Consider the following 110,115-nt stretch of genomic DNA (forward strand, 5'->3'; position numbering starts at 1 on the left):
CGCGCTGATGATCGTCGCGCGCCAATCGCGCAGGAAGAAGAACACCACGACGATCGCCAGGACGGCGCCTTCGATCATCGCCTCGAGCGAGCTTTTGTACTGGTCCTTGGTGTACTTCACGCTGGTGTAGAGCAGGGTGAAGTGAATCCCCGGATTGTCTTTTTCCAGCTTGGCGATCTCGGTGACCGCGCCGTCATAGACACTGACGTCCGAGGCGCCCTTGGCCCGCTGGATGCCGAAGGTGACGACCTGCCGGCCCACCATCTTGGCGATCGACGATTGTTCCGAATAGCCATCGTAGACGCTGGCGATATCGCTCAGCTTGATGCTGCGCCCGCCGCCCAGATTGACCCGGCTCTGGCTAAGCTTGAATGCATCGTCGGCATTTCCAAGCACACGGACCGACTGGCGCGACCCGGCGATTTCCGCCTTGCCGCCTGCGGCATCGACGTTGACCTGGCGCAAGGCTGCGTTGACCTGGCTGGCGGTAACCCCAAGCGACTGCATCTTGGCTGGATCGAGCACGACGCGAATCTCGCGGTCGACGCCGCCCGCCCGCTCGACCGAGGCCATGCCAGGGATATTCAGCAGGCGCTTGGCCACGGTATCGTCGATGAACCAGCTGAGCTGCTCCATCGTCATGTCATCCGCGCTGACCGCAAAGTAGCCGATCGGGCCATTGCCGCCGATATTGATCTTGGTCACCTGCGGTTCGAGGATCCCGTCGGGCAAGCTGCCGCGGATCTGGTCGATGGCGTTCTTGACGTCGCTGACCGCCTCGATCGTGTTGGTGCCGATCGTGAACTGGACGAAGGTGTTGCTCGCACCTTCGGAAGCGGTCGACTGGATTTCATCGACCCCGTTGATCGAACGGATTGCCGCCTCGACCTTCTGCGTGATCTGGGTCTCGATTTCCCGCGGCGCGGCGCCTGGCTGGGCAATGGTGACATTGACCGCCGGAAAATCGATGTCCGGATTGTCGTTGACGTCCATCTGGCTGAACGAGACGACGCCGGCCAGCAGCAGGCCGATGAACAGCACGATCGGGATGATCGGGTTGCGGATCGACCAGGCGGAGATGTTGCGGAAGTTCACGCAGGCGCCCTCAGTTGGTCTTGATCAGCTGCGGCTTGACCGTGTCGCCGGGGTTCAGGAACCCGCCGGCACGCAGCACGATCCGCTCGTTCCCGGCCAGCCCTTCGACCACGGCGATGCCGTTTTCAGTGACCAGACCGGTCTTGACCGGGCGGCGCTGCGCCTTGTTCTGGGCATCGACGACATAGACGAAGCTGCCCTTCTCGTCGGACAGGATTGCCGATTCGGGCAGCAGCGGCGCGGTCACCGCACCAGCCTTGATCACCGCGCTGGCGAAACCGCCGGGACGCAATTCCTTGGCATAGGCCAGCGCGATCCGCGCCGTGCCCTGGCGTGACTGGGGATCGATTACCGGTGCCACCTGCCAGATCTGCCCGGTGAAGACCCGGTCCGATCCGGCCGGCGTCACTTCTGCAGGGACGCCGGCGCCCAGCTTGGCCAGGTCGATTTCGCCGACCTGGGCGAGCAGTTCCATCTCGCCGCCCTTGGCGATGCTGAACAGTACGCCCGATCCGGCACTGACCACCTGGCCGGGTTCGACCTTGCGTTCGAGCACGAGGCCGGAAGCCGGAGCGACGACATTGAGCCGGGCCGACTGGGCCCGCAGAACGCCAAGCTGGGCGCCGGCGACATTGACCTGGGCATAGGCGGCATCGCGCGTCGCGCGCAGGCGATCCACGTCGGCCTTGGAAATGAAGCCCTTGTCCACCAGCTTGAGCGCGCGCTGGTAATTGGCATCGGCAAGCTCGGCATTGGCCCGGGCGACCTGGATTTGCGCGGCCTGGCTGGCCTGCTGCTGCACCTGGACCGAACGGTCGATGATTGCGAGGACCTGGCCCTGACCGACCCACTGGCCCGGTTCGACCAGCACGCGCACGATCTGTCCGCCTTCGCCGGGAACGCCGACCGGCAGGGTTCGCCGCGCAGCCAGGGTGCCGGTGGCATTGATCTGTCCAGCGATTGAGCCGCTGCCCGGGGTGATCACGCTGACTACAGGGACCTGGGTCTTGGGCTGGGTTGCCACGTCGGCGCCGCCGCGCTGAGTCAGGAACCAGACCCCGATCAGCACCGCGACAAGCACCACACCGCCGATGATCAGCAAGCGGCGCGAGCGGCGATCGGCCGAACCGTCACCGAACAGCGGATTGTCCCCGTTGCTGTCGACAAGAGTACCCGAGCTGCTGATTCTGCTATCGAAATTCATTGCCGCATGCGCCTTCGCTGTAATCCGGCCGGGCCACGGATCGAACGCGTGGCACAGGCTGAGTCAGACTGTATTACAGTGCTAAATCACCTTCGGCAAGTGCCCAAATGGGAACGGCAGAAGCAAGCACCGGCAGGCCCGGCGCATATACGCCGGGCCTGCGCAAGGCAATCATCGGCTCGGCAGACTGCCGAATGCGCTCGGCAAACAGCGTGCCGGCGCAGATCGGGGTCTAGCGGACGCTGCCCCGACGAACGAGGTTGACGATGCCAAGCAGAACCACCGCACCAACCAGCGCGGACACCAGAGTCATCGGATCGAAGGCATTGTCACGCAGGTGACCGCCGCCAAGTCCGAGGAAGCCCAACAGAAACCGACCGAGGATCGAGCCCAGGCAGCCGACAATCACGTTTGCCACAATGCCCATTGAGGCGTCGCGGTTCATGACCATGCTGGCGACCCATCCGATGATGCCGCCGACAATAAGGGCAATAATGAAATGCATGTGAGCTCTCCCCTTTTGCCCAATGGCGTCCGCACCATACGGACACGCCACAAGGCCGACCGAGTCTAAGCGCGGTCGGCCCTTGACGAAAGGGGATTTTTCTCAGGCCTTGTCAGTACTTGAACTGACGCTCGTAGAGGTCGCGGTAGTGCTGCAAACGGGTTACGCGCAGCCCCTGCATGCCCGAACGGTCAACCGCGCGTTGCCACGAGGCGAACTCTTCCAGCGTCAGACTGTAGCGTTCGCAAACCTCTTCGATGGTCAGCAGTCCGCCGTTGACGGCAGCCACGACCTCGGCCTTGCGGCGCACAACCCAGCGGGTGGTATCGGGCGAAGGCAGCGAATCGACCGTAAGCGGTTCGCCGAGCGGCCCAATCACCATTGCAGGTCGGATTTTCTGGTTCTCGATCATTTCAGTCCTCGGCCGCTGCGGGGTGCAGTGTCAGCGACGGCAGCAACCATGCCCACGGCTCCTTTGCGAACTGCTAAATCAATTGGGTTAACGTCCGGTTTTGCCCGTTCGGCAAAAGTCGGACCGTGCGCCCAATGGGAGAAGTCGCCGCGCGGCAGAGCCTGACCCGAATCGAATCGGTTCAGTTCGCGCCGTGCGGCATGGGCCGCAGCGAACCGCGTTTGCAGCGAAAACCAGTCGAGAGCGCCGGTAATCGGGCCTTCGCCTGCGAACTGGCTGGCCAGGCTGAGGCCGTTGAAGGGGTTGAAAGCAATTTCCATAAGCGACCCGATAGACCGGTACTGGTCAAGATCGGGTAAAGCCGTGGTTTACCTGGCGTAGAGATTGCTTACCGAATTCCACCACCGCCGCCCTGCGGCAACAGCGCAGCGTCACTGCGCAATTCCCATCGGCGCGCGGCCCGTGTATGGGCGCGCAGCATGTCCGCCGCTCATGACACCGTTAATCTGGCCGAACGCGATCTTGCCGCGCTGTTCCAACTGGAACCGCCGCTGGTGGGCAAGCGCATCGTTGTTGCCATGTCAGGCGGGGTCGACAGTTCCGTGGTCGCTGCCCTGGCCGCGCGCAGCGGGGCCGAGACGATCGGCATTACCTTGCAACTCTATGATTCCGGTCCGGCCAGTGGCCGCAAAGGCGCGTGCTGTGCCGGCGATGATATTCGCGACGCGCGCGCCGTGGCCGACCGACTGGGCATAGCCCATTACATCGTCGACCACGAAAGCGCCTTTCGCGAAGAGGTGGTCGAGCAGTTCGCCGACGATTACCTTACCGGCCGCACTCCGATCCCCTGCATCCGCTGCAACATGGGGCCCAAGTTCACCGATCTGCTGCGCATGGCGCGGGAACTGGGCGCCGATTGCCTGGCCACGGGGCACTATGTCCGCCGCGAAATCGGCGCTGCCGGGCCCGAGCTCTACCGCGCGCTCGATCCGGCGCGAGACCAGTCCTATTTCCTTTATGGCACCACCGAGGCCCAGCTCGATTTCCTGCGCTTCCCGCTCGGCGGCCTGCCCAAACCACAGGTGCGCGCAATTGCCGAAGCCGAGGGGCTGCGGGTGGCGGCCAAGCCGGACAGCCAGGACATCTGCTTCGTCCCCGACGGCGACTACGCCAGGATCGTCCGCGCCGTGCGGCCCGAAGGCGTGCAGCCCGGCGAGATCGTCCATGCGACCAGTGGCGCGGTGCTGGGCCAGCACCAGGGGATCATCCATTTCACCGTTGGCCAGCGCCGCGGGCTGGAAATCGGCGGCCAGCCCGAACCGCTCTATGTCACCGCGATCGACGCCGCGACCCAGCGTGTGCTTGCCGGGCCCCGGCACTTGTTGGCTGTCGCAAGCGCCGTGGTCACCGAAACCAACCGGATCGGCCCGCTGCCCGGCGTGCCGCTGAGCGCCAAGGTCCGCTCGCTGGCCAAGCCGGTCCCGGTAACGCTGGAGGGAACGCTCGGCGACGGCGCCGCCGTGACGATCCGCTTTGCCCAGCCCGAATACGGCGTCGCGCCGGGGCAGGCCGCGGTGCTCTATGCCGGTGACCGGGTGGTCGGCGGCGGCTGGATCGACAGCACCCAGCCCGCCGCCTGACGACGCCTTAGCGGGTCCACGGCTGCAAGCGACAGCCCTCGCCCTCGCGGTAGGTGGCGGTGTCGCTGGCCAGCAGCGGGAAGCGCGCGGTGACGCTCTTTGCGGCGCTGTCTTCACTGAGCGTGATCAGTTCCATCCCCGGTTCGAAGTCCTTGCGACAATCGGACAGGCTACGGCCGCCTTCGAAGCGGCAAGAACAGGCGACCCGCGCGCCATAGGCGGCGCCGACCCGGGCATAGCCGTGGAGCGGCTGCCAGAACCACGCCAGTGCGGCGGCAAGGCCAAGCGGCACCAGCCACAGCAGCCTGCGGGCACGGCGGGGACGGGCGGGGTTAACGGTTGCCATCTGCTAGCCTTTGGGCAAGGGATGCGCGGCATGAGGTCGCGCGTCCCGTCCCTTATCCTGACCCTTGCCCTGCTGCCAGCCCTGTTCGGCTGCAGCAGCCAAAGCGCCGCGCCTCCCGCTCCGGAACCGCTCGATGCAGCGGCGCTGAAGGCGGTGGTCGAGAAGCCCGGGATTGATCGTGAGCGGCTGGCCCGTGCGGTCGATACGCTGTTCACCGCGCCGGAGACCGCCGATACGCGGGCGGTGGTAGTGCTGCGGGATGGCCGGATCGTGGCCGAACGCTATGCCGCGCCCTATCACGAAAACACGCGTTTCATCTCCTGGTCGATGGCCAAGACGGTAACCGCCGTGATGATTGGCATGCTGGTCTCCGACGGGCGCCTGCGGCTTGACGAATCCGCCCCGGTCCCCGCATGGCAGCGTCCCGGCGATCCGCGCGGCGAGATTACCCTGCGCCAGCTGCTGCAGATGCGCTCGGGCCTGCGCCATGTCGAGGCCGAGGGGCCGCCCTACCTGACCGACACCGCGCGGATGCTGTTCCTCGACGGGCGCGACAACGTTGCCGCCTATGCCGAGGCCCAGCCGCTGGAGGCCGAGCCGGGGGCAAAGTGGGAATATTCGAGCGCGACCACGGTGATTCTGTCCGATCTGGCGGCACGGTCGCTGACCACCAGCACCGACCCGGCCGAACGCCGCCGGGTGGTCCAGGATTATCTCCACACACGGATTTTCGAGCCGTTGGGGATGAAAAGCATGATCCCTGAATTCGACGCCGCCGGTACGCTGATCGGTGGCAGCCTGATCCACGGCACCGCGCGCGACTGGGCCCGATTTGGAGAATTCCTGCGCAACCGCGGTGCCGTAAATGGCGCACAGCTGGTTCCGACGACGTGGATCGATTTCATGACCGCGCCCAGCCCGCGCAATCCTGGTTACGGCGCGCAGACCTGGCTCAACCGACCGCAAGTGGATGACGGGCACGTCGAATGGCCGGGTGCACCGGCATCGACCTTTTCAATGAACGGGCATCTCGGCCAGTTCGTCGTGGTTTCGCCCAGCCAGGGCGTGACCGTGGTTCGCCTGGGCAAGACCGACGAGGGTCAGCACGCCCCGGTCCGCGCCGCGATCGCCCGGATTATCCAGCTTTTTCCGAAGGAACCGCCCAAGTGACCGACAAGACCGCGTTGATCACCGGCATTACCGGCCAGGACGGCGCCTATCTGGCACGACTGCTGCTGGACAAGGGCTACCGCGTTCACGGAATCAAGCGGCGCTCAAGTTCGTTCAATACCGCGCGGATCGACGATATCTATCAGGATCCCCACGATCCCGATCCGCGGCTGACGCTGCATTACGGCGACCTGACCGATGCGACCAACCTGATCCGCATCGTCCAGGAAACCCGCCCGACCGAGATTTACAACCTTGCCGCGCAAAGCCACGTCCAGGTCAGTTTCGAAACCCCCGAATATACCGCCAATTCCGACGCGCTGGGCACGCTGCGCCTGCTCGAGGCGATCCGCATCCTTGGCCTCGAGAAGACCTGCCGGTTCTATCAGGCGTCGACCAGCGAGCTTTACGGCCTGGTCCAGCAAGTCCCGCAGCGCGAGACCACGCCGTTCTATCCGCGCAGTCCCTATGCCGCAGCCAAGCTCTATGCCTACTGGATCACGGTCAACTACCGCGAAGCCTATGGCATCCACGCCTCGAACGGGATCCTGTTCAACCACGAAAGCCCACTGCGCGGCGAGACCTTCGTCACCCGCAAGATCACCATGGCAGCGGCAGCCATCGCCTGCGGCAAGCAGGACACGCTGTTCCTCGGCAATCTCGACGCCCGGCGCGACTGGGGCCACGCCCGCGAATATGTCGAGGGGATGTGGCTGATGGTCCAGCAGGATGAAGGCGACGACTATGTCCTCGCCACCGGCAAGACCACCAGCGTGCGCCAGTTCGTCGAATGGGCCTTCGCAGATGCCGGCATCGCGCTGGAATGGCGCGGCAGCGGGGTGGACGAGCAGGGCTTCTGCAAGGCCAGCGGCGCGCTGCGGGTTGCGGTCGATCCGCGTTACTTCCGCCCGACCGAGGTCGACCTGCTGATCGGCGATCCGGGCAAGGCCCACCAGAAGCTTGGCTGGCAGCACCGGACCGACGTGCGCGAACTGGTCCGCGAGATGGTTACGGCCGATCTGGCGCTGATCCGCGGTGGCGGCGGAGCCGGGCCCGCAGCATGACCGCGCCCGCGCCACTCTATTCGTTGACCGGCAAGCGCGTCTGGGTCGCCGGGCACAGGGGCATGGTCGGATCGGCGCTGGTCCGGCGGCTGGCCGAGGCCGACTGCGAAGTCCTCACCGCCGAGCGCGACGCGCTCGACCTGACCGACCAGCGCGCGGTGCTGGGGTGGATGCACAACCACCGCCCCCAGGCGGTGTTCCTGGCCGCTGCAAGGGTCGGCGGGATCCTGGCCAACGCCAGCTATCCGGTCGATTTCCTGCGCGACAACCTGCTGATCGAAACCGCGGTTTTCACCGGGGCCGAGTCATCGGGGGTCGAGAAGCTGCTGTTCCTGGGTTCGTCGTGCATCTACCCGCGCGATGCCGCGCAGCCGATCCGGGAAGAGGCGCTGCTGACCGGCCCGCTCGAGCCGACAAACGAATGGTATGCGCTAGCCAAGATCGCCGGAATCAAGCTGGCCCAGGCCTACCGCCAGCAATACGGCTGCGACTATATCAGCGCGATGCCGACCAACCTCTACGGCCCCGGCGACAATTACGACCTGGCCGGCAGCCACGTCTTGCCCGCGCTGATCCGCAAGGTGCATGAGGCCAAGCAGGTCGGCGGACCAGTGCAGATCTGGGGCACGGGATCGCCGCTGCGCGAGTTCCTCTATGTCGACGACTGCGCCGATGCCTGCGTGCACCTGATCGAGCACTATTCCGCCATGGGCCACGTCAATGTCGGCGCCGGCCAGGAAATCGCGATCATCGATCTGGCGCGGCTGGTGATGGACGTGCTGGGCTACGATGGCGAGCTGGTCACCGATCCGACCAAGCCCGATGGCACCCCGCGCAAGCTGATGGACAGTGCCAGGCTGGCCGCGCTGGGCTGGTCACCCAAGGTCTCGCTGCGCGAGGGAATTGCGCGCAGCTATGCGGCGTTTCTGGCGGGCGAGGGGCGCAATATCTGACTATTCGCTGCGCTGGTGCACCGCGAGCAGGTCTTCGGCGGCCAAGCCGGTTTCGTTGATCAGGCCTTCCGGATCGGGATGGATCAGAATCTCGATCCCGGGAAATTCCGCAAGCAGCTTGTCCTCGATCTCGTCCATCACGTCGTGGGCCTGGCGCACGGTCATGTGCGGATCGACCGCGACGTGGAACTGGACGAAATCGCGGTTGCCCGACGTCCGCGTGCGCAGGTCGTGCAGCCCTTTCAGTTCGGGATGGCGGGCGACCACTTCAAGGAAACGGGCCTTCTTTTCATCGTCCCATTCGTGATCCATCAGCTGGTTGACCGCCTGCTGCGATGCGCCCCACGCCCCCCAGCCCAGCCAGGCGGCGATGCCCAGGCCGAACAGCGGATCGGCCCCGGCGATGCCGGCATACTGGTCAAGCGCGAGCGCGGCGATGACTGCGAGATTGAGCAGCAGGTCCGACTGGTAGTGGACATGATCGGTGGAGATGGCCAGGCTGCCGGTACGACGAATGACGTACCGCTGCCAGGTGATCAGCGCCAGGGTGGCCACCATGGCGATCCCGGACACGATGATCCCGCCTTCCGCACCGTCGGGCCTGACGCCGGCAATCCACTGTCCGATTGCCCGCGCTGCCAGGCTGAGCGCCGAGATCGAGATCAGCACCACTTGGAACATTGCCGCCAGCGCCTCGGCCTTGCCATGGCCGAAGCGGTGATTCTCATCATCGGGCTGGGCCGCGACCCAGACCCCCAGCAGTGTTGCCAGGCTGGCGACCAGATCGAGCACCGTATCGGCCAGACTGCCGAGCATTGCCGTCGATCCGGTGGTCCACGCAGCCCAGACTTTCAGCGCGACCAGAAGCAGCGCGACCGAGATCGACGCCAGCGCAGCGCTACGGTTCAGTTTGCCGGCATCGGTCACGGGTAGAGCAGCCCGCTCGTCCAGCCGCCCCCGGCGGCGCGTTCGAAGCGGCGCCGCTCGTGCAGGCGGAACGGGCGGTCCATCCAGAATTCGAACGCCTTGGGGGTCAGGCAGAACCCGGTCCAGTGCGGCGGACGCGGCACCTTGCCAACCAGGTGCGTTGCCGTGACTTTGGCGATCCGGCCGAGGAATTCGGCGCGCGAACCCATCGGTGCCGATTGCTCCGAAGCGATCGCCCCGAGCTGTGAATCGCGACTGCGGCTGGCGAAATAGGCGTCGGCCATGGCCGGATCGACTTCGGCGATCGTGCCTTCTATGCGGATCTGGCGGCGCAGCGACTTCCAGTGGAACAGCATCGCCGCCTGCGGATTGGCATGCAGTTCCCCGCCTTTGCGGCTATGGCCATTGGTGTAGAACACGAACCCGCCGTGTTCGCCCAGCTGCGGTCCGTGATCCTTCATCAGCACCATCCGCACCGACGGGGCGGCATCGGGCGTTGCAGTGGCCAGCGCCACGGCTTCGGGATCATTGAGTTCGCTTTTGCGTGCCTCGGCAAACCAGGCGTCGAACAGCGCGAAGGGATTTTCGCCGGTGATGGCATTGGCCGTATCGTGGTCCATACTCCCGCGCATAGCCGCGCGCGGCGCGCAACAAAAGCGCGACCGTTTCGCAATAAGCGCATGGCGGCTTGCCGGAAGCGGCGCGGGCACCTAGCTAACGGTCATGGCCGATCCCTATTCGATCCTTGGCGTAGCCCGCAGCGCGAGCGAGAAGGACATCAAGTCCGCCTATCGCAAGCTGGCGAAGGAACTTCACCCCGATCGCAACGCCGACAATCCCAAGGCCGCCGAGCGCTTTGCCGAGGTGACCGGCGCCTATGATCTGCTGTCGGACAAGGACAAGCGGGCGCGTTTCGATCGCGGCGAGATCGACAGTGACGGCAACCCGATGGGTTTCGGCTATGGCGGCGGTGCCGGGGGCGGCGGCTTTGGCGGCGGTGCGCAGCGCGGCTTTCGCGCCGATGGCTTCGAAGGGTTCACCGGCGAAGGGATCGATATCGGCGACATCTTCGACGGGCTGTTTGGCGGACGCGGCGGCATGGGGGGCGCAGGCTTCGGCGGTGCCCAGCCCGGCGCGCGCGGGCGCACCGCACCCAAAGGCGCCTCGATCCAGTACAAGCTGGGCGTATCGCTGCCCGATGCCGTGCTGCTCCATACCCAGCGGATCACCCTGGCTGACGGCAAGACCATCGACCTCAAGCTGCCCGCCGGGGTCGAGGACGGCACCCAGATGCGCCTGTCGGGCAAGGGCGAACCCGGTCCGGGCGGCGCCGGCGATGCCCTGGTGACGATTCACCTGCAGCCGCATCCCTTTTTCCGCCGCGAAGGCGACAACCTGCGGCTCGACCTGCCGATCAGCCTCGACGAGGCGGTCCACGGGGCCAAGGTCAAGGTCCCCACGGCCGAGGGCGTCGTCATGCTGACGGTTGCTCCCGGATCGAGCTCGGGCAAGACCCTGCGGCTGGGCGGCAAGGGCTTTACCCGCAAGGACGGCAGCCGCGGCGACCAGCTGGTCACGCTGGAAGTGCAGCTACCCGAACAGGATCAGGACCTTGCCCGCCGGCTTGAGGGCTGGCGCGATCCACGCAATCTGCGCGCCCGGCTGGGCGTCTGAGCGCGCGGCATGGAAGAGCGGCCGCTCGACGAAGGGAATCTACCGCCGCTGACCCCGCCCGACCTGTCGCCCGAGGCACGGCGCAAGCGGGCGCTGCGGCTGCGCGCCGGCCTGCAGGAAACGCTCGACGAACACGTCGGGCCGCACGGCAAGTTCTGGGACACGCGGTTTTTCCAGGTGTTCAATCGGGTCTGGACCGGGGCCTATCACGATGGCTTCATCCACGCCGGCAACCTGGCCTACATGGCGATCCTGGCGCTGTTCCCGTTCTTTATCACCGTGGCGGCGGGGTTTTCGCTGTTCGGCGAACAGGCCCAACGCGAAGCCTCGGTCCACGCCTTCCTCATGGGTCTGCCGCCGGTGGTCGCCCATGCGCTCGAACCGGTCGCCAAGGATGTCGTCGCGGCGCGCACCGGCTGGCTGCTGTGGATCGGCGGCGCGGTCGGGCTGTGGACCGTGGGCAGCCTGATCGAGACGATCCGCGACATCCTGCGGCGCGCCTATGGCACCCGTCAGATGCATGCCTTCTGGCGCTATCGCCTGGCCTCGACCGGGGTGATCGTGGTCGCCGTGGTGGCCATGCTGTTCGCGCTGCTCGCGCAGGTCGCGATCGGCGCGGCGCAGGAAGTGATCGGAGCGTGGTTTCCGCGCGCCAGCGACTGGATTCTGACCCTGACGACCTCGCGGCTGATCCCGGCGCTGGTCATCTACCTGTCGCTGTATCTGCTGTTCCTGACCCTGACGCCCAGCGTCTATCGCGGCCGCGCCTATCCGAAATGGCCGGGCGCGCTGCTGGTGACGGCCTGGTGGATGGCGGTCAGCACCGCCTTGCCGCAGGTACTTCAGCGCTTTTTCACTTACGACCTGACCTATGGCAGCCTGGCCGGGGTGATGATCGCGCTTTTCTTTTTCTGGCTGGTCGGCTTAGGGATGGTCGTCGGTGCCGAACTCAACGCCGCCCTTACGGAAAGCCCGGAAGAACGCGATGCGATCGGTCAGGAAGACAACCGCCAGCGCGCCGGTCTGAGCCGCTGAGAATGACAGACGAGGTAGGCATGAATGGACTGATGCACGGCAAGCGTGGCCTGATCATGGGGCTGGCCAACGACAAGTCGCTGGCCTGGGGCATCGCCCAGAAGCTGAAGGAGCAGGGCGCCGAACTGGCGATTTCCTATCAGGGCGAAGTGATGGAAAAGCGCGTCCGTCCCCTGGCCGAACAGCTTGGCTGCGATTTCCTGATCGATTGCGACGTTTCGACCGAGGACGAACTCGACAAGGCCTTCGCCGTGCTGGCCGCGCGCTGGCCGACGATCGATTTCGTGGTCCACGCGATTGGCTATACCAACAAGGAAGCGCTGCGCGGACATTACGCCAACATCGGCCTCGACGATTTCCTGCTGACCATGAACATCTCGGTCTACAGCTTTACCGCAGTCGCCCGCCGCGCCGCGGCAATGATGCCGGCCTACGATCCCGAAACCGGGACCGGCGGCGGGGCGATGCTGACGCTGTCGTATTACGGCGCGGAAAAGGTCGTGCCGCATTACAACGTGATGGGGGTGGCCAAGGCCGCGCTCGAAACCAGCGTCAAGTATCTCGCCAACGATTTCGGCCCCGCCGGGATTCGGGTCAACTCGATCTCCGCCGGGCCGATCAAGACCCTGGCCGCCAGCGGGATCGGCGATTTCCGCTACATCCTGAAGTGGAACGAATACAACGCGCCGCTACGCCGCAACGTGACCATCGGCGATGTCGGCGGTGCGGCAGTCTATCTGCTGTCCGACCTCGCCTCAGGCGTCACCGGCGAGAACCACCATGTCGATGCAGGCTATCACACCGTCGGCATGAAGCAGGAAGACGCGCCGGATATCGCGCTGGGTTAGGGCTTTTTTGCCGGGGCTGGTTGAGGTAGCGGCGGCTTGCTGGCATCTTCGGCGTTTTCAAGTGCTTGCTGCCGGGCAAGATATTCCTTCTCGGCCGCTTCGACCCGCTTCTGCGTTTCGGCGGCGTCGGCATCGATTGTCGAGAGGCGCTTGGCGCGTTCGGCGTTGATCAGTTCGGCCATCCTGACGTCCTTGCCGGTTGCCTTTTCGGCATAGGCATCGCGGATCAGCTTGCTGCTGCACCCTGTCCAGCCGCCCGGTCCGACCGGTGAGCAGCTTTGAATTCCACCCCTCCCAACGGTTTCATAAGCCAGCACCTTGTTGGTCCAGGCTTCGTTCTGGGGCGAGGTTGATTCGCGCAGGATCGAGGGGATGCGATAGCGCTCGCTCTCCGCCTTGCGGGCGCAGACGACGATTTCGTCGCCTTGCGATTCGGGGCACTTGTCATCGCCGTAGACGATCAGCTGGTTGACCTTGGGCTCGGCCGCTTCCTGCGCAGCGGCGGGTGCGGCGAAAGTCGAAAGTGCGGCCAGGGCAACAAGCCCGGTCAGGCTGGAACGGATCACGGTCAAACTCCTTAGCGCGGCGCTAATGCCCCGTTATAGGGGCCTTGTGCTGTGAATAACAGATGAAGCGCGGGTTTCGTTGCGCGCGATCAAATCCGCTCGGCCAGTTTGATCGCGGCGCGGCAGCCCAGGCGAATGGCGCCCGAAAGTAACGGATAGGCCGGGGCCCGCTCCGCCCCGGCGGCCAGCGCCGTATCGCGATGCTCGCGCTCATCGGCGCGGAATTCCTCGATCAGCGCACCCAGTTCGGGATCGCTTCCGTCCAGTTCGTCCAGCTGCTGGGTATAGTGCCGGTCGATCTCTTCCTCGACCGCGGCGGTGCAGGCCATCGCCGCTTCGGGCGAGATCAGCGCAGTCGCCGCGCCAAGCGCAAAGCCGGCGACGTTCCAGAACGGCTGGAGCACGGTCGGCCGCACCCGCCGCTCGGCAATCAGCGCGTCAAACTTGGCGCGGTGTCCGGCTTCCTGTTCGGCCATGTGCTGGATCATCGCCGAATGCGGCGCGCGGTCGCCCATCACCGCCAGCTGCCCGGCATAGATCCGGGTCGCGCCGTATTCGCCCGCCTGGTCGACCCGCAGCATGCGTTCCGAGGCTTTGCGGTCCATGACTCAGGCTCCCTTCGCGCGGCGCAGCAGGACGAAAATCAGCAGCGCGGTACCGGTCGATACCAGGAAGTTGTAGCCTGCCAGGCTGATCCCCAGCAGCGACCACTGAACCTGATCGCAGCGAACGATTGGTGCCGCCAGAATTGCCTTCAGTGGATCGGCGGCACCGTCAACGGCATTGGCGGTGCAGGTGGTAAAGCCTTCCCACCAGCCGTATTCGACCCCGGCGTGCATCGCGCCGATCCCGCCTGAAACCAGCATCGCCAGCGCCGCCAACCCGATCAGCAACCGTGCCTGCCCGCGCAGCGCGAAGGCCAGCGCGCCCAGCACGACTGCAACGAAGTGCGGATAGCGCTGCCACCAGCACATTTCACACGGATAGAGATCGAAGCCGTACTGGCCGACATAGACCGCGATCAGCAAGGCCGCCGGAACCCCGAAGGCCAGCAGCCGCGCCAGAGAGAACGCCTTTGCCCCGCTTGGCATTGCCTATTTCCCCTTGGCCGCAAGCGCGACGCCGCCGGTGCGGCGCAGCGTTTCCATCGCGTAGTACAGCTGGAAGTCCTTGATGCCCTTGGCCTTGACCTCGTCCGCTGTCATCTTGAAGCGCGGATCGGTTTGGCGATCAGCCTCAAGCTTCTTGTCGTCGATCGACACCTCGTTGACCAGGTGGCGGCGCAGGTCGCTTTCGCGCATCGCCATCTGGTTACGGCGCTGGGCGTCGGGATCGGACAGCTGCGGCACGCGGATGTCGGGTTCGACCCCGCCTTCCTGGACCGAGCGGCCCGACGGGGTGAAATAGCGCGCAGTGGTCAGCTTGACCGCGTGCTCCTTGTCGAGTTCGAACAGCGATTGGACGCTGCCCTTGCCAAAGCTGCGCTCACCCATGATCACCGCACGGTGCTGGTCCTGCAGCGCCCCGGCGACGATTTCCGAGGCCGAGGCCGAGCCGGCATCGATCAGCACGATCAGCGGCAATCCCATGGCGGCATCGCCGGGGAACACCGATTCGGCCTTGTAGAATTCGTTATCCTGGGCATTGCGGCCGCGCTGCGAAACGATATCGCCCTTGGTCAGGAACAGGTCGGACAGGGCCACCGCCTCGTCCAGCGCCCCGCCCGGGTTCGAGCGCAAGTCGAGCACCAGCCCGCTGAGCTTGCCGCCGCTCTGCCGCTTGAGATCGGCGATCGCCTTGTTGACGTTGACCCCGACATCGCGCGAAAATTCGTTGACGCTGATCACGCCGACATCCTTTTCCAGCTTCGACGTGACAGGCTCAAGGCTGATCACCCCGCGCGTGACCGTCAGGTCGAACGGCTGGTCGCGCCCGGCGCGGAAGATCGTCAGACGGATCTTGCTGCCTGCCTCGCCGCGCATCTGCGCCACGGCATCGTCAAGATCGCCGCCATAGATCAGCTTGCCGTCGAGGTGGGTGATATAGTCCCCGGCCTTGACCCCGGCGGCTTCGGCCGGACTGCCGCGCATCGGCGAGACCACGTGAACCGCGCCGTCGTCCATCTCGACCGACAGGCCCAGCCCCGAATAATTGCCATCGATCATCGTCGTCAGGCGGGTCAGCGTCGCGCCTTCGAGATAGGTCGAATGCGGATCGAGCGCCGCCAGCATCCCGTCGATCGCGCCGTTGACCAATTTGTCGTCGTCGACCTGCTCGACATATTGCGATTTGACCAGCTGATAGACCGACAGCAGCCGCCCGAACTGCGGCCCGGCGCGAGCATCAACCGCGGCCAGACCGGCAGTGGTGGCCGGGATCAGGGCGACGGCGCTGACCAGCAGACTGGCCCGAAGCAGGGGGGCGAACTTCATTGTGGCGGCCTTTCACGAAACATTCGCGGCACCATAACCGCGCAAGCCTTAACGCCAGATAGCCCTAGCGCGATCCGATTTCGAGGGGATTTACCGCTTCATCCCCTTTGCGCAGTTCCACCGACACCACCGGGCGGCCCGGCCCGGCAATACCCAGCGGCGATCCGGCGACCAGTTTCTGGCCAACGCGGGTGTCGAGATTGGCGAGGCCCGTGATCACGCTGGTCCAGCCGCCATCGTGTTCGATGATCACGATCAGGCCGTAACCTTCGTAAGGCCCGGCGAAGGCCACGCGACCTGCTGCTGGCGCGACCGCCTGGGCCAGTGGATTGGTCGCCAGCGAAATCCCGCGCGAACGGGGGCGGCCAGGCGCACTTTCGCCGAACCCCTGGACGATCCGTCCGGCCACTGGCAGCTGATAGCCGGCAAGCGCCGGTGCGGCGGATGGCGCGGATGGCGGCGCATCCGCGACGATCGCGTTGGCGGGCTGCGGCGGGCGGAGCACCGGCCCGGGCAACGCCGCGAGTTCGGCACGCGCCGCGCCTTGCTTGGCCAGCTCGCCGACCAGTCCGCCCAGGTCGCGGGCCTGCTCGGCCAGCGCCAGCGCCCGCTCGGCCTCGCGGTCGGCGACGCCGCTGGCTTCGCGCGAGGCCAGCCGCTGCCGCGTTTCGAGCACGGCCAGGGCCTGGCGGCGCTGGGCAAAATCCGCCTCGCTGGCGCGCAGGTCGGCATTGGCCTGACGGGCGCGCTCTTCCAGCGTGCGGGCCTTGGCGATCTCGCTGCGCAGCCCGATCGTGCGCCGTTCGACCTCGGGCAGCATGGTCTGCAGGACCGCGCGCATATAGACGGTATCGCGCAGCGATCCCGGGCGCAGCAGCGACAGGATCGGAGGGCGGCGGGACAGGCGCTGCAACGCGGCAGTCAGCCGGACGAGCGGTTGCTGGTGCTGGGCCAGCGTCGCGCGCAAGGCGGCGCGCTGACCGGAAACGACAGCGATCTGCGCCTGGTTGGCGGCAATCGTCGCTTCGGCCTGCTGGATCCGCGCGGCCAGCGCGGCACTTTCCTGCGCGGTGCGATCGGCCTCGGCCACGGCGGATTTGGCCGCCACTTCAAGCCGCTGGGCGCGCTGCCCGGCTTCGGCCTGCTGGGCCTGCGCCGCGGCCAGCGCCCTGGCGGCATCCTCAGGCGTAGCGGGCGCCAGAATGTCCTGCGCGCCCAGGCCGCCGAGCGCGACCAGCACAGGCAGCGCGGCAAGCGCAAGCAGCAGGGGAAGCGGGCGCAGCACCATCGCCGCCCTTATCCCGAACGATGATAGGGATGGCCAGCCAGAATGCTGGTCGCGCGCCACAATTGTTCGGCCAGCATGGCCCGGGCCAGCATATGCGGCCAGGTCATCGCCCCGAAGCCGAGCAGCAGGTCAGCCGATTGCCGCGCGGCATCGCCGTGCCCGTCGGCGGCGCCGATCAGGAAGCGCGTCTCCCGCACCCCGTCATCGCGCCATTTGCCAAGCAGCGCAGCGAAGTCTTCCGACGACATCTGGCGGCCGCGCTCATCCAGCAGAACGGTGCGCGACTGCGCCGGCGCATCGGGAATGGCACCGCCTGTGTCGGGCAGTTCGGTAATTTTCACTGGCCAGGCAATGCGCTTCAGATAGCGATCGACCAGCTCGGCTTCGGGCGAACGCCCGATCTTGCCGCGGGCAATCACGTGAAGCTGCATCGACACTGGTCAGACCCGAGGTCAGGCTGCGCCGACGCTGTCCCCGAATGCCCACATCCGTTCAAGGTTGTAGAAGCTGCGCACTTCGGGGCGGAAAATGTGGACGACGACGTCTCCGGCATCGATCAACACCCAGTCGGCGGCCGGCAGGCCTTCGATCCGGGCATGGCCGAAGCCGCCGTGCTTGATTCGCTCGGCCAGCTTCTGCGCCATGGCCGCAACTTGCCTGGTCGAACGCCCCGAGGCGATGACCATGTGATCGGCAATCGAGCTTTTGCCTTCGAGCGGGATCGAGACCAGCTCGGTTGCCTGATCGTCATCGAGCGACTGCAGCACGAGGGCGTGCAGCGAACCTGGCTCGGACGCGGGGAGCGGGGCGGGTGCGCCGGTTGCGGCGGTATCGCCGGCGGGTGCCGACGAGGTTGGGGCCAAATTGGCGGAATCAGGCGTCATTTAAGCGGAAACGGCTCCTCTGTTCGGGCAGCGCAAGCTGGTCATGCGATGTCGGGTTCGACGGGATGGTGCGTCAAACGGTCCCTCAGGCGCTTACCGGCCAGCCGGTCGGCCCAGTGCGGATCGGCACGGCGGATAGCTGTCGCCGAGCGCGGATCGGGATCGAATCGCAATAGTATCAGCGCGGGTGCGCTCCATCCTGCCCGGTGCTTGAGACTGGCCGAAGACCGCCGGTAACGGCCGAGCCAGGCCGCCGCGGGGCTCGCGGCTGCAGTACCATCATAGCCCGGACGGGCGATAACCGCAATCGGCATGGTCCGGGCGAGGCCGCGCCAGTCGCGCCAATGGTGCAATTGGGCGAGATTGTCGCTGCCCATCAGCCAGACGAAGCGGACCTTGGGGTAACGCCGGGTCAGCGCCCGCAGGGTATCGATCGTATAGACCGTGCCCAGCTCTCGTTCGATCGCCGTGGGAACGATCCGGGTTCGCCGCGCCTGTTGCTGCGCCGAGGCCAGCCGCGCGGCGAGCGGTGCCATGCCGACCTTGGGCTTGAGCGGATTGCCGGGCGAGACCAGCCACCAGACTTCGTCGAGGCCGAGAGCCGACATCGCGAAAAGGCTGATCCGGCGATGCCCGCCGTGCGCGGGATTGAAACTGCCGCCAAGAAGCCCGACGGTTTTCAGGGCCGCGTCTGCCCGTCGCCGCGGACCAGCCACTTGTAGGTCGTGAGGCCTTCCAGCGCGACCGGACCGCGTGCGTGGAGCCTTCCGGTAGCAATGCCGATCTCCGCCCCCAGCCCGAACTCGCCGCCGTCGGCAAATTGCGTGCTGGCGTTGTGCATGACGATCGCGCTGTCGACTTCGGCCAGGAACCGTTCCGCCGAGGCGACATCTTCGCTGACGATGGCATCGGTGTGATGCGAGGAATGCCGCGCGATGTGCGCCAGCGCGGCATCGAGCCCGTCGACCACTGCGACCGAGAGGATAGCGTCGAGATACTCGGTATCCCAGTCGTTCGCGGCGGCCGGCAGGATGCGGGCGTCGAGCGCGCAGGCCCGGGCATCGCCGCGCAGTTCGCAGCAGGCATCGAGCAGGCCCGCGACCACCGCCTGGCTGGCCGGGAACTGGGCATCGAGCAGCAGCGTCTCCATCGATCCGCAGATCCCGGTGCGGCGCATCTTGGCATTGAGCGCGATCGCCGCAGCCTTGGCCGGATCGGCTGCGGCGTGGATGTAGGTGTGGCAGATCCCATCCAGGTGGGCGAGCACCGGCACCCTCGCATCGGCCTGGACCCGCGCGACCAGGCTCTTGCCCCCGCGCGGGACGATCATGTCGATCAGCCCCGCAGCGGTCAGCATGGCACCAACCGCGGCGCGGTCCTGGGTCGGCACCAGCTGGATCGCATCGGTCGGCGCACCGGTGCTGGTCAAGCCCGCTATCAGCGCCGCGTGGATTGCCCGGTTGGAGTGGACCGCCTCGCTGCCCCCACGCAGCAGCGCGGCATTGCCCGAACGAAAGCACAGCGCTGCCGCGTCGGCAGTAACGTTGGGGCGGCTTTCATAAATGATCCCGATCAGCCCGATCGGTATCCGCACCCGCGACATGACGAGGCCGTTGGGGCGGGTGTCGGTGCCAAGCACCGCGCCAACCGGATCGGGAAGGTCGGCGACCTGATCGACCGCGTCGGCAATGCCGGCGAGGCGCGCCGGATCGAGCCGCAGGCGGTCCAGCATCGCCCCGCTAAGTCCGTTGGCCTGGCCAGCCGCGACATCGCGGGCGTTGGCCGCCAGCACCTCTGCCTCGGCCGCGCGCAGGCTGGCCGCGGCGGCATGGAGGGCGCGGGACTTTGCCGCCGAATCGAGCAGGGCGAGTGCGCGCTGCGCCGCGCGCCCGGCGTGGGCTAGCCGGGAAATCAGCACATCTGGCGATTCGGTCTGGGTCCGGGGTTCTGCATTCATGGCGGAAATCGGCCTATCACCGGGCTGCGGGCTTGTCACGGTGCTCGCGCATCGGATGCGCATTCGCGCTCTACTGCAGTGCCGCAATTGACCCTGATGTCAGCATCGCAAACGACTCGTCGCGCGAGTCCGTCGACTCAACGCCGCAAGCTCATTGCGGATTCGCCACGGCCAATCCCACCTGCTAGCCGCCCGCCGGGTAGAGAAAAAGGGACTCGGGGTCGTCTTGCAAAAATTGGCCGTTGGCGGATTTAAGGACCGCTTGCGGAGCTGGTTTCCGGATCGCGAGTTTTTCATGCGATCGCAGGGCCAGGTCCGTTTCATCAAGATTTCCGCGCGCTTGCAGATGATCGCTGCCGGCACCGCCGCTGCCTTGCTGGCGGTGTGGCTGGTGACCATGGCCGCCATGGCGATTTCCGGAATCCTGTCGACCCGTGACCGGTTGGCGCTGCTCGATCGCGAAGCCAAGGTCGCCAGTTCGGAAAGCCGGGTCAACGCCTATCGCGGCAATGTCGACAAGGTCCAGCAGGACCTGACCAAGCGTCAGGACTACATCGAACAGCTGGTTCAGGCGCACCTGGGCGACCTGCCCAAGGATGCCCAGGCCGGCGAAACCGTTTCCAACAGCAGTGCCGCTGCCGCCGATACGGTCAAGAAGGTCTCGCTGACCCTGCCCGAAGCGGCCGGCCTCGCCCGTCTCGAGGCGCGGCAGCTGGCCTTTGTCGAGGCGCTGACCCGCCTGGCCGATCGCCGCGCCGCCAGCGCCGAACAGCGCCTTGCCGCGCTGGGTCTCAACCCCCGCGCAATGCTGGCTTCAGCAGATGATCGCACCGCCCAGGGTGGTCCGCTGATCAAGCTTGCCACCTCGATCGACGGCTCGCTCGATCCGCGATTCCAGCGGCTCGGGCTGAGCCTGGCGCGGATGGACGCGCTGGAGCGTTCGGTCCGCGGCCTGCCGCAGGTCCTGCCGGCCAGCCTTGAATATATCTCGTCCGGATTCGGCTTCCGCGCCGATCCCTTTACCGGCGCCGGCGCGTTTCACCCTGGCCTTGATTTCCGCGGCCCGATCGGCGCGCCGATCTATGCTGCAGCGCGCGGGACGGTCAGCTTTGCCGGGCAGCGCAGCGGCTATGGCAACTGCGTCGAGATCGATCACGGCAATGGCCTGATCACGCGCTATGCCCACATGTCGGCATTTCGCACCGTGGTCGGCAAGGCGGTCGGTCCAGGCGAAGTCATCGGGCTGATCGGCAGCACTGGCCGTTCGACCGGGCCGCATCTGCATTTCGAAGTCCGTATCGGCGATCGTCCGGTCAATCCGCGTCCCTTTCTGGAGGCAGCGCCCCATGTTTTCGAAGAAACCCGCGTCGCCGTCGGCGCCCAGACCGCAAGGTAAGACAATGGCCAGTTCAACCTTCTCCGTCTTCGGTTCGGACATCCGCATTACCGGCGATGTTCACGCTTCGGCCGACCTGCACATCGACGGGCACGTCCAGGGCGATGTCACCTGCACCGCGCTGGTCCAGGGTGAAGGCAGCGAGATCCAGGGCGCGGTCAAGGCCGAGACGGCCCGCCTTTCAGGCACGGTGCGCGGCACCATCAGCGCGCGCGATCTGGTGATCCTGAAGTCTGCCCGAATCCACGGCGACGTCCATTACGATTCGCTGACGATCGAACAGGGCGCACAAGTCGACGGCCGTTTCGCCCCCCGCGCGGCTGGCGAAGACAGCACCGTGGTCAGCCTCGCGGCGAGCTGATACTTTTCCCACCGGGAGAGGATTACAAGACCTCGGCGCGCAGAGCCTTGCGGTCGAGCTTGCCGATCATCGTCTTGGGCAGGCTTTCACGCACGACCACCTGATCGACCCGCTCGTGCTTGCCCAGCCGAGAATTGAGCCAGTCGCGCAGGCTCTCGCCGCTATCGGTGCAGCCTTCCTTCAGCGTGACATAGGCCCGCGGGCTTTCGCCGCGGTAGGTATCGGGCACGCCGATCACCAGCACTTCCTTTACCGCGGGATGGTGCTCGATCACGGCCTCGACCTGGCTGGGGAAAACCTTGAATCCGCCAACTGCGATCATGTCCTTGATCCGGTCGACGATCTGCAGATAGCCCTGGGCATCCAGCGTTGCGACATCCCCGGTGCGCAGCCAGCGGCCGTCGGACCGTTCGGCAAAAGCCGCTGCTGCCGCTTCGGGCCGGCGCCAGTAGCCGCGCATCACCTGCGGCCCCTGGATCGCCAGCTCACCCGACTCACCAGACGGCGCGTCCAAGGAAGGATCCTCCTTGTCGAGCAGGCGGATCCGCGTCGCCGGGAGCGGCTGACCGATTGTCCCGACGCGGTTTTCCCCTTCGTAGGGATTGGTCGAAACCACGCCCGAAGTTTCGGTCAGCCCATAGCCTTCGACCAGCCGCGCGCCCGTCGCCGCTTCAAAGCCCTGCTTGACCGGGGCAGGCAGCGGTGCCCCGCCCGAAATGCACACCCGAAGCGACGAAAAATCGGTCCGGGCGATATGCGGATGATCGAGCAGTGCCTGATACATCGTCGGCACGCCGGGCATTGCCGTCGCCTTGACTCGTGCCAGCGTCTTGAGCGCCTGGCCAGCCTCGAAACGCGGCAGCATGGCAATGCAGCCGCCGTTGGCGACGGTGCGGTTGAGCACGCAGACATTGGCGAAAACGTGAAACAGCGGCAGAACCCCCAGGATCACATCGCGTTCGCCCTTGTGCGGATCGATCGCCTGGACCTGGCGGGCATTGGCTGACAGGTTCTGGTGCGTCAGCATTGCACCTTTGGGCGTGCCGGTGGTTCCGCCGGTATATTGCAGCAGGGCCAGATCCTCTTCCGCGTCGATCACGACAGTCGCCGGCGCGGCTTCGCTCAGCACGTCGGCCCAGCGGTGGACATCGCCCTGAACCGGAATCCGGGTCAGCGCCTTGCGTCCGGCTACCCGCAGCGCCAGCGCCTTGGTCCAAGGCAGCATGGCGGCCAGCGAGCCAACCACCAAATGCTCCAGTGCGGATCCCTCCAGCACGCGGAGCGCCGTCGGCAGCAGGGCCGCGGAATCGATCGTCACCAGTACCCGGGTTCCCGAATCGGCAACCTGCGCTTCCAGTTCGGGAGCGGTGTAGAGCGGACTGAAATTGACCGCGACTGCGCCGGCGATCATCGCCCCGTAATAGGCCGCGACATAGATGGGCACGTTGGGCAGATAGAGCCCGACGCGGTCGCCCTTGACGATCCCCAGCGCCTGCAAGCCCGCGGCAAAGGCACAGGCATCGCGGTGCAGCTGTGCATAACTGTAGCTGCGCCCCAGGAACTCGACCAAAGGCCGATCGCCATGATCGCGCGCCGCCTGGCCGAAGAAATCGGGCAGCGACAGCGGTGCGTAGTGGCTGTCCCACGCACAGGGGTGCGCATAGGCGTTGCGCCAGGGTTCGGGGACGACGTTATTTACATCCATGTAAAAAGCTTAGCCCCACCCACCGGGGCAGGGCAAGCTCTGGCATGGGCGCAGCGGCGGTTATTCCTCGCCAGCGGCTTCAGCAGCCCGCTTGGCTTCAAGCCAGGCAGCGGCTTCGGCTTCCTGCGCGGCCTCGGCAGCAGCCTTGGTCTGGGCGTCGCGTTCGGCGCGCAGTTCCTCGATCAGGCTGGCACGGTCATCGCCAAGGCGCGCGTCGTCGCCGGCCTGATCGTCAAGCCCGGCCTTCTTCGCCGCCTTCGCGACGATCGCATCCAGCTCGCGCTGGCTGCACAGACCCAGGGTAACCGGATCCTTGGGCTGGATATTGGCAATGTTCCAATGGCTGCGGTCGCGGATCGCGGCAATCGTGTTGCGGGTCGTGCCGATCAGCTTGCCGATCTGGGCATCGCTGATTTCGGGGTGCGCGCGCAGGATCCAGGCGATGCCGTCGGGCTTGTCCTGGCGCTTCGACACCGGGGTATAGCGCGGTCCCTTGGTGCGGTTCACCGTCACCGGAGCCTTCTGCATCTTGAGCGAATAGGTCGCGTCGGCCTGGCCCTTTTCGATTTCGGCCATGGTCAGCTCGCCCGAGCGGACCGGATCGCGCCCGGTATACTTGCTGCTGGCCAGATCATCGGCCATGGCCTGGACTTCAAGGATGTGCAGGCCGCAGAACTCGGCGATCTGTTCGAACGACAGCGCAGTGTTGTCGACCAGCCACGAGGCGGTCGCATGCGGCATCAGCGGGGTGGGCTGGGTCACGGGGATTCTCCGTCAGAAATAGATAGGGCCGCCCCTTGCGGAGCGGCCGTTCGCCAGGTGATCTAGGCGGATTCGCTGCAAAGGGCAAGAATTGAAACCGCCCTAGCCCGCCTGCAGCACGATCTTTCCGATATGGTCGCCCGCTTCCATCCGGGTGTGGGCCGCGGCGGCCTCGGCCAGCGGGAAAGTGCGGTCCATCACCGGGCGCAGTTGGCCCGATTCGACGAAGGGCCAGGCGTTCCCGGCGATCTCCTGCGCGAGCAATGCCTTGAACGTGTTGGAGCGCGGCCGCAGGGTCGATCCGGTCAGCATCAAACGGCGGCGCATGACCTCAGCCATGTTGATAGTTGCCTGCAGCCCACCCTGGACGGCGATGGTCACGTGGCGGCCATCGTCGGCCAGGCATTGCAGATTGCGCGCCACATAGTCCCCGGCGACCATGTCGAGCACCATGGCCACGCCCTTGCCGTCGGTCAGACGCTGAACTTCGGCGACGAAATCCTGCGCCTTGTAGTCGATCGCGTGGGCCGCGCCGATCTCCAGCGCCGCGGCGCACTTGTCCGCCCCGCCGCAGGTGACGATGACCTTCACCCCGAACAGCTTGCCGAGCATGATCGCCATCGAACCGATCCCGCTGGTCCCGCCATGGACCAGGATGGTCTCGCCATCGCCGACATAGCCGCGTTCGAACACGTTATGCCACACGGTGAACAGCGTTTCCGGTAGCGCCGCAGCTTCGGCCAGCGAGAGGCCTTCGGGCACCGGCAGGCACACCGCCGCTTCGGCCAGGCAGTATTCGGCATAGCCTCCGCCGGCGACGAGGGCGCAGACCTGCTGGCCGTCCATGGCCGAATCGACCCCCGGTCCGCGCGCCACGATCGTACCGGACACTTCAAGTCCGGGGATCGGCGAGGCACCCGGCGGGGGCGGATAGAAGCCCATGCGCTGGATCACGTCGGGGCGGTTGACCCCGGCATAGGCGACCCGGATCAGCACCTGGCCTTCGCCGGGCTGCGGCATGGCCACGGTTTCGCCCCGCAGCACCTCGGGCGCGCCAGGCGCGTGGAAGCCGATTGCCGTCATGGTCTCAGGAAGTTGTCCCGTCATGCCTGCCCCCCGTGACCGGCGCTGTTGCCGTTTCGTCACTCCTGCGCGCCCCTATCGCCGTGACGTGTTGACAGCAAGGACAACTGCTCCGATTCTGCCCCCGGATGGAAGACGACCTGCCCCGCGCAAAAGGCGATGCCGCCGATCTGCTGGCGAAGGAATTGCTCGACCCCTATTCGCAGGACGAGCTGGCTGCGCGGATCGAATTGCTTGAGGCGGAGATCGTCCGGGTCCGCGCCCACCGCGACAAGGTGGCGGCGCACCGCACGGCCGCCGACGCCCTGTTCCGGCCGCGATCCGACTGATGGAATCGCGCCCGGCCCTTTTCGCGCTGGCGGCCGCTTCCCATATAGATTTGGTTAACCAAGTCCGTTCATATTCTCCGGCAAGCCGAACCTTACCAACCGGAGCCACCATTCCCCTCGAAAGAGACCGATAGATGCCCAGTTTCGCGCAAAGCCTCGAGAAGACCCTGCATTCCGCGCTTGCCAATGCGTCGGACCGCAGCCACGAATATGCCACGCTGGAGCATCTGCTGCTTGCCCTGATCGACGATCCGGACGCAGCCCAGGTGATGCAGGCCTGCGGGGTCGATCTGAGCGAACTGGGCGAGGTGGTAAAACAATACCTCGACCAGGAATATCAGTCGCTCAAGACCCAGGAAAAGGGCGATCCCGCCCCGACCGCGGGCTTCCAGCGGGTAATCCAGCGCGCGATCCTCCACGTCCAGTCCTCGGGCAAGGACACCGTGACCGGCGCCAACGTGCTGGTCGCGCTGTTTTCCGAACGCGACAGCTATGCGGTCTATTTCCTCCAGCAGCAGGACATGAGCCGGCTCGACGCGGTCAGCTTCATCAGCCACGGAATCGGCAAGGGTGGCAAGCGGATCGAGGACCGCACGCCCAAGGGTTCGGCCGAAGAAACCCCGGCCCAGGAAGAAAAGGCCGCGGCCAAGGACGGCAAGAAGGATTCCGCGCTCGACCAGTTCACCGTCAATCTCAACGAGAAGGCGCTGGGCGGCAAGATCGATCCGCTGATCGGACGCGGACCCGAGGTTGACCGGACGATCCAGATCCTCTGCCGCCGCTCGAAGAACAACCCGCTCTATGTCGGCGATCCCGGCGTCGGCAAGACCGCCATTGCCGAGGGCCTGGCGCGCAAGATCGTCGAAGGCGACGTGCCCGAAGTGCTGGCCGAAGCGGTGATCTACTCGCTCGACATGGGCGCGCTGCTTGCCGGCACTCGCTATCGCGGCGATTTCGAGGAACGCCTCAAGCAGGTCGTCAACGAGCTTGAGAAGATGCCCCACGCGGTGCTGTTCATCGACGAAATCCACACCGTGATCGGCGCCGGGGCGACCAGCGGCGGGGCGATGGATGCATCCAACCTGCTCAAGCCGGCGCTCAGCGGCGGGACGATCCGCTGCATCGGTTCGACCACCTACAAGGAATTCCGCAACCACTTCGAAAAGGACCGCGCGCTGCTGCGCCGCTTCCAGAAGATCGACGTCAACGAACCCACGGTCGAGGACACGATCAAGATCCTCAAGGGCCTGCGCACCGCCTTCGAGGAGCACCACAAGGTCAAGTACACCCCCGAGGCGATCAAGACCGCGGTCGAGCTGTCGGCGCGCTACATCAACGACCGCAAGCTGCCCGACAAGGCGATCGACGTGATCGACGAGGTCGGGGCGATGCAGATGCTGGTCCCGCCGAGCAAGCGCAAGAAGACCATCACCGGGCGCGAGATCGAGGCGGTGATCGCGACCATGGCGCGGATCCCGCCCAAGTCGGTGTCGAGCGACGACCGCACCGCGCTTGAGCACCTCCAGCGCGATCTCAAGCGCGTCGTCTTCGGCCAGGACCAGGCAATCGAGGTGCTGTCTTCGGCAATGAAGCTCAGCCGCGCCGGCTTGCGCGATATGGAAAAGCCGATCGGCTCGTTCCTCTTCTCCGGTCCGACCGGGGTCGGCAAGACCGAAGTGGCCAAACAGCTCGCCGATATCCTGGGCATCCCGATCCAGCGTTTCGACATGTCCGAATACATGGAACGCCATTCGGTCAGCCGCCTGATCGGCGCGCCTCCGGGCTATGTCGGCTACGATCAGGGCGGCCTGCTGACCGATGCCGTCGACCAGCAGCCGCACTGCGTCCTGCTGCTCGACGAAATCGAGAAGGCCCACCCCGACCTGTTCAACATCCTGCTGCAGGTGATGGACAACGGCCGCCTGACCGACCACCACGGCAAAACCGTCGATTTCCGCAATGTCGTGCTGATCATGACCACGAATGCCGGGGCCAGCGACATGGCGCGCCAGGGTATCGGCTTTGGCGATGTCAGCAAGGAAGACGCCGGCGACGAAGCGGTCAAACGGATGTTCAGCCCCGAATTCCGCAACCGGCTCGATGCGATCGTGCCCTTCGCCTATCTTGGCAAGGAAACGATCAGCCGCGTGGTCGACAAGTTCGTCCTGCAGCTGGAATTGCAGCTGGCCGACCAGAACGTCCATATCCAGTTCGACAGCGATGCGCGCGAATGGCTGGGCGATCGCGGTTATGACAAGCTCTATGGCGCGCGGCCGATGGCCCGCCTGATCCAGGAGAAGGTCAAGCAACCGCTGGCCGAGGAACTGCTGTTCGGCAAGCTGCGCCATGGCGGCGAAGTCCACGTCTCGGTCAAGGACGCGGCGCTGGCCTTCGAGCTGACCCCGGCCCCGCCAAAGTTGCCGCGCGGCGCCAAGGCCAAAAGCGAGGCCGTTGCCAGCAAGGCGAAGGCCAAAGCCAAAAAGCCCAAGGCAGCCCCAGAAACCAGCGACGACAGCGCCGACTGACGTGTCGGCAATGCGGCTGGGGGCACTGCTCTCGTTCCGCGCCCTTGGCGCGGCAGCCTTGACTTGCGCCCTGACCGGACCTGCCCTCGCGCAAACCGCCGATGTGCCGCTTGCCACGCGCACCGGCGAAAGCGATCTGCCGCTGACCGTCAACCAGGCCGCGACCGGGCTCGACGCGCTGGACCTGGCCTTGCGGGTTGACCCGGCGTCGACAACGATTGCCGGCACCGCCCGCTACAGCCTGACCGCATTGGCGCCGCTAGCCCGGCTCGACTTCGATCTTGACCCGCGCTTCGCCATTTCCGCGGTATTGGTCGACGGTGCCGCGGTTCCGGCCGAGCGCTGGCGCAACGACAAGGGCCTGTTTTCGGTCGACCTGGCCGACACCGCGGCCAAGGGCACCAGGATTGCGCTTGAGATTCGCTATGCCGGCAGGCCGCACAAGGCGATCAAGCCGCCGTGGCAGGGCGGGTTCGTGTGGAGCCAGACCCCGAGCGGCCAGCCGTGGATCGCCACTGCCGTTCAGGGCGAAGGCTGCGACCTGATCTATCCGTGCATCGACAATTCGCAAAAGCGCATCGGCGTGATCGACGCAGCAGTCACCGTGCCGGCGCCGCTGGTCGCGGCGGGCAACGGCAAGTTCGTGGGGCGCAGCGACGAGGCCGGCTGGACCACCTGGAAATGGCAGACCCGCAATCTCAACACCTATGCCCTGGCGCTGAATATCGGGCCCTATGAGACTGTCGAGCGCACCTATCGCAGCCGCTTCGGCAACAGCTTTCCGGTGCAGTTCTGGCACCTGCCCGGCAACGGGGCGAAAGCCGCCGCGCTGGTCGATCAGATGGTCGGCTTTCTTGACTTCTTCGAGCGCACGATCGGACCCTATCCCGCCGGCGCCGAAAAGGTCGGGCTGGTCGAAACCCCGCACCTGGGCATGGAGCACCAGACGATCAATGCCTATGGCAACGACTTCAAGCTGGCGCCGGAAGGGTTCGACTGGCTGATGCACCACGAATTTGCCCACGAATGGTTCGCCAACCAGCTGGCCGAGACCGAACCCAAGCACATGTGGCTGCAGGAAGGGCTGGGCAGCTATATGCAGCCGCTCTATCTGGAACAGACTAGGGGCACGCTCAATTATCACGTCAGTCTGTGGGACATGCGCAAGAAGATCGTCGCCAAGGTCCCGCTGGTCCCGGAGGGGCGTCTATCCAGCGCCTATTACAACGACAAGGACGCCGGCTGGGGCGGCGACATCTATTACAAGGGGGCCTGGATTGCCCATACCTTGCGCGGCCTGATCGGCGACCGGGCTTTCTTCGCCACCTTGCGCCGGGTGACCTATGGCCGCGACGATCCGCGGCCGGGCAATTTCGTGCCGGTCTACCGCACCAGCGACGATTTCCGGCGTGAGACGGAAAAGGCCAGCGGCAAGGACTTGGCTTGGTTCTTCGATGCCTATCTGCGGCAAGGCCCGTTGCCCCGGCTGAGCGCCACGCGCAACGGCAAGCGGCTGGACCTTGCCTGGACCACAGCGGGCGGCACCCCCTTTCCCATGCCGGTCGAGGTGCGGGTCGGGCAGCGCATCGTCCGCGCGACGATGACCGGCGGGCGCGGCAGTGTGCCATTGGGCGAGGATCTCACCGACTTCACGCTCGATCCCGCCAATCGGATCCTGCGTGACGATCCGGCCATCACCGCGTGGCAAGCGCAGGAGAAGGCCGCGAGCGAAGCCAAGGCCAAGACAGCGGCAGCGCAATGAGGGAACTGCGCCGCCCCGTGCCTCGTTAGAACCCGGTGTCCGCACCCTTTTCCTGGATCAAGGCAGAGCCGATGGGCATCCGCGTGGTGCCGGCCGATTGCTGGATCGATCCGGCGCGCGCCGTCGATACCGCGCTGGTCACCCACGGCCACGCCGATCATGCCCGCGGCGGCCATGGCCGCACCCTCGCCACGCCGCAGACCCTCGCGATCATGCAATTGCGCTATCAAACCGAGACCGGAGCGGTGCCGGTGGCCTATGGCGAAACGATCCGCCTGCCTGGCGGCGTGAGTGCGACGTATCAGCCGGCAGGCCACGTGCTGGGTTCGGCACAGATCCTGCTGGAGCACGCCGGAGAGCGGGTGGTCGTCACCGGCGACTACAAGCGCCGCAGCGATCCGACTTGCCCACCCTTCGAGCCAATCCCCTGCGATGTGTTCATCACCGAGGCGACCTTCGGCCTGCCGATCTTCCACCACCCGCCGATCGAGGAGGAGATCGCCAAGCTGCTAACCGCGCGTGCGGCCAATCCGGAGCGCTGCGTGCTGATCGGCGCCTATGCCCTGGGCAAGGCCCAGCGGGTGATCGCCGAACTGCGGCTGGCCGGCTACGCCGAGCCGATCTACCTCCATGGCGCGCTGGAGAAGATGTGCCGGCTTTACGAGGATCTGGGCGTTGGGCTGGGCGATCTGCGCCCGATTGCCGGGCTGCCCAGGGCGGCATTGCAGGGCCAGATTGCGCTGTGCCCGCCCTCCGCGCTCAACGACCGCTGGAGCCGCCGCCTGCCCGATCCGATCACCGCCATGGCATCGGGCTGGATGCGGGTGCGCCAGCGCGCCCGGCAGAAAAACGTCGAACTGCCCCTGATCATTTCCGATCACGCCGACTGGGGAGAGCTGACCCGCACCATCAGCGAAGTGAATCCGGCCGAGACCTGGATCACCCATGGCCGCGAAGACGCGCTGCTGCGCTGGTGCGAGCTCAACCAGCGCAAGGCCCGCGCGCTAGCGCTGGTGGGTTATGAGGATGAGGACGATTGATGGAGCGCTTTGCCGCCCTGATCGACGCGCTAGTCTATACCCCGTCGCGCAATGCCAAGCTGGCGCTGCTCGCCCGCTATCTGCGTGAAACCCCCGATCCGGACCGCGGCTGGGCCCTGGCTGCGCTGACCGACGGGCTGGACTTTCCCGCGATCAAGGCCTCGACCATCCGGGCGCTGCTGATGGAGCGCGTCGATCCGGTGCTGTTCCAGATCAGCCGCGACTATGTCGGCGATACTGCGGAAACCGCTAGCCTGCTGTGGCCTGAGACGGTTAAGCCGACGGCTCCTGCGCCGAGCGTCAGCGAAGTGGTTGCCGCACTGTCCGCGGCCAACCGCACCACCGCGCCGCGCGTCCTGGCCGATCTGCTCGAGCGGCTCGATTCCTCAGGTCGCTACGCGTTACTCAAACTCGCGACCGGGGCGATGCGCATCGGCATTTCGGCGCGGCTGGCAAAAACCGCCTTCGCCCAGGCCTTTGGCGTCGCGGTCGACGATGTCGAGGAGTACTGGCACGGCCAGGCTCCGCCATACCTGCCGCTGTTCGAATGGGCCGCGCACGGTGCGCCCGCGCCGCGCAGCGACGAACTGCCGCTGTTCCGCCCGTTCATGCTGGCGCACCCGCTTGAGGCTGCGGAACTCGATCTTGCCGACTACGCGGCGGAATGGAAGTGGGACGGGATCCGCGTCCAGCTGGTCCATGTCGCCGGGGAAACGCGGGTTTATTCGCGTTCGGGCGATGACATCACCGCGACCTTCCCGGAACTGGCCCCGGCGCTGACAATCCCCGCCGTGCTCGACGGCGAACTGCTGGTGCGCGGCAACCATCAGGGCGGCGATGCCAATGAACGGACCCAGGGCGGGGCGGCCAGTTTCAACGCGTTGCAGCAGCGACTGGGCCGCAAGACCGTGTCGAAAGCGATGCTGGCCGACTATCCCGCCTTTGTCCGGCTCTACGACGTACTGGTGCTGGAAGGTGAGGATCACCGCCCGCGCCCATGGAGCGAGCGCCGCGCAGTGCTGGAGGGGCTGGTGCCGCGGCTCGATCCCGACCGGTTCGATCTGAGCGCGGTGATCGAAGCGGCCAGCTTTGCCGAGCTGACCGTGATCCGCGACCGCGCCCGCGACGATGCAATCGAAGGCGTCATGCTCAAGCATCGCGACAGCCCCTATGTGCCGGGGCGCAAGACCGGGCTGTGGTACAAGTGGAAGCGCGATCCGCTGCTGATCGACTGCGTGCTGATGTACGCCCAGCGCGGGTCAGGCAAGCGCAGCAGCTTCTATTCCGATTTCACCTTCGGGTGCTGGGACGGCGATCCCGATCAGGGGGCCGAGCTGCTGCCGGTCGGCAAGGCCTATTTCGGTTTCACCGACGAAGAGCTCAAATGGCTCGACCACCATGTCCGCCAGCACACCGTGAACCGCTTCGGACCTGTGCGCGAGACCGACAAGAGCCTGGTCTTCGAGGTCGCGTTCGATTCGGTCCATGCCAGCAAGCGCCACAAATCTGGCGTCGCCATGCGCTTTCCCCGGATCAGCCGCATCCGTCGCGACAAGCCGGCGCACGAGGCCGACCGACTCGATGCGCTGAAGGCGCTGATCCGGGACTGAACTTGCCTTCGGCCGGCTGGGCGCTTAGCGACCGGTCATGAAACCCAAGCTGCTTACGACGCTGCCTGAAACCACCCCTGCCTTGCTGGGTGCGGACTTGCTCGCCGGGATCACGGTGGCGATGGTGGCGATCCCGCTCAGCATTGCCATCGCGATTGCCTCGGGCGCACCGCCTGCAACCGGCCTGATCACCGCGATCGTCGGTGGTTTCCTGATCTCGTTGCTTGGCGGCAGCCGGGTTCAGATCGGCGGGCCGACCGGCGCATTTATCGTCGTCGTCTATGGGGTGATTGCCGGCCACGGCTACGACGGCCTGGTACTAGCGACCCTGATGGCAGGCGTGATCCTGTTGCTCGCCGGGCTGCTGCGCGCCGGCAACCTGATCGCCTATGTACCCGAAGCCGTGGTCAACGGTTTTACCATCGGCATCGCGGTGATCATCGCAGCCAGTCAGTTCAAGGATCTCCTCGGTCTGGATGTGGCAAAGGTTCCAGCCGATTTCCTCGACAAGCTTCCGGTGCTGTGGGCGGCGCGGGCGACGCTCAATTGGGCGGCGGTGGGCGTCGGGCTTTGCGCACTGGCACTGATCGTCGCGCTGCGCCGCCTGTTCCCCCGTTTGCCGGGCCTGATCGTGGCCATGGCTCTCGCCTCGATGGCAGTCGTTGCGCTCGGACTGCCGGTCGATACGATCCATTCACGCTACGGCGACTTGCCGCAGCACTTGCCCTTGCCTGCGATTCCCGCGATTTCGCTGGCACGGCTGACCGAGTTGCTGCCCTCGGCGCTGACGATCGCCTTTCTTGCCGCGATCGAATCGCTGCTCTCGGCGATGGTCGCGGACCGGATGATAGGCAGCAGCCACCGCCCCAACGCCGAAGTGCTGGCGCAGGGCTGGGCCAACATTGGCTCGGCGCTGTTTGGCGGTTTGCCTGCAACCGGCGCGATAGCGCGCACCGCCACCAACGTCCGTGCCGGTGGAAAGACACCGCTTGCGGGGGTATTTCACGCGGTGATAATCCTGCTGGTAATGCTGCTGGCCGCGCCGCTTGCCGGGTATCTGGCGATGCCGGCTCTAGCTGCCTTGCTGCTGATGACTGCCTGGAACATGAGTGAGCCGCACAAGTGGCGCGGCTACTGGTCGGCGCCGCAGAGCGACAAGGTGCTGCTGCTTCTCACACTTGCGCTGACCGTGCTGGCCAATCTGACCCTGGCGATCGGCGTGGGGGTTGCCTTAGGTCTGGCCTTGCGCCTGCGAGCGGCAAGCCCCGCCGCGCCGGACTGGACCGGGCCGGATCGTTAATCGGGAAGCTGGAACAGCTTTTCGCGCACAGTTGCGCCGCGCAACAGTTGAAGTCGTGACGTCGCCACGCCCAGTGCGGCCGCCAGCAATTCCGTGACTTCGGCTGTGGCCTTGCCATCTTCGGGCCGCGCCCGGACTTTGGCCAGTACGCGGCCATCGACGACTTGGAGCGCCTCGCAGCGGGCACCCGGAGTCACCCGTACCGCCAGACGCCCGGCGCTGTCCGCCTGCGCGCGGATCACCGCAGCGACGGGAAGATCAGGCCTGGGTCGCGCCATCGACTGCAGCACGATGATGCCGCCCGTTTTCGACATAATGCGCGGTACCGAGGCGCATACCGGCGATGGCGATATCGTCCAGCTCGCGCATGAACCGGGCCGGGCGGCCGCCCCACAGCTGGCGGTCCTCGATCACCTTGCCTTCGGTCAGCATGGCCCCGGCGGCAAGCATCGCATCGCTGCCGATCCGCGCCTTGTTCATCACGATCGCGCCAAGCCCGACAAAGCCGCGATCGGCGATCGTGCAACCGTGGATCATCGCCATGTGGCCGATCAGCACGTCTTCGCCAATGATCGTCGGCGAACCATCGGGATCGCCGGGCCGGGGCGGGTCGCAGTGGATCACGCTGCCGTCCTGGACATTGCTGCGCGCCCCGATGACGATCCGGCTGACATCGGCGCGCAGGACGCAGTTGTACCAGATCGAAACCTCCGGACCGATTTCGACATCGCCGATGATCCGGCAACCCGGAGCGATAAAGGCGCTGTCATGGATCCGCGGCGTTTTGCCGTGAATCGGAATGATCGAGACGTCAGGCCGGTTCAACGATGTCCTCCCAGAACGGTATGCCACTGGACGAAAGGCAGGATCGAGGCGTGATCGTCGGTCCAGACCCTCGCGGCCGGGCGGCCAAGCGCCTGCCAGGTTGCCGATCCGCTCTGCTTTTGCAAGGCCGCGAGTGCTGCGGGATCGCGGCTGAGCACCACCCAGGTCGAGCTGGTGTAGCCCGCATCCGCCGATGGCTCATCGTTGCGCACGATCGCTTGCAGGCCGCGCTTGTTCGCCGCCGCCGACAATACCGGGGCAAGATCGATGAAACGGTTGGAGATATGAATCAGCAACAGCCCGCGCGGAGACAGAGCGCGTTCATAGACCCCCATCGCCTCGTCGGTCAGCAGATGCATCGGGATCGCGTCGGAGGAAAAGGCATCGACGGCCAGAAGATCGAACGTGTTCGGGGCAACCTTGGCCAGCTCGATCCGCGCATCACCCAGCACCACACGGGCATCTGGCGCGCAGTCCTTCAGGAATGTGAAGGTTCGGTCCTGAGAATAGGCGAGGACCAGTGGGTCAATCTCGAAGAAAGTCCAGGCCTCGCCCGCCTTGTGATAGCAGGCCAGTGATCCGGCCCCCAGCCCAACCACGCCCAGCCTGGCGCCGGGGCCATAGATATCGGGCGCATGGGCAAAGGCCAGACCCGCCCCGGAAGTCGGACCGTAGTAGGACAACGGCATAAGGCGCCGGGCCGGCTCGGTCGATTGCATGCCGTGCAGCGTGGTGCCGTGAACCAGGGTCCGCAGCCTTTCGGATGGCCGATCGTGAACCGTGTAAATCCCGAAATAGCTGCGCTTGCGCAAACCATCGAGCGATTCGCGCATGGTCAAGAAGCCGCCCTGGGCGAACATCGCCCACAGCATGACCAGCAGAACCAGACTACGCCACTGGCTGACCAGCAGCCCGGCAATGACGACTCCGCCCATCCACAGCGCCGCCGTGCCGCGATCGCCGCCGTCGCGGACCACCAGGAAGATCTGCCACGAGCAGAACAGCGCAAGAACCAGGGCGGACAGCCGCAGCAGATGATGCGAAGACGGTTCAAGTCCGGGCAAGCGCCGCCAGTCGAAGCGTTCCGACGCTGGCATAAGCAGCGCAGCGGCGAGGACCAGAATCGGATGCTCCCACGCCCAATCGAAGGCGAGCGGCGCGATCAAGGCCGTGAACAGCCCGCCCAGCACGCCGCCAGCCGACATGATCAGGTAAAACAGCGTCAGCTGTGACGTTGCCGGGCGCAGATCGTAGAGCCGACCATGCAGTGCCACGCAAACCAGGAACAGCAGGATGACCGCGGCTATCACCGGGAACAGCGCGCTCGATCCGTGCGAGACCATGGCCAGGGCGCCGGTCGTGAACAGCGCCGGCCAGGCCAGCAGGGTCAGGATCCGCGCCGCGCCGCGCCGCTCGGCAAAGGCGAAGACGAAGCTGAGCAGGTACAGCCCGAGGGGAATGACCCACAGCAGCGGCATGGCAAACAGATCGGTGGTGAGGTGCGTCGTTGTCGACAGCATCAGCCCCGATGGCACCGCGGCGAGTGCCAGCCACAGCAAGATGCGCCGCCGCGAAATCGGCGGTGCGGCGTCGCTTGCCGCTGCAATCGCGGGTGCGGCTGCCGCGCCGCGCCGCGCCAGCGCGCAGAGCATGACCAAGCCAATCAGCAGGCCATAGCCAAGGCTCCACGCCCACGACTGGGCATGCAGGCTGAGCAGCGGTTCGGCGAGCAGCGGATAGGCGATCAGGCCCGAAAAGCTGCCAAGGTTGGATGCCGCGTAAAGTGCCCAGGGCTCCCCCGCGCCGGAATCGGCAGCGAACCAGCGCTGCATCAGCGGTGCCTGCGCCGAGACCAGCAGAAACACCGGACCGATCGACAGCCCCAGCAAGGCTGGAACCCACAGCGCTTCCAGACCGGGCTGCGGCGGCGGCAGGCTGGCCAGTCCAACCGGCAGGGTCAGCGCGGCCACTGCCAGCAGGCCCAAGTGGATCTGCGCCTGGCGGCGCAGCGGCAGGGTGCCCAGCTTGTGCGCGTAGTAATAGCCGCCCAGCAGCAAGGCCTGATAGACCAGCATGGCGCTGTTCCAGACGTTGGGCGCCCCGCCCAGCCGCGGCAGCGCCATGCGCGCGATCATCGGCTGGACCAGGAACAGCAAGAAACTACCCGTCAGGATCGTCGCGACGAACAGGGCCCGCTGTGGGCGCGATGGTGTCATGGTACCGTTTCCTGTTGCGGCCGCGCTGCGGTGTAAACCACATGACGGCAGAGCGGATGCCCCGGCGCAAACCGGGGGTGATCGAAATCGAGTTCGGGACGATGGACCATGCCAATGCGCAACATCAGTCCCCACGACGGCGCGTTGGCGGGCACCGTCCATGCCGCGATCTGCGGTGCAGCGGTGTTGCGCCAGCCCCAGTCCAGCGCCGCCTCGGCAGCTTCGCGGGCATAACCCTGACCCCAGGCATCACGGGCCAGGCGCCAGCCGATTTCCAGTTCGCCGACCACCGGCGTTCCGGCATGGCCGCCGATGCGCAGACCGCAGAACCCCAGGAACCGGGCGTCGTCCAACCGCTCGACAGCCCAGAAGCAATGGCCGTTGATGGCCTGCTCGGCGCCGAGCCGCTCGGCAATCGCGTCGCTTGCCGCCCGATCAATCGGCCCGCCGAGATGCGCCATCACCTCCGGATCGGCGCTCATTTCGGCGAAGGGCGCACGATCGGTCTCGCGCCATGCGCGCAGGATCAGCCGGGCAGTACGGATCCGGGCCTCCATCACGCCCGGGCGTTCCACGCTTCGGGTGCCAGTCGGTAGACCGTCGTCGGATTGTCGGCCGCAGGATAGGCGGGATCGACATAGTCGAGTTCTTGGGCACGGGAAAAACCGAGCCGCGCCATCATGCGAGTCGATTCGGTGTTGGAATCGCTCGTCTGGGCATGGATGGACGGAAATGCCAGCTGCGCAAAGCCATAGCCCAGCACCGCCTGCGCCGCTTCGGTTGCATAGCCTTGGCCCTGGTGGTCCTGTGCCAGCATCCAGCCAATTTCGTGCTGGCCCAGCAGTACGGCAGGCGCAGCTTCAGTTTGCACCACAAACAGACCGACCCGGCCAATCGGGCAGTCATCGTCGCGGCGAAAGACGGTCCACCGGCGCCAGGTTCCGGCGGCGAAGGCTGCAATGTCGGCGGTCAAGCCCGTGGCAACCTCATCGGCGTCGCGAACCTTGCCCCCCAGATAGCGCATCATGCCCGGCGTGTTGATCTCAGCCAGGATGAAGGGGAGATCGCTGTGCTGGGGAGGGCGCAGCACCAGCCGCGCGCTTTCGATCATGCGCCAAGCAACCGTGCGGCATGGGCCGCGTGATAGGTCAGGACGCCGGAGCAACCCGCGCGCTTGAACGCCAGCAATGTTTCCAGGACCAGCGCATCGCGTTCGCCTGCGCCAGCTGCAGCGGCATGTTCGATCATCGCATATTCGCCGCTGACCTGGTAAGCAAAGACCGGCACTTCGAACGCGTCCTTCACCCGCCGGACGATGTCGAGATAGGGCAGCCCCGGCTTGACCATAACGCTGTCCGCGCCTTCGGCCAGATCGAGTTCGACTTCGCGCAGCGCTTCCTCGGCATTGGCCGGGTCCATCTGGTAGGTCTTCTTGTCGCCCTTGAGCAGACCGCGGCTGCCCACGGCATCGCGGAACGGGCCGTAGAAGGCGCTGGCATACTTGGCGGCGTAGGACATGATCTGGACATTGGCGTGGCCGTTTCCTTCCAGCGCCTCGCGGATTGCGCCGATGCGGCCATCCATCATGTCGCTGGGGGCAATGATGTCGGCGCCGGCCGCTGCCTGATTGAGGCTCTGCGCGACCAGCACCGCGACGGTATCGTCATTGCCGACATAGCCGCGGTCATCGATCAGGCCGTCCTGGCCATGGCTGGTATAGGGATCGAGCGCGACGTCGGTCAGCACGCCCAGATCATCGCCGCAGGCCTGCTTGATCGCCTTGATTGCCCGGCACATCAGGTTGTCGGGGTTCAGCGCTTCGCTGCCATTGTCGGTGCGCAGCTCTACCGGGGTATTGGGAAACAGCGCCACCACCGGGATGCCCAGGGCAACGGCTTCGCGGGCGCGTTCGGCAATCCGGTCGACCGACCAGCGCGATACGCCGGGAAGCGAGCCGATCGGGTCTTCCAGCCCGTTCCCTTCGTTCACAAACAGCGGCCAGATCAGGTCGGCTGGTGTCAGCAGGGTTTCGCGGTGAAGCGCCCGGCTCCACGTCGTGGATCGGGTGCGGCGCAGGCGCGTAGCTGGGTAAAATCCGGTCATGGCGCGGATACCTAGGCGAAGATTGGCCGGGTGAAAAGCGCAGGCCCCGGCGTCAATTGCCCAGCCGGTCGATCTCGCGCTGGGCGGCGACGGCAACCGTCGCCTGACGCGGCGCAAGACTGGTCATCGCGCCGCCCGGCGCGATCTGCTTCAGCGCGGCAAGCCGGGCCTTGAACGCAGCGAGTTCGGCGGCATCGACCTGGTTGCTGACAGTGAAGCGAACCGACATCGGATCGACCGGGACGCCGCTGCGATACAACTCGTAGTGCAGGTGCGGGCCGGTCGACAGTCCGGTGGAACCAACATAGCCGATGACCTGCCCGGCGCGCACGCGCATGCCCGGGGAGACCGCGATGCGGCTCATGTGGCCATAGCCGGTGGCATAGCCGCTGCCCTGGTCAAGCTTGACGTAGTTGCCGTGTCCGCCGTGCCAGCCGGCAAAGATTACCGCACCATCGCCAACGGCATAGATCGGCGAGCCATAAGGCGCGCCGATATCGACACCGGCATGGAGCCGCGAATAGCCCAGCACCGGGTGGAAGCGCATCCCGAAGTTCGAGGTGATGCGTCCGCCGATCACCGGCATGATCAGGCCGGTGCGCTGCGCACCCATGCCCGAGGCTTCGAAGAACTGGCCGGAATTGCCCCAGCGCAGCAGCTGCGCCTGCGCGCGGCCATCGCTCTCGAGGCCCGCAAAGAGCAGCTCGCCCACCTGGCTTTCGCCGCTGGCCGAGCGGCGATAGGCGACGATCATGTCGAAGGTATCGCCGGAGCGGACTTCGGTATCGAGGCTGAGATGCTGGTCGAGCACCTGAAGGAACTGCTGGATCGCCCCGATCGGTGCACCGGCGGCGCGGGCCGAACGATAGATGCTGCTGCCAACCGTGCCGCGGATCCGCAGCGGGGTGGTGTCGACCCGAATTGGATGATGTTGCAGCACCAGAGCCGAGCCACTGCGCGCGATTCCCAGATCAAGATCGAAGCGCGCGCGGAAGGTCAGCTTTTCAAGCGGACGCCCGCCAAATTCGCTGGCGGGTTGCCCCAATGTAATATCAACCTGCGTCCCCGGTGCGATCGAATCCGGCGCGACGACGCCGGAAACCAGCCGGGTGACTTGCATGGCCTCACTCGCACCGACCCCGGCGCGTTCGAGCATGCGTTGGAAGCTGTCGCCCTGGCCCAGCGTGGCGGTCAGCTGCATCGTGGTGCGCGGCGCGGCATTTGCCAGCGGAACGACCGCGCTGGTCGCCTTCATCCGCCGACCGCTGTCGCCGCCAAGCGCCAAAGGCTGGATCATCTGGCTGCGGAACTCGTCGCGCGCAGCCGCATCCAGGGCCATCGCGGGGGCGGCGCGGACCGTGGCTTCACCCGGACCGATGACCAATGCCAGTGCGCCGAGACCAAGCAACGTCGCCAGCCCGCGAAACCAGTCGGCACTGCCGATGCCGTCGGCCAGATCAGTGGTCCAATCGGCCTGGGCAAGATTGACCAGCAAACGGCGACGCCGCGGGGCAATGCGGTCCAGCAAAGGCACGGCAAGAACGCGAAGAGAAGGCGCCGTCACGCCCGGAGCGGCCAGCAACGCCGCACCCGCATGGGGTCCGCCAAGGCCATCTTCCGCCAGTTCGCGCGGCTTGAACAAGTGTGGTGCCCCCGGGATGTCGTGAAACCGGCATCTTCTCTGCACCCGTGATGGTTAAACTTTGCCTAAACCGCGGGCTGAACCGCGCTTTGCCGCCGCGCTGGGGATCGCCGCTGCCGCCCGCTTGCAGCGCCCATGGGGCGGTGCCATCTAGGTTGCGACATGGCCAAGTCTTACCCTCCGGGCAGCAGAACCGACGACAGCCGGATCAAGGCGGTGCTCGGGCCGACCAATACCGGCAAGACCCATCTCGCGATCGAGCGGCTCTGCGCGCATTCGTCCGGCGCGATCGGTTTTCCGCTGCGGTTGCTGGCGCGCGAGGTCTATGATCGGGTCTGCGCGATCAAGGGGGATGACCGGGTTGCACTGATCACCGGTGAGGAACGGATCGAGCCGAAGAACGCGCGCTGGCTGCTGTGCACGGCCGAAGCCATGCCGGTCGGCGCCGATCTGTCGTTCGTCGCGATCGACGAAGCCCAGCTTGGCGCCGACCGCGAACGCGGCCACATTTTCACCGACCGTCTGCTTCACGCCCGCGGCCGGGACGAAACGATGATCCTGGGATCGGCGATAATCGAGCCGCTGGTCCGCGCGTTGCTGCCTCAGGCCGAGATCGTCAGCCGTCCGCGTTTCTCCACGCTGAGCCACAGCGGCGCCAGGAAGCTAAGCCGGATTCCGCCCCGCAGTGCGATCGTCGCCTTCAGTGCCGAGCAGGTCTATGCCGTGGCCGAAATGCTGCGCCGGTTTCGCGGCGGCGCGGCGGTGGTAATGGGAGCCTTGTCGCCTGAGACGCGCAACAAGCAGGTGGCGCTCTACCAATCGGGCGAAGTTGACTATCTGGTTGCCACCGATGCCATCGGCATGGGCCTCAACCTCGATATCGATCACGTGGCGTTTGCCGGCCTGTCGAAGTTCGACGGGGTGCGCCAGCGGCGCTTGCTGACCACCGAAATGGCCCAGATAGCCGGGCGCGCCGGACGCCACCAGCGCGACGGCACCTTCGGGACGCTTTCGGGAACGGGCAGCCATGACGCCGAATTCACCCCGGAAGAAATCTACGCAATCGAGGAGCACCGCTTTGCCCCGCTAACCCGGCTGTTCTGGCGCGAGTCCCGGCCGCGCTTCGACAGCTTGGCGGCGCTGATCGGGGACCTTGAGCAGAAGCCCGAGCGCAGCGAGCTTGCCGCGGCGCCCGAGGCCATCGATCTGGCCGTGCTGAAGCGCCTGGCCGAGGATCCCGACGTCGCTGGAACCGTGCACGGTTCCGCCGCAGTCCGGCGCTTTTGGGAGGCCTGCTCGCTCCCCGATTTTCGCCAGGCCGGTATCGATACGCATTCACGCTTTGTCGCGCGGCTATGGCAGGATCTGCGCGGCGGCCAGCTGGGCGGCGATTTTGTGGCGCGGGCGATTGCCGACCTCGACCGACCCGCCGGCGACATCGACACCTTGCAGATGCGCATCGCGGCAATCCGCTCCTGGGCCTATATCGCGCAGCGACCCGACTGGGTGCTGGCGCGCGACGAAATGGCGGCGCGGGCCAGGGCAGTTGAAGCAAGGTTGTCCGATGCCTTGCACGCACGGTTGACCGAGCGCTTCGTCAATCGCCGTACCTCGGTGCTGTTGAAGAAGCTGGGCGGCGATGCAGGCCTTCTGCCGGTGACGATCAAGGACGATAGCGTGCTGGTCGATGGCGAGCCGATCGGCCAGCTGGCCGGCTTTCGTTTTCGCGTCGATCCGCAGGCCCGCCTGGCCGACCGCAAGCTGCTGCTCGCTGCGGCCGAGCGGCATCTGCCGGCCCTGCTCGATGCGCGCGGCAGGGCGCTTTTGACGGCGATCGGCGCGGGCGGCGAGGGTCTGAGCCTGCAAGGTACCGGGATCCTGTGGGATGGGGAACGCGTTGCGCTGCTCACCCCCGGCCGTTCGGTGCTTGGACCGCACGTCGATTGCACAGCTACGCTGGCTAGCCTGACCGGACCGCTTCGCAAGGACATCGAGCAGGCGCTGTCCGCGTGGCTTGGCGATGCGCTGGCTGCGCTAAAACCGCTGCACGTGCTGCAGGAAGCCAGTGTCGGCATTGCCGGCGGACCCGAACTGCGCGCCCTGCTGATCCGTCTGGTCGAGGCGGGCGGCATGCTAGTGCGCAGCGAGTCCGGGATCGACCGGCTGGGCAAGGAACAGCGCGACCGCTTGCGCCGCCTGGGTGTAACGGTAGGCGCGCTCGACCTGTTCGTCCCGGCAATGCTCAAGGGGCCGGCGCTTGAGGCGTGGCGGTCATTGCAAGCGGTGCGCGGTACAGAGATACCGGCGATTGTCCCGGGCATGCCACCGGTTATCGCGCTGCCTGACAAGGCGGCTGCGCCGCCAGGCTATCGCGCGCTGGGCAAGCAAGCGCTCCGCCTCGATATCGGGGAAAAGCTGCTTCGTGGTGCCCATGGGGCCCGGGTTAACGCAGGCAACAAGCCGTTTGTCATCGATCCCGCGCTCGCCGTGTCGACGGGGTTGTCGACGCTCAGCTATGCGCAGCTGCTGCGGCTTGGCGGCTTTACGGCCAGTGTTCCGCGCCCCTTGGCGGCGCGCCAGTTCGGGCCGCCCATGCCGCCACGCTGGCGCTGGCGCCCGGCGCGACGCGTGGATCGTGACGCCGTTCCGCAACCACCGCCGCCTGGCGGTGCCTTCGCGGACCTGGCCACGCTTGTGCGGTAAAGGCGCCGTGCGGATCGACAAGCTGCTATGGTTCTTGCGGCTGACGCCAACGCGCAGCGCCGCCCAGGCGCTGGTCGATCAGGGCCACATCCGCATCAACGGCCGCCGCGTCGTCCGGTCGGCTCAGCCTGCAGTGGTGGGTGACGTGCTGGTCCTGCCCCTACCCCGCGGTGTCATCGTGATCGAGCTGATCGCCCTGCCGAACCGCCGCGGACCTGCGAGCGAAGCGCAATCATGTTACCGCGCGCTTGACGAGCGCGAGGCAAATCCCATAGCAGGGGCAAAGCCAACGCCTGAGGGAACACAACTGTCATGACCTATGTCGTCACCGACGCCTGCATCAAGTGCAAGTACATGGACTGCGTCGAGGTCTGCCCGGTCGACTGTTTCTATGAAGGCGACAATATGCTGGTGATCAATCCCAGCGAATGCATCGACTGCGGCGTGTGCGAACCCGAATGCCCGGCCGAAGCGATCCTGCCCGATACCGAAAGCGGACTGGAACAATGGCTTGAGCTCAACGCCAAGTTCTCCGCCGAATGGCCGAACATCACCACCAAGAAGGATTCGCCGGCCGATGCCGACGATTTCAAGGGCGTCGACGGCAAGTACGACAAGTACTTCTCACCCGAACCCGGCGAAGGCGACTGAGCGCCGCGGGCACCTGCGAATCGGTGCGCGTTTTGCAACTGATGCGGACTGCAGCGGCAGAAAAAGCCGCCTGACGGCGCGGAATTCTGCGCTCTGGCAATATTGTTACGGTTATGTTATATAATCCGTGACTGCCGGAGCCGCGTGGCTCTGTGCGCAGCCTTAGATCATGAAAGGCAAGGCGAACAGATCGGTTGATGGGGACATCGGGCCGGGTCGCAACTGCTCACCCCGCTTATCCTGCTGCATTGTCCGATTTACGGCGCACGTGTGCGCTCGTCCTGCTGAACGAAAGGACGTTACATGGTAGCCAAGGCGCACGCCTTCGATGTTGGTGACTACGTTGTTTATCCCAAGCACGGCGTTGGCCGGGTGATCGAACTGCAAGAGCAGGAAATCGCCGGGATGAAGCTTGAACTCTATGTTCTGCGGTTTGAAAAGGAACGCATGACACTGCGTGTGCCGACCAACAAGGTCGAAGCGATCGGCATGCGCAAGCTGTCCTCGGACAAGACCCTGCGCGAAGCGCTGGCCACTCTTACCGGCAAGCCCAAGGTCAAGCGCACCATGTGGTCGCGCCGCGCCCAGGAATACGAAGCGAAGATCAATTCGGGCGACCTGGTGTCGATTGCCGAAGTGACCCGCGACCTGTTCCGCGCCGACGACCAGCCCGAACAGTCCTATTCCGAACGGCAGATCTTCGAGGCCGCTTCCTCGCGCCTTGCGCGCGAACTGGCTGCGATGGAAAAGACCGACGAGCCAGCCGCGCTCAAGAAGATCCTGGCGATCCTCAACGAGCATGCGCCGAAATACTACGCGGAGCAGGCCACCGCCTGATTCCCGCGCTTACCCTGATCACCGAGGAGGGCCGCTTCGCAAGGAGCGGCCCTTTTCGTTCGTCCCGGGCAATGAGCCTCTTGTCACACGCGCCTTGCCGTATTATATCGATAATACACAAGCCAGGAGGTGGCCATGAAGTTCAAGCATTTCGCCAAGGCCTTTGCGCCGATCGCCATAATCGCGCTCGCCGCCGCGGCATCGGGCTGTGATGGCGCGTCGATCAAGCTCAACGGTGAGGACGGCAAGAAGCTGGCCGATCTCGATATGTCGGGCGCAGCACCCGAGGAACTGGTCGTCGCCGGGCCCGACGAGGTCCAGCTGACCCAGGGCGACAAGCTGGCGATCACCGTCGACGGTGATCCCGAGGCCGTCGAAAAGGTCCGCTTCACCCTCAAGGATGGCTCGCTGGGCATCATGCGCGACGGCAAGCTGTTCCAGAAGGACGGTAACAAGATCGCCGTGGTCCACGTCACCATGCCCGCGCCCAAGGAGATGGTCATGGCCGGATCGGGCAAGATCGTCGCAGCGGCGCTGGCGCCCCAGGCCAAGGTCACGGTTGCCGGATCGGGCACGGTCGAGGCCGGCAATGTCGGGGGCGACAGCCTTGACCTGAACATCGCCGGATCGGGCAGCTTTCGCGGTGCCGGAAACGTCAAGTCGCTCGACATGACCGTCGCCGGAAGCGGTTCCGCTTCGATGGTAGCGCTCAAAACCGACAAGGCCAAGGTGACCATTGCCGGATCGGGCGACACGACCTTCGCCTCGGACGGGGAAGTCGAGGCAACGATCATGGGATCGGGATCAGTCACGGTGAAGGGCCGGGCGCGCTGCAAGGTCAGTTCGATGGGATCGGGCAGCCTGGTCTGCGAAGGGCCGGTCGAAACAATGTCGGATGATGAGGAAAAGGCAACGCCGCCTACTCCGCCCGCGCCGCCAACGCCGCCGGCCCCTCCCGCACCGACCAACTGATCTAACGGGCGGTGCGCCGCGGCGCGCCGCTTCGTTCACGCCTTTGTAACGTGCGCCATGCTGCGCCGCCCGTGTCATTCAGGAGCGGGCAGCATGTCGAACGATGCGCGGATCATTGCAGTGTGTTTACTGGCCGTACCGCTGGGCGGGTGCATTGCCCGCACCGCGGTTGCAGTGGTTACCGCCCCGGTCAAGGTCGTCAGCAAGGGCGTCGACCTGGCCACGACCAGCCAGTCCGAAGCCGACGAGAAGCGCGGCCGGGCGCTGCGCCAGCGTGAAGAGCGGCTCGGCCAGTTGGAGCGCATGCGGGAAAAGCACGCCGTCCGGTGCGCCCAGGGCGATGCGCAGGCCTGTCAGCGCGGCGACGACATCGACCGCGAGATCGCGATTCTGCTGCCGTCGGTTCCTGCCCAGACCCGTTGATCAGGCCGCCGCGCGGGCCAGCCGGTCGTTGATGGCTGCGCCGATGCCGCTGTCCGGAACCGGTGCGACGGCGATGCGCGGCTGCCTGGCCGCTGCCGCATGATGGAGGCAGGCATAGAGCCGGCCCGCCGCTTCGGCGAGATCGCCGCTTGGCGACAGCGACACGTCCCCGGCGACTGGCCCGAAACCGATCAGGAATTCGTCGTTGGCCGCACTGCTTGAATTGAGACGGACCGGTTTGCCCGGTGCATAGTGCGATGCCAGCTGGCCCGGCGCCTCTATGTCCTCAGATACGGCTGCGGCGGGAGCCGAACCAAGCACCGCAGCCAGCGCTTCGCGATCAATTGGTCCCGGACGCAGCACCTGCCATGTCCCGTTGTTGCGCAGCGCAACTATGGTGCTTTCTATCCCCGCCGTGCAATCTCCGCCATCCAGGATCAGCGGCACCCGGTCGCCCAGCGACGCGGCGACGTGTTCAGCACGGGTCGGGCTGACCCCGCCGCTGCGGTTGGCCGAAGGCGCGGCGAGCGCCAGGCCGCTGTCGTCCAGGATCTGCCGCATGACCGGATGGGCAGGACAGCGCAGCGCAATGCTGGGCAGGCCGGCGGTTACCGCGGGGGCAATCGCCGCATCGGCGCGCAGCGGCAGGACCATGGTTAGCGCTCCCGGCCAGAAGGCGCCGGCCAGGGCGCGCGCGCGTTCGTCGAACAGCGCAATCGTTTCCGCGTGATCGGCGTCGCGCACGTGAACGATCAGCGGATTGAAATCGGGCCGGCCCTTGGCACGATAGATCGCCGCGACGGCGTCGGTGCGGTCCGCGCGGGCCGCAAGACCATAGACCGTCTCGGTCGGCACCGCGACCAGGCCGCCATCGCGCAGGATCGCCACGGCAGCGGCCAGGGCTTCCCGATCGGGCAGGCGAATCTGGCGCGGGTCATGCTTGCCGGACATGGCGCGGCGCTATAGGCGAAAGACAGCAAAGCCAAGGGAAAGCCGCGAGAGAGCCAATGGATTACACCGCCCCCACTGCCGATCAGGTTCTGGCTATTACGATCAACGCCGGGATAGCCGAGCTTGCCGCGCACGAACGCTTTGCCGCGGCGAGCCCCGACATGGTCGAAGCCATCGTCGCAGGGGTCGGCCAGTTCGCTGCGGGAGAGTTCGCGCCGCTCAACCGCAAAGGCGACATGGAGGGCGCGACGCTGGCCAATGGCACGGTGACCTTGCCGGGGGGTTTTGCCGAAGCCTACCGTGCCTATGTCGAGCAGGGCTGGAATGCGATTTCCGGCCCGGTCGACAATGGCGGGCAAGGCCTGCCCTTTGCGCTTGCGACCAATGTCATCGAAAACCTCGGCAGTGCCAACATGGCCTTTACCCTGTTGCCTCTGCTGACCGTCGGCGCGATCGAGGCGCTGCACCATCATGGTAGCGAGAGCCAGAAGGCACGTTTTCTGCCGCGCCTGATCAGCGGCGAATGGTCGGGCACGATGAACCTGACCGAATCGCAAGCCGGGTCGGATGTCGGCGCGCTGCGCACCACCGCCACCCCGCGCGAAGACGGCACCTGGTCGATCAAGGGGACCAAGATCTTCATCACCTGGGGTGAACACGACCTGTCAGGCAATGTCGTCCACCTCGTCCTGGCCCGCACCCCCGGCGCGCCGGCAGGCAGCCGCGGGATCAGCCTGTTCGTTGTGCCCAAGTTCCTGGTCAACGCCGATGGCAGTCTGGGCCCGCGCAACGACCTGCGCTGCGCCGGGATCGAGCACAAGCTGGGGATCATGGCCAGCCCGACCTGCGTCATGGCCTTTGGCGACAACGATGCGTGCATCGGCGAACTGGTCGGTCAGGAGAACGAAGGCCTCAAAGCGATGTTCACGATGATGAACAGCGCCCGCGTCAACGTCGGCAACCAGGGGGTGCAGATTGCCGAACGCGCGCTGCAGCAGGCGCGGCACTATGCCCGCGAACGGGTCCAGTCGGCCCGGGCAGGGTCACCCGACAAGAGCTCGGTGGCGATCGTCGAACATCCCGACGTGCGGCGCATGTTGCTGCGGATGCGCGCCCTGACAGAGGGGGCACGGGCGCTGCTTTACTACACTGCCGGCATGGTCGATCGCGGCGCGCTTGGGGTCGAAGGGGCACAGGCCCGCGCCGATTGCCTGGTTCCGCTGATCAAGGCCTGGGGCACCGACATCGGCTGCGAAGTGGCCAGCCTGGGCGTGCAGATCCACGGCGGCATGGGCTTTGTCGAGGAAACCGGCGCCGCCCAGCACTATCGCGATGCCCGGATCGCGCCGATCTATGAAGGCACCAACGGCATTCAGGCCGCCGATCTGGTCACGCGCAAGCTGGGCTATGAAAGCGGCGCCGTCTTGACGTCGCTGCTACAGGATGCCGCGCGTGATGGCGCGGCCTATCCCGCCCTGGCGGCGCTGGCCCAGGACTGTATCGAAGTCGCCGGGTGGATGACGGGCAGTGCCACGCTTGACGACAAGTTGGCAGGCAGCGTGCCGTTCTGCACGATGTGCGCGGTCGCCGTGGCCGGTGCGCAGCTAGCCAGACAGGCGGCATCGCTGGATGGCCAGGACACGCCGCAAGCCCGGGCCAAGCTTGTTGTGACACGCTATTTCGCTGAGCACATTGCCGCTGAAACGCGCGGGCTGAAGGCTGCCGCCACGGCCGGCGCGGGCCTGCTCTATGCGCTCGACGCAGACGTGCTGGCAGGATGAGCGGCAACACGGACCAAGGCGATCCACTGGCCCGGATTGCCGCCGCGCTTGAGCGATTGCGCCCGCCGCAGCTGCCCGAAAGCGACTGGACCGCAAGTCCGGCGTACGTCTGGGACGGAACGCCGCGCGCCGTTGCGCAGATCGTCGCCCCCGAACTCGATCTGCTGCACGGGATCGATGCGCAGAAGGAAGCGGTGACGCAGAATGTCGCCCGGCTTGCTGCCGGCCATGCCGCGCACGACATGCTGCTGTGGGGCGCGCGCGGCATGGGCAAGTCTGCGCTGCTGCGCGCTGCGGTTGTCGCCGCCCAGGCCAAGGCGCCGCAGCGTCTGGCACTGGTCCAGGTCGCGCCCGATGCGCTATCCGCTTTGGGCAGCCTGTTTGCCGCGCTTGGCGCGGTCGACCGGCACTTCCTGGTTTTCATCGATGATCTTGGCTTTGCCGACGATGATTCGAGCGGTCCGCGTACCTTGCGCTCATGGCTGGAAGGCGGGGTCGAGGCACGTCCGCCACGGGTCCGTCTGGCAGTCACGTCCAACCGCCGGGCAATCGTCCCGCGCCACCTGGCGGAACAGGACGATCCGATCAATCCGCGCGATGCGGTCGATGATCGGCTGGCGCTGGCCGACCGCTTCGGCCTGTCGATCGGCTTTCACAATTGCACCCAGGATCAGTATCTGGCGATCGTCGCCGGCTATTGCCAGTTCCACGATCTGGCCTGGGACGAAGCCGCTGCGCTGGAATGGTCAAAACGTCGCGGCGCCCGATCGGGCCGGGTCGCCTGGCAATTCGTCACCGAACTGGCCGGGCGCGCCGGAAAGGCGCTCTAGGCCCGGTTACTGCTGCTTGACGGTTTCGTCGCGCTTGAAATTGGCGTTGAAGCGGTCGTTGGGATCGCCCTTCAGCTCACGTTGCGGCGGCATCCGCGCCGTTACCACTTGCTTGATGACGGCCGCCGGTGCGGCATTGGTGGCAATCACCCGCCAGATAATCCCGGCGGTGTCGTCGGTAACCAGCAAGGCACCGTCCTTGGCAAAGCCGACCCAGGTTGGCCGGCCGTGGGTCTTATCCTTGCCGGGCACGAGGAAGCCGTTCAGCAGCGGCAGCGGCAGACCCTGGGGATTGCCGTTGGCATCGAATTTCACGAAAACCACATCGTAACCCGAAAGCGGTTTGCGGTTCCATGAACCGTGGCGCGCGATCACTGCGCCATTGGCGAAGGCCGGCCCAAGCTTCTCTCCGCCCTTGACGAAAGCCAGTCCCAACGGCGCAACATGCGCGCCCAGGCCATATTCCGGCTTGCGGACATAGTCATCGAAATATTCGGGCGGATCCGACTTGACCCGATCGTCGTTGTATTTCTTCCAGTAGACCCACGGCCAGCCGTAATGCGCGCCAACGGGAACGTTGGTCAGATAGTCAGGAACCAGATCCGGGCCGAGCTGGTCGCGTTCGTTGACCACGGTCCACAGCTCGCCCGACGAGGGATTGAAATCCATCCCGTTGGGATTGCGCAGGCCCTGCGCGTAAAGCCGCGGATAGCCGGTCTTGAGATTGATTTCAAAGATGCTGGCGCGACCCTTTTCTGCCTCCATGCCGTTTTCGGCAATGTTCGAGCTGGAACCGACCGCAACGAACAGCTGGCTGCCATCAGCGCTGAGCAGCAGATTGCGCATCCAGTGGTTCCCCGCCGCGGGCAGGTCCATCAGCTTCTTGGGGTTACCGCCCAGCGTCGTTTCGCCCAGCTTGTAGGGGAAAGCGAGCACCGCATTGTGGTTCGCTACGTAGAGCGTGTCGCCGCGCCAGGCGAGTCCCGAGGGTGAAACCAGACCATTGCCCTGGCGCAGGGTGAACTTCTGCTCGGCCACCCCGTCACCATTGCCGTCGCGCAGCAGGATCAGCGTGTCGGGCGATTTGACCTTGGCTCCGGCGCGCTTCATCAACCAGGTCCCGATCAGGCCGGTGATGCCGCCGCCCATGTTGCCCGGAGGGGCGTCGGCTTCGGCCACCAGAACATCGCCGTTGGGCAGGGTCAGCATCACCCGCGGGTGATCGAGCCCTTCGGCAAAACGCGACACGGAAAGCCCCTGGGCAGCCGTCGGCGCCTGCCCTGCGGCCCAGCCAATCGGTTTGGCTATGCCGATCGAGGGGAAATTCTCTGGCTTGGCCTCGACGATCTGCGGATCGCGACCCGACAGCTGATCCAGGCTCTTCTCCGCCGGCGTTCCGCGCAGCAGGAAGAAGGCGAACCCGCCAATGACCAGGATGAATACCCCGAGGGCGACGAGCAGCTTGCGTTTGGTCGACATACCAGGCGAAATAGGCTTTAGCCGGCTAGGCCGCAAGCAGTCTGTGAGATAGTGTTACCCGATGTATGCATTTGCCCCCGATCCGGCGCTGAGCAAGCCCGAACTCTATCGTGAACTCGACCAGGCGGCGCAGGCCCTGGTCGCGGGCGAGCCCGATGGCGTGGCCAACATGGCCAACATCGCCGCGCTGATCGGCCAATTTGTCGACCGGCTCAACTGGGCGGGGTTCTACCGCGTGGTCGATGGCGAACTGGTGCTGGGTCCGTTCCAGGGCAAGGCGGCGTGCATCCGCATTCCCTTCGGCCAGGGCGTATGTGGAACAGCGGCGGCAAGTGGCGCAACCCAGCTGGTGCCCGATGTCGATGCCTTCCCCGGCCATATTGCCTGCGACGCGGCCAGCCGCAGCGAGCTGGTTGTCCCGGTCCTGCGCGACGGCACAATTATCGCCGTGATCGATCTCGACAGCCCGGAACCCGCCCGGTTCGATGCAGACGACGCCGCCGGTATCGAGCTGCTGGCCAAGACGATCGCCGCAGCGATCTGACGTCTTGCCGCTGCACCAGATCGGGACAGGCGCGAAGCATTGCCCAGGCTCGGCTTGGATTCCCCGTGTCAGTGATGGTAACTAACCCGTTAACGCTGGATTTGCCCGGCGTAATCAGGGGATTGCCATGCCTTTCCGTTCGTCGATTCGCTTCGTTCAGGTCGCGGCCGCGCTGGCCGCTGTCACGCTGACGGCTCTTCCGGCGCAGGCACAGTCATCGCCGCCTCCGCCGCCTATGGTTGATGCCGGAGGGCGCAGCTATGAAGGTGCCCCGGCGATGATCCCCGCGCCCCTTCCGCCGATGGGCGCGCAGCAGATGCCCTACCCGGCGCAGCCGCAGTTCGATCAGGCGTCATGGGAACGCGCCCGCGCCGACTGGCTGGATGAATGCCGCTACAACCACCGCCGCGATTCGCGCGGCAAGACCGTTGGCGGCGCACTGATCGGCGGTGTGCTGGGCGGAATTGCTGGTAACGTGATTGCCGGCCGCGGGGACAAGACCCTGGGCACTGTCGCCGGCGCCGCTGTCGGAGCGGTCGCCGGGGGTGCGATCGGCAACAGCGCCGATCGCCGTCAGGACCGCCGCGCCATGGACTACTGCGAAGCCTATCTCGAGCGGTATACCAATTACGGCTATGGCCGTCCGGGCTATGGCACCGGCTACACCTATGCCTATCAGCCGATGACCGTGATGGTTCCGGTGATGATGGTCCCCGTCCAGGCCGTCGCGACGGCAAAACCGGCCCCGCGCGAGTGCACGGAAACCCAGGTGATCGAGGAATGGGTCCCGGTCGGCGGGAGCAAGCGCTATATCCCGCCGCGCAAGCGCATCCCCAACAAGCGGATTCCGATCTGAGTGAAACCTGGCCGGGTCGCAGCGCAACCCGGCCGGCGCTCGCCTAAAGCGAGCGGCCAATCAGTTCCTTCATGATCTCGCTGGTGCCGCCGAAGATCCGCGTCACCCGCGCGCCGCGCCATTGCTTGGCGATCGGGTATTCGTTCATGAACCCGGCGCCGCCGTGGAGCTGCAGGCACTTGTCGACCACTTCGCCCTGAAGCTCGGTGTGCCACAGCTTGGCACCCGAGGCTTCGACCGGGGTCAGCTCGTGCTTGATGTGGCGGGCGATGCACCAGTCGAGGTGGGCCCAGCCGACCTGCAGCTTGGCCTTGAGATCGGCCAGCACAAACCGGGTGTTCTGGAAATCGAGTACCGGCTTGCCGAAAGCCTTGCGCTCGCGGGTGAATTCCACCGTCATGTCGAAGGCGCGCTGCGCGGCAGTCTGGGCCGAAACCGCAATGCCAAGGCGCTCCTGCGGCAGCTCGCTCATCAGATAGATGAACCCCTTGCCTTCTTCGCCCAGGCAGTTGGTGATCGGTACCCGGACGTCCTCGAAAAACATCTCCGAGGTGTCGGCAGCGTCAAGACCGACCTTGTCAAGGTTGCGGCCGCGCTTGAAACCTTCCCGATTGGCCTCGACCAGCACGATCGACACACCCTTCCAGGCCGGCTGCACGTCGGTGTCAGTCTTGCAGCAGACCAGGATCAGGTCAGCGTTCTGGCCATTGGTGATGTAGGTCTTCGACCCGTTGATCACATAGTGGTTGCCGTCCTTCCTGGCCGTGGTGCGCAGCGCCTGAAGGTCGGATCCGGTGCCCGGCTCGGTCATGGCGATCGCGGTGACGATCTCGCCGCTGACCATCTTGGGCAGCCAATGCTGCTTCTGCTCTTCAGAGCCGTACTGGATCAGGTAGTTGGCGACGATATCGGATTGCAGCGAAAAGCCGGTGGCGACATCGGTGCCATAGCCGATCTCTTCGTCGATGATCGCGTTGTAGCCGAAGTCGAGACCAAGCCCGCCGTAGGCTTCGGGCACGGTCGGGCAGAGCAGGCCGAGTTCGCCCGCCTTGGGCCAGACGTGCTTGGGAATGATCCCGTCTTCGTCCCACTTGGCCGCGTGCGGTTCAAGCTGTTCGGAAACGAAGCGGCGCACGGTGCCGCGGAACGCTTCATGATCTTCGGTGTAACAACTGCGCGACAGCGAATCGAGCGACATGGCAATCCTCTCACAAGAGTTATGTCGCCGGATTAAGCGCGCGCGGTGCCACTCGCAACAGGATTTAATCGATCGCTTAAATTCGCCCTGGAGTTGCGCGGCGCAACTTTGCCGTCAGCGGCGGCGACCGCCGCGGCTGCCCGTCCCGCGCTTGGGCGCTTCGCGGCTGACAATCGAACTGGGCAGTTCGAAGCGGCAGGCATAGGTCGGCGGCACATCGACCGCGACGGCCGGGATCAACGCGACATCGACAACACAGCGCGCCCCGCCCTCCAGCGGCCGTTCGATCCGCGTATCGCCGCCTTCGCTGTTGAAATCGACCAGACCGTCGAAGCCGACCATCAGCGCTTCGCCTGATGGCTGGGCGATCAGCGCGGTACCGACTGGCAGATCGCTGCCATCCGGCGCCGTCAGGTGGAGCTGACGCGGACGGAAGCGCACGACATCGAGCGAAACCAGACCGATAGCCCGGCGCGGCACCAGCACCCGGCGCTGGGTCGCGCGGGCGAGCGCATCGGCAGGCAGCTTGTCTGGGTCGATATCAAAGGTCAGCGGCACTTGCGGTGCGATGTTTTCGACAAGCAGCAGTCCGCCCCTGCCGGTAATCCCGGCAAGACGGTTTTCGCGCATGACGGTGACCCCCTCGACACGGCCGGTGCGAACCAGGGCATAGCTGCCCCCTGTCTGGTTGCGGGCAAACACTGCGCCCCCGGCAACCAGCAGCGTCCCGCGACCGTTGAGCCGCAGCCCATACAGGCCGCGCACGCGCTCCGCCTGCGCTTCGACGCGGCCCTGCGGACTACGATAGGCCAGCGACGCAGCAAGGCGGCTTGATGCCCCGGTCTGCGCTTCGATGCCGTAGCCCAGCCGCTGCAGATCGGTATCGCGGCGATAATAACCCGCATTTGCGCTGAGCGGAGAACCCGTACCGGTACTTGCCGACGCCTGGGCCGAACGGCCACCACCGAACTGGAAAGACAGGCCTGCCCAGGCGTTGACCGAGCGAGAAGCGCCGCGGCGATAGCCAAGCGAGGCGAAAGCATCGATATTCTTGCGGATTTGCGTGCGAAACGAGGCATTTGCGAAGGTCACGCGCGGCTCAAGGAAGGCAAAACGCGGATCGAACCGGCGCTCCTGACGTCCACCCGACAGCTGCAACTGGGTCATATTCTTGAGGTTGAACGAAATCTGCCCGAGAAATTCGCGTGGTGGCAGCGGATCGCCCAGTTTGCTCGCGACATCGCGGTACCCCGCGCTGGGCAATGAGGCCGAAACGCGCGCCGAAAGCTTTCGCCCGATCGATTCCAGGCCCAGATTTATCAGGCTGCCAGTCAATCCCGTGTCATGTTCGGCGCTGACCCGCGTTTCCAACGTCGCCAGGGCGATCCCGCCAAGCGCAAGATCGCCCCGGACACCTGCGTTGATCAGGCCCGGGGTCCATTCAGCGCCACCTTCGACGGTCAGTCGGGAGGAGATGCCGCGGCGATAGAAGAGATTTGCAGCAAGCGGACCATAGTCATTGCTGCGTATCCCGTATCGTCGTCGGACGAATCCGGCATTTATTGCAAATTCCCGCAGACGCGGCGCAAGCAGCGAACGCGACATGTAGAATTTGGCGTTCTGGATCGTCTCACGGCCCAGGGCATCGCGCACGATCACCGAAACTTCGCCGCGCCCTGCGTTAGAAGGAACGTTGCGCACGGTAAATTCGCCAGGTTCAAGCTGTCCAAGCGTATATCGCTGGTCACCCGTGATGATGTCGATCCCGGTTGGCACCGAAACCTGCCCGGTAAAGGCCGGCAATGGAGTTGTTATCAAATCGGGTCGCAAGGAATAGTCCGAGGCGAGCTGGAAACCGCCGAGACGTATGGCGCGCTGGCTTTGCCCGCCGGCAGAAATGAAGTCCCCGGCGGTCGCCGTCAGACCCGCGCGCGGAAACTGCACCTGTATTTGCGAATCAAGCCGCAACAACCGCGGCGAATCGGGTTGTGCTTGCGAAACGTAGCGCAAGCTCGTTGTTGCCGAAGCATTGCCGCGCACCAGCGCCGCTTCGACCAGCGCGGCGGCCCCGCTCCGCCCCTTTGCAAGCGTTGCGGTCAGATCGTAATCGAGCCGGAACGCCGTCAGCGGCGTCGATTCGCCGTCCTGACGCGGTGCACTGGCCATATCGATAAGGTTGGCCCCGTCGCTTTTGCGCAGGAGCTGGACTTCCAGGCGTTGCCGCTGCGAATCGAAGCGCCATTTGGCGATGCGCAGCGAATCAAGCGGCACGCGGCCGTTCACCCCGGCCGCCACGGGCAAGCCTGCGACTCGGGCACCGTCGGCATCGATCGTCAGGACGCCGCCTTGCCAGGCCAGATCGACCATTCGGGCCCGGGTGTCACCGTCGACAGCGATTTCCGACAGCCCGGGGCCGGACTGTGCCGCCACGCTTTGCGCGGTCACTCCGGTGGGAAGGGCGAACGGGTCCGTCTGCGCCAGGGCGGGAGACCCGCCCATGGCTGCGCCAAGCGCAGCACAAAGCGCTAGGAGCCGTTCACCCGCAGTTTGGCGAGACCTGCGCATTGGCCGTCTGGCCATCGATCACGGCAGTAATCGTCACCGGCGTGGTGACACAGGCTGAGGCAAGGCCCCACGAAATCGTCGACTGGCCCAGAACATAACGCAGTGAATTGCGTTCCAGCGGCACCGGCGTGCCGGACGTAGTCTTGAGCGCGACCGTCATGATCCGCGCCGTGCGGCCGCCGGAATTGGCCAGTTCGAGCCGGGTACCGTTGATGCGCCAGGCCAGCACAGTGGGCTCTGCCTTATCGCGATCGACGAACACGGGGAGCGTAAAGCGCAGCCGTGCTTCCGCCTCGCCGGTCTGGGCCAGGCTGGGATCCGGCAGCTGGTCGACTGCCAGACGGAAGCGCTTCTCGCCCGGCGAGGCGGCACCGGTGCGCAGAACGCGGACGATCTGGGTCGCGCCCGAGGCGATCGAGATGATTGACGGCGATACGGTAAGCGCGGACGACGGCGCAAAGCGGTCTTCGCCCGCTTCCTGGCTCCACGCGAAGAGCCGTGTCTGGACAGCCAGGGGGCGTGCCGACGTGTTGGTCAGCATGACCGTGGCCCCGGTCTTGGCGGCTTCGAGTTCGATCCGCAGCGGGGCGATATTCAGCCGTGCGCCGCGGTCCGCTGGTGGAGCGGCCGCGGCGGCAGAGGGCTCATCGGCGCGGGCGGCGTGGGCCAGCCCGAGGGAGAAGAACGATCCGCCTGCCACGATCATGGCAAGCTTGCTGAGAACAGCGACAGTGCGGATCATTCAGGTCTCCATGATGTTTAGAAGTTCACCGTGACGGTGACGGTGTCGGTGTAGGAACCGGCCGGAACCGACGTCGCCGAAGCGGGGATGCGGCCGTAGGCGGTCAGCGTGGCGAGACCGGTTGCGCTCGAACCAGCGACGGTGTCGGTGCCCGAGGTGTTGCCCCAGTTCTGGCCGCGGGCCGAATCACGGTACACGCCGTAAGGAATCTTCTTGGTCGCATCGGTGGTGTTCTGCAGGTAACGCTGCGAACCCGTGGCGTGGGTGCCGACGTCCATGGCAACGTCATAGGCCGCACCGATGGTGCAGATCAGATCGACGCTGGCAGTGGTGTCGACATTGACGCCGCCGACCGAGGTCAGCGTGCCAAAGGCCATCGGCGAAGCCGCAACGGTGCACGAGTTGATGACATTGACCGACACCGGCATCTGGTTGCTGGCCGAAGCCGCGAGAGCCGGAGTGGCAGCTAGGGCGGCAATGGCCGCAAACCCGAAAGCAATCTTACGCATGGTCTCTATTCCCCTGAAACATTGGCAGTTCAGCCACGTCCTCCATGCGTCACAAACCATTGCAAAATCCCTAATGGTTACAGGGAAATTTGCGGTCTGCTTGGGGAGAATACCTAGGAAAATATGGTTAACATTCGGTAAGCGCCGAGCGCCTTTGTCGGTACGCGGACCGCGAATGGATTTGCGATGTCAGAAGCTGATCGTAACGGTCAGCGTGTCGCGGTAACTGCCCGCCTTGAGCGTCTTCGAAGACGCAACGCGTCCATAGACCGGCAGTACGACCACGCCGGTGATACCTGAGTTTCCAGCGACATTCTTTGCTCCGCCGGTGCCCCAGACCTGACTGCGCGGCGGATCCTTGTAGACATCGTAGTTGATGTAGGCGTTGACGGCGGCGTTGAACACGCGGCGATTGATGCCGTTCGCGTAAAGTCCTGTGTCGATGTCCAAGGTGAACGGAATATTGGGCGTGCAGGCGATCGTTATCGTGGTTGACGAATCGACGTTAAGATTGGTCGGCACCGGAATGTTGAACACCAGCGGCAACGCGTTGACGGTGCAGCCGTTGATCACCTGGGCCCGGACGGGCATCGTGTAGGTCGCGCCGCCGGCATGCGCCGGGGCAGCAGCCAGCATTGCTGCGGCCGCGAGCACGATCAAACCCTGACGATGCGCGAATCGCATCATGTACCCCCTGATGTCTCATGGCGAGAATTAGGGGTTCACCCTTGCGATGTGGTTAAGACGCGATCAGCTTTGTTATTGTTCTGATTTATCTAGAAACTTACCGTTACCACAACCTGATCGACATAGCGCCCGGTGCGCAAATCCGGATGGGCTGGCGTCGCGCCATAGGCCTGCAGGCTCGCTTTGCCCAAGGCATTGGTCATGCCGCTAACGACGTCATCGGGTCCATCGGCCCAGCGCCGGCTCCGACCGGGATCGCGAAAGATGTCATAAGCGACATAGCGATCGGCAACCGGATCGTAGGCGCAGCGCTGGCCGCCGTCGGCATGGGAGCCGTGGTCAAGTGATACGGTAAACGGCTCATCCGGACCGCAGGCGATGGTGATGTCAGCCGACGACTGGCCCCTTCTCCCCTGCTGCGCGGAAAGCAGCAGCGGGCTGGCCGCAACGCTGCACCCCGCCTGAACCTCGACGGCGACGGCCATGACCGTGCTGACCGGTGGCGATTGCGCCAAGGCCGGGCTGGCCGTCAGGACGAAGAGAAAGCCGGGAACGATGCGGGACATGGCAAAGATCCTATCCCGGCAAACATCTCGCCGCTGTTAGCGCCTTGCTGCGTATTATCCCGCAGTCGGCAGTGCCTAGATCCCCCCGCCTGTCAGGCGCTGACAGATCAGGTCGAGCTGATCGAGCGTATGGTAGCGAATTGTGACCGCGCCAGACCGGGGGTCCGAATCGGCGTTGATCCGGACCGGCAGGCCCAGATATTCCTCAAGGTGGCCCTGGACCGCAGCGATATCTGCGGTCGAGGCCGCATCGCGCTGGCCGCGGGCGCGGCGCGGCGCGGCAGTGCCGGTATTCTTGCGGCGGACGCGCTTTTCGATATCGCGCACCGACAAGTGCCTGGCCACGGCTTCCGCCGCGAGCATGACAGCATCGTCTGAGCCGATCAGCGCGCGGGCGTGGCCCATGGAAAGCTGGCCTTCCTCGACCAGATCGAGCACCGGTTCGGGCAGAGTGAGCAGCCGCTGCAGGTTGGCAACGTGGCTACGGCTTTTGTCGACCAGCTTGGCGATCTCGGCCTGCGTCAGACCCTCGTCCTCAGCCAGGCGATGATAGGCCCGCGCCTCTTCGACCGGGTTGAGATCCTCACGCTGCAAATTCTCGATCAGCGCCAGTGCGTTGATGTCCCGTTCGCCCAGGTCGCGAATTAAAGCCGGAATTTCATGTAGTTGTGCCTTCTGCGCGGCGCGCCAACGTCGTTCGCCAGCCACGAGCCGCCACTGCCCTGGCCCATGCGGCGTGACGATTACCGGCTGAATAACCCCGCGCGCGGCAATCGATGCGGCAAGCTCGTCCAAGGCCGCCTCATCGAAGCGGCGACGCGGCTGCCCGGGATGCGGAACGATTGCAGCCACCGCCAGCATTGCCAGGCCAGAGGGAATAGCGCCGGCGCCGGAGGATGACTGCGGCGCGACCAGCGGCTCCTCGCGGCGCGACTCGCCCAGCAAGGCGCCCAGGCCGCGGCCAAGGGCCGGACGCTTGACGGCCCCGCCTTCGGGCTTTGGCGAAATGCGCACCACCGATTCGTCGCTCATGCGGCTTTCCTCTTTTCAGGCAGGCGGGTGATCAATTCGCGCGCCAGGGCCATGTAAGCCCGACTACCCGCGCAGGTGTGATCATAGACAAGTGCCGGCAGACCGTGGCTTGGCGCTTCGGACAGGCGGACATTGCGCGGGATCACCGATTCGAAAACCAGACTGCCCAGGCACGAGCGGACATCGTCTGCCACCTGGTCGGTCAGGCGATTGCGCCGGTCGAACATGGTCAAGGCCACGCCGACGATGCCAAGTTCGGCGTTGAAGCGTTGCTGGACCCGCTCAACCGTCTGCAGCAGCTGGCTAAGCCCTTCCAGGGCAAAGAATTCGCATTGCAAGGGAACCAGCAAGGTATTGGCGGCGCACAGCGCGTTGAGCGTCAGCAGCCCCAGCGACGGCGGGCAATCGATGAAGCAGATATCGTGACCGATGGCACCGTTGAGCGCTTCACGCAGACGATCGGTGCGGTTCTCGACCGAGACCAGTTCGATTTCCGCGCCGGACAGGTCAACTGTCGCCGGAATGATATCGAGATTGGGGATGCGCGTCGGCTGCTGGCAGTCGGCAACCGTAGCCTGATCGACCAGCAGGTCGTACGACGACCGTTCGCGCTCGTTTGTCGCAATGCCGATGCCGGTCGAGGCATTACCCTGCGGATCGAGATCGATAAGCAGGACTTTCCAGCCGGTTGCGGCCATGGCTGTTGCGATGTTGATCGCCGTCGTGGTCTTGCCAACCCCGCCCTTCTGGTTGGCGATTGCAACGCGTATCACGGCAGTTATCCCTTCTTTCCAGACCTGTCCGGGCCGATCAGGGTGCCGACTATAACGCCAGCTTCGGGATCGGTAAGCGATTGTTCCACGTGGAACAGATGCTTCCATCCGGCAAGGTCCTGCAACTCATGCGCGGCAGAACGGCCCTTGGGCAACAACCAAACGGTGTCCGCTGTGGAAAAACGGGCGGATAGATCAATAAGCCTTGGCAACGGGGCGAAGGCCCGCGCCGAAATGACCCGAACCGGGAATGTTTCAACCTGCTCAAGTCGCGCACCGTGGATTGTGACATTGGCAAGGCCGATATGCTCCACGGCAGTGTTGAGCCAGGCAATCCTGCGGCCACGCGATTCGACCAGGTGAACCGAGATGTCGGGGCGCAAAATCGCGATCACCAGGCCAGGGAATCCTGCACCCGCCCCAAGATCGATCCAGGGGTTCGATGTTTCACGTGGAACATGACTGAGAAGCTGCGCCGAATCGGCGACATGACGCAGCCAGACGCGATCGAGCGTTGCCGCAGCGACCAGGTTCTGCTGCTGATTCTCGACATTGAGGGCGGAAATCAGCCGCTCAAGCCGGCCTTCCGCTACCGGCGTCCACTCGGGCAGCGCCGCAAGCCAGGTCCGCGCGGCCTGTTCATCAGTGAGCATCACGCGGCACGCCGCCGGGCTTGCACCAGCAGGGCGGCAAGTGCGGCAGGCGTGATGCCCGGCACCCGGCCGGCTGCGGCGAGCGTTTCCGGACGCGCGGCGGACAGCCGTTCAACCATTTCACGTGACAGGCCCGGAACCGCTTCGAAGGGAAAGCCGTCGCCCAAGGCCAGATGCTCGGACGCACGCATATCACGCAGCTCCGCATCCTGGCGCGCCAGATAGGGGGCATAGGCCGCATCCTCGGCAACCTCTTCGGCAAGATCGTCGGCAAGGCTAATTGACGCGGGAAGCCACGGCTGGAGCATCTGCAAATCAACCCCGCCAAACCGAAGCCATTCACGCATTGGCAAACGCCCCGCATCGCCGCGCACCGGAAGCCCGGCAGCCGCAAGATCCTGGGCACCCACTGGGCTATCGAGTGCAGCCTCGATCTCCCCCTTGGCTTCCATCCGGCGTTCAAACCAGTCGCGGCGTTCGTCGCCAAGGCATCCTGCCGCCAAAGCCAGTGGCGTCAGCCGGGTTGAAGCGTTGTTGGCGCGCAGCCGCAGGCGATATTCGGCCCGTGCGGTCAGCATGCGATACGGCTCGCTGACGCCGTGCAGGGTCAGGTCATCGACCATGACGGCCATGTAGCTGTTGGCGCGATCGAGCGGCGCCGGCGCGTTCCCCAGCACCGTGGCGGCGGCGTGCATCCCGGCCACCAGGCCCTGTGCGGCGGCCTCCTCATAGCCAGTGGTGCCATTGATCTGTCCGGCGCAGAAAAGCCCGGGAATGGCCCGCAGTTCCAGGCTGGGGCGCAGCGCGCGCGGGTCGATATGATCGTATTCCACGGCATATCCGGGCACCGCCATGTCGACCACTTCAAGCCCATCCATCGTCCGGAGCATGGCCAGCTGCACATCGGCCGGAAGCGACGTGCTGATCCCGTTCGGATAGACCAGGTGGGTGTCGAGGCCCTCGGGCTCGAGAAATACCTGATGGCCGTCGCGATCGGCAAAGCGGTGGATCTTGTCCTCGATTGATGGGCAATAGCGCGGCCCTGAGGCACCAATCGCCCCGCTGAACAAGGGGGAGCGATGAAGATTGGCGCGGATCACGTCATGACTCGCCGGATTTGTCCGGGTGATTGCGCAGAACACCTGGGGCAGGACGCGGCCCGGCCCCAGGGCACTCATGGTCCATGGTTCCGAATCCGAGGGTTGCTCGGCCAGCCGCGCCCAGTCGATTGTGCGCCCATCGAGCCGCGGCGGTGTCCCGGTCTTCAACCTGGCCATTGGCAAGTCGGCATCGCGCAACTGGGCTGCAAGGCGCTGAGCCGAGGCTTCGCCAATGCGGCCGCCGACCAATCGCTCCTCCCCGCGAAACAGTGTTCCGCCCAGGAAGGTACCGGTGCAAAGGATGACTGCCCTGGCGTGCAGATCGGTGCCGTCAGCCAGACTGATGCCTGCGATTGTCCCGCCGCGCATCAGCAAGGCCGCAGCCTCACCTGCAATCAGGGTCAGATCACCCTGGCGCTGGATCAGATGCTGCACCGCTGCCTTGAACCGCTTGCGGTCCGCCTGCACACGCGGCCCCTGCACTGCTGAGCCCTTGGAGCGGTTGAGCATGCGGTAATGGATGGCGCCAGCGTCTGCCGCACGCGCGATGATGCCATCGAACGCGTCGACTTCGCGGACCAGGTGGCCCTTACCGAGCCCGCCGATCGCCGGATTGCAACTCATCGCGCCAATCGCGTCGAGATCGAAGCTGACCAGCGCAACCCGCGAACCCATTCGCGCAGCAACAGCCGCGGCCTCGACCCCGGCATGGCCTCCGCCAATCACAATGATGTCAAAGGTGGTCATGTCTACGCGCCCTTAGCGCAGCCATGTTCCACGTGGAACACTATTTCCCGATGCAGAACCGCCCGAACAGCGCATCGAGCATGTCTTCTGTCGTGGTTCGGCCCAAGAGGGCATCGAAGGCAACGCGCGCCAGACGCAGGCTTTCGGCAATCAGCAGCGGATCGACCAGACTTGCGGCCGAAGCCAAAGCTTCGCTAGCCTCGGTCAGCAGTCGGTGCTGCCGCTGGCTGAGCGCGGCATCACCTGGCTTGGGCATTGCCGATCGCGCCACCGCAACCAGATCGCGACGCAAGGCGTCCAGCCCTTGCCCGGTAAGGGCCGAAACGCGGTGGCGCGGCGCCTGCTTGATCGCGTGTCCGGGCCGGTCGATCTGCGATTCGATCTCCCACGACCCGGCCGGGCCCTCCCCTTCCTGGCCAAGCCACAGGACCAGATCAGACCGCGCCACAGCCGCCCGCGCCCGCTCGACACCGATCGCCTCGATTGCATCGCCCGCTTCGTCGCGCAGGCCCGCGGTGTCGAGAAATCGGAACGGTACACCGTCTATCGCCACCGGATGCGTCAAGACGTCACGCGTGGTCCCCGCCACAGGCGCGGTAATCGCCGCCTCCTCTTCAATCAACGCATTGAAAAGCGTGCTTTTTCCGGCATTTGGCGGTCCCGCAAGAACAACCTTGAACCCATCGCGCAGCACTTCGGCGCGAGGCCGGCCCAGCCAGGCGTCCAGCTCCTGCCTGAGCGCCGCCAACGCCGTGACGAACCCTGAAGGCAGCTGCGACACGTCATCCTCATCGGCAAAGTCGAGAACGGCCTCGACCGCGGCGGAGTGGTACAGCAGCCTGTCCCGCCAGCTCTCGATTGCGCGCGAGAAGGTTCCCCCGGCCATCGCCATGGCGGCCTGGCGCTGCAATTCGGTCTCTGCCCCCAGCAGATCGGCCAGTCCTTCCGCCTCGGCCAGGTCGATCTTGCCATTGGCAAAAGCACGGCGGGTGAATTCGCCAGCGCTCGCGCGTCGCAGTCCTGGCAGCGCTGCCAAGGCCGCTTCCACGGCGGCGACGACAGCGCGCCCGCCATGGCAGTGCAGCTCCAGCGTATCGTCTCCAGTCGCCGTAGCGGGTCCCGGCAGCCACAGGGCCAGGGCGCGATCAAGGATCTCGCCTTGTCCGTCGCGCAAGGTGACCGTCACGGCCTTGCGCGACGGCAGGTTGCGCCCCGCCAGCGCACTAAGCGCCACCGCCGCTGATGGTCCGCTGACCCGGATAAGCGCGATCGCCGCCGGCGGCGCGCCACTCGACAAGGCGAAGATCGTATCGGACATTGCGGGCATCAATGCGGCGCGCCAGGCGCGCGGCTAATCGTCCGACTTCTTCTTGGTTCCGGCGGCAAAGGCATTGCCGCTTTCCATGAAGTTCTGGAAAAGCTTCATCCCCACCTGACCCATCGGGGCAAGACCCTTGGCGAATTCCTGCAACTGATCAACGCTGCCCGCCCCTTTCATTGCCTTGGCAATGGCATCGACATAGAACTGGTTGGCCTTGCCGACATCGGGCAGGCCCAGGAAGGTGCGCGCCTCTTCGGGCGTGCAGTCGATCTCGACGTGGACTTTCATGTTTCCTCCTTGGGCAAACCCAGTCTCCCCCGCCCCTTGCTGGCATAGCCCCTTGGCAAAGTCCACGGCGCGCTTAGGGTGCGCGGCGAACATGCCTTTCTCGCGGAGTTGCACGATGGCCGAATCAATCCAAATCCCCACCCTTGATGGCAGCGGCACAATCCCCGCGCACATCGCGCGTCCCGCGGGCTCACCCAAGGCGGCGATCATCGTCATTCCGGAAATCTTCGGTGTGAACGAAGGCATTCGCGGCAAGTGCGCCAAGTGGGCAGCAGCCGGCTATCTCGCCGTGGCCCCTGACATCTTCTGGCGCTTTGCCCCCGGGGTCGAACTCAATCCCGACGTTCCCGAACAGCTCAATGAGGCGTTCGGCCATTTCCAGCGCTATGACGCCAATGACGGGGTCTACGATATCGAAGCGACGATCAAGTGGCTGCGCGGCAGTGAAGGCGTGGCCAAGATCGGCTGCGCCGGGTACTGCCTTGGCGGGCGGCTTGCCTATATGGCGGCGGCGCGCACCGACATCGACGCCTCGGTCGGCTACTATGGAGTGATGATCGACCAGATGCTCGACGAGGCCCATGGCATCGCCCGGCCGCTGATGCTCCACATCCCGACCGCCGATCATTTCGTCGGGCCCGAAGCCCAGGCCGCGATCCACGCCGGTCTGGACAATCATCCGCGCGTGACACTCTACGACTATCCGGGTCTGGACCACGGCTTTGCGGCAGAGATGGGCGAGCGCCGCGACGAGGCCGGGGCTGCATTGGCGGATGGCCGCACGGCGGCCTTCCTTATGGAGCACCTGGCATGAGCGGCGCGCGCGCCGGGGTCGCGGCCTGGCACGCCTACATGGACAGCGATGCCGATGCCGCGCTGCTGGGGGCAATGGTGGCAGACGATGCGGTGTTCCACTCACCCGTCGTGCACAGCCCGCAAGCCGGCAAGACCAAGGTCATGCTTTACCTGCTCAGCGCCGCGAAGGTGCTGGGGAATGACAGCTTCCGCTATGTCCGCGAAGTGATCGAAGGCAACGACGCGCTGCTTGAATTCACCGCCGAGATCGACGGCATCCACATCAACGGGATCGACCTGATCCGCTTCGACGATGCTGGAATGATCAAGGATTTCAAAGTGATGGTCCGCCCGCTCAAGGCGGTCAACAAGCTGTGGGAAATGATGGCGGCGCAGCTTCAGGCGGCGGGCTGAAGGCTTTCGCGAAGAAATCGCAGCCGTGCATCGACGCCCGCCAGCGGCAAGTCGGTGACCGCATAGCCATAGCGCCGCCACGCCGCGGTGACGGCCTCGTCGCTGGCCACGGCTTCCGCCCAGTCCTGGATCCGCTCGGCGTCCTGGGCATAGATCGCGGCCCAGGCCGGGGCGCGCAGGATCGGACCGTGATAGCGCAGGGTACGGCAGGCCCGGTCGATCGCCGGGGACACCGGGAGTCCGGATACATCAAGGAAACCGACCACATCGGGAAAGCCGCGGTCGAACAGGACCGGGCCGGGAAGGTTGGCAAAGCGCTCGTATTCACGGGCGTGGGCCTCGGCCATGGCCTCGGCAAAGCCAAGAGGGTCGCCCGCGCGCAGCTCCATGCCGCCGGGTCTTTGCAGCAACTGGCGCGCCACTTCGGGCGAAGTCGCAATCCCCGCTGCGGCAGCAGCATCGAGCAGGGTGGTCTTGCCCGCCCCCGGCGCGCCGGTCAGAACCGCGTGCCGGGGTACAAGCAAGGCCATTTACTGATTCATCGTCGCGAAGAAGTCTTCGTTGGTCTTGGAATCCTTCATCTTGTCGAGGAGGAATTCCATCGCGTCGATCGTGCCCATCTGCATCAGGATGCGGCGCAGCACCCACATCTTGCTGAGCTTGTCCTTGGCGACCAGCAGCTCTTCCTTGCGGGTGCCGCTCTTGCCGACATCGAGCGCCGGGAAGATGCGCTTGTCCGCGACCTTGCGGTCAAGGACGATTTCGCTGTTGCCGGTGCCCTTGAACTCTTCGAAGATCACTTCGTCCATGCGGCTGCCGGTATCAATCAGCGCGGTGGCGATAATCGACAGGCTGCCACCCTCCTCGATGTTGCGTGCCGCGCCGAAGAAGCGCTTGGGGCGCTGCAGGGCATTCGCATCGACACCGCCGGTCAGGACCTTGCCCGATGACGGCACCACGGTGTTGTAGGCGCGGCCGAGGCGGGTGATCGAATCCAAGAGGATCACCACGTCGCGCTTGTGCTCGACCAGGCGCTTGGCCTTTTCGATGACCATTTCAGCGACCTGGACGTGGCGCTGGGCGGGCTCGTCGAAGGTCGAGGAAATCACCTCGCCCTTCACGCTGCGCTGCATGTCGGTGACTTCCTCGGGCCGTTCGTCGACCAGCAGGACCAGCAGGAACACTTCGGGATGATTGTCGGTGATCGCCTTGGCGATGTTCTGCAGCAGCACGGTCTTGCCGGTGCGCGGCGGGGCGACGATCAGCGCGCGCTGGCCCTTGCCCTGGGGGCTGATGATGTCGATCACCCGCGCCGACTTGTCCTTGACCGTCGGGTCGAGCGTGTCGAGGTTCAATTTGCTGTCGGGATAGAGCGGGGTCAGGTTGTCGAAATTGACCCGGTGGCGGACCGCCTCGGGATCGTCGTAGTTGACCGTGACCAGCTTGGTGATCGCGAAATAGCGCTCGCCGTCCTTGGGGGCGCGGATCTCGCCTTCGACGGTGTCGCCGGTGCGCAGGCCCCATTTGCGGACCTGGTTGGGCGAGACATAGATGTCGTCGGGTCCGGCAAGGTAGTTTGCCTCAGGGCTGCGGAGGAAGCCGAAGCCATCGGCGAGCACTTCGATCGTGCCCTGGCCGACGATTTCCTCACCGTCTTCCGCCACTTCCTTGAGGATGGCGAACATCAGGTCCTGGCGGCGCAGGGTCGATGCGCCTTCGACGCCCAGCTCTTCGGCCATTTCGACCAGCTCGGCAGAGGTTTTTTTCTTGAGTTCTTTGAGATGCATTGTGTGGTTTCCGTCGCTTGCGGAGTCTGGGAATGTCCGGCCGATCATGGGGCTTGGGGAAAGCGGATCGGGTCACGGCGAGGCCGCGGGCTTTGTGCCGGTCTCGCGGCGAATAGGCCCGCCGGGGCCTTACGTCAACGGATCAGAACGGCTTCACGATCACCAGGATGACGATCAGCGCCGCGGCGATTCCCGGAACCTCGTTGATCAGGCGTAGTTTGCGCCCGGTCAGGCGGCGCTCGCCGCGGGCCAGGGCCGCGTGATAGCCAGCCAGCCAGACGTGGTAGGCGCTGAGGATCAGGACAAGCGCCAGCTTGGCATGGAACCAGCCCTGGCCCAACGCGCCGATGCTGACAGCCAGCGCCAGGCCCAGGACCCACACAACCACCAGCGAAGGCCACAGAATGATCTTCAGCAGCTTGGCCTCGCGGTCGGTCCACACGGCATTTTCGGGCGAATCCGGCGCGGCTTCCTGGTGATAGACGAAGAAACGCGGCAGCATGAACAGCCCGGCCATCCAGAAGATCACGAAGATCACATGGCCGGCCTTGAGCCACAGATAGGTCATCGCAAGCACCTGTTGCATGGGGCAAGTCCATAGAGCCTGCGCGGCCCCGGACTCAAGGGGATTGCCGGGCCTGATATCAGCTGGCGCCGATATGAAAAGGGCCCGGAACCGCCAGCGCGATCCCGGGCCCGGTTTCAGTCAGGTAATGACGCTCAGAACTTGCCGCGCAGTGTCACGCCATAGGTCCGCGGCTCGGCCAGGAAGGCCGAGAACAGCTGCCGCCCGCCCGGGAAATCCGGGTAAGCAAAGGCGGCCGAAGTGCCGCCGGCCTGGAACGGCGTGTTGAAGGCGACCTGGGCATAGTCCTGGTCGAACAGGTTCTGCGCCCAGAACTCGACCGCCCACTTCTGGTCGGGACCGCGCAGGCCGACACGCGCATTGACCAGCATGAAGCTGTCCTGGCCCTTCTGCGGGAACAGGTCCGACCCGGTGTTGTAATTGTCGGTCAGGCGGCCATCGATGTAGAACAGGGCCGACAGGCCCGAATTGCCGATTTCAGGTGTCCACGATGCCGAGCTGGTGGCGACCCAGATTGGCGCGTTCGACAACTGGCGACCAGGCAGCAGCCGCAGCGCGGGATCGAGCGGAGCGCCGCTCTTGTTGCCGACCAGATCGTCACGATACTTGGTGCTGGCATAGGTCACACCAAAGTTGAAAGCGAGGTTCCTGGTCGGGTTGATGGCGCTTTCGATTTCGATCCCCTGGCTGAGAACGCCGTAGCCGATGTCCTTCACCGGGCAGGCACCCGTTGCGGCACTGGCGTCACGATCCGCACCCGCAAGGCTGGACGTGCAACCATTGACCGTCTGGACCAGGAAGACCGATCCGTTGAAGGTGTTCAGCTGGAAGTTCTTGAACTCCTGCCGGAATCCGGTGACCGACAGGCTGAACGGGCGCGATCCATACTTGAAGCCGACTTCGTAGGCGTTGACGATTTCCGGATCGAATTGAAGGTTGCCGACCAGCGACTGTGCGCCGCCCGCCGCCGCGAAGGTTGTCGTCGGGACGCCGGCAATCGGAAGGATCGGTGCTTTGAGTGCCGACCGGTCCAGGTTGAACCCGCCCGCCTTGTAGCCCTTCGAGAAGCTGGCATATGCCAGAAGGTTCGGCGTCACCTTATACGACAGCACGGCGGTGCCGGTGAACTGGCTTTCGTCGCGCTTGGAATTGATCGACACGCCGTTGAGTTCTGCAGTCGCGTTCCCTTGGCAGCCGAGGCCGATCAATGCACCTGCCAGAGTACGGGCAGTGGCATTTGAACTGGACAAGGCGGAGGTCAAGCTGCTTTGCAACGCGGTACAGACAGTGTTGTTGTTGGCAAACGTCGCGTCGAAGTCCTTCTTCTCCCAAGTATAGCGTGCGCCAAGCGTCAACTTGAGCTGATCGGTCAACGAAATGATATTGTGGGTGAAAATAGCATAGTTGTTGCTGGTCTGGCGGTAGATGTCACCGGTGCTGCCCAGGTTGTTAAGCCCATCGAGCGAAGCAAAACCAGCAGCAATCGCGGCGCCAGTTGCTCCGCCACCTGTTACTTGCGGGCTAGCAATCGTAGCGGGGCCAACTACAGGAACAAGGCAACCTGCATTCGTTGGAGAATATATCCCAGAAAGCGACGCAGGTAGACCACTAATAATCCGGCACGTCGCAAAGCGACCGTACTGGTTGCCGAACTTGAGGTTGTCCGACAGCGTCAGCTTTTCGTTGGCGAGGAAGCCGCCGATCAGCCAGTCAAGCTTGTCGTTGAAAGCCGAACCCTGCAGGCGCAGTTCCTGGCTGAAGGTCTTGAACTGGCGGTATGCCTTGCCGTCATCGGCGCGGTAAAGAATGTCGACCGCCGAATAGTCGGTGTCGGATCCGCCGCCGCTCTTGTATTCACGGTAGCCGGTGATCGAGGTCAGCTTGGCCCCGCCGAACTCCTGGTTGATTTCCATGCTGACACCGCCATCGGTGGTCAGGCTGTGGAAGGTGCGGCCGGCATTGACCCAGATGTTGCGACTGAACGGATCACTGAACCCGGCGATCGGCTGGCCCAGATCGCGCAGCACGCGAACGATGTTGTTCTGTGCCGGATCGTTGAGCCCGCCAATCGTTGGATTGTAGGTGTTGTCGATATAGACCGCGGCGCAGCATTCCTCGCTCTTGCGCGAATAGTCGCCGATCAGCCGCACCGAGGTGGCGTCGCTCGGCTCCCACAAAAGCTGGCCGCGGACGAAATAGCGGTCGCGGTTGTTGACGTCCTTGTTGTTGATGACATCGTGATAGAACCCGTCACGCTTGGAATAGACGCCGTCGATCCGGGCAGCGAGCTGTTCCGAAATCGGTCCGGTGATTCCGCCGGCAAAGCGCCAGTAATTGTAATTGCCATAGGTCGCTTCGGCATTGCCGCCGAACTCGAACGAAGGCTTCTTGCTGATCACATGGATCAGACCGGCCGAGGCATTGCGGCCGAACAGCGTGCCCTGCGGCCCGCGCAGCACTTCGACCCGCTCGATCTCGCCCAGTTCGTTAAGTCCGATGCCCGAGCGCGAACGATAGACCCCGTCGATGAACACCGCGACCGAGCTTTCCAGGCCCGGGTTGTCGCCAACCGTGCCGATGCCGCGAATACGCGCCGAACCGTTGGCTTCGGTGCCGGTCGAGGACACCAGCAGCGACGGGGCGAGCTGGTTAAGCTGGCGAATATCGTTGGCGCCCGAGTTCTGCAGCGACTGCGCATTGACCGCGGAAATCGCGATCGGCACGTTTGACAGGGTATCGGCGCGGCGGGTTGCGGTGACGATGATTTCACCGTCCGGCGCCTGATCCTCAGCCTGGCCCTGGGCATCCTGGGCATAGGCCGGTGCACACAGTGCCAGAGCGCTTGTCGCGGCTGCCAGAACCTGCAGGCCCGTCTTGCGGGAAAAATACCTCATCATCGACTCCCATCGTAGTAAGCGCCCGCCCTTTTCGGGCTGTTGAACGACAATGGGTTTTAGTGTGCTGCGTCAATTGATCAACGGCGGATTCCCTCCAGGGGAAATTAGCCGCGCAAGCCGATGCACGCGTGCCACAACGCCTTTCGGCGCGCCCGGCCTAGGATGGCCGCCAGTTGCGGACGACGGACAGCAAGTGGCCGACATTTTCCACCGGCGTGGTTTGGCCGATCCCGTGGCCCAGGTTGAAAACATGGGGCCGGTCGGCAAAGGCATCGAGCACGCGCAGGGCCTGGCGTTCCAGTTCGCCCCCGCCGGCCAACAGCAGCAGCGGATCGAGATTGCCCTGAACCGGCAACCCATCGGGCAAGGTCCGCGCCGCCCACAGCGGATCGATCGTTTCGTCGATCCCGACCGCATCGACCCCGGTTTCGCGCGCATAGGCCGGCAGCTTTTCCCCGGCGCCCTTGGGAAAGCCGATGACCGGCACTTCGGGAAAGCGCCGATGCAGCGCAGCGACTATGGCCGCATTGGGGGCGATGACCCAGCGCTCGAATTCCGCGGGTGCCAGACTGCCGGCCCAGCTATCGAACAGCTGCACCGCCTCTGCCCCGGCGAGGATCTGCCCGGCAAGATAGTCCACCGTAACCGTGACGATGGCATCGATGATCGCCTGGAACTGCGCCGGATCGCGATAGGCCATCGCCCGGGTCTCGTGCTGGTCGCGGCTGCCCTCGCCGTTGACCATGTAGGTTGCCACGGTCCACGGGCTGCCGGCAAAGCCCAGCATCGTCTTGTCGGCCGGCAACTGCGCCCGAACCAGCTTGACCGTGTCATAGATCGGCGCAAGTCGCGCCGGCACCGCGTGCAGCGCATCCAGCGCCGTGTCGGCCAGCCGCGGCGACAGATGCGGCCCCTCGCCCACCAGAAACTCCAGGTCCTGGCCCATCGCATAGGGCACGATCAGGATGTCGGAAAACAGGATCGCCCCATCGAAACCGAAGCGGCGGATCGGCTGCAAGGTGATCTCTGCCGCGGCCTCACTGTCATACACCAGCGGCAGGAATCCGCCCTTCTGCGCGCGCAAGGCGCGGTATTCGGGCAGATAGCGCCCGGCCTGGCGCATCAGCCAGATCGGCCGCTCACCGGAGAGTTCACCGCGCAGGGTACGAAGGAGCAAACCGGGCATCGGGCGGGTCCAATTCCTATAACAAATAAGAATCTTAAAAGGATTCTGTAGGTAGTTGGCTTGTGGAAAGCGGGGATGACGCGCCCTTGCCCGATTTGTGCCGGACTGAACAGGGGTAAGCGGCTGTGCGAATCCCGTCTGCTCCGCGTCAAGACGATAGTGTCCCCGCTATCCCCAGCCTGTGGGCAACGCTGTCCCCATGTCCACAAGAGTTCGATCCGGACGCCGGAAAGGGGTAGCGAATCCCCGGCCGAACTTGTGCCACTGCCTGTCCCGTGGTTTATGCAGGCATCTGTCCACAGGGTTCCGTTCCCGCCCAGTCATGCCGCGCCTGCACTTGCACCTCCTTTCCGATTCAACCGGCGAAACGCTGGAGATGATCGCCAAGGCAGCCCTCGCCCAGTTCGAAGGGGCCGAGGTCATGCGTCATTTCTGGCCCATGGTCCGCAGCCAGCAGCACCTTGACCGGATCATGGGCGAAATCGCCAGCAATCCCGGAGTGGTGTTCTTCACCATGGTCAATGCCGAAACCCGGACCCGGCTGGAAGAGCATTGCCGCACGCTGGGCCTGCCGATCGTCCCGGTGCTCGACAGCGCGGTTGATGCGCTGGAAAGCGCTCTGGGCCAGCATCCCAAAGCGCGCCCCGGGCGTCAGCACGCGATGGACGACGCCTATTTTGCGCGGGTCGATGCAATCCACTTCACCATCGCTCATGACGATGGAGTCGGCTGGGAGGATTGGGAAGAGGCCGACATCGTCCTCGCCGGCGTGTCGCGCAGTTCGAAGACTCCGACCAGTATCTACCTTGCCAATCGCGGCTACAAGGTTGCCAACATTCCGATCGTGGTTGAAAGTCCGCCGCCGCCTGCTCTGTTCGGATTGAAGCACCCGCTGGTGGTCGGGCTGACCACTGCGCCCGAACGGCTGGTCCAGGTCCGCCGCAACCGCCTGCTCTCGCTTAATCAGGCCCCCGAAACCGCCTATGTCGACGAAGACCGCGTGGCCAAGGAGGTGCAATATGCGCGGCGCATGTTCGCCGACAACGACTGGCCGGTGATCGACGTCACCCGCCGTTCGATCGAGGAAGCCTCGGCGGCGATCATCAACCTCTACAATACCTTTCGCGGCATCCGCGAAGGCGCAGGACAGGGCGGCGGGGCATGACGCTTGTACTGGCTTCGCAAAGCCTGTCGCGCCGGACCATGCTGGATGACGCCGGGGTCACTTATCACGCCATGCCGACGCAGATCGATGAGCGTGCGCTGGAAGCGGGGCTGGTGGGCGCTGCGCCGGACCACATTGCCCTCGCCTTGTCCCGCGCCAAGGCGCTCGCGGTTTCTGCCAACCATCCCGCCACGCTGGTACTGGGCAGCGATTCTCTGGTCGAGGTCGAGGGCCGCCGGTTCGACAAGCCGGCCAGCCGTGCACAGGCGGCCGAGCATCTGATGTTCTTTTCCGGACGCACGATTCAGCTCCATTCCGCCGCGGCGCTGGTGCGCGATGGGCGGGTGGTCTGGGACCACGCCGCGCTGGCCCGGCTGGCGGTGCGGCCGCTCAGTGCCACGTTCATTGCCGACTATCTCGATCACGAATGGCCTGCCGTGGCCGGCTGCGTCGGGGTGTTCCGCATCGAGGCGCGCGGGGTGCAGCTGTTCGAAAGTATCGACGGCGACCATTTCACCATACTTGGCATGCCGCTCCTCCCGGTGCTCGGCGCACTGCGCGATTTCGGTGCGTTGGCATCATGACGCAGGCTTACGCAGAAGTGATCGGCGATCCGATCGCGCAGTCGAAGTCGCCGGCGATCCACCGCTTCTGGCTCGCCAAGCTCGGGATCGATGCGGACTATCGGGCGTGTCACGTCCTGCCCGAAGACCTGGCCGATTACATCGCGCGTCGCCGCGGCGATCAGAGCTGGCGCGGCTGCAATGTCACGATGCCGCACAAGCAGACGGTAATGGCCTTGCTCGATGCGATCGATCCCGCGGCGGCGATGATTGGTGCGGTCAATACCGTCGTGCGGAGCGCCGATGGCTTGCTGACCGGCCATAACACCGATGCTGCCGGCTTTCTCGAGCCGTTGCGCGCCGACCTCGTCCAGCCGCACCTCTACCGGATGGCGCGGATAATCGGTGCGGGCGGCGCGGCCCGGGCGATCGTCAGTGCCCTGGCGGCGCAGGGCTTCACGCTGGTGGTGGCTGCGCGGGATCCGGGCAAGGCACGCGCCCTGCTCGACGAACTTGCCCCGAGTGGAGAGCATCACGCAGTCGCGCTGTCCCAGTTTGCAGCGCCGACCGACTTTGCATTCGACGACCGTGCGGGGCTGTATGACCTTGTGGTCAATGCCAGCCCGCTTGGGATGGCCGGACATGATCCGCTGGTCCTCGACTTCAGCCATGTGCCGCCCGGCAGCACCGTCTATGAGATCGTCACAAACCCGCGCGAGACGCCGCTGCTGGCCGAAGCCCGCCGCCGCGGCTTCACGACCGTCGATGGCCTCGCCATGCTGATCGGCCAGGCGGCTGCGGCTTTCGAGAAGTTCTTTGGTGTGCCCGCCCCGCGCGCGTACGACACCGAACTGCGCGCGCTGCTTTCCGAATGAGCAAGCCCTTCATCCTTGGCCTGACCGGTTCGATCGGCATGGGCAAGTCGGCCGTGGCAGCAATGTTGCGCGGTCTGGGGGTGCCGGTGTTCGACGCCGATGCTGCGGTCCACGAATTGCAGGGGCCGGACGGGGCCTGCGTTGCGCCGATCGAACGGGCCTTTCCCGGCACCACCGGTCCGCAGGGTGTCGACCGACAGAAACTGGGCGCTGCGGTGTTTGGCGATGCGGATGCACTCAAACGCCTTGAGGCCATCGTCCATCCCGAAGTGGCAGCGATGCGCAGTGCCTTCCTGGCCGACAATGCTGACGCACCACTGATCGTTTTCGACATTCCCTTGCTGTTCGAAAAGACCGGCAATCACGGGCTGGACGCAATTGTGGTGGTCTCGGCGCCCAGCGCCGTCCAGCGCGAGCGGGTGCTGGCCCGCCCCGGGATGACTCCGGAAAAGTTCGCGCAGATCCTTGCGCTGCAAGTGCCGGATGCGGAGAAGCGCGCCCGCGCTGACTATGTGATCGATACTGGCGTGACTCTGGCCGAAACACGCCATGCGGTGCAGCGGCTCGTGGACCGGATCAGCGGAACCGAAAAATAGAATCCCACCCCCTTGCGCAGCGATGGGTTCGGGCAGATATTCGTGACCAATGCGTGAAATCATTTTCGATACAGAGACGACCGGACTGGATCCCAAGACTGGGGACCGACTGGTGGAAATTGGCTGCATCGAGATGGTCAACCGGGTCACTACCGGCGCGACTTTCCACGCCTATTTCAACCCGGACCGCGATATGCCTGCTGCGGCAGAGGCCGTACACGGGCTCTCGATCACCTTCCTATCCGACAAACCGCGTTTTCACGAACGCGCCGCAGACCTGCTCGAATTCATCGGCGATTCGCCGTTGGTCGCGCATAATGCCGGGTTCGATTTCGGCTTCCTCAATACCGAGCTGGAGATGTGCGGGCTCGACGCCGTATGCCGCAGCCGGATGATCGATACCGTGGCGCTGGCCCGGGTGCGCCACCCCGGCGCCAAGCTCAGCCTCGATGCGCTATGCACCCGCTACGGCATCGATCGGAGCCACCGGACCCTGCACGGCGCGCTGCTCGACGCCGAGCTGCTGGCCCAGGTCTATGTCGAGCTGACCGGCGGCCGCCAGATCGGGCTGGAACTGGCGGGCGAAGCCGCCGACACCCTGGTTGCGGCTTCGGTGCCCTTGGTCCGCCGCGATCGCCCCTTGCTCCCGGCCCGGCCCCATGCCCCCAACGATACCGAACGCGCGGCTCACGCTGCGTTCCTCGAAACGATAAAGGCGCCGCTCTGGCAGAGCTGAGCTGCGCCTTCGCCGCATTTCAAGACAGGAGACGACTGCCATGGATATTCGCGTTTCAGGCCATCAGGTGGAAACCGGTGAGGCGCTGCAGTCGCATGCGCAGGATCGTCTGGCTGCAATCGTCGACAAGTACTTCGGCCAGGCCCTGTCGAGCACGGTTACCTTCAACCGCGCTCCGGCTGGCGCTTTTCGCTGCGACATCGTGACGCACGCCATGCAGGGCCTGGTGCTCAAGGGTGCCGGGATCGCGCCCGATGCCCACGTCGCGCTCGATCAGGCGGCGGAGAAGATCGACAAGCAGCTGCGCCGCTACAAGCGCCGGATCAAGGATCGCCACGAGCAGCAGACCCACGCTGCCCGGGCGGAGGAAGCGGCCTACACGGTATTCGCCGAACCCGATGCCGCGGCCGAGGAAATCAGCGTCGATGCCCCGGTGGTGATCGCCGAAACCCGTGTCGACGTTCCCGAAACCACCGTGTCCGATGCGGTGATGATGCTCGATCTGCGCAATACCAATGCCCTGCTGTTCAAGAACGCTGGCACCGGGCGGCATAATATGGTCTACCGGCGCGGCGATGGTTCGATCGGCTGGGTTGAACCTTCCTGACGCACAAGCTAAAGGCGCGCGCACTTTCCGGGGGCGAGGAACAAGGGAACCAAGGCAGCCATGCTGCGCTTGTCCGTCTGTTCCGTGCCCCCTTTTGGCATTCTTTCGAAAGCAGCGTCGTTGATATGACCGCACTTTTCACTCTGTCGCCCGAAGCCGTCGATACCGTCGCAGCCGATAGCAAGCAGGCGATCCTGGCGCGCCTGGCGGATCGATTCGCCACCGTTTACGGGCTTGATCCGGTTCTGGTGCTTGAACGCATCGAAGAACGGGAAAAGCTGGGCAGCACCGGGTTTGGCCGCGGCGTGGCGATTCCCCATGCCCGCCTGCCTGATTTGGGCCGTCCGGTCGCCGTGTTCTTCCGGCTTGATTCACCGGTCGCCTTCGACGCCGCCGACGGCATGCCGGTCGACATGGTGTTCGGCCTGCTTTCCCCCGAACAGGCAGGTGCCGCGCACCTTCACGCCCTGGCGGCGATCAGCCGGATGATGCGCGACGAAGCGATGCACGATGCCCTGGGCGAAGCGCCGGGGGCCGAAGCGCTCTACGGGTTGCTGGCCAACTCGATCGATCGCGACGCGGCCTGATAACGGAGCGCGCGCAATCGAACCGCGCCTGCCCGCCCATCTCGAAGTATCGGGTCTGATCCGTGCGGTCGAGGCGGCAGGCGGTTTTGCCACCGTGCTGCACAAAGGTGAACGCGAGGCCGGGACAATCGTTGTGTTAACCACCGAGAAGGGCGGGAATGCACGCATTTATGAGCGCATGCCGACTCCGGATGGAGACCGCTTGTGGGCCCTCTCGCGCACGCAAAACACTGAAAATGCTATAGAAATCAGTGATTATCTGGATCGCAGGGCGGCGCAGGATAGCGATCTGTGGATTGTTGAACTGGATATCGCGAATGGTGAACGGTTCATCGGATTGAACTGACACTTGTGTTGACAATGTTGCACTGCGGAATCTAGGGGCGCGCACCTTTTGTTTGTGCGAATGCGGCGCGGGGGGCATCTAGGCCTGCCTCGCTAGCACGCAGACGGGGGACAGCCGGCAGGGCTCTACCGGAACGAACACCGCTTAGGCGGGACTGGTTCCCACCCTGATCCTGGCGCGTCCACCGCCCAATACGACGGACGAATGAGCCGCAAGCTTAACAAGGCCAGTGCAATTGCCGTGGCCGCCATGACTTTGACGATTGTCTTCAGCGCCGACGGTTCGGGCGCTGCAGCCCAGGCCCCCAAGGCCGGTGCTGCAATCCAGGAACCGACTCCCCAGGCTACCACCCTGATCACGACACCGCAGGTTCCTGCAGCAGTGACTGATGGTACAGTGCCTGATTCCGCTCCTGCCGATGTCGAGGTGCCCGTTCCCGCGGTGCGCAAGGCGGCGTCGCTGGCGGCACTGGTCAGCGCCCAGCCGCAGCTGGCCGAACTCCCGCGCGAGCTTAACTGCCTCGCCGGGGCAATCTACTTCGAAGCGAAAAGTGAATCGCTGGCTGGTCAGCTTGCTGTCGGCCGGGTGATCGTTGCCCGTTCGAAGTCCGGACGCTTCCCGGATTCCTATTGCGGCGTGGTTTTCCAGCGTTCGCAGTTCTCGTTCGTGCGCGGCAATGCCATGCCGGCGATCGCCAAGACGTCGCGGCAGTGGAAGAATGCCGTGGCCATGGCCCAGATTGCCCATGCCGGTACCTGGAAGAGCCCGGCCGAAGGCGCGCTGTTCTTCCACGCGGCCTATGTCTCGCCCGGCTGGCGCCTGACCCGCCTGGCACGGATCGACAACCACGTTTTTTATCGGTGAGATCGGGCCCTAGGGCCTGATCTTCCGTTTCTTGTAAGCCCTGGGTGGTCGCGCCGGGGGGTGCGGCCCGGTGTTGCTCAATTTCAGCCGCGATGAAGCAGCCTAGCTGCGATCATTACGCTCGAAGTCGCGTACCGCTTCATCATGGCCGGTGCCGCTCGACAGAAACAGCAGGCTCATCAAGGCGCCAGTCATCATCACCATGAAGCCGATCCCCAGCGCCGCGGCGATGTAGAAGTGGATCGAAACCAGCCCGAACTGCTGCCAGAACCAGCCGATCACAGCCGCGGCGATCAAGGCGGAGACCAGCGCCCACCAGCGCATCATGCGGCGAAAGCGGGTCCAGGCGAAATGTGCCTTGTCGGCATCATCAAGGGGGGAATCGGTCATCGCGAACCCAGATGGCCCCGGGCAGGCACGGTGGCAAGGCCCGGACTGGCCAAGACAGCGGCTTCATGGCATCATCGCCGCCAGACATACGGGAGAGCGGCCATGACGATTGCACGCCTTATCGACGGGCGCGGCGCCATCATCAGCTGCGGCGTCGACACCAGCGTCGGCGAAGCGGTCAAGATCCTTGCCGAACGGCGCATCGGCGCGTTGCCGGTGATGCGCGGCAGCGAAGTGGCTGGGATCTTCTCCGAACGCGACGTGGTCTACCAGCTGGCCGCCCACGGCGAAGCGATGCTGGAGAAGAGCGTGGCCGAGGTCATGACATCGCCGGTGATCAGTGTGGAGCGCCACAGCGGCGTGCTCGACGCGCTGGGGCTGATGACCCGCCGCCGCATCCGCCACTTGCCGGTGGTCGAGGACGGCGCGCTGGTCGGCTTCGTTTCGATCGGCGATCTGGTGAAGTACCGCATCGACCATATCGTTGCCGAAGCCGAGGCGATGCGGGTCTATATCCAGAGCGCGTAGTTGCTGCGAAGGGCCGGACGCCCTACATTATGTCCATGGACATGCAGACGATGACTCTCAGCCCTTCTGCCGCGGCGCGCGTCGCCGTAATCGCGGCAAAGCAGGGCAAACCCGCGATCCTGCGGTTGGCGGTAGAGGGTGGGGGCTGTTCCGGCTTTCAGTACCGCTTCGGCCTGGCCGATGCACCCGAGGCCGATGATCTGGTCATCGAAATGGATGCTGCCACGCTGGTGGTCGATCCGGTTAGCCTCGATCTGGTTGCCGGGAGCACGGTCGACTTCGTCGAATCGCTCGGCGGCTCGGCTTTTCAGGTGACCAATCCCAATGCCGCAAGTGGCTGTGGGTGCGGGTCATCGTTCGCCATCTGATGAAGATCGCAACGTTCAACATCAACGGGATCAAGGCGCGCTTGCCGCGGCTGCTCGAATGGCTTGAGGAAACCCGCCCTGCGGTCGCCTGCCTGCAGGAAATCAAGACCCAGGACGAAGGATTCCCCGCCGACGAATTTGAAAAGATTGGCTATCATGCCATCTGGCACGGCCAGAAAAGCTTCAACGGCGTTGCCATCCTGGCAGACGGGACGACCCCGGTCGAAATCCAGCGCGGTCTGGCCGGTGAGGACGAGGACGACCATTCCCGCTATCTTGAGGCCGATGTTTTCGGCACGCGGGTGGCCTGCATCTATCTCCCTAACGGCAATCCGCAGCCCGGACCCAAGTTCGATTACAAGCTGCGCTGGATGGAACGGCTGCGCCAGCGGATGTGCGCGATCGCGGCAGAGGAAGTGCCGGCGATCGTGCTGGGCGACTATAACGTGATCCCGACGGACAAGGACGTCTGGGCACCCGTCGCCATGGCGCAAGATGCCCTGATGCAACCTGAATCGCGCGATGCCTATGCACGGTTGTTGACCGACGGCTGGACCGACGCGCTGGCAACGCACAACCCGCAGGGCGGGGTATGGACCTATTGGGACTATCAGGCAGGCGCGTGGCAGCGCGACCATGGCTTTCGAATCGACCACGGCCTGCTTTCACCCGAACTGGCTGACCGGCTGATCGCCTGCGGCGTCGACAAGGACCACCGTGGCCGGGAAAAGGCCAGCGATCACGCGCCGGTGTGGTTTGAATTTGCTCCGGTGCGCTGACCGCTTCCGCGATCAGCCAGGCAACTTCGGCGAACTTCCCCGGCCCAAAACCGGCAACCTGGGTATCCTTTGGATGGTTTGATCGAGGGCGTGGGCCGGTGTCGTTTCTGCGGAGGTGGGCGCAGGACTAGACCTTAAGCCGGAATTCCTCCACCGGCACGCCGCCAATCAGGTGTTCCTGGATGATCCGTTCAAGCACCGGTTCGGTGCACGAATGGTAATAGATGCCTTCGGGCCAGACTACGGCAACCGGCCCCGCGGCGCAGATCCGCAGGCAATCGGCTTTGGTTCGCGCGAATTCGCCGTCAACCTCCAGCTGCTTGAGCCTTTTCTTGAGGTACTTCCACGCCGGCGTGCCGACACTGTGCGAACAGCACGCCGCCTTTTCGGATTCGGCGCAGAGGAAGATGTGGCGGCGGATCCCGTCGCCGCCAATCTTGCCGAGGGCGGCTCGGGCCTGTTCCAGTTCGCCCTTGCCGCTCACTTCTTCAGCCACCGGCCCAGCCAGTCGAACACCGTATTGTGCCATTGCAGCGAATTCTTCGGCTTGAGCACCCAGTGGTTCTCATCGGGGAAGACCAGCAGTTCGCTAGGCACACCCTTCCTTTGCAAGGCAGCATAGGCGGCAAGGCCCTGGGTATAGGGAATGCGGAAGTCCTTCTCGCTGGTGATCACCAGCATCGGCGTCTTCCACGCTGCGACGTGGTTGACCGGGTTCCACTTTTCATAGGCCTCGGGCGCCTCATGATAGGGTTTGCCGCCGTGCTCCCATTCGTCGAACCACAGTTCCTCGGTCTCATAGGCCATGGCCCGGGCATCGAACACGCCGTCGTGCTGGACCAGGCACTTGAACGCGTCGGGCCATTTGCCCGCGATCCAGTTCATCATGTAGCCGCCGTAACTGGCGCCCATCGCGCAGCTGTTCGCCGTATCGACCTGCGCGTCGAGCCTGGCGGCGGCGGCAAAGCCCTTCTGCAGGTCCTCCAGCGGCTTGCCGCCCCAGTCCTGGTTTATCGCATCGGTGAAGGCCTGGCCGTAGCCGGTCGAGCCGTGGAAATCGATCGAGACCACCGCATAGCCCTGGCTGGCGACCACGCGCGGGTTCCAGCGGTTCGACCAGCCATCGTTGAAGCTGCCCTGCGGCCCGCCGTGGACATAGAGAATCGCGGGGAGCTTGCCTGCGGCCCCGGCGGGCTTGGTGATCTGCCCCCACACGGTGTCGCCGCCCGCCCCGGCAAAGCTGAAGCGCTGGGTCACCACCGGCGCACGCGCAGCCAGCGCCGTGGTGGCAACGTCGGTCAGGCGCACCCCGCGCTTGCCCGGCGCAGCAACATACAATTCCGACGGGCCGGCGATCGAATCGCGGGTGAAGACGATGCGGCCGTCCTTCAGCGGCACGACCGTGCCGATATGGCCCTCGCGCTTGGGATCGGGCGACAGGGCAAGCCGGGTGACCTTGCCGTCCAGCGTGACGCGAAAGGCTGGATTGTCCAGCACGTCATTGGCGGTAACGATCAGCGCCTTGGCATCGGGAGTCCAGGTTATGGAAGCAACCGAGCGGTCCCAGTTCTGGGTCAGCGCGCGCTTCTTGCCGGTCGCCAGGTCCAGCAGCATCAGCACCTGGCGGTCGGCCTCATAGCCGGGCCGGGCCATCGCTGCATAGGCCAGGTACTTGCCATCGGGAGAAGCGGTCGGAAGCGTGTCGGTCGCGGCATTGTCGGCCGTGATGTTGTGCGGTCCGCTGCCGTCGAGCGGGGCGTGCCAGACGTCGAGATTGGTCGACAGAGGCTCATTGCGATCGGCCTGGCGTGCGGCGAACCACACCCCCTTGGAATCGGCGGTCCAGGACAGTTCCTCGCCGCCGCCCGAAGGCTTGCTGGGCGTATCGCCGGTCAGCGTCCCGCGCGGACCATCGATCGCGATTGCCGTGGTTCCGGCCTTGCCGTCCGCGCCAAGCGCAACCACGAAGCCGCGGCTGTAATTGCCCGGGGTTTCCCAGGCATCCCAATGGCGCACGAAGCCGCTGCCATCCCTGTAATGGCGGCCGGTGCCGGGGCCGGGCAGGGCGGTGTTACCGTCCGTGTCGCAGCCCAGCGTCGGGCAGTCGCGCGCGACATCGCCCCAGACCAGCAGGCGCTTGCCATCGGGCGAGAGCTTGAACCCGGCAACGTCGGCCTTGAAGTTGGTGACCTGGCGGGCGTCGCGCCCGTTCGACGCGATCGCCCAGACCTGCGTGGTCGCGCCGTCGGCCGCCTTGGCGCCGGGACCGGCGCTAGCCAGCAGGTAGAGTGTGCCGTCCGGGCCATAGGCCGGATCGCTGACCCCCTCCCACAGCGGTGCCTGCGCGGCGTGCTTGCCCAGCGGAACCAACTGCAGTCGGCTGGTGCGCTTGTACGAAGCCGGGTCGGTAGTAGTGACCGTCGCCGCGGCAACCTTGCCGTCGGGCGACACCGCAACAGCGCCGAGCCGGCCAAGAGTGACCAGATCCTGTGCGCTCATCGGGGCGGGCGCCTGTGCGAAGGCGGGGGCGGACAGGGCGGAGGCCGCGCAAAGCGCCGCGGCAAGCGTGATGGTGCGGTTCATGGCCGCAGGAATAGCCGCAGCATGGCTGAAGGCAAAATGAATTGGCGCGCCCGCAAGGACGCTGTGTCAGTCAGGCTTTCTTGCCGACGATCCGGGTGATTTCGGCAGCGACCATGCGTTCGACCAGCGGCGGCAGGTTCTTGTCGAGCCATTCGGCCAGCATCGGACGCAGCAAGTCGCGAGTCAGGCCTTCCAGAGAGGTTTCGCCCGAACGGACGATCTGCGGGGCAGCGCGCGGTTCGGCCAGCATGGCCAGCGCGGTCAGCGAATCGCGCATCGAGGTGGCGGCATCTTCGGTCAGCAGCGGACTGTCAGGTGCCATGACTTGGTTCTCGACGTCGTCGGCATCGACCATCTCGGCCTCGGCCAGATCGAACACTTCGTCTTCGGAAACCGCCGCAGCCGCGACTTCGGCCCGCGGAATGCCGCGCTCTTCGCGGTCCTTGCGGACCTCGGCAGCGTCGGCGCGATTATCGCGCGCGATCACTTTCTTGATCGATTCGAGGATTTCCTCGACCGACGGTTCTCCAGCCTGGCGCATCGCCCTTATACCCCCAGCTGTCCCGCGATGGGACTGATTCACTGCGCGGTAACTGAACCGTCCTGTGCTTTGGTGTCAACGGTGCGCGTCGACTGCGGCTTGGGTGCCGGGTCGCTTTGCCAATCCCAGATGACATTTTTGACACGGTCATAGTTAACGGCGGGATCGTACAGCAGCCCGCCATCAAGGCCCAGATCGCGCGCTTCGGCCTTGCCCATGGCCGACAGCAGGTTGAACCCGGCGACATAGGCATTGCGCTTGGCTGTCACCAGCTGGACCTGGGCGTTGAGGTATTCCTGCTCGGCATTGAGGATGTCGAGAATGGTGCGGTTGCCGACGGTATTTTCCGCCCGCACCCCTTCAAGGCTGAGCGCGGCGGCATCGACCGCGGTCTGCGACGACGTGATCAGGAAGTTGGCCGATTGCCAGCTGGCAAAGGCAGAACGGGTCGCGGCGATGACTTCGCGTTCGATCGCGATTTCCTGTTCCAGCTGCGCACCTTCGCGGGCCTGGGCCTGGCGCCGCTGTGCCGCGGGTAGCCCGCCCTGGAACAGCGGGATCGAAGCACGCACCCCGGCCACCGCGCTGGTCGAAATGTTGGCCGCGCCGGGGACGTTGTTCGATCCAAGGTAATCGCCGCGGTCGGCGCCGGTAAAGATGCTGACCGTAGGCAAGCGCCCGGCACCGGCCACGGCAGTGTCGAATTCCGCCGCCTTGCTGCGCTGGTGTGCGGCGATCAGGTCGGGATTGTTGTCGAGCGCGGTCTGCACCGCGTCCTCGACCGTTGCCGGCAGGCCGGGGAGCGGCGGCGGCGGCTGCAGCGCGACGGGGGCCTTGCCGACCACCTGGATATAACGTTCGCGCGCTGAAATCAGCTGGGCTTCGGACGAGCGGACCTGGCCATTGGCCAGCGCCAGGCGCGACTGCGACTGAGCCACGTCGGTCCTAGTCAGGTCGCCGATCTCGAAGCGGTCGCGGGTCGCCTGCAGATTGACGCCAAGCTGCTTGGCATTGCTCCGGTTGAGCCCGACCACGGCTTCGGCGAGGATCACGTCCATGTAGGCGGCAACGACCTGGCTGAAAACGCCCGATTCCGCAGCGCGCAGATCGGCCTGTCCGGCGCTGACGCGGGTGCGCGCGGCGCGCAGCGAATTCTTGATCGCCCCGCCGGCATAGATCGGCACTCCCAGGTCCACACTCAGCGCCAGATTGCGGTCCGGGGCCAGCGGGCTTGACCCGCTGGTGTGGAGGAACTCGGTATAGGTGGCGGTGCCGCTGACCGAGGGCAGCGAGGCCGAGCGCGCGATCGGCACGCCTTCGTCGACCGCGCGCTGCTGGGCCCGGGCCGCCTGCAATTGCGGGTTGCCGGTATAGGCCAGGGTCAGCGCTTCGCGCAGGTCGTCGGCCAGTGCCGGGGTGGCAGCGAGGGCCATCCCCGCAAGCAGGGTAAAGCGCGAAAGGCGCATCGTCAGAAGCTCCAGCTTTTGGGGGCGGCGAATTCGGCCAGGACCGGAATGCCCATGTCGACCAGCGGGACCAGTGCAACGGCACCGCCGATCTTGCGCCCGGAAGAGAGTCGGGTCACCCCGCGCTGTGTCATGCCGGTCACGATCCGCCCGCCTTCGTCCAGCGCAGCGGCAAGAGCGGCCGGCAGCTGTTCGATCGCACCGTCGATCAGAATCAGGCTGAAGGTACCCTTGACCCCGGCGGCCGCATCGGCGGCGCTGACAACAGTCACATTAACATCCAGTGTGCGCAGCAACGCGGCGAGGTAATCGCTGCCGCAGCTGACCACCAGGATCCGGTCATCGCGGCGCGGTGCGGCCTCGCTCAGCATCCGGCCGTGAAACAGCGGGGCGGGCAGGGCATGGCCATCGCCCAGCGGCACGGCGCGGTCGATATAGGCATGACCGCGGGCACCGGCGGGCACGAAGTCTTCGCGCGGGACGCTGCCCATCGCGGCCAGCAGCCATTCGTCATTGACCCCGCTGGGACGCAGCTGGCTGTCGATCATCGCCTTGCGGGCGGCGGAACTGTCGATGGTGGCGACGCTCATGAATGGTCCTTCTGGACGAACTGTATTACACACGCACAACAGCAAGGCAATGGCCCTGCAAGGCGTTCATCGAGTGCCAAAGCAGCTTTGACGACACGCCAATGCTGCGCCTATGGGGGCGAAGCTGCCAGTTCAAGAGGAAAACCGGGCGATGACCGAGATGGTGACCATTCGTGAGGAAGACCTGATCGAAACCGTGGCCGACGCGCTACAGTTCATCAGCTATTTCCATCCGATGGACTATATCCGCGCGCTGGCCGCAGCGTGGGAGCGGGAGCAGAACCCGGCGGCCAAGGATGCCATGGCCCAGGTGCTGGCCAACAGCCGGATGTGTGCCGAAGGCCACCGACCGATCTGCCAGGATACCGGGATCGTCAACGTCTTCCTCAAATGGGGCCAGGACTGCCGGCTTGAGTCGGGCCGCTCGCTGCAGGAGGTGGTCGATGAAGGGGTGCGCCGCGCCTATCTCCATCCCGACAACAAGCTGCGTGCCTCGATCGTCGCCGATCCTGCCTTCACCCGTCGCAACACCCGCGACAACACCCCCTGCGTGCTCAACGTCGAAATGGTTCCCGGGCGGACCGTCTCGATCGATGTCGCCGCCAAGGGTGGGGGGAGCGAGAACAAGTCCAAGTTCAAGATGATGAACCCCAGCGATTCGATTGTCGACTGGGTGCTGGAAATGCTGCCGACCATGGGCGCGGGCTGGTGCCCGCCGGGGCAGCTTGGCATCGGCATCGGCGGCACGGCGGAAAAGGCCATGCTGCTTGCCAAGGAATCGCTGATGGAAGAGATCGACATGCACGATCTCAAGGCGCGCGGAGCCCAGACCGATACCGAGGCGCTGCGCATCGAGCTGTACGACAAGGTCAACGCCCTGGGCATCGGCGCGCAGGGGCTGGGCGGACTGACGACGGTGCTCGACGTCAAGATCAAGGAATGGCCGTGCCACGCCGCGGGCAAGCCGGTGGCGATGATCCCCAACTGCTCGGCCACGCGCCATGCCCACGTCACCATCGACGGTTCGGGTCCGGCCTTCCTGGAACGGCCCAAACTAGATGAATGGCCCGATGTCACCTGGGCGCCTGACAAGGCCGCCAAGCGCGTCGATCTCGACACCTTGACCCGTGAAGAGGTGCAGAGCTGGAAGCACGGCGACCGCTTGCTGCTCAATGGCAAGATGCTGACCGGGCGCGACGCCGCGCACAAGCGGATCCAGGACATGCTGGCTAAGGGCGAGACGCTGCCGGTCGATTTCAAGGGCCGGGCGATCTATTACGTCGGCCCGGTCGACCCGGTGATGGGCGAAGTCGTTGGTCCGGCCGGGCCGACGACGGCGACGCGGATGGACAAGTTCACCGACATGATGCTCGACCTCGGCCTGCTGACCATGATCGGCAAGGCCGAACGCGGCCAGGGCGCGGTCGACTGCATCGCGAAACACAAGGTTGCCTACCTGATGGCGGTCGGCGGCGCGGCCTATCTGGTCAGCCGCGCGATCCGCGAGGCCAAGGTCGTGGCCTTCGAGGACCTCGGCATGGAAGCGATCTACGAATTCACGGTCGAGGACATGCCGGTGACCGTGGCGGTGGATAGCGAGGGCAACAACGTCCACAAGCTGGCCCCGCTGGTCTGGCAGGAAAAGATCGCGCGCGAGCATTTGTTGCCGGGTTGAACCCATTCGACCAAGGACGCCGGGCTCTCGATAAAGCGACTGGCCTTGGCCCGTGCCGATAGGCTAGCTGCGGACCATGGCTGACCCGGCGCCCGTCCCCCGCGTTCCTGCACGCGTTGTTTTCGTGTCGATCGCGGCGCTGTGGCTTGCCTATTTCGTGATCGCCACCCTGCGCGGCTGGCTGGTCGGGCTGGATCTTTACGACGCGCTGCTTTGGCGGCGGGTGGTCGTGATCCTTGCCTCGATGGTGGTGACCGCAGCGTTGTGGCCGCTGCTGCGCCTGCTCGATCCGCGGCCGCTGTGGGAAAAGTCGGTAGCGGTGCTGCTGATCGCGCTGCCCGCGTCGCTGCTGCTGGCGCAGATCAACCAGTGGGTCTTCGCCCCGATCGAGGAGCAGGCGACGGCGCGCATTGGCGAGCGCGAAGGCCTGCGGATCCGTAGCGACGAGGCGGGCAACCTGCTGGTCGACCCGATCGACCGCGAAGATCCGAATGCGGTCGCTTCGCAAGCGGCTGGCCCGCCGCCACTTCTGCCCAAGCCATCGCCGCCCATTCCGACCATTGCCGAACAGGAACAGGCCGAATCGGCAATCACCATCGATGCCGATACCCGCAAGGACATCCGCTGGCGCCAGCTGACCGACGTTGCCCTGGGGCGCTACTTCCTGCTGCTGGCCTGGGCGGCGCTCTATTTTGCCCTGGTCAATGCCGAACAGGCCCGCGATGCCGAACGCCGCGAAGGTGAGTACCGCCGTGCCGCGAAAGCGGCCGAGCTGCGCTCGCTGCGCTATCAGGTCAATCCGCATTTCCTGTTCAACACGCTCAATTCGCTGTCGGCGCTGGTCCTGACCGGCAAGAGCGAGGCCGCCGAACGGATGATCCAGTCGCTGTCGGGGTTCTATCGTCGCAGCCTGGCCGGGGATCCCAGCGCCGAGCAGGCGCTCGATCAGGAAGTGGCCCAGCAGGAACTCTATCTGCAGATCGAGGCCGTGCGCTTTCCCGAACGGCTGCGGGTCCAAGTCGATCTTCCGCCCGATCTTGCCGACGCCAGCGTGCCAGGCATGATCCTGCAGCCGCTGGTCGAAAACGCGGTGCGTTACGGGGTCACGCCGGTTGCGCGCCCGGTGACCGTTTTGCTTGCCGCGCGGAGCGAGGGGCAGACTCTGGTCCTTACGGTCAGCGATGATGGGCCCGGCGGCAAGGGACAAGGTGCCGGCGGGTTCGGGATCGGGCTCACCAATGTCCGCGACCGGCTCGCCGCGCGCTACGGCGATCAGGCCAGCCTGGTTTCCGCGCCAGGACCGGATGGCGGCTGGACGACCGTCATCCGCATGCCGTTGGAACGCCATGCCTGATCATAGCCCCTTGCGCACCCTGGTCGTCGACGATGAGCCGCTGGCGCTGGAGCGGATGCTGCACATCTGCCGCGATCTGCCCGCGGTCGAAGTGGTCGGAACAGCGCAGGATGGCAACGCCGCGCTTGCCGCAATTGCCGACCTTGCCCCCGATCTTGTCCTGCTCGACATGACCATGCCCGAACTCGATGGGCTGTCGGTGGTCCGTGCGCTGGGCAAGGCGCACGCCGCGCCGGCGGTCATCTTCGTCACCGCGCATGACAGTTTTGCGGTCGAGGCCTTCGATCTCGACGCGGTCGACTATGTCCTCAAGCCGGTCACGCCCGAACGGCTCGATCGCGCCATCGCCCGTGCAGTCGCCCGGCGCGGCAGCGGCAGCAAGGATGAGGGACAATGGCTCAGCGAATTCTGGGTGCCCCACCGTTCCGAACTGCTGCGCATTGCCGCCGCCGATGTCGACCGGATCGATGCGGAGCGTGACTATGTCCGGCTCCACGTTGGCCAGAACGAGGGTAATGCGCGGTCCTATCTGATGCTGCAGACCGTCTCGGGGCTGGAAGCGCGGCTCGATCCGGAGCGGTTCATCCGCCTTCATCGCTCGACCATCCTGCGCCGCGACCGGATCACCGGTCTGCGCCATGACGGGCTGGGGGTGTGGTCGGCCGAACTGGCCGACGGCACCTCGGTGCGGATCGGGCGAACCTATCTGGCCCGGGCCAAGGCCATGGCGGGACGCTGAGCGCAGGGCGATTGCCAAGGCGGCAGGCGGCGCTCTACGGTTGGGGACATGGCCCTGTTCGTGACCTTCCTGTTCGGCGTGGCCAATTTCGTGCTGCACAAGGCGGTTGTCGACAGCGGGCATCCCTTGCTCGAATCGATGGCAGGATTTTTTCACTTGCTGGGCGGCCGCGCTGCAACCCTGGTCGAATTCGGCATGCTGCTGGGCGTGCTGCTGCTGGTCGCCCAGGGCAGTACCGGCTGGGCCATGCTCTATGCCGGCTATACGACGGTCAATGCCGCGGCAGCGTGGTTGATCCTCAGTGGGCGGGTGTGACGCGGAACAAGTGCACAGACGCTTCGTTAGCCGTGCATCATGGCACGCAAGAACGCACCCTTATGGCTCGTCGTCAATCCTGCGAGCGGAAGCAATGACGATGCCGCGCGCAACGCTCTTGTTGAAGCGCTGGCCCAGGCTGGGTTTGCGCCGGATCGGGTGATCGACATCACCACCAATCCCGACCTGGCCCAGCAGGCCTTGACCCGCGCCGGCGTCGCGACACTGGCGGTGTTCACCGGCGACGGGACCTTGGGCTCCGTGGTCTGCGGTGCCGAGGGCTGGGACGGCCAGATCCTCGTTCTGCCGGGTGGGACGACCAACCTCTGCGCGAGGGCGCTGCATGGTGAGGATTGCACTGCCGACGGGATCATTGCCGCCTTGGCGTCAGGGACGCTGGTGCGGCAACGCCGCAATGCGGTCAGCTGGAGCGGCGGCAAGGCGATCTGCGAGCTGCTGGCCGGCCCCGGCGCCACCTGGAGCGACGTGCGCGAGGAAATGCGCGAGGGTAATATCGTCGCGACGGCGCAGACCGCGCTTGGTGCCGCGCGCGAAACCGCTGGGGGCGCGCTGGTGCGTTTACGTGATCCCGAACTGGGCAAGGCCGACGGCTATGGCGGGGTGCGCCTGGTGCCCGAGCCCAATGGCATTGTCGTCGATGGCTATGGCGCCGACGGTATTGCCGACTACCTCAAGCAAGGTCTGGCCCTGCTGCGCCGCAATTTCCGCGAAGGCCCGCACGACGAGCTGGGCAGCCACCGCGCAGTCCATTGCGAGACCGTCGACGGCGCACCGATGGACCTGATGATCGATGGTGAACGCAAGACAGGACGACCGCGCGAGACGTTTTCGCTTGCGCCCCTGGCCGTCGATCTGCTTGCCTCCGGGCAATGACACCCGACTTCACGTTCTTTCACATCAGCGACCTGCACTTCGGGCGTGAGGATGATGCTGCCCTTGAATGGGTGCGCGATGCCATCGCGCTTGAACGACCCGATGCCGTCCTCATCACCGGCGATCTGACGATGCGGGCGCGGCACCGCGAATTCACAGCGGCCTGCGCGTGGATCGGCACTTTGGGTGTGCCGGTGACGGTTGAGGTCGGCAATCATGACATGCCCTATTTCAACCTGATCGAGCGCTTCATAGCGCCGTTTCGCCGTTTCGCTGCGATCGAGCGGCTGGTCGAGCGCGAGCTCGATTTTCCTGGTCTCGCCGTGGTTCCCTTGCGCACGACCACGCGGGCGCAATGGCGCTGGCCATGGGTCGATGGCTGGGTCCGCAAGCCGGCGCTGGCCCGGACGCTTTCGGCGATCGACGCACTGCCGCCGGGCACACGAGTGCTGGTGACCGCGCATCATCCGCTGCCCGAACATGCGCCTTCGGGCAAACGTCTCACCATTGGCGGCGATCACGCGATGGCCCAGCTGGCAAAGCGCAAGGTGGCCGCCGTGTTGACCGGCCACGTCCACGATCCTTTCGATCTGGTGCAAGAGACGCCGGAAGGACCCTTGCGGCTGGTCGGTGCCGGCACGCTGTCGACCCGGCTGCGCTCGACCCCGGCAAGCTATAACCGCGTCGAACTGAGCGGCGACGCGGTCCGTGTCTCCGTGCGCAACCGCGATCACCTGGCCAGCGCGCAGGTTCAGGTCGGCGAAGTGCCAAGCGGCCCCTTGCCCGGCGGGGTTTAGCGCTGGCGCGGGTTTGTTCGTGCAAAGACGCGCGCTTCGGCGGCGTGCAGCACACCCAGCAGGTCTTCCCGGCTGATGTCGAGGACGTCGTTCCATTCGGCCAGCACCGCGTCCAGATCGGCATCGTCGATATGGCCGACCCATGTCCTCTGTTCGGCAACCGGCGGGGTACGGTGCGGATAGCTGTGGCCCGTCAGCCGGTTCCAGCCAACCGCCCAGATCAGCAGCACCAGTACATTCAGCGCAAGCGGAAAGACCAGGAATGACCAGGTCAAAGCCGCCGGGGTCGCCAGGGTGGTGATCAGGACGGTTCCGCCCGCTGGCGGATGAAGGCATCGCGCCAGGTTCATCAGAACGATCGCCGCGCCAACTGCGATGCCGGCGGCGAGCCAGGGTTCGGGAACGATGGCCCGCACCACCAGTCCGATCGCGGCGGCCAGCACATGCCCCCCGAACACCGGCCAGGGCTGCGACAGCGGACTGGCGGGAAGCACGAACAGCAAGACCGCGGAGGCCCCCATCGAGGCGACCAGCCACGCGCCAGGCGCTGTCGCCGCACCGAGCGATGCGGCGATCAGGCCGGTGGCGGCAATGGCCAGGGCGGCACCGATCGCACCGGTCAACCAGCGCTGGGCATTGGCCCTGGCGACCAGCGCCAGGCCCGCACTTCTCAGGATCCGTCCTGGCATTGCTGTTCTCCGGGCATGAAAAAGGGGCCGACCGCCAGGCCGACCCCTTTTGCAATTCGATCTGGCAGGCGGATCAGCGCTTGCTGAACTGGAAGCTCTTGCGTGCCTTGGCCTTGCCGTACTTCTTGCGTTCGACCACGCGGCTGTCGCGGGTCAGGAAGCCGGCGGCCTTGACCACGCTGCGCAGGGCAGGCTCGAACTTGGTCAGCGCGGTGGCGATGCCGTGCTTGACGGCACCGGCCTGGCCCGAAAGCCCGCCGCCCTTGACGGTTGCGATGACATCGTACTGGCCGGCGCGGTCGGCGATCTGGAACGGCTGGTCGATAACCAGACGCAGCGTCGGACGGGCGAAATACACGTCCTGGTCGCGGCCGTTGACGGTGATCTTGCCCGAACCGGGCTTGATCCACACGCGGGCCACGGCATCCTTGCGGCGGCCGGTGGCATAGGCACGGCCCTGGGCGTCGATCTGCTTTTCACGCAGCGGCATGGTCGGCGCAGCGGGTGCCGCCGGGGTTTCGGCAATCGCGCCGAGATCGGCGAGATCGGTGACGGTTTCTTCGGACATCAGGCGCCCACCTTGTTCTTGCGGTTCATGGCAGCAACGTCGAGCGGCTGCGGCTGGGTGCCGCCATGCGGATGCTCGGTGCCGGCGTAGAGGTGAAGGGCACGCATCTGCGCCCGGCCCAGCGGACCGCGCGGGATCATGCGTTCCACGGCCTTTTCAAGCACGCGTTCCGGGAAACGGCCGTCCAGCACCTTGTCGGCAGTGACTTCCTTGATCCCGCCGGCATAGCCGGTGTGCTTGTAATAGGTCTTCTGCTTGAGCTTGTTGCCCGTCAGCCGCACCTTGCCGGCGTTGATCACGACGACATGATCGCCGCAATCGACGTGCGGGGTGAAGCTCGGCTTGTGCTTGCCGCGCAGATGATTGGCGATGACCACGGCCAGACGCCCGACCACCAGACCATCGGCATCGATCAGATGCCAGTTCTTTTCCACCTCGGCCGGTTTGATCGACCGGGTGACCTTGCTGAGCGCCTTCATGGCCAGCTTTCCTTGTACGAAGGGGTTACCCTGGGAATTGCGAATCTCCGCCTCACGGCGGGAGAAGGCGGCCCATTCGTCGAACCGTCGCGGAAAGTCAAGGATATCCGGGCTATTCCCGAGAGGTAAAATAATACCGCAACGGTCAGGAGGCGGTCAACGACCACACTTCGCGGGAGACCTTGGTTGTCCCGGCCAGCCGCGTCGTGACCACGCGTTCGACCTGCCGCGACGGGGCGCCGGCCGTCAGGTCGTCGATCCGGGTTGCGACTTCAACCTCACCTTGATCGCCGCCCGGAAGGCCGATCTTGCGCACTTCGCGCCGCGCTCCTGGCTGGGCCCGGAAAAAGTCGGCCGGAAACGGCGTCCCAGCGGCGCCTGCGGCAGAAATGACCGGAACCTGGGCCAAGGCATCGGCCTTTGCCTGCGGATCGATCCGCGCATTGCCCAACGTAACGCGCAGCAGGTTGTCGAGGCGGGTGCTAATTTCTGCAGAAGCCGGCCCGCCTTCCGAAACCACCGTACCGCGCCTGTCGAGCAGGATCGGAAAGGTCGTGTCGGGGCGCTGGCGTTCCAGATCGGCAAAGGCATCAAGTTCGGCAGGTGCCTCGACCCGCGCTTCGATCAGGTCGCCGTCGAGCCGGAACCCTTCTGCGGAGGGCGCGAAACGTACGGCATAACGGCGCGTCACAACGATCTGCTCGCCAGTCGACAAGTAACGCCAGACCGTTCGGGTCAGGACTCCGCTGCTGGGCGGCAAGAAATGTGGAAGTTCGCCGCCAGCGGTTGCCTTCGCCGGCAGTGTTGCCGCGCCGCACGGCGCAAGCGCGGCAATACTGGCCAGCAAAATCGCGTGCCGCTTCATGGCGCTGGCGCCGATGGTGTGGCGTCGACGTTGACTATCACTCCCAGGCCCCTTTCCTTGTCCGGTTCGCTTGCCCTTGCGATAGGCAGAAATACAGGGACAATATTGGCACAGGTATTCCGTGCTTCGTCAAGCCGCAAGCGTCCAGCCGCGCGTCACCCTCTTGCCCGGCCCAGGCAATGCGCCGCCCAGACCACCGAGGCAACCAGCAAGGCGCCCACCAGCTGGTGCAGCCCGGCGAGCCACAGGGACATCCCGCTCATCACCGTGGCAATGCCCAGCAGGATCTGCGTGCCAAAGGCGGCATGGACCGCAACCGAGGCAGGGCGATGCGCCGCACGGACCTTGCGGGCCAGGACGATCAGAACGGCAACCACGGCCCAGGCCCACCAGCGATGGGTAAAATGGACCAGATAGGGGTCGGATAGAAAGGCGTGGGCCGTACCCTGCGACCAGTCGATCCCGTCGGGCAGCAGCTTGCCCTGCATCATTGGCCAGGCCTGCCAGTTGAACCAGCCCGAACCAGCGACATATCCTGCCCGGAGGCCGGCCAGCAACGCGCCGTAAAACAGCTGCAGTGCCAGCATGGCTATGGCCAGCGCCGCCAGCGGCGTGAGGCGCGCCCTGGCTTCCCCGCGCGCCGTTGCCCGCAGATCCAGCGCGGTCCAGACCAGCGCAGACAACGTGGTAAGCGCCAGGAGAAGATGCGTTGCGAGGCGGAAGTGGCTGACCTTGACGTCCTGGGTCAGGCCCGACTTGACCATCCACCAGCCGACGAAGCCTTGCAGTCCGCCAAGCAGCAGCAGCCCGACCAGCCGCGCATGATAACCTGCCGGGATCGCCCGCCGCACCCAGAACCACGCCAATGGAAGGGCAAATGCCAGCCCCAGGGTCCGCCCAAGCAAGCGGTGGAACCATTCCCAGAAGAAGATGAACTTGTAGTCGGCCAGGGTCATGCCCGCCGGCCCATTGACCTTGGTATACTGCGGGATCTGCTTGTAGGCCTCGAACTCGGCCTGCCACTGCGCCTCGCTGAGCGGGGGCAGGGCACCGCTGACCGGCTTCCACTCGGTGATCGAGAGGCCCGATTCGGTCAGACGGGTGATCCCGCCGACGGCAACCATCAGCACGACTAGCGCGGCCACGACAAACAGCCAGCGCGCCAGAGCGAGCGGGCGGGACGTGGAGACAACCGGGGCAGAGCCCGCGGCGACGGAGGGAGCGACCGCGTTCATGGCGCGCGCTCTGCTTCCGCCAGCGGCAAAGCGCAAGGGAAATAGGCCGACCTGCACCTTGGTGCTTGAATGATGGTATACTATCACATAAATGGAACCCGCAATGCGCATGGCCATGCCCCTGATTCGCGACCGGCTTGACCGGGTCGGCGTCCTGTTGTCGGGACTCTGTGCCGTGCATTGCCTGGCCAGCCTGGTCCTGGTCGCCGGGCTGGGTCTGGGCGGCGAAGTGCTGTTGTCCCCGGCCATCCATCGCGTCGGCCTGGCCCTGGCTATTGCCGTCGGCGGGGTCACGCTGGTGATGGGCGTGATCCGCCACGGCGATCCGGTGCCGCTGCACGCGGGCGCTGCAGGGCTCGCCCTGATGGCGGTGGCGCTGTTCACCGGGCACGGCACGGCCGAAGCAATCTTCACCATCGCCGGTGTAGCCGCCCTGGCCTTCGCGCATCTGCGCAACCTACGGTACAATCGCTGCGCGGCGTGAAGCGTTGATTATCCGCGCGCCCGCGCTATCTGCGGGGGCGATGACCCACACGCTCTCCCTTACCGTCAACGGCGAACTGCGCCGCGCCGCGCCCGGATCGGTCGCCGATCTGGTCCGCAGCCTCGAACTCGATCCGGCCAAGGTTGCGGTCGAACGCAATGGCGCGATCGTTGCCCGCTCGACGCTGGCCGGCGTGGCGCTGGGCGATGGCGACGTGCTGGAAATCGTCCATTTCGTCGGCGGGGGCCAGGGTGATGGTGAAGATAGCTGGACGGTCGCCGGACGCACCTTCCGATCGCGGCTGATCGTCGGCACCGGCAAGTACAAGGACTTTGCCCAGAACGCCGCGGCGGTCGAAGCCAGCGGGGCAGAGATCGTCACCGTCGCTGTACGCCGGGTCAACGTCAGTGATCCCAAGGCACCGATGCTGACCGACTTCATCGATCCCAAAAAGATCACCTACCTGCCCAATACCGCGGGCTGTTTCACTGCTGACGAGGCGATCCGCACCCTGCGCCTGGCGCGCGAAGCGGGTGGCTGGGATCTGGTCAAGCTGGAAGTGCTGGGCGAGGCGCGCACGCTGTACCCGGACATGCGCGAAACGCTGAAGGCCTGTGAAGTACTGGCCGGCGAGGGCTTTCTGCCGATGGTCTATTGCACCGACGATCCGATTGCCGCGAAGCAGCTTGAAAGCGCCGGCGCGGTCGCGGTCATGCCGCTGGGCGCGCCGATCGGTTCGGGCCTGGGTATCCAGAACCGGGTGACGATCCGCCTGATCGTCGAGGGTGCGTCGGTGCCAGTGCTGGTCGATGCCGGGGTCGGCACCGCCAGCGACGCCGCCGTGGCGATGGAGCTGGGCTGCGACGGGGTGCTGATGAACACCGCGATCGCCGAAGCGAAGGACCCGTTGCGCATGGCGCGAGCGATGAAGCTGGCGGTCGAGGCCGGTCGCCATGCCTACCTCTCGGGCCGGATGGGAACGCGCAAGTACGCCGATCCCAGCAGTCCGCTGGCGGGACTGATCTGATCGATCAAGCTAACGGCTAATTAACCATCTTGCGCGATCTTGACCCTGACATTTGGGGGCAAGACCATGGCGAATACCGGAACTGCATCGCTGACCATCGCAGAGCTGCGCGAGTTCGCGAGCTTCACCGCCTGCGAGCAGCGTTACATCAAGCGCAGCCTCGACGTCGGGCTGGGGCGGCAGGATGCGTTCAAGCTGTGGGCCCGCGACGATGGCGAAAGCCGCTCGATCCGCAGCCAGTACCTGGTCTACCAGGAACTCAAGACGCTGCGCGGCCAGGTTCCCGCCGAAACCGGTTTCGATGCGCTGGAAAGCTATATCGGCAAGCTGGTGCGGATCGCCGCCTTCGATCTCGCCCAGGAACGCATCGAGGGCTTTTCGGCGTTTCGCTTTCTCTACGAGCGGCTGCTCGGCGCCGATGTCCGCCCGTTCCTGCCCTCGGCCTTCTGTGCTGCCGCCGCGCTGCCGCAGATCCGCCCCGAAAAGCGCAAATACCTGCTCCAGTCGATCAGCGAAGCCGCCGCCACCGCGCCGGGCTGGTCGGCGCGCGAGCCGAGCTTCTATCCCGAATGGGTCGAGAAAGAAGCGGCGTAAAATTACCGTGAGCCGCCTCGCTCGTAACGCCATATCAACCATTCTGCGCCACGGTCCGTGCTTGCAAGCGGCGGGGAAACGCGCGTGACAACCATTACCCTGGACGGACTGAGCGAAGAAGAGTTCCGTCGTTCGATCGAAATGCGGCTGCGCCACGACCTTGCCGGTGCGGCGCTGGAACGCCTGCGCGCGCTGATCGCGCCCTTTGCCCAGCCCGGCGGGATCCTGCCCGAACGCTTCCTGACCGTCTCTGCCAGCGAGCTTAACCTTTACGGCTGGGACGGCCTGGGCGATGCCCTGCGCCGCCACGACCGGCCCGGTCGCCCGGTCTCGGCACTGTCGATCGCCTTTGGCTGGGCGGGCGAAGACGCCCCGCAGCCCGATGCTGAAGGCCGGCTCACCCCGCTGATCGAAACTGGCTATTACACCGACGATGCCTTCCCCTTTTCGGCAAGCGGGCGTGAAGACCTGCTCGATGGCTATTCGTTTCACGGCTGCACCTGGGCTGACGATTGCGAGGCCCGCGACAACCTGCTCTCGCTCGGCGGGATCGACGACCTGCACGGCGCCTTGACCCTGCTCGAGGCGCGGCTGCTGGCCAGCGACGAGCCCGACGCCGACGAAATCCGCGCCGGATCGCTGGGGGCCTGTGTGCTCTCGGTGCTGCTCCACCAGGCAGTCAGCGAACGCATTGCTCGCGACGGCCTGCCCCGCCCGCTTTGCGTCATGGCCGGCAGCAACGGGGTCTACCCCTATTTCGACGCGCCGGTGGTCGGTCTGCCCGACGATGTGCGCAAGGCCGCCGAAGCCGCCGAAGAAGAAGAGGTGGTCGACCGCGGGGTGCCCGGTCCGCGCTATTCCAGTCTGCTGGTCACCGGCATCCCCCGCGCCAAGAAGCGCGCCGTGCTGGTGCTGGAGGAAAGCGAAGAGGAAATGGCGGTGCGCATCGCCAACCTGCGCGGCATCCATCACCGCGAGGAACCGCCGGTTATCGCGCCGCCCGCAAGCGAGCCCGAGCAGCCTGCGCTGCACGAACCGGAAACGGCGATCATTCCGATCCCCAATGGTCCGCTGCTGACCAAGAAGGCCCCGGGCCATGCCTGGGATTTCCGCGACATGCTCGGCCCGCCCCGCGATGCCGAAGCTCCGGACGATGCCGGGATCCCGCCCGAAGACCTGCCGTCCGCAGACTTCCCGCCCGAAGACTTGCCGCCCGAAAAGCCGCCGGTTGCCGATCTGCCGTTCGAGGCATCCGCGCGCGATGTGTTTGCGCCGAACGATGCCGTGCCGGACCTCGCTTCGCCCGAGATTGCGCCGGTGCCGGTGCCGGCCGCGCCGCCCCTGGCCGAGCTGCCATTCGAGATCGCCCGCCTTGAAGACGCAGCACCGCAGGACGAGCCGGTGCCCGCCGAGGACGATTTTCCGCCGCCACCACCGCTGGCCGACCTGCCCTTGCCGCCGCGTGCGCCGGAACCAGTTTCCAGCGAGCCGCAGCCGCGTCCGCGCTTTCCCAGCCAGGCTCCGGTCGGACCCGGCTTTGCCTTGCTCGAACCGAGCCTGCAGGACCGCCTCGAATCGCTGCTTGCACCGCACGTGCCCGAAGTGCGTCCGATCGAGCGCGAACCGGAACCCGTCGCGGCGACAGATCCGGCCGAGTCCGATCTGGGTCCGATCTGGCCGCTCGGCATCGGCTGGCTCGAAGATGAAGCGCCGTCGGCTAACCATGAGCTGGATGGGGATATTGCGGTCGAGCGACCCGGATTGTGGGCACGTTTGCGTGCCTGGCTTGGGCGGCGCTGATCGACCGACGTCGATTCAGGGCAAGTTGTTAGGACCTGCTGGCGCATAGGCCGGGGTGCCGTCCGTCGACCGGTCCTTGTCCGACGCCCCGAGCTGAAGGATCGTCGTGCTCCAGACCAATTTTGAACGCGAATGCGACCGGCTGTCCGCGGCTGTCGATCAGGTCCAGTTCGAACGGATGCGCTGGGCCCGCGAGGAAGGGCCGATGCTCGCCCGGCTGGCCGAACTGACTCAGGCCGCCGTTGCGGAGCGCGAGGACTACGAACTGACCGAAGAGGGTTCGGCCGGCAACATCAGGCGCTACGTGCTCAAGGTGCACGGCACCCGCGTCTGCGCCGTCGCGGTGGGCCTGGTGCGCGGGCAGGCGGTGATGGACGCCGAAGCGATCGAGCGCAGCCGTTTCCGCCTGGCGCCCGGCGACGCTTCGGCAATCAGCTATGGCGACGTTGACGAGGACTGGATCGCCGGTGCCCTGCAGCGCGTCTTCGGGCGGATCGCAGCCGAGGCTGCGTAATCAGCCCTTGTACAGTGCGTCGAGCCGCTCGCCGTAACGCTCTTTCAGTTTGTGGCGGCGGATTTTCAGGCTGGGGGTCATTTCCTCGTTCTCGATTCCGAAGGCTTCGTCGGCGAAAGCGAACTGGCGGACCTTTTCGATCACCGAAAGATCCTGGTTGACCCGGTCGATCGCGCCGCGCACCGCCGAGCGGAAGGCAGGCAGATCCTGCAGGGCATGCAGATCGAACTTCTCGCCATTGGCGCGCGACCATTCCAGCGCCCATTCGGCATCGGGCACGACCAGCCCGACCAGATAGGGCCGCTTGTCGCCGATCACCATCGCCTGGGCGATCTCTGGCTGCAGGGTCAGCATGCCTTCGATCTTCTGCGGGCTGACATTGTCGCCCTTGTCGTTGACGATCATGTCCTTCTTGCGGTCGGTGATGACGATCCGGCCCGCGTCGTCGATGTGGCCAATATCGCCGGTGTGCAGCCAGCCATCTTGCAGCGCCTTCGCCGTCTCGGCCTCGTTCTGCCAGTATCCATGCATCACCAGCTCGCCGCGGACCAGGATTTCGCCATCCTCGGCAATCCGCACGTCGACCCCATGGAGCGGCGGGCCAACCGTATCCATCTTGAGTCCGACGCTGGGCCGGTTGCAGCTGATCACCGGCCCGGCCTCGGTCTGGCCATAGCCCTGGAGCATGGTCAGCCCCATCGAATCGAAGAATACGCCGATATCGGGATTGAGCGGTGCCCCGCCCGAAACCATCGCCTTCAACCGCCCGCCGAACCTCGCGCGGATCTTCGGCCGCAGCGCGCGTTCGATCACCAGATTCAGCGGCGCGTCGCGCCAGCGCTTGCGCCCCTTGGCCTTCATCGTACCGATGCCGATCGCCCGGTCCATCAGGTAGTTGGCCAGCTTGCCCTGCTTTTCGATCTGCTTCATGATCCGGGTGCGCAAAACTTCGAACAGGCGCGGCACCACGACCATGATCGTCGGGCGCACCTCCTCGATATTGCTGGCCAGCTTTTCCAGACCTTCGGAATAATAGATCTGCGCGCCGACGCCGATTGGCAGCATCTGGCCGCCGGTATGTTCGTAGGCGTGGCTGAGTGGCAGGAATGACAGGAATACCTCGTCATCCAGGCCGAAATCCTCGTTCAGAACCCGCGCTGCGCCATCGACGTTGCACAGGATCGCGCCATGGTGTTGGCGCACCCCGCGCGGCGCGCCGCCGGTGCCACTGGTATAGATGATGCAAGCCAGGTCCTGCCGTCTGATCCCGGCGATTCGCGCGTCGACGGCCTTGCGCGCGGCTGCGGCGTCGCCCGCGACCAGCGCGGCCCAGTCGTGATATTCGAAGGTGCCGGTCTGGGCGATGCGCAGCGGCTCGATCCCGATGACGTGGTCGGCGTGGGCCGCGCGCAGCACCGCGCCGAGCAGTGGCTTGGCCAACTTGTCATTGGCCACGATCACCGCGCGCGCGCCCGAATTGTCGAGCACGTGCAAATGATCGCGCTCGGTATTGGTGACATAGGCCGGCACGGTGACGCAGCCCGCCGCCATGATCGCGAAATCGGCGATCAGCCATTCGGGCCGGTTGTCCGAGACCAGCAGCACCCGGTCCCCGGCATTGAGGCCCATCGTGCGCAGCGCTTCGGCCAGGTTGCAGATCTGCGCGATCGCGTCAGACCAGCTCAGCGATTGCCATTTGCCGCCCTTCTTGGCCCACAGGAATGGTTTGTCGCCGCGCAGGTCGGCCCGGCGGAAAAGCAGTTCGACCAGATTGTTGCTGGTCGGCAGATCGGAAATGTTCATTGCGTGCACGGCCCCTTTATTGCGGCACGAATCCTCTTAACCCAGCCTTTTGCCTAGGCTGGGCGCTTCATCCCGGCAAGCTATTCGCTGATCGCGCGCCCCTCGCTCCGCGGGTCAGCCGCGCCCGAAAGCTTTCCGCCCACCACTTCGATCGCATTTGCTTTCAGCGGCAAGGCGCGCGCCGTCACACTGGCATGGCCCAGTCCCTGCAGCGCCGGGATCATCGCTTCCAGCGTGCTGCCCTGCTCAACATAGACGGCATCTCCGCCGGGTGCGAAGATCACCGGCAGCGCGAGCGACTGCTGCGCCGGCAGGTTCCAGTCGATCACCCCGATCACCGCGCGGATCACCTGCGCCGGGATGGTCGCGCCGCCTGCTGCACCAACGGCGAGGCGCAGCTTGCCATCAGGGCCGAAGACCAGGGTCGGGCTCATCGAGCTTCGCGGCCGCTTGCCGCCCTGGACGCGGTTGTTGGCCGGCTTCCCGTCCAGCACCGGGTTCATGTCGAAATCGGTCAGTTCGTTATTGAGGAAATAGCCGCCGGCCATCAGCCCCGATCCGAACGCGCTTTCGATCGTCGAGGTATAGCTGACGGCATTGCCGCGGCGATCGACTGCCACAAAGTGCGATGTCCCATGCTCGTCCTGCGGGGCGGGATCGGCCAGCGCCAGCGCCTCGGCCCCGCGCGGCACGCCCGCGGTGACCGGAGGCATGGTCCGGTCGGCAGCAATCAGTGCCGATCGCTTGGCCAGATAGTCGGGATCGGTCATCCCGGCGACCGGCACGCGCACGAAATCGGCATCGCCCGAATAGCGCGCCCGGTCGGCATAGGCGAGGCGCATCGATTCGGCGATCAGGTGCCAGGCCGTGGGCGAATCCTTGCCCAGCGCGGTCAGGTCGAAGCGCTCCAGTTGCTTGAGCGTGGCGAAGACCGTTGTCGCGCCCGAGCTGGGCGGGCCCATCCCGCAGATCCGGTACGCGCGGTAATTGCCGCAAACCGGTTCGCGCTCCTTGGCCTGATAGGCGGCCACGTCGCCCTCGGTCATTGGCGAGGGGTTGCGCGCGGCAGTGGTCACCGCAGCCACCAGGGCGCGGCGATTGGCGCCGTCATAGAACGCCCTGGACCCCTGCGCTGCGATGGTGTGCAGGGTCAGGGCCAGATCGCGATTGACGATCCGGGTGCCGACCGCCTTGGCCTCACCATTTCCGTCATAGAACAGTGCCTTGCCGCTGGCGGTAAAGGCTGCCGTCGCGGCGCTGCCCTTGAGCATGGCATTGAGCCGCGGGGTGACGACGAAGCCGTCTTGCGCCAGCTTGATCGCCGGGCCGAACAGCCGCGCCCAGGGCAGCTTGCCGCGCGCCTTGTGCGCCGCGGCGGCCAGCGCGATGTTGCCCGGCACGCCAATGCTGGTCGCACCGGGAACGGCATCGGCAAAGCTCATCACCTTGCCATTGCGGGTGAACCATTGCTCGTCCGCTGCCGCCGGGGCTTTCTCGCGCCCGTCGATCGTCACCACCCGGCCGTCGCCCGCGGTGGCGAGATAGAGCCCGCCGCCGCCGATTCCCGAGCTTTGCGGTTCCACCACAGTCAGCGCCAGCATCGTCGCGATCGCCGCGTCGGTGGCGCTGCCCCCGGCGCGCAGCATCCGCGCCCCGGCCTCTGCCGCGCGCGGGTCGGCGGCGCTGACCATGCCCTTGGCATAGGGTGACGATGCGCTGGGACGCGCGATGGCGGCAGAGGTCAGGCCCGTCGCGACAAATGCCGGGACGGCGAGCAGGGCAAGCGATCTGGTGAAGGTCATGCCGCCAAGGCTATTCGGTTCCGACCGCTTCGGCAATGGTGGCGAACCCATCGCGCTGCATCAGGCGGGCCAGGCCCCTGGTCACGGTCCGGGCAATCCCCGGGCCGGCATAGGCCATCGCCGAATAGAGCTGAACCAGGCTGGCGCCGGCGCGGATCCGCGCCCAGGCGTCGTCTGCCGAGGCAATCCCGCCGACCCCGATAAGCGGCAGCGCGCCGCCGGTCGCCTTGCGGAAATCGCGCAAGCGCTGTTGCGCCAGATCGCGCAGCGGAGCGCCCGAAAGTCCGCCCGTCTCGCCGGCATGGGGCGAATGCAGCACAGGGCGCGATATGGTGGTGTTGGAGACGATCAGCCCGCCCAGCCTCTTGTCGACGGCGATACGGGCAATCGCATCGATATCCGCAGGCGTAAGATCGGGTGCAACCTTGAGAAAGACTGGCGGGCCATGACGGCCGCGCGATTCGAGCACCGCGTCGAGCAGTCCGGTCAGCGCAGCCTCGTCCTGCAGCGCGCGCAGGCCCGGGGTGTTGGGGCTGGATATGTTGACCGCCAGATAGCTGGCCAGCGGCGCCATCAGCCGCGCCATCGTCGCATAGTCGGCCACGCGGTCGGGCGAATCCTTGTTCGCGCCGATGTTGATCCCGACGATACCCGGCCGCCCGGCCCGGCGGACCAGCCGCGACACCGCCGCTTCAGCCCCGCCGTTGTTGAAGCCCATGCGGTTGATGACGCCGCGATCCGCTTCCAGCCGGAACAGGCGCGGCCGCGGATTGCCGGCCTGGGGCAGCGGGGTGATCGAACCGACCTCGGCAAAGCCGAAGCCGACGCCAAGCAGCGCGTCGGGGACCTCGGCGTCCTTGTCGAATCCGGCGGCGATACCCAGCGGATTGGGAAAGTCCAGGCCGGCGACCTGCACTGCCAGCGGCCCGTCGGTGCGCTTGGCTCCGCCGCGGGGCCAGGCCTTCAGGGCGTGAATGGCAAGCCGGTGCGCATCCTCTGCATCGAGGTAGCGAAGCATGGGGCGAAGCAATGCATAGATCATTGCGCGAAGCCTATGGCAGGACCATGCCGCGCTGTCGACGTGTCCCGCGCCAGGACATTATTGCGCCCCAGCTTTAACCGATGTGAGCATTTTCACCCACTTTTTGTCGATTCTATACAATCGGCCTGGATGCGAATCGGGTAATTCGACGTTGCGACCCGAAGGGCTCGTAGCTTTGTGCGACGAGTTCTTAGACTCAAAGCGGCCCTCTCGGCACCCCGGGGGGGCCGCTCTTTTGTCTGGCGCCTACGCACGGTTGAAATCCCGAAAAAAGCCGCCTAGGGCAAATCGGATAGATTCGATCTGATTTGACTGGACGTGCCAATGCGCCTCTCCAACATGGCTGACTATGCAGTGCTGACGATGACCGCCGCCGCGCGGCATTGCGGCGGTGCGCGGGTCGCCGCGGCGCAGCTTGCCGATGAGACCGGACTGCCGGTCCCCACTGTGCAGAAACTGGTCAGCCGCCTGACCGCAGCCGGTCTGCTGCGCAGCTCGCGCGGGGCCGGCGGCGGACTCAAGCTGGCGCGGCCGGCCGCAGCGATCACCCTGGCCGATATCGTCGAAGCCGTCGAAGGCCCGATCGCTCTTGCCCCCTGTGGTGACAGTGCGTCTGGCGACTGCGCGCATGAGGCGGGCTGTGTCGCTCGCCCGCACTGGGCGCTGGTCAGTACGGCGGTGCGCGGCGCGCTGGCCGATGTGCCGCTGACCCGCCTGACGGAGGGGGCACGATGAACGATATGGTCAAGGATCAGGCCGCCCGCGAAGCCGCAGCCAAGGTCGCCGATTACGAGCACGGCTGGTCGGCGGACATCGCAACCGATTTCGCCCCCAAGGGGCTGAACGAAGACACGGTCCGGTTCATTTCGGCCAAGAAGAACGAGCCCGAATGGATGCTCGAGTGGCGGCTCAAGGCATTTCGCCACTGGCTGACCATGCCGATGCCCGACTGGGCCATGCTCAAAGTCCCGCCGATCGATTACCAGGACGCCTATTATTACGCCGCGCCGCGGGCCAAACCCAAGCTGGCCAGCCTGGACGAGGTCGATCCCGACATTCTCGAGGTCTACCGCAAGCTGGGCATCCCGCTTGAGGAGCAGAAGGTCCTCGCCGGAGTCGAGGGCGCACGCAAGGTTGCCGTCGACGCGGTGTTCGATTCGGTTTCGGTCGCGACGACCTTTCGCGAAGAGCTCAAGAAGGCCGGGGTGATCTTCCTGTCGATTTCGGAAGCGATCCGCGAGTATCCTGAGCTGGTGAAGAAGTGGCTGGGCAAGGTCGTGCCGGTGCGCGACAATTTCTTCGCCGCACTCAACTGCGCGGTCTTTTCCGACGGGACCTTCGTCTACGTGCCCGAAGGGGTGCGCTGCCCGATGGAGCTCAGCACCTATTTCCGGATCAATGCCGAAAACACCGGGCAGTTCGAACGCACCCTGATCGTCGCCGACAAGGGCGCCTACGTCTCCTACCTCGAAGGCTGCACTGCGCCGATGCGCGACGAGAATCAGCTCCACGCCGCCGTGGTTGAACTGGTCGCCTTGGACGATGCCGAGATCAAGTATTCGACCGTGCAGAACTGGTACCCGGGCAATGCCGAGGGGCTGGGCGGGATCTACAACTTCGTCACCAAACGCGCGCTGTGCCAGGGCAAGCGTTCGAAAGTGAGCTGGACCCAGGTCGAAACCGGCTCGGCGATCACCTGGAAATATCCCAGCTGCGTGCTCAACGGCGAGGATTCGGTGGGCGAGTTCTACTCGGTGGCGGTGACCAACAATTACCAGCAGGCCGATACCGGGACCAAGATGATCCACAACGGACGTGGGTCCCGCTCGACCATCGTCAGCAAGGGCATCTCGGCCGGCAAGAGCCAGAACACCTACCGCGGCCTGGTCCGCGTCGCCCCCCAGGCCGAAGGCGTGCGCAACTTCACCCAATGCGATTCGCTGCTGCTGTCCAAGGACTGCGGCGCGCACACCGTGCCCTATATCGAAGTGCGCAATCCTAGCGCGCAGATCGAGCACGAGGCGACGACCAGCAAGATTTCCGACGACCAGCTGTTCTACGCGATGCAGCGCGGGCTCGACCAGGAAGCGGCGGTGGCGCTGATCGTCAACGGCTTCGCCAAGGAAGTGCTGCAGCAGCTGCCGATGGAATTTGCGGTCGAGGCGCAGAAGCTGCTTGGCATATCATTGGAAGGATCGGTCGGTTGACCAAGAAAACTCTCACCATCCTCTCGCCCGAGGACCGCGCCGAGGCCCCCGCGATTGAGAAGCGCGGGCGCGGTTGGACGATTTCGAAGGCGCGGCTCGATGCGATTCACGAGCAGGCGCGGATCGCCAAGCTCAATCCGACCGAGGCGCAGAAGGCGCTGAGTGCGGCGCTGAACGAGGCCAATCTCGGCAAGTACAAGCTGACCCGCCAGCAGGTGATCGGCTCGGCACTGGTCGATTTCGCCTGCAATCCCTTGAAGATCGCGGTGTCGATCGACGAGGGCGGCGATCCCGCGCTGCTGACCCGGCGCGACCAGAGCCTGGCGGCGGTCGGGGTAAACCTGCTGCGCTTTCCAGCCGCCGATGTGCTGGCCGATCCCGCTGCGGTGGTCTCCCAGATCGTCGTGGCTATGAAGGCGCGCTATGACGAACGCGGCCGCGCCCACCGCGAACAGCGCCGCCCGCCGCGGGACACTGCGCAGTGACTGTCACCGTCCGCCCCGTGACCAGCGCCGACGCGCCCGCGCTGGCCGACCTGCTCAACGCAGTGATCCGCGCCGGCGGCACGACTGCCTTGCAGGCGGAGTTCGCCCCGGAAGCGCTCGACGCGGCGTACCTCACCGGGCCCAAGGTCCACTGCTGCCACGTCGCGGTCGATGAGGGCGGCGAGCTGGCGGGCTTCCAGACCCTGGGCCGGTATCCGGGCCTCCCCGAAGACATTGGCGATATCGGCACGTTTGTCCGAGTCGATGGCAAGCAGCGCGGCGTCGGCTCGGCACTGTTCCCGGTGACCGTCGCCCGCGCCCGCGCGCTTGGCCACAGCGCGATCAACGCCACGATCCGCGCCGACAATGCCGGCGGACTGGCCTTCTACAGCAAGCAGGGGTTCATCGACCACGGCGTTTCCTCCGGCGTTCCGCTCGCCGATGGCACCCCGGTCGACCGGGTCCACAAGCGGTTTGCCCTGGGAGAATGACCATGCCGACACGCATTATTCCTGCGCTGGCGCTGATTGTTGCTACGCCGGTTCTGGCGGCGCAGCCCCTGCCTGCGGCGACCGAGCAGACCCCATCAGCCGACCTGGTCGAATCGCGCCTGCGGGGCTGCCTGCTCGCCGGATCGAGCGCGACCGACCAGCCAGACCTGCGCACAGCCGTGGTGCAGGTGCGGTCGTTTTGCGGCTCGCAGATTGCCCGGGTGCGGGACCGGCGCATCGCCGATGCGACCCGGGGCCTGAGTGGCGCTCAGGCCGAGGCCGCCGCAAACCGAACGATCCTGGCCCTGAATGACGAAATCGCGCGTGCAATCGCTTCCATAACCGGACTGAAACTGTGACCCTGCTTTCAATAGAAAACCTCTCCGCCACTGTCGCCGACAAGCCGATCCTCAAGGGGCTGTCGCTGACCATAGGCGCGGGTGAAGTCCATGCGATCATGGGACCCAACGGCGCGGGCAAGTCGACCCTGGGCTATGTGCTGGGCGGCCGTCCGGGCTATGAAGTTGCCGGCGGGTCGGTCGAATTCGCCGGGCAGGACCTGCTCGCGCTGGACCCGCACGAACGCGCCGCGGCCGGGCTGTTCCTGGGTTTTCAGTACCCGGTCGAGATTCCCGGCGTGTCTTTCGTCCAGTTCCTGCGCGAAAGCCTTAACGCACAGCGCAAGGCGCGCGGGGAAGGGCCGCTGTCGGGCGGCGAATTCCTCAAGCTGGCACGCGAAAAGGCCGCGCTGCTGAGGATGGACATGGACATGCTCAAGCGGTCGGTAAATGTCGGCTTTTCGGGCGGCGAGAAGAAGCGCGCCGAGATGGTCCAGATGGGCATTCTCGATCCCAAGCTGGCGATCCTTGATGAGACCGATTCGGGGCTCGATATCGATGCGCTGCGGATTGTTGGCGATGGGATCAATTCGGTGATGCGCCGCCCTGACAAGGCGGTGCTGCTGATCACGCACTACCAGCGCCTGCTCGATTACGTGAAACCGGATTTCGTCCACGTCCTCGCGGGCGGACGGATCGTTCGCACCGGCGGACCCGAACTTGCGCTCGAACTCGAAGAGCATGGCTATGAGGCAGTTGCGGCGTGAGCACGGCGCTTCCAACCCGGCGGCAGGAGGATTTCCGCTATGCCGACCTGGCCGCGCTGGAGCGCGTTTGGCCGGTAGCGGTCGAGACGATCGTTCTGGGTGAAAATGAAGTCCGCGCGCTGAGCCTGATCAATGATGGCGTGCGCGAACTGGTGATCACTTTGGCCGCGGGCGCGTCGCTCGATCTGCGCGTGCTGAACGCCGGCGCTGGCTATGGCCGGATCGCGGTGCGCGCGGAACTGGGTGCGGGGGCGAATTTCACCTTCGGCGCGGCGCAGCTGGCAGGCGCGGAACAGACCCTTGAAGTGGTGACCCATGTCGCGCATATCGCCCCCGACGCGGTGAGCAATCAGACAGTGCGCTCGGTCGCCGGGGCGGGCTCGACGGTCAACTATCTTGGCAAGGTGCTGGTCGCCAAGGGCGCCGACGGCACCGACGGGTCGCAATCGGTACGGGCCATGTTGCTTGACCGGACGGCGACCGCCAATGCCAAGCCCGAACTCGAAATCCACGCCGACGACGTCAAGTGCGCGCATGGCTGTGCGGTGGGTGAACTCGACGCGCAGGCGCTGTTCTATATGGCCCAGCGCGGTCTACCGCCCGAACTGGCCAAGCGCCTGATGCTGCAGGCCTTCGTTGCCGAGGCCTTTGCCGGCGCTGCGGATGAAGAGGCACTGATCGCGCAAGCGATTGCCGCGCTTGAGGCGATGCTGTGAACGCGGCCGCTGAAAACCCTACGGCTCGCGCGCTGTCGCGTTGGGAAGGCGAAGGCGGTGCGGCGCTTGCGCCCGCCCTGCGCGATGATTTTCCCGGCCTTGCGAACAATTGGCATTACCTCGATACTGCCGCCACCGCGCAAAAGCCGCAGGCGGTGATCGATGCCATGGTCCAGGCCATGGGCCGCGACTATGCGACGGTTCACCGCGGGGTCTACGCCCGTTCGGCCGAGATGACCCAGGCCTATGAAACAGCGCGGCGCAAGGTTGCCGAATTCATCGGCGGGCGCGAGGATGAAGTCGTCTTCACCCGCGGCGC

The 110,115-nt window shown here is 65.4% G+C and carries 118 protein-coding genes (2 of these 118 running past the window's edge); 58 read left to right on the forward strand and 60 right to left on the reverse strand.

The annotated features are described in order from the left end of the window. From ACFFF7_RS10000 to ACFFF7_RS10020, 5 genes are all read right to left on the reverse strand, one after another. A protein-coding gene (locus ACFFF7_RS10000; protein WP_379481208.1) for an efflux RND transporter permease subunit crosses the window boundary here: on the reverse strand, positions 1–1,095 show its 5' portion. 2,379 nt of this gene lie to the left of the window's left edge; the window shows 1,095 of its 3,474 coding nt (coding positions 1–1,095); the start codon lies at positions 1,093–1,095; its stop codon lies off the left edge, out of view. Between the two features lie 10 nt (positions 1,096–1,105). Continuing rightward, positions 1,106–2,299 (reverse strand): efflux RND transporter periplasmic adaptor subunit, encoded by a 1,194-nt coding sequence (locus tag ACFFF7_RS10005; protein WP_379481209.1) that lies wholly within the window; start codon positions 2,297–2,299, stop codon positions 1,106–1,108. Positions 2,300–2,531: 232 nt separating this feature from the next. Beyond that, positions 2,532–2,804, reverse strand: coding sequence for a GlsB/YeaQ/YmgE family stress response membrane protein (locus ACFFF7_RS10010; RefSeq protein WP_379481210.1), 273 nt, complete (start codon positions 2,802–2,804; stop codon positions 2,532–2,534). A 112-nt stretch (positions 2,805–2,916) separates the two neighbouring features. Further along, positions 2,917–3,216, reverse strand: coding sequence for a CtrA inhibitor SciP (gene sciP, locus ACFFF7_RS10015; protein WP_379481211.1), 300 nt, complete (start codon positions 3,214–3,216; stop codon positions 2,917–2,919). Then, positions 3,213–3,536: a hypothetical protein gene (locus ACFFF7_RS10020; RefSeq protein WP_379481212.1), complete on the reverse strand. Its 324-nt coding sequence runs from the start codon at positions 3,534–3,536 to the stop codon at positions 3,213–3,215. The genes sciP and ACFFF7_RS10020 overlap by 4 nt, the downstream gene beginning before the upstream one ends. 159 nt (positions 3,537–3,695) lie before the next feature. Here ACFFF7_RS10020 and mnmA point away from each other — a divergent pair, with 159 nt between their 5' ends. Further along, positions 3,696–4,856, forward strand: coding sequence for a tRNA 2-thiouridine(34) synthase MnmA (mnmA, locus tag ACFFF7_RS10025; protein WP_379481213.1), 1,161 nt, complete (start codon positions 3,696–3,698; stop codon positions 4,854–4,856). A gap of 7 nt (positions 4,857–4,863) precedes the next feature. On the opposite strand, the gene ACFFF7_RS10030 is transcribed toward mnmA, so the two are convergent. After that, positions 4,864–5,202, reverse strand: coding sequence for a hypothetical protein (locus ACFFF7_RS10030; protein WP_379481214.1), 339 nt, complete (start codon positions 5,200–5,202; stop codon positions 4,864–4,866). A 30-nt stretch (positions 5,203–5,232) separates the two neighbouring features. Between ACFFF7_RS10030 and ACFFF7_RS10035 the strand changes: the two genes are divergently transcribed. Genes ACFFF7_RS10035 through ACFFF7_RS10045 form a run of 3 tightly spaced genes read left to right on the forward strand, consistent with a single transcriptional unit; the run spans position 5,233 to position 8,389 of the window. Next, complete coding sequence (locus tag ACFFF7_RS10035; protein ID WP_379481215.1) at positions 5,233–6,372, forward strand: serine hydrolase domain-containing protein; 1,140 nt, start codon at positions 5,233–5,235, stop codon at positions 6,370–6,372. Next, positions 6,369–7,436, forward strand: a complete 1,068-nt coding sequence (gmd, locus tag ACFFF7_RS10040; protein ID WP_379481216.1) for a GDP-mannose 4,6-dehydratase — start codon at positions 6,369–6,371, stop codon at positions 7,434–7,436. Before ACFFF7_RS10035 ends, gmd begins: the two co-directional genes overlap by 4 nt. Then, positions 7,433–8,389, forward strand: coding sequence for a GDP-L-fucose synthase family protein (locus ACFFF7_RS10045; RefSeq protein WP_379481217.1), 957 nt, complete (start codon positions 7,433–7,435; stop codon positions 8,387–8,389). The genes gmd and ACFFF7_RS10045 overlap by 4 nt, the downstream gene beginning before the upstream one ends. Here ACFFF7_RS10045 and ACFFF7_RS10050 read toward each other — a convergent pair whose 3' ends face one another. Together ACFFF7_RS10050 and pdxH are read right to left on the reverse strand one after the other, a co-directional pair. Further along, a complete protein-coding gene (locus ACFFF7_RS10050; protein WP_379481218.1) occupies positions 8,390–9,316 on the reverse strand; it encodes a cation diffusion facilitator family transporter in 927 nt (308 codons plus the stop codon). Continuing rightward, complete coding sequence (gene pdxH, locus ACFFF7_RS10055; RefSeq protein ID WP_379481219.1) at positions 9,313–9,936, reverse strand: pyridoxamine 5'-phosphate oxidase; 624 nt, start codon at positions 9,934–9,936, stop codon at positions 9,313–9,315. Before pdxH ends, ACFFF7_RS10050 begins: the two co-directional genes overlap by 4 nt. A gap of 103 nt (positions 9,937–10,039) precedes the next feature. On the opposite strand from pdxH, the gene ACFFF7_RS10060 reads away from it, so the two are divergent. The 3 genes from ACFFF7_RS10060 to ACFFF7_RS10070 are packed head-to-tail and all read left to right on the forward strand — an operon-like array spanning position 10,040 to position 12,873. After that, entirely contained in the window at positions 10,040–10,990 is a 951-nt protein-coding gene (locus tag ACFFF7_RS10060; RefSeq protein ID WP_379481220.1) for a DnaJ C-terminal domain-containing protein, read from the forward strand. A gap of 9 nt (positions 10,991–10,999) precedes the next feature. Then, positions 11,000–12,025 carry a YihY/virulence factor BrkB family protein gene (locus ACFFF7_RS10065; RefSeq protein WP_379481221.1) on the forward strand — a complete coding sequence of 342 codons (1,026 nt, stop codon included), beginning with the start codon at positions 11,000–11,002 and terminating at the stop codon, positions 12,023–12,025. A 20-nt stretch (positions 12,026–12,045) separates the two neighbouring features. Then, positions 12,046–12,873, forward strand: coding sequence for an SDR family oxidoreductase (locus ACFFF7_RS10070; RefSeq protein ID WP_379481844.1), 828 nt, complete (start codon positions 12,046–12,048; stop codon positions 12,871–12,873). Here the strand turns inward: ACFFF7_RS10070 and ACFFF7_RS10075 are convergent. The 9 genes from ACFFF7_RS10075 to ACFFF7_RS10115 form a co-directional block, all read right to left on the reverse strand. Next, positions 12,870–13,439, reverse strand: a complete 570-nt coding sequence (locus ACFFF7_RS10075) for a hypothetical protein (RefSeq protein ID WP_379481222.1) — start codon at positions 13,437–13,439, stop codon at positions 12,870–12,872. The genes ACFFF7_RS10070 and ACFFF7_RS10075 overlap by 4 nt on opposite strands. An 89-nt stretch (positions 13,440–13,528) precedes the next feature. After that, the gene (locus ACFFF7_RS10080; protein ID WP_379481223.1) at positions 13,529–14,044 is read right to left on the reverse strand and encodes a demethoxyubiquinone hydroxylase family protein; all 516 of its coding nucleotides are present in this window, start codon (positions 14,042–14,044) and stop codon (positions 13,529–13,531) included. Between the two features lie 3 nt (positions 14,045–14,047). After that, positions 14,048–14,530 (reverse strand): disulfide bond formation protein B, encoded by a 483-nt coding sequence (locus ACFFF7_RS10085; protein ID WP_379481224.1) that lies wholly within the window; start codon positions 14,528–14,530, stop codon positions 14,048–14,050. Positions 14,531–14,533: 3 nt separating this feature from the next. Further along, positions 14,534–15,871 (reverse strand): S41 family peptidase, encoded by a 1,338-nt coding sequence (locus ACFFF7_RS10090; RefSeq protein WP_379481225.1) that lies wholly within the window; start codon positions 15,869–15,871, stop codon positions 14,534–14,536. 64 nt (positions 15,872–15,935) lie between these two features. Next, positions 15,936–17,159 (reverse strand): murein hydrolase activator EnvC family protein, encoded by a 1,224-nt coding sequence (locus ACFFF7_RS10095; protein WP_379481226.1) that lies wholly within the window; start codon positions 17,157–17,159, stop codon positions 15,936–15,938. Positions 17,160–17,167: 8 nt separating this feature from the next. Further along, positions 17,168–17,590 carry a 23S rRNA (pseudouridine(1915)-N(3))-methyltransferase RlmH gene (locus tag ACFFF7_RS10100; protein WP_379481845.1) on the reverse strand — a complete coding sequence of 141 codons (423 nt, stop codon included), beginning with the start codon at positions 17,588–17,590 and terminating at the stop codon, positions 17,168–17,170. A gap of 21 nt (positions 17,591–17,611) precedes the next feature. Beyond that, positions 17,612–18,043 (reverse strand): ribosome silencing factor, encoded by a 432-nt coding sequence (gene rsfS, locus ACFFF7_RS10105; protein WP_379481227.1) that lies wholly within the window; start codon positions 18,041–18,043, stop codon positions 17,612–17,614. 41 nt (positions 18,044–18,084) lie between these two features. Then, the gene (locus ACFFF7_RS10110) at positions 18,085–18,759 is read right to left on the reverse strand and encodes a nicotinate-nucleotide adenylyltransferase (protein ID WP_379481228.1); all 675 of its coding nucleotides are present in this window, start codon (positions 18,757–18,759) and stop codon (positions 18,085–18,087) included. Continuing rightward, a complete protein-coding gene (locus ACFFF7_RS10115) occupies positions 18,723–20,000 on the reverse strand; it encodes a glutamate-5-semialdehyde dehydrogenase (protein ID WP_379481229.1) in 1,278 nt (425 codons plus the stop codon). Before ACFFF7_RS10115 ends, ACFFF7_RS10110 begins: the two co-directional genes overlap by 37 nt. 295 nt (positions 20,001–20,295) lie before the next feature. Here ACFFF7_RS10115 and ACFFF7_RS10120 point away from each other — a divergent pair, with 295 nt between their 5' ends. Continuing rightward, on the forward strand, positions 20,296–21,396 hold the full coding sequence (locus ACFFF7_RS10120; RefSeq protein WP_379481230.1) for a M23 family metallopeptidase: 1,101 nt from the start codon (positions 20,296–20,298) through the stop codon (positions 21,394–21,396). A gap of 4 nt (positions 21,397–21,400) precedes the next feature. Further along, the gene (locus tag ACFFF7_RS10125) at positions 21,401–21,757 is read left to right on the forward strand and encodes a bactofilin family protein (protein WP_379481231.1); all 357 of its coding nucleotides are present in this window, start codon (positions 21,401–21,403) and stop codon (positions 21,755–21,757) included. Between the two features lie 22 nt (positions 21,758–21,779). On the opposite strand, the gene ACFFF7_RS10130 is transcribed toward ACFFF7_RS10125, so the two are convergent. The 3 genes from ACFFF7_RS10130 to ACFFF7_RS10140 form a co-directional block, all read right to left on the reverse strand. Further along, positions 21,780–23,462: a long-chain-fatty-acid--CoA ligase gene (locus ACFFF7_RS10130; protein WP_379481232.1), complete on the reverse strand. Its 1,683-nt coding sequence runs from the start codon at positions 23,460–23,462 to the stop codon at positions 21,780–21,782. Between the two features lie 60 nt (positions 23,463–23,522). After that, on the reverse strand, positions 23,523–24,224 hold the full coding sequence (locus ACFFF7_RS10135; protein ID WP_379481233.1) for a DUF1013 domain-containing protein: 702 nt from the start codon (positions 24,222–24,224) through the stop codon (positions 23,523–23,525). Between the two features lie 102 nt (positions 24,225–24,326). Next, positions 24,327–25,331: an NAD(P)H-quinone oxidoreductase gene (locus ACFFF7_RS10140; RefSeq protein WP_379481234.1), complete on the reverse strand. Its 1,005-nt coding sequence runs from the start codon at positions 25,329–25,331 to the stop codon at positions 24,327–24,329. Positions 25,332–25,435: 104 nt separating this feature from the next. Between ACFFF7_RS10140 and ACFFF7_RS10145 the strand changes: the two genes are divergently transcribed. The 6 genes from ACFFF7_RS10145 (at position 25,436) to ACFFF7_RS10170 (ending at position 33,873) form a co-directional block, all read left to right on the forward strand. Beyond that, positions 25,436–25,636, forward strand: coding sequence for a DUF1192 domain-containing protein (locus ACFFF7_RS10145; RefSeq protein WP_379481235.1), 201 nt, complete (start codon positions 25,436–25,438; stop codon positions 25,634–25,636). Between the two features lie 134 nt (positions 25,637–25,770). Beyond that, positions 25,771–28,161, forward strand: coding sequence for an ATP-dependent Clp protease ATP-binding subunit ClpA (gene clpA / locus ACFFF7_RS10150; protein ID WP_379481236.1), 2,391 nt, complete (start codon positions 25,771–25,773; stop codon positions 28,159–28,161). 10 nt (positions 28,162–28,171) lie between these two features. Further along, positions 28,172–29,923 (forward strand): M1 family metallopeptidase, encoded by a 1,752-nt coding sequence (locus ACFFF7_RS10155; protein WP_379481237.1) that lies wholly within the window; start codon positions 28,172–28,174, stop codon positions 29,921–29,923. A gap of 35 nt (positions 29,924–29,958) precedes the next feature. Beyond that, a complete protein-coding gene (locus ACFFF7_RS10160) occupies positions 29,959–30,963 on the forward strand; it encodes a ligase-associated DNA damage response exonuclease (RefSeq protein WP_379481238.1) in 1,005 nt (334 codons plus the stop codon). Beyond that, on the forward strand, positions 30,963–32,573 hold the full coding sequence (locus ACFFF7_RS10165) for a cisplatin damage response ATP-dependent DNA ligase (RefSeq protein WP_379481239.1): 1,611 nt from the start codon (positions 30,963–30,965) through the stop codon (positions 32,571–32,573). Before ACFFF7_RS10160 ends, ACFFF7_RS10165 begins: the two co-directional genes overlap by 1 nt. 37 nt (positions 32,574–32,610) lie before the next feature. Continuing rightward, complete coding sequence (locus ACFFF7_RS10170) at positions 32,611–33,873, forward strand: SulP family inorganic anion transporter (protein WP_379481240.1); 1,263 nt, start codon at positions 32,611–32,613, stop codon at positions 33,871–33,873. Here ACFFF7_RS10170 and ACFFF7_RS10175 read toward each other — a convergent pair. Genes ACFFF7_RS10175 through ACFFF7_RS10205 form a run of 7 tightly spaced genes read right to left on the reverse strand, consistent with a single transcriptional unit; the run spans position 33,870 to position 40,659 of the window. After that, the gene (locus tag ACFFF7_RS10175) at positions 33,870–34,151 is read right to left on the reverse strand and encodes a DUF167 domain-containing protein (RefSeq protein WP_379481241.1); all 282 of its coding nucleotides are present in this window, start codon (positions 34,149–34,151) and stop codon (positions 33,870–33,872) included. The genes ACFFF7_RS10170 and ACFFF7_RS10175 overlap by 4 nt on opposite strands. Beyond that, positions 34,132–34,698, reverse strand: a complete 567-nt coding sequence (locus ACFFF7_RS10180) for a gamma carbonic anhydrase family protein (RefSeq protein ID WP_379481242.1) — start codon at positions 34,696–34,698, stop codon at positions 34,132–34,134. Before ACFFF7_RS10180 ends, ACFFF7_RS10175 begins: the two co-directional genes overlap by 20 nt. Further along, positions 34,695–36,914 (reverse strand): spermidine synthase, encoded by a 2,220-nt coding sequence (locus tag ACFFF7_RS10185; protein ID WP_379481243.1) that lies wholly within the window; start codon positions 36,912–36,914, stop codon positions 34,695–34,697. The genes ACFFF7_RS10180 and ACFFF7_RS10185 overlap by 4 nt, the downstream gene beginning before the upstream one ends. Next, positions 36,911–37,489, reverse strand: a complete 579-nt coding sequence (locus ACFFF7_RS10190; RefSeq protein ID WP_379481244.1) for a GNAT family N-acetyltransferase — start codon at positions 37,487–37,489, stop codon at positions 36,911–36,913. The genes ACFFF7_RS10185 and ACFFF7_RS10190 overlap by 4 nt, the downstream gene beginning before the upstream one ends. Next, on the reverse strand, positions 37,471–38,025 hold the full coding sequence (locus ACFFF7_RS10195; RefSeq protein WP_379481245.1) for a GNAT family N-acetyltransferase: 555 nt from the start codon (positions 38,023–38,025) through the stop codon (positions 37,471–37,473). The genes ACFFF7_RS10190 and ACFFF7_RS10195 overlap by 19 nt, the downstream gene beginning before the upstream one ends. Then, a complete protein-coding gene (gene hemB, locus ACFFF7_RS10200; protein WP_379481246.1) occupies positions 38,022–39,017 on the reverse strand; it encodes a porphobilinogen synthase in 996 nt (331 codons plus the stop codon). The genes ACFFF7_RS10195 and hemB overlap by 4 nt, the downstream gene beginning before the upstream one ends. 52 nt (positions 39,018–39,069) lie before the next feature. After that, positions 39,070–40,659, reverse strand: a complete 1,590-nt coding sequence (locus ACFFF7_RS10205; protein WP_379481247.1) for a peptidoglycan DD-metalloendopeptidase family protein — start codon at positions 40,657–40,659, stop codon at positions 39,070–39,072. A gap of 162 nt (positions 40,660–40,821) precedes the next feature. On the opposite strand from ACFFF7_RS10205, the gene ACFFF7_RS10210 reads away from it, so the two are divergent. From ACFFF7_RS10210 to ACFFF7_RS10235, 6 genes are all read left to right on the forward strand, one after another. Beyond that, entirely contained in the window at positions 40,822–43,362 is a 2,541-nt protein-coding gene (locus ACFFF7_RS10210) for a helicase-related protein (protein ID WP_379481248.1), read from the forward strand. 7 nt (positions 43,363–43,369) lie between these two features. After that, positions 43,370–43,678: an RNA-binding S4 domain-containing protein gene (locus ACFFF7_RS10215; protein WP_379481249.1), complete on the forward strand. Its 309-nt coding sequence runs from the start codon at positions 43,370–43,372 to the stop codon at positions 43,676–43,678. Then, positions 43,675–44,013 (forward strand): ferredoxin FdxA, encoded by a 339-nt coding sequence (gene fdxA, locus ACFFF7_RS10220; RefSeq protein ID WP_379481250.1) that lies wholly within the window; start codon positions 43,675–43,677, stop codon positions 44,011–44,013. Before ACFFF7_RS10215 ends, fdxA begins: the two co-directional genes overlap by 4 nt. 303 nt (positions 44,014–44,316) lie before the next feature. Further along, positions 44,317–44,850, forward strand: coding sequence for a CarD family transcriptional regulator (locus tag ACFFF7_RS10225; protein ID WP_379481251.1), 534 nt, complete (start codon positions 44,317–44,319; stop codon positions 44,848–44,850). A 135-nt stretch (positions 44,851–44,985) separates the two neighbouring features. Then, positions 44,986–45,822 carry a head GIN domain-containing protein gene (locus ACFFF7_RS10230; RefSeq protein ID WP_379481252.1) on the forward strand — a complete coding sequence of 279 codons (837 nt, stop codon included), beginning with the start codon at positions 44,986–44,988 and terminating at the stop codon, positions 45,820–45,822. 93 nt (positions 45,823–45,915) lie between these two features. Continuing rightward, complete coding sequence (locus tag ACFFF7_RS10235; protein ID WP_379481253.1) at positions 45,916–46,245, forward strand: hypothetical protein; 330 nt, start codon at positions 45,916–45,918, stop codon at positions 46,243–46,245. On the opposite strand, the gene ACFFF7_RS10240 is transcribed toward ACFFF7_RS10235, so the two are convergent. Next, a complete protein-coding gene (locus ACFFF7_RS10240; RefSeq protein WP_379481254.1) occupies positions 46,246–47,196 on the reverse strand; it encodes an L-threonylcarbamoyladenylate synthase in 951 nt (316 codons plus the stop codon). 56 nt (positions 47,197–47,252) lie between these two features. Here ACFFF7_RS10240 and ACFFF7_RS10245 point away from each other — a divergent pair, with 56 nt between their 5' ends. Next, on the forward strand, positions 47,253–48,977 hold the full coding sequence (locus ACFFF7_RS10245; protein ID WP_379481255.1) for an acyl-CoA dehydrogenase family protein: 1,725 nt from the start codon (positions 47,253–47,255) through the stop codon (positions 48,975–48,977). After that, a complete protein-coding gene (locus ACFFF7_RS10250) occupies positions 48,974–49,807 on the forward strand; it encodes a DUF815 domain-containing protein (RefSeq protein ID WP_379481256.1) in 834 nt (277 codons plus the stop codon). Before ACFFF7_RS10245 ends, ACFFF7_RS10250 begins: the two co-directional genes overlap by 4 nt. Positions 49,808–49,813: 6 nt before the next feature. Here the strand turns inward: ACFFF7_RS10250 and ACFFF7_RS10255 are convergent, their stop codons facing one another. After that, the gene (locus tag ACFFF7_RS10255; protein ID WP_379481257.1) at positions 49,814–51,286 is read right to left on the reverse strand and encodes a PQQ-dependent sugar dehydrogenase; all 1,473 of its coding nucleotides are present in this window, start codon (positions 51,284–51,286) and stop codon (positions 49,814–49,816) included. Between the two features lie 61 nt (positions 51,287–51,347). Between ACFFF7_RS10255 and msrC the strand changes: the two genes are divergently transcribed. Together msrC and ACFFF7_RS10265 are read left to right on the forward strand one after the other, a co-directional pair. Then, entirely contained in the window at positions 51,348–51,830 is a 483-nt protein-coding gene (gene msrC / locus ACFFF7_RS10260) for a free L-methionine (R)-S-oxide reductase MsrC (RefSeq protein WP_379481258.1), read from the forward strand. A gap of 127 nt (positions 51,831–51,957) precedes the next feature. Next, positions 51,958–52,686 carry a glycine zipper 2TM domain-containing protein gene (locus tag ACFFF7_RS10265; protein ID WP_379481259.1) on the forward strand — a complete coding sequence of 243 codons (729 nt, stop codon included), beginning with the start codon at positions 51,958–51,960 and terminating at the stop codon, positions 52,684–52,686. A gap of 43 nt (positions 52,687–52,729) precedes the next feature. Here the strand turns inward: ACFFF7_RS10265 and ACFFF7_RS10270 are convergent, their stop codons facing one another. The 12 genes from ACFFF7_RS10270 to ACFFF7_RS10325 all read right to left on the reverse strand — a co-directional run bounded on the left by ACFFF7_RS10270 (position 52,730) and on the right by ACFFF7_RS10325 (position 64,867). Beyond that, positions 52,730–53,884, reverse strand: a complete 1,155-nt coding sequence (locus ACFFF7_RS10270) for an acyl-CoA dehydrogenase family protein (protein WP_379481260.1) — start codon at positions 53,882–53,884, stop codon at positions 52,730–52,732. Between the two features lie 114 nt (positions 53,885–53,998). Next, positions 53,999–56,329: a fimbria/pilus outer membrane usher protein gene (locus ACFFF7_RS10275; RefSeq protein WP_379481261.1), complete on the reverse strand. Its 2,331-nt coding sequence runs from the start codon at positions 56,327–56,329 to the stop codon at positions 53,999–54,001. Between the two features lie 91 nt (positions 56,330–56,420). Continuing rightward, a complete protein-coding gene (locus tag ACFFF7_RS10280) occupies positions 56,421–57,191 on the reverse strand; it encodes a fimbrial biogenesis chaperone (protein ID WP_379481262.1) in 771 nt (256 codons plus the stop codon). 17 nt (positions 57,192–57,208) lie between these two features. Continuing rightward, positions 57,209–57,700, reverse strand: a complete 492-nt coding sequence (locus ACFFF7_RS10285; RefSeq protein WP_379481263.1) for a Csu type fimbrial protein — start codon at positions 57,698–57,700, stop codon at positions 57,209–57,211. Positions 57,701–57,889: 189 nt separating this feature from the next. Next, the gene (locus ACFFF7_RS10290) at positions 57,890–58,384 is read right to left on the reverse strand and encodes a Csu type fimbrial protein (protein ID WP_379481264.1); all 495 of its coding nucleotides are present in this window, start codon (positions 58,382–58,384) and stop codon (positions 57,890–57,892) included. 92 nt (positions 58,385–58,476) lie between these two features. Further along, the gene (locus ACFFF7_RS10295) at positions 58,477–58,953 is read right to left on the reverse strand and encodes a Csu type fimbrial protein (RefSeq protein ID WP_379481265.1); all 477 of its coding nucleotides are present in this window, start codon (positions 58,951–58,953) and stop codon (positions 58,477–58,479) included. A 75-nt stretch (positions 58,954–59,028) separates the two neighbouring features. Next, the gene (locus tag ACFFF7_RS10300; RefSeq protein ID WP_379481266.1) at positions 59,029–59,985 is read right to left on the reverse strand and encodes a ParB/RepB/Spo0J family partition protein; all 957 of its coding nucleotides are present in this window, start codon (positions 59,983–59,985) and stop codon (positions 59,029–59,031) included. Then, positions 59,982–60,758, reverse strand: a complete 777-nt coding sequence (locus ACFFF7_RS10305; RefSeq protein WP_379481267.1) for a ParA family protein — start codon at positions 60,756–60,758, stop codon at positions 59,982–59,984. Before ACFFF7_RS10305 ends, ACFFF7_RS10300 begins: the two co-directional genes overlap by 4 nt. Positions 60,759–60,763: 5 nt before the next feature. Continuing rightward, entirely contained in the window at positions 60,764–61,411 is a 648-nt protein-coding gene (rsmG, locus tag ACFFF7_RS10310; RefSeq protein ID WP_379481846.1) for a 16S rRNA (guanine(527)-N(7))-methyltransferase RsmG, read from the reverse strand. After that, the gene (gene mnmG, locus ACFFF7_RS10315) at positions 61,411–63,258 is read right to left on the reverse strand and encodes a tRNA uridine-5-carboxymethylaminomethyl(34) synthesis enzyme MnmG (protein WP_379481268.1); all 1,848 of its coding nucleotides are present in this window, start codon (positions 63,256–63,258) and stop codon (positions 61,411–61,413) included. The genes rsmG and mnmG overlap by 1 nt, the downstream gene beginning before the upstream one ends. A 40-nt stretch (positions 63,259–63,298) precedes the next feature. Then, positions 63,299–64,576: a tRNA uridine-5-carboxymethylaminomethyl(34) synthesis GTPase MnmE gene (gene mnmE / locus ACFFF7_RS10320; RefSeq protein WP_379481269.1), complete on the reverse strand. Its 1,278-nt coding sequence runs from the start codon at positions 64,574–64,576 to the stop codon at positions 63,299–63,301. Between the two features lie 33 nt (positions 64,577–64,609). Next, entirely contained in the window at positions 64,610–64,867 is a 258-nt protein-coding gene (locus ACFFF7_RS10325) for a DUF6489 family protein (protein ID WP_379481270.1), read from the reverse strand. A gap of 115 nt (positions 64,868–64,982) precedes the next feature. On the opposite strand from ACFFF7_RS10325, the gene ACFFF7_RS10330 reads away from it, so the two are divergent. Together ACFFF7_RS10330 and ACFFF7_RS10335 are read left to right on the forward strand one after the other, a co-directional pair. After that, on the forward strand, positions 64,983–65,681 hold the full coding sequence (locus ACFFF7_RS10330; RefSeq protein ID WP_379481271.1) for a dienelactone hydrolase family protein: 699 nt from the start codon (positions 64,983–64,985) through the stop codon (positions 65,679–65,681). Beyond that, positions 65,678–66,076 carry a nuclear transport factor 2 family protein gene (locus tag ACFFF7_RS10335; protein WP_379481272.1) on the forward strand — a complete coding sequence of 133 codons (399 nt, stop codon included), beginning with the start codon at positions 65,678–65,680 and terminating at the stop codon, positions 66,074–66,076. The genes ACFFF7_RS10330 and ACFFF7_RS10335 overlap by 4 nt, the downstream gene beginning before the upstream one ends. Here ACFFF7_RS10335 and ACFFF7_RS10340 read toward each other — a convergent pair. From ACFFF7_RS10340 to hemE, 5 genes are all read right to left on the reverse strand, one after another. Further along, complete coding sequence (locus ACFFF7_RS10340; protein WP_379481273.1) at positions 66,061–66,606, reverse strand: AAA family ATPase; 546 nt, start codon at positions 66,604–66,606, stop codon at positions 66,061–66,063. The two genes, ACFFF7_RS10335 and ACFFF7_RS10340, sit on opposite strands and share 16 nt — an antisense overlap. Further along, positions 66,607–67,863, reverse strand: a complete 1,257-nt coding sequence (gene rho / locus ACFFF7_RS10345) for a transcription termination factor Rho (RefSeq protein ID WP_379481274.1) — start codon at positions 67,861–67,863, stop codon at positions 66,607–66,609. 142 nt (positions 67,864–68,005) lie between these two features. After that, complete coding sequence (locus ACFFF7_RS10350) at positions 68,006–68,449, reverse strand: CopD family protein (RefSeq protein WP_379481275.1); 444 nt, start codon at positions 68,447–68,449, stop codon at positions 68,006–68,008. 134 nt (positions 68,450–68,583) lie between these two features. Then, complete coding sequence (locus ACFFF7_RS10355) at positions 68,584–71,346, reverse strand: TonB-dependent receptor (protein WP_379481276.1); 2,763 nt, start codon at positions 71,344–71,346, stop codon at positions 68,584–68,586. 157 nt (positions 71,347–71,503) lie between these two features. Beyond that, positions 71,504–72,532, reverse strand: a complete 1,029-nt coding sequence (hemE, locus tag ACFFF7_RS10360) for a uroporphyrinogen decarboxylase (RefSeq protein ID WP_379481277.1) — start codon at positions 72,530–72,532, stop codon at positions 71,504–71,506. 322 nt (positions 72,533–72,854) lie between these two features. On the opposite strand from hemE, the gene ACFFF7_RS10365 reads away from it, so the two are divergent. The 9 genes from ACFFF7_RS10365 (at position 72,855) to ACFFF7_RS10405 (ending at position 78,871) form a co-directional block, all read left to right on the forward strand. Next, positions 72,855–73,697, forward strand: a complete 843-nt coding sequence (locus ACFFF7_RS10365) for a pyruvate, water dikinase regulatory protein (RefSeq protein ID WP_379481278.1) — start codon at positions 72,855–72,857, stop codon at positions 73,695–73,697. Further along, positions 73,694–74,281: a Maf family protein gene (locus ACFFF7_RS10370; RefSeq protein ID WP_379481279.1), complete on the forward strand. Its 588-nt coding sequence runs from the start codon at positions 73,694–73,696 to the stop codon at positions 74,279–74,281. The genes ACFFF7_RS10365 and ACFFF7_RS10370 overlap by 4 nt, the downstream gene beginning before the upstream one ends. Continuing rightward, on the forward strand, positions 74,278–75,135 hold the full coding sequence (gene aroE, locus ACFFF7_RS10375; protein ID WP_379481280.1) for a shikimate dehydrogenase: 858 nt from the start codon (positions 74,278–74,280) through the stop codon (positions 75,133–75,135). Before ACFFF7_RS10370 ends, aroE begins: the two co-directional genes overlap by 4 nt. Next, positions 75,132–75,731 carry a dephospho-CoA kinase gene (gene coaE, locus ACFFF7_RS10380; RefSeq protein ID WP_379481281.1) on the forward strand — a complete coding sequence of 200 codons (600 nt, stop codon included), beginning with the start codon at positions 75,132–75,134 and terminating at the stop codon, positions 75,729–75,731. Before aroE ends, coaE begins: the two co-directional genes overlap by 4 nt. Before the next feature lie 49 nt (positions 75,732–75,780). After that, the gene (dnaQ, locus tag ACFFF7_RS10385; RefSeq protein WP_379481282.1) at positions 75,781–76,467 is read left to right on the forward strand and encodes a DNA polymerase III subunit epsilon; all 687 of its coding nucleotides are present in this window, start codon (positions 75,781–75,783) and stop codon (positions 76,465–76,467) included. Between the two features lie 40 nt (positions 76,468–76,507). After that, entirely contained in the window at positions 76,508–77,074 is a 567-nt protein-coding gene (gene hpf, locus ACFFF7_RS10390) for a ribosome hibernation-promoting factor, HPF/YfiA family (protein WP_379481283.1), read from the forward strand. A 125-nt stretch (positions 77,075–77,199) separates the two neighbouring features. Continuing rightward, positions 77,200–77,661: a PTS sugar transporter subunit IIA gene (locus tag ACFFF7_RS10395; RefSeq protein ID WP_379481284.1), complete on the forward strand. Its 462-nt coding sequence runs from the start codon at positions 77,200–77,202 to the stop codon at positions 77,659–77,661. Beyond that, a complete protein-coding gene (locus tag ACFFF7_RS10400; protein ID WP_379481285.1) occupies positions 77,585–78,007 on the forward strand; it encodes a DUF1491 family protein in 423 nt (140 codons plus the stop codon). The genes ACFFF7_RS10395 and ACFFF7_RS10400 overlap by 77 nt, the downstream gene beginning before the upstream one ends. Before the next feature lie 204 nt (positions 78,008–78,211). After that, on the forward strand, positions 78,212–78,871 hold the full coding sequence (locus ACFFF7_RS10405; protein WP_379481286.1) for a cell wall hydrolase: 660 nt from the start codon (positions 78,212–78,214) through the stop codon (positions 78,869–78,871). A 102-nt stretch (positions 78,872–78,973) separates the two neighbouring features. Here the strand turns inward: ACFFF7_RS10405 and ACFFF7_RS10410 are convergent, their stop codons facing one another. Beyond that, complete coding sequence (locus ACFFF7_RS10410) at positions 78,974–79,261, reverse strand: hypothetical protein (protein ID WP_379481287.1); 288 nt, start codon at positions 79,259–79,261, stop codon at positions 78,974–78,976. Between the two features lie 102 nt (positions 79,262–79,363). Here ACFFF7_RS10410 and ACFFF7_RS10415 point away from each other — a divergent pair, with 102 nt between their 5' ends. The 3 genes from ACFFF7_RS10415 to xth are packed head-to-tail and all read left to right on the forward strand — an operon-like array spanning position 79,364 to position 80,936. Then, a complete protein-coding gene (locus ACFFF7_RS10415; protein ID WP_379481288.1) occupies positions 79,364–79,789 on the forward strand; it encodes a CBS domain-containing protein in 426 nt (141 codons plus the stop codon). A 35-nt stretch (positions 79,790–79,824) separates the two neighbouring features. Then, on the forward strand, positions 79,825–80,157 hold the full coding sequence (locus ACFFF7_RS10420; protein ID WP_379481289.1) for a HesB/IscA family protein: 333 nt from the start codon (positions 79,825–79,827) through the stop codon (positions 80,155–80,157). Further along, positions 80,157–80,936: an exodeoxyribonuclease III gene (gene xth / locus ACFFF7_RS10425; protein WP_379481290.1), complete on the forward strand. Its 780-nt coding sequence runs from the start codon at positions 80,157–80,159 to the stop codon at positions 80,934–80,936. The genes ACFFF7_RS10420 and xth overlap by 1 nt, the downstream gene beginning before the upstream one ends. A 127-nt stretch (positions 80,937–81,063) precedes the next feature. Here the strand turns inward: xth and ACFFF7_RS10430 are convergent, their stop codons facing one another. From ACFFF7_RS10430 to ACFFF7_RS10450, 5 genes are all read right to left on the reverse strand, one after another. Continuing rightward, positions 81,064–81,432, reverse strand: a complete 369-nt coding sequence (locus tag ACFFF7_RS10430; protein ID WP_379481291.1) for a (2Fe-2S) ferredoxin domain-containing protein — start codon at positions 81,430–81,432, stop codon at positions 81,064–81,066. After that, positions 81,417–83,519 (reverse strand): S9 family peptidase, encoded by a 2,103-nt coding sequence (locus ACFFF7_RS10435; RefSeq protein WP_379481292.1) that lies wholly within the window; start codon positions 83,517–83,519, stop codon positions 81,417–81,419. The genes ACFFF7_RS10430 and ACFFF7_RS10435 overlap by 16 nt, the downstream gene beginning before the upstream one ends. A gap of 70 nt (positions 83,520–83,589) precedes the next feature. Further along, positions 83,590–84,060: a DUF2497 domain-containing protein gene (locus tag ACFFF7_RS10440; RefSeq protein WP_379481293.1), complete on the reverse strand. Its 471-nt coding sequence runs from the start codon at positions 84,058–84,060 to the stop codon at positions 83,590–83,592. Between the two features lie 38 nt (positions 84,061–84,098). Beyond that, positions 84,099–85,526 carry a TolC family outer membrane protein gene (locus ACFFF7_RS10445; protein WP_379481294.1) on the reverse strand — a complete coding sequence of 476 codons (1,428 nt, stop codon included), beginning with the start codon at positions 85,524–85,526 and terminating at the stop codon, positions 84,099–84,101. Positions 85,527–85,528: 2 nt separating this feature from the next. Next, positions 85,529–86,116, reverse strand: a complete 588-nt coding sequence (locus ACFFF7_RS10450) for a protein-L-isoaspartate O-methyltransferase family protein (protein ID WP_379481295.1) — start codon at positions 86,114–86,116, stop codon at positions 85,529–85,531. Positions 86,117–86,267: 151 nt separating this feature from the next. On the opposite strand from ACFFF7_RS10450, the gene ACFFF7_RS10455 reads away from it, so the two are divergent. From ACFFF7_RS10455 to ACFFF7_RS10480, 6 genes are all read left to right on the forward strand, one after another. Next, a complete protein-coding gene (locus ACFFF7_RS10455; protein ID WP_379481296.1) occupies positions 86,268–87,791 on the forward strand; it encodes a fumarate hydratase in 1,524 nt (507 codons plus the stop codon). A 76-nt stretch (positions 87,792–87,867) separates the two neighbouring features. Next, positions 87,868–89,145 carry a sensor histidine kinase gene (locus tag ACFFF7_RS10460; protein WP_379481297.1) on the forward strand — a complete coding sequence of 426 codons (1,278 nt, stop codon included), beginning with the start codon at positions 87,868–87,870 and terminating at the stop codon, positions 89,143–89,145. Further along, positions 89,138–89,884 carry a LytR/AlgR family response regulator transcription factor gene (locus ACFFF7_RS10465; protein WP_379481298.1) on the forward strand — a complete coding sequence of 249 codons (747 nt, stop codon included), beginning with the start codon at positions 89,138–89,140 and terminating at the stop codon, positions 89,882–89,884. The genes ACFFF7_RS10460 and ACFFF7_RS10465 overlap by 8 nt, the downstream gene beginning before the upstream one ends. A gap of 48 nt (positions 89,885–89,932) precedes the next feature. Next, positions 89,933–90,199 (forward strand): hypothetical protein, encoded by a 267-nt coding sequence (locus ACFFF7_RS10470; protein WP_379481299.1) that lies wholly within the window; start codon positions 89,933–89,935, stop codon positions 90,197–90,199. A gap of 39 nt (positions 90,200–90,238) precedes the next feature. Beyond that, entirely contained in the window at positions 90,239–91,093 is an 855-nt protein-coding gene (locus tag ACFFF7_RS10475) for a diacylglycerol/lipid kinase family protein (protein WP_379481300.1), read from the forward strand. Beyond that, positions 91,090–91,890 carry a metallophosphoesterase family protein gene (locus ACFFF7_RS10480; protein WP_379481301.1) on the forward strand — a complete coding sequence of 267 codons (801 nt, stop codon included), beginning with the start codon at positions 91,090–91,092 and terminating at the stop codon, positions 91,888–91,890. Before ACFFF7_RS10475 ends, ACFFF7_RS10480 begins: the two co-directional genes overlap by 4 nt. On the opposite strand, the gene ACFFF7_RS10485 is transcribed toward ACFFF7_RS10480, so the two are convergent. From ACFFF7_RS10485 to ACFFF7_RS10505, 5 genes are all read right to left on the reverse strand, one after another. Further along, the gene (locus ACFFF7_RS10485; RefSeq protein WP_379481302.1) at positions 91,887–92,579 is read right to left on the reverse strand and encodes an HPP family protein; all 693 of its coding nucleotides are present in this window, start codon (positions 92,577–92,579) and stop codon (positions 91,887–91,889) included. The genes ACFFF7_RS10480 and ACFFF7_RS10485 overlap by 4 nt on opposite strands. A gap of 73 nt (positions 92,580–92,652) precedes the next feature. Continuing rightward, complete coding sequence (rpsI, locus tag ACFFF7_RS10490; RefSeq protein WP_379481303.1) at positions 92,653–93,147, reverse strand: 30S ribosomal protein S9; 495 nt, start codon at positions 93,145–93,147, stop codon at positions 92,653–92,655. After that, positions 93,147–93,626, reverse strand: coding sequence for a 50S ribosomal protein L13 (rplM, locus tag ACFFF7_RS10495; RefSeq protein WP_379481304.1), 480 nt, complete (start codon positions 93,624–93,626; stop codon positions 93,147–93,149). The genes rpsI and rplM overlap by 1 nt, the downstream gene beginning before the upstream one ends. Before the next feature lie 145 nt (positions 93,627–93,771). Beyond that, a complete protein-coding gene (locus ACFFF7_RS10500) occupies positions 93,772–94,491 on the reverse strand; it encodes a hypothetical protein (RefSeq protein ID WP_379481305.1) in 720 nt (239 codons plus the stop codon). Between the two features lie 155 nt (positions 94,492–94,646). Then, entirely contained in the window at positions 94,647–95,726 is a 1,080-nt protein-coding gene (locus ACFFF7_RS10505; protein WP_379481306.1) for a COX15/CtaA family protein, read from the reverse strand. Between the two features lie 109 nt (positions 95,727–95,835). Between ACFFF7_RS10505 and ACFFF7_RS10510 the strand changes: the two genes are divergently transcribed. From ACFFF7_RS10510 to ACFFF7_RS10530, 5 genes are all read left to right on the forward strand, one after another. Further along, a complete protein-coding gene (locus ACFFF7_RS10510; RefSeq protein ID WP_379481307.1) occupies positions 95,836–96,210 on the forward strand; it encodes a MerC domain-containing protein in 375 nt (124 codons plus the stop codon). Between the two features lie 40 nt (positions 96,211–96,250). Beyond that, positions 96,251–97,237, forward strand: coding sequence for a sulfur carrier protein ThiS (gene thiS, locus ACFFF7_RS10515; protein WP_379481308.1), 987 nt, complete (start codon positions 96,251–96,253; stop codon positions 97,235–97,237). A gap of 66 nt (positions 97,238–97,303) precedes the next feature. After that, the gene (locus ACFFF7_RS10520) at positions 97,304–97,831 is read left to right on the forward strand and encodes a hypothetical protein (RefSeq protein ID WP_379481309.1); all 528 of its coding nucleotides are present in this window, start codon (positions 97,304–97,306) and stop codon (positions 97,829–97,831) included. An 84-nt stretch (positions 97,832–97,915) separates the two neighbouring features. Then, positions 97,916–99,631 (forward strand): hypothetical protein, encoded by a 1,716-nt coding sequence (locus ACFFF7_RS10525; RefSeq protein ID WP_379481310.1) that lies wholly within the window; start codon positions 97,916–97,918, stop codon positions 99,629–99,631. 106 nt (positions 99,632–99,737) lie between these two features. Next, positions 99,738–100,145 (forward strand): hypothetical protein, encoded by a 408-nt coding sequence (locus tag ACFFF7_RS10530; protein WP_379481311.1) that lies wholly within the window; start codon positions 99,738–99,740, stop codon positions 100,143–100,145. Here the strand turns inward: ACFFF7_RS10530 and ACFFF7_RS10535 are convergent, their stop codons facing one another. The 3 genes from ACFFF7_RS10535 to ACFFF7_RS10545 form a co-directional block, all read right to left on the reverse strand. Further along, positions 100,146–101,948, reverse strand: a complete 1,803-nt coding sequence (locus tag ACFFF7_RS10535; RefSeq protein WP_379481312.1) for an AMP-dependent synthetase/ligase — start codon at positions 101,946–101,948, stop codon at positions 100,146–100,148. It lies immediately after the preceding gene. A gap of 80 nt (positions 101,949–102,028) precedes the next feature. Next, positions 102,029–103,750 (reverse strand): gamma-glutamyltransferase, encoded by a 1,722-nt coding sequence (gene ggt, locus ACFFF7_RS10540; protein WP_379481313.1) that lies wholly within the window; start codon positions 103,748–103,750, stop codon positions 102,029–102,031. A 10-nt stretch (positions 103,751–103,760) separates the two neighbouring features. Next, a complete protein-coding gene (locus tag ACFFF7_RS10545) occupies positions 103,761–104,792 on the reverse strand; it encodes a quinone-dependent dihydroorotate dehydrogenase (protein WP_379481314.1) in 1,032 nt (343 codons plus the stop codon). Between the two features lie 324 nt (positions 104,793–105,116). Here ACFFF7_RS10545 and ACFFF7_RS10550 point away from each other — a divergent pair, with 324 nt between their 5' ends. The 8 genes from ACFFF7_RS10550 to ACFFF7_RS10585 all read left to right on the forward strand — a co-directional run. Then, positions 105,117–105,527 carry an RrF2 family transcriptional regulator gene (locus ACFFF7_RS10550; protein ID WP_379481315.1) on the forward strand — a complete coding sequence of 137 codons (411 nt, stop codon included), beginning with the start codon at positions 105,117–105,119 and terminating at the stop codon, positions 105,525–105,527. Beyond that, positions 105,524–106,999, forward strand: coding sequence for a Fe-S cluster assembly protein SufB (gene sufB / locus ACFFF7_RS10555; protein ID WP_379481316.1), 1,476 nt, complete (start codon positions 105,524–105,526; stop codon positions 106,997–106,999). The genes ACFFF7_RS10550 and sufB overlap by 4 nt, the downstream gene beginning before the upstream one ends. Further along, complete coding sequence (locus ACFFF7_RS10560) at positions 106,996–107,484, forward strand: DUF559 domain-containing protein (RefSeq protein ID WP_379481317.1); 489 nt, start codon at positions 106,996–106,998, stop codon at positions 107,482–107,484. Before sufB ends, ACFFF7_RS10560 begins: the two co-directional genes overlap by 4 nt. After that, complete coding sequence (locus ACFFF7_RS10565; RefSeq protein WP_379481318.1) at positions 107,481–107,975, forward strand: GNAT family N-acetyltransferase; 495 nt, start codon at positions 107,481–107,483, stop codon at positions 107,973–107,975. The genes ACFFF7_RS10560 and ACFFF7_RS10565 overlap by 4 nt, the downstream gene beginning before the upstream one ends. A 2-nt stretch (positions 107,976–107,977) precedes the next feature. After that, a complete protein-coding gene (locus ACFFF7_RS10570) occupies positions 107,978–108,334 on the forward strand; it encodes a hypothetical protein (RefSeq protein WP_379481319.1) in 357 nt (118 codons plus the stop codon). A gap of 2 nt (positions 108,335–108,336) precedes the next feature. After that, positions 108,337–109,080 (forward strand): Fe-S cluster assembly ATPase SufC, encoded by a 744-nt coding sequence (gene sufC / locus ACFFF7_RS10575; protein ID WP_379481847.1) that lies wholly within the window; start codon positions 108,337–108,339, stop codon positions 109,078–109,080. Continuing rightward, positions 109,077–109,796: a SufD family Fe-S cluster assembly protein gene (locus ACFFF7_RS10580; protein WP_379481320.1), complete on the forward strand. Its 720-nt coding sequence runs from the start codon at positions 109,077–109,079 to the stop codon at positions 109,794–109,796. The genes sufC and ACFFF7_RS10580 overlap by 4 nt, the downstream gene beginning before the upstream one ends. 77 nt (positions 109,797–109,873) lie before the next feature. Beyond that, positions 109,874–110,115: the 5' end (the start) of an aminotransferase class V-fold PLP-dependent enzyme gene (locus ACFFF7_RS10585; RefSeq protein ID WP_379481848.1), read on the forward strand. 937 nt of this gene lie beyond the right edge of the window; only the first 242 of its 1,179 coding nucleotides appear in the window; the start codon lies at positions 109,874–109,876; its stop codon lies off the right edge, out of view.

The sequence above is a fragment of the Novosphingobium aquiterrae genome (genome assembly GCF_042434435.1).
GTDB classification, from domain to species: domain Bacteria; phylum Pseudomonadota; class Alphaproteobacteria; order Sphingomonadales; family Sphingomonadaceae; genus Novosphingobium; species Novosphingobium aquiterrae.

Bases quoted from the DNA above. Each gene is read 5' to 3' on its own strand.
- ACFFF7_RS10125 (WP_379481231.1), top strand. From the start codon at position 21,401: ATGGCCAGTTCAACCTTCTCCGTCTTCGGTTCGGACATCCGCATTACC.
- ACFFF7_RS10300 (WP_379481266.1), bottom strand. From the start codon at position 59,985: ATGAGCGACGAATCGGTGGTGCGCATTTCGCCAAAGCCCGAAGGCGGG.
- ACFFF7_RS10085 (WP_379481224.1), bottom strand. From the start codon at position 14,530: ATGCCAAGCGGGGCAAAGGCGTTCTCTCTGGCGCGGCTGCTGGCCTTC.
- ACFFF7_RS10265 (WP_379481259.1), top strand. From the start codon at position 51,958: ATGCCTTTCCGTTCGTCGATTCGCTTCGTTCAGGTCGCGGCCGCGCTG.
- ACFFF7_RS10195 (WP_379481245.1), bottom strand. From the start codon at position 38,025: ATGATCGAAAGCGCGCGGCTGGTGCTGCGCCCTCCCCAGCACAGCGAT.
- ACFFF7_RS10100 (WP_379481845.1), bottom strand. From the start codon at position 17,590: ATGCAGCTTCACGTGATTGCCCGCGGCAAGATCGGGCGTTCGCCCGAA.
- ACFFF7_RS10230 (WP_379481252.1), top strand. From the start codon at position 44,986: ATGAAGTTCAAGCATTTCGCCAAGGCCTTTGCGCCGATCGCCATAATC.
- ACFFF7_RS10130 (WP_379481232.1), bottom strand. From the start codon at position 23,462: ATGGATGTAAATAACGTCGTCCCCGAACCCTGGCGCAACGCCTATGCG.
- ACFFF7_RS10410 (WP_379481287.1), bottom strand. From the start codon at position 79,261: ATGACCGATTCCCCCCTTGATGATGCCGACAAGGCACATTTCGCCTGG.
- ACFFF7_RS10505 (WP_379481306.1), bottom strand. From the start codon at position 95,726: ATGAACGCGGTCGCTCCCTCCGTCGCCGCGGGCTCTGCCCCGGTTGTC.
- ACFFF7_RS10445 (WP_379481294.1), bottom strand. From the start codon at position 85,526: ATGCGCCTTTCGCGCTTTACCCTGCTTGCGGGGATGGCCCTCGCTGCC.
- ACFFF7_RS10010 (WP_379481210.1), bottom strand. From the start codon at position 2,804: ATGCATTTCATTATTGCCCTTATTGTCGGCGGCATCATCGGATGGGTC.
- hpf (WP_379481283.1), top strand. From the start codon at position 76,508: ATGGATATTCGCGTTTCAGGCCATCAGGTGGAAACCGGTGAGGCGCTG.
- ACFFF7_RS10165 (WP_379481239.1), top strand. From the start codon at position 30,963: ATGGAGCGCTTTGCCGCCCTGATCGACGCGCTAGTCTATACCCCGTCG.
- ACFFF7_RS10240 (WP_379481254.1), bottom strand. From the start codon at position 47,196: ATGTCCGGCAAGCATGACCCGCGCCAGATTCGCCTGCCCGATCGGGAA.
- thiS (WP_379481308.1), top strand. From the start codon at position 96,251: ATGACCCACACGCTCTCCCTTACCGTCAACGGCGAACTGCGCCGCGCC.
- ACFFF7_RS10485 (WP_379481302.1), bottom strand. From the start codon at position 92,579: ATGCCAGGACGGATCCTGAGAAGTGCGGGCCTGGCGCTGGTCGCCAGG.
- ACFFF7_RS10435 (WP_379481292.1), bottom strand. From the start codon at position 83,519: ATGAACCGCACCATCACGCTTGCCGCGGCGCTTTGCGCGGCCTCCGCC.
- mnmA (WP_379481213.1), top strand. From the start codon at position 3,696: ATGTCCGCCGCTCATGACACCGTTAATCTGGCCGAACGCGATCTTGCC.
- aroE (WP_379481280.1), top strand. From the start codon at position 74,278: ATGACGCAGGCTTACGCAGAAGTGATCGGCGATCCGATCGCGCAGTCG.
- ACFFF7_RS10545 (WP_379481314.1), bottom strand. From the start codon at position 104,792: ATGATCTATGCATTGCTTCGCCCCATGCTTCGCTACCTCGATGCAGAG.
- ACFFF7_RS10295 (WP_379481265.1), bottom strand. From the start codon at position 58,953: ATGTCCCGCATCGTTCCCGGCTTTCTCTTCGTCCTGACGGCCAGCCCG.
- ACFFF7_RS10030 (WP_379481214.1), bottom strand. From the start codon at position 5,202: ATGGCAACCGTTAACCCCGCCCGTCCCCGCCGTGCCCGCAGGCTGCTG.
- ACFFF7_RS10535 (WP_379481312.1), bottom strand. From the start codon at position 101,948: ATGAACATTTCCGATCTGCCGACCAGCAACAATCTGGTCGAACTGCTT.
- mnmG (WP_379481268.1), bottom strand. From the start codon at position 63,258: ATGACCACCTTTGACATCATTGTGATTGGCGGAGGCCATGCCGGGGTC.
- ACFFF7_RS10420 (WP_379481289.1), top strand. From the start codon at position 79,825: ATGGACATGCAGACGATGACTCTCAGCCCTTCTGCCGCGGCGCGCGTC.
- dnaQ (WP_379481282.1), top strand. From the start codon at position 75,781: ATGCGTGAAATCATTTTCGATACAGAGACGACCGGACTGGATCCCAAG.
- ACFFF7_RS10185 (WP_379481243.1), bottom strand. From the start codon at position 36,914: ATGACACCATCGCGCCCACAGCGGGCCCTGTTCGTCGCGACGATCCTG.
- ACFFF7_RS10465 (WP_379481298.1), top strand. From the start codon at position 89,138: ATGCCTGATCATAGCCCCTTGCGCACCCTGGTCGTCGACGATGAGCCG.
- ACFFF7_RS10225 (WP_379481251.1), top strand. From the start codon at position 44,317: ATGGTAGCCAAGGCGCACGCCTTCGATGTTGGTGACTACGTTGTTTAT.
- ACFFF7_RS10470 (WP_379481299.1), top strand. From the start codon at position 89,933: ATGGCCCTGTTCGTGACCTTCCTGTTCGGCGTGGCCAATTTCGTGCTG.
- ACFFF7_RS10045 (WP_379481217.1), top strand. From the start codon at position 7,433: ATGACCGCGCCCGCGCCACTCTATTCGTTGACCGGCAAGCGCGTCTGG.
- ACFFF7_RS10145 (WP_379481235.1), top strand. From the start codon at position 25,436: ATGGAAGACGACCTGCCCCGCGCAAAAGGCGATGCCGCCGATCTGCTG.
- ACFFF7_RS10415 (WP_379481288.1), top strand. From the start codon at position 79,364: ATGACGATTGCACGCCTTATCGACGGGCGCGGCGCCATCATCAGCTGC.
- ACFFF7_RS10520 (WP_379481309.1), top strand. From the start codon at position 97,304: ATGGCGAATACCGGAACTGCATCGCTGACCATCGCAGAGCTGCGCGAG.
- clpA (WP_379481236.1), top strand. From the start codon at position 25,771: ATGCCCAGTTTCGCGCAAAGCCTCGAGAAGACCCTGCATTCCGCGCTT.
- ACFFF7_RS10325 (WP_379481270.1), bottom strand. From the start codon at position 64,867: ATGAAAGTCCACGTCGAGATCGACTGCACGCCCGAAGAGGCGCGCACC.
- ACFFF7_RS10065 (WP_379481221.1), top strand. From the start codon at position 11,000: ATGGAAGAGCGGCCGCTCGACGAAGGGAATCTACCGCCGCTGACCCCG.
- hemE (WP_379481277.1), bottom strand. From the start codon at position 72,532: ATGCCCGGTTTGCTCCTTCGTACCCTGCGCGGTGAACTCTCCGGTGAG.
- ACFFF7_RS10350 (WP_379481275.1), bottom strand. From the start codon at position 68,449: ATGCAACAGGTGCTTGCGATGACCTATCTGTGGCTCAAGGCCGGCCAT.
- ACFFF7_RS10035 (WP_379481215.1), top strand. From the start codon at position 5,233: ATGAGGTCGCGCGTCCCGTCCCTTATCCTGACCCTTGCCCTGCTGCCA.
- ACFFF7_RS10455 (WP_379481296.1), top strand. From the start codon at position 86,268: ATGACCGAGATGGTGACCATTCGTGAGGAAGACCTGATCGAAACCGTG.
- ACFFF7_RS10370 (WP_379481279.1), top strand. From the start codon at position 73,694: ATGACGCTTGTACTGGCTTCGCAAAGCCTGTCGCGCCGGACCATGCTG.
- ACFFF7_RS10120 (WP_379481230.1), top strand. From the start codon at position 20,296: ATGCGATCGCAGGGCCAGGTCCGTTTCATCAAGATTTCCGCGCGCTTG.
- rsmG (WP_379481846.1), bottom strand. From the start codon at position 61,411: ATGCTCACTGATGAACAGGCCGCGCGGACCTGGCTTGCGGCGCTGCCC.
- ACFFF7_RS10450 (WP_379481295.1), bottom strand. From the start codon at position 86,116: ATGAGCGTCGCCACCATCGACAGTTCCGCCGCCCGCAAGGCGATGATC.
- ACFFF7_RS10480 (WP_379481301.1), top strand. From the start codon at position 91,090: ATGACACCCGACTTCACGTTCTTTCACATCAGCGACCTGCACTTCGGG.
- rho (WP_379481274.1), bottom strand. From the start codon at position 67,863: ATGCATCTCAAAGAACTCAAGAAAAAAACCTCTGCCGAGCTGGTCGAA.
- ACFFF7_RS10175 (WP_379481241.1), bottom strand. From the start codon at position 34,151: ATGGCGCGACCCAGGCCTGATCTTCCCGTCGCTGCGGTGATCCGCGCG.
- ACFFF7_RS10460 (WP_379481297.1), top strand. From the start codon at position 87,868: ATGGCTGACCCGGCGCCCGTCCCCCGCGTTCCTGCACGCGTTGTTTTC.
- ACFFF7_RS10245 (WP_379481255.1), top strand. From the start codon at position 47,253: ATGGATTACACCGCCCCCACTGCCGATCAGGTTCTGGCTATTACGATC.
- ACFFF7_RS10140 (WP_379481234.1), bottom strand. From the start codon at position 25,331: ATGACGGGACAACTTCCTGAGACCATGACGGCAATCGGCTTCCACGCG.
- ACFFF7_RS10365 (WP_379481278.1), top strand. From the start codon at position 72,855: ATGCCGCGCCTGCACTTGCACCTCCTTTCCGATTCAACCGGCGAAACG.
- ACFFF7_RS10500 (WP_379481305.1), bottom strand. From the start codon at position 94,491: ATGAAGCGGCACGCGATTTTGCTGGCCAGTATTGCCGCGCTTGCGCCG.
- mnmE (WP_379481269.1), bottom strand. From the start codon at position 64,576: ATGTCCGATACGATCTTCGCCTTGTCGAGTGGCGCGCCGCCGGCGGCG.
- rsfS (WP_379481227.1), bottom strand. From the start codon at position 18,043: ATGACGCCTGATTCCGCCAATTTGGCCCCAACCTCGTCGGCACCCGCC.
- ACFFF7_RS10330 (WP_379481271.1), top strand. From the start codon at position 64,983: ATGGCCGAATCAATCCAAATCCCCACCCTTGATGGCAGCGGCACAATC.
- ACFFF7_RS10280 (WP_379481262.1), bottom strand. From the start codon at position 57,191: ATGATCCGCACTGTCGCTGTTCTCAGCAAGCTTGCCATGATCGTGGCA.
- sciP (WP_379481211.1), bottom strand. From the start codon at position 3,216: ATGATCGAGAACCAGAAAATCCGACCTGCAATGGTGATTGGGCCGCTC.
- ACFFF7_RS10395 (WP_379481284.1), top strand. From the start codon at position 77,200: ATGACCGCACTTTTCACTCTGTCGCCCGAAGCCGTCGATACCGTCGCA.
- ggt (WP_379481313.1), bottom strand. From the start codon at position 103,750: ATGACCTTCACCAGATCGCTTGCCCTGCTCGCCGTCCCGGCATTTGTC.
- ACFFF7_RS10090 (WP_379481225.1), bottom strand. From the start codon at position 15,871: ATGAAGTTCGCCCCCCTGCTTCGGGCCAGTCTGCTGGTCAGCGCCGTC.
- ACFFF7_RS10550 (WP_379481315.1), top strand. From the start codon at position 105,117: ATGCGCCTCTCCAACATGGCTGACTATGCAGTGCTGACGATGACCGCC.
- ACFFF7_RS10250 (WP_379481256.1), top strand. From the start codon at position 48,974: ATGAGCGGCAACACGGACCAAGGCGATCCACTGGCCCGGATTGCCGCC.
- ACFFF7_RS10405 (WP_379481286.1), top strand. From the start codon at position 78,212: ATGAGCCGCAAGCTTAACAAGGCCAGTGCAATTGCCGTGGCCGCCATG.
- ACFFF7_RS10475 (WP_379481300.1), top strand. From the start codon at position 90,239: ATGGCACGCAAGAACGCACCCTTATGGCTCGTCGTCAATCCTGCGAGC.
- ACFFF7_RS10570 (WP_379481319.1), top strand. From the start codon at position 107,978: ATGCCGACACGCATTATTCCTGCGCTGGCGCTGATTGTTGCTACGCCG.
- hemB (WP_379481246.1), bottom strand. From the start codon at position 39,017: ATGACCGGATTTTACCCAGCTACGCGCCTGCGCCGCACCCGATCCACG.
- xth (WP_379481290.1), top strand. From the start codon at position 80,157: ATGAAGATCGCAACGTTCAACATCAACGGGATCAAGGCGCGCTTGCCG.
- pdxH (WP_379481219.1), bottom strand. From the start codon at position 9,936: ATGGACCACGATACGGCCAATGCCATCACCGGCGAAAATCCCTTCGCG.
- ACFFF7_RS10335 (WP_379481272.1), top strand. From the start codon at position 65,678: ATGAGCGGCGCGCGCGCCGGGGTCGCGGCCTGGCACGCCTACATGGAC.
- ACFFF7_RS10290 (WP_379481264.1), bottom strand. From the start codon at position 58,384: ATGCGATTCGCGCATCGTCAGGGTTTGATCGTGCTCGCGGCCGCAGCA.
- ACFFF7_RS10355 (WP_379481276.1), bottom strand. From the start codon at position 71,346: ATGATGAGGTATTTTTCCCGCAAGACGGGCCTGCAGGTTCTGGCAGCC.
- ACFFF7_RS10510 (WP_379481307.1), top strand. From the start codon at position 95,836: ATGGCCATGCCCCTGATTCGCGACCGGCTTGACCGGGTCGGCGTCCTG.
- msrC (WP_379481258.1), top strand. From the start codon at position 51,348: ATGTATGCATTTGCCCCCGATCCGGCGCTGAGCAAGCCCGAACTCTAT.
- ACFFF7_RS10400 (WP_379481285.1), top strand. From the start codon at position 77,585: ATGCCCTGGGCGAAGCGCCGGGGGCCGAAGCGCTCTACGGGTTGCTGG.
- ACFFF7_RS10005 (WP_379481209.1), bottom strand. From the start codon at position 2,299: ATGAATTTCGATAGCAGAATCAGCAGCTCGGGTACTCTTGTCGACAGC.
- ACFFF7_RS10340 (WP_379481273.1), bottom strand. From the start codon at position 66,606: ATGGCCTTGCTTGTACCCCGGCACGCGGTTCTGACCGGCGCGCCGGGG.
- ACFFF7_RS10270 (WP_379481260.1), bottom strand. From the start codon at position 53,884: ATGTCGCTCGATTCGCTGTCGCGCAGTTGTTACACCGAAGATCATGAA.
- ACFFF7_RS10155 (WP_379481237.1), top strand. From the start codon at position 28,172: ATGCGGCTGGGGGCACTGCTCTCGTTCCGCGCCCTTGGCGCGGCAGCC.
- ACFFF7_RS10285 (WP_379481263.1), bottom strand. From the start codon at position 57,700: ATGCGTAAGATTGCTTTCGGGTTTGCGGCCATTGCCGCCCTAGCTGCC.
- ACFFF7_RS10235 (WP_379481253.1), top strand. From the start codon at position 45,916: ATGTCGAACGATGCGCGGATCATTGCAGTGTGTTTACTGGCCGTACCG.
- ACFFF7_RS10070 (WP_379481844.1), top strand. From the start codon at position 12,046: ATGAATGGACTGATGCACGGCAAGCGTGGCCTGATCATGGGGCTGGCC.
- ACFFF7_RS10080 (WP_379481223.1), bottom strand. From the start codon at position 14,044: ATGGACCGCAAAGCCTCGGAACGCATGCTGCGGGTCGACCAGGCGGGC.
- ACFFF7_RS10115 (WP_379481229.1), bottom strand. From the start codon at position 20,000: ATGAATGCAGAACCCCGGACCCAGACCGAATCGCCAGATGTGCTGATT.
- ACFFF7_RS10060 (WP_379481220.1), top strand. From the start codon at position 10,040: ATGGCCGATCCCTATTCGATCCTTGGCGTAGCCCGCAGCGCGAGCGAG.
- coaE (WP_379481281.1), top strand. From the start codon at position 75,132: ATGAGCAAGCCCTTCATCCTTGGCCTGACCGGTTCGATCGGCATGGGC.
- ACFFF7_RS10170 (WP_379481240.1), top strand. From the start codon at position 32,611: ATGAAACCCAAGCTGCTTACGACGCTGCCTGAAACCACCCCTGCCTTG.
- sufB (WP_379481316.1), top strand. From the start codon at position 105,524: ATGAACGATATGGTCAAGGATCAGGCCGCCCGCGAAGCCGCAGCCAAG.
- ACFFF7_RS10020 (WP_379481212.1), bottom strand. From the start codon at position 3,536: ATGGAAATTGCTTTCAACCCCTTCAACGGCCTCAGCCTGGCCAGCCAG.
- fdxA (WP_379481250.1), top strand. From the start codon at position 43,675: ATGACCTATGTCGTCACCGACGCCTGCATCAAGTGCAAGTACATGGAC.
- ACFFF7_RS10095 (WP_379481226.1), bottom strand. From the start codon at position 17,159: ATGGTGCTGCGCCCGCTTCCCCTGCTGCTTGCGCTTGCCGCGCTGCCT.
- ACFFF7_RS10210 (WP_379481248.1), top strand. From the start codon at position 40,822: ATGGCCAAGTCTTACCCTCCGGGCAGCAGAACCGACGACAGCCGGATC.
- rpsI (WP_379481303.1), bottom strand. From the start codon at position 93,147: ATGTCCGAAGAAACCGTCACCGATCTCGCCGATCTCGGCGCGATTGCC.
- rplM (WP_379481304.1), bottom strand. From the start codon at position 93,626: ATGAAGGCGCTCAGCAAGGTCACCCGGTCGATCAAACCGGCCGAGGTG.
- ACFFF7_RS10440 (WP_379481293.1), bottom strand. From the start codon at position 84,060: ATGCGCCAGGCTGGAGAACCGTCGGTCGAGGAAATCCTCGAATCGATC.
- ACFFF7_RS10255 (WP_379481257.1), bottom strand. From the start codon at position 51,286: ATGTCGACCAAACGCAAGCTGCTCGTCGCCCTCGGGGTATTCATCCTG.